General features: G+C 46.4%; 98 protein-coding genes and 2 pseudogenes (1 of these 100 running past the window's edge). 39 read left to right on the forward strand and 61 right to left on the reverse strand.

All coding sequences use genetic code 11. The features are described 5' to 3' along the window. Together L5M17_RS10680 and L5M17_RS10685 are read left to right on the forward strand one after the other, a co-directional pair. Window positions 1–233, forward strand: a pseudogene (locus L5M17_RS10680) (IS4 family transposase); the annotation flags it as partial. A gap of 181 nt (window positions 234–414) precedes the next feature. Beyond that, window positions 415–1,323 carry a hypothetical protein gene (locus L5M17_RS10685; protein WP_263147287.1) on the forward strand — a complete coding sequence of 303 codons (909 nt, stop codon included), beginning with the start codon at window positions 415–417 and terminating at the stop codon, window positions 1,321–1,323. 195 nt (window positions 1,324–1,518) lie between these two features. Here the strand turns inward: L5M17_RS10685 and L5M17_RS10690 are convergent, their stop codons facing one another. The 17 genes and pseudogenes from L5M17_RS10690 to L5M17_RS10770 form a co-directional block, all read right to left on the reverse strand. Next, window positions 1,519–1,845, reverse strand: coding sequence for a DUF3325 domain-containing protein (locus tag L5M17_RS10690; RefSeq protein ID WP_263147290.1), 327 nt, complete (start codon window positions 1,843–1,845; stop codon window positions 1,519–1,521). Further along, entirely contained in the window at window positions 1,842–3,431 is a 1,590-nt protein-coding gene (locus tag L5M17_RS10695; RefSeq protein WP_263147294.1) for a PepSY-associated TM helix domain-containing protein, read from the reverse strand. The genes L5M17_RS10690 and L5M17_RS10695 overlap by 4 nt, the downstream gene beginning before the upstream one ends. Beyond that, a complete protein-coding gene (locus L5M17_RS10700; protein ID WP_105250720.1) occupies window positions 3,428–3,796 on the reverse strand; it encodes a hypothetical protein in 369 nt (122 codons plus the stop codon). Before L5M17_RS10700 ends, L5M17_RS10695 begins: the two co-directional genes overlap by 4 nt. Then, the gene (locus L5M17_RS10705; RefSeq protein ID WP_263147296.1) at window positions 3,789–6,956 is read right to left on the reverse strand and encodes an efflux RND transporter permease subunit; all 3,168 of its coding nucleotides are present in this window, start codon (window positions 6,954–6,956) and stop codon (window positions 3,789–3,791) included. The genes L5M17_RS10700 and L5M17_RS10705 overlap by 8 nt, the downstream gene beginning before the upstream one ends. Before the next feature lie 4 nt (window positions 6,957–6,960). Further along, window positions 6,961–8,010, reverse strand: a complete 1,050-nt coding sequence (locus L5M17_RS10710) for an efflux RND transporter periplasmic adaptor subunit (protein WP_173248394.1) — start codon at window positions 8,008–8,010, stop codon at window positions 6,961–6,963. Window positions 8,011–8,036: 26 nt separating this feature from the next. Continuing rightward, window positions 8,037–8,678, reverse strand: a complete 642-nt coding sequence (locus tag L5M17_RS10715; RefSeq protein ID WP_105250717.1) for a nickel transporter — start codon at window positions 8,676–8,678, stop codon at window positions 8,037–8,039. 39 nt (window positions 8,679–8,717) lie between these two features. Continuing rightward, window positions 8,718–10,904: a TonB-dependent siderophore receptor gene (locus tag L5M17_RS10720; RefSeq protein ID WP_263147299.1), complete on the reverse strand. Its 2,187-nt coding sequence runs from the start codon at window positions 10,902–10,904 to the stop codon at window positions 8,718–8,720. A gap of 402 nt (window positions 10,905–11,306) precedes the next feature. Next, window positions 11,307–12,554, reverse strand: a complete 1,248-nt coding sequence (locus L5M17_RS10725) for a glutamate-5-semialdehyde dehydrogenase (RefSeq protein ID WP_263147302.1) — start codon at window positions 12,552–12,554, stop codon at window positions 11,307–11,309. A 48-nt stretch (window positions 12,555–12,602) separates the two neighbouring features. After that, window positions 12,603–13,703 (reverse strand): glutamate 5-kinase, encoded by a 1,101-nt coding sequence (gene proB, locus L5M17_RS10730; protein ID WP_105250714.1) that lies wholly within the window; start codon window positions 13,701–13,703, stop codon window positions 12,603–12,605. An 11-nt stretch (window positions 13,704–13,714) separates the two neighbouring features. Continuing rightward, window positions 13,715–15,211, reverse strand: coding sequence for a sodium/proline symporter PutP (gene putP / locus L5M17_RS10735; RefSeq protein ID WP_168826179.1), 1,497 nt, complete (start codon window positions 15,209–15,211; stop codon window positions 13,715–13,717). 3 nt (window positions 15,212–15,214) lie between these two features. Then, a complete protein-coding gene (locus tag L5M17_RS10740) occupies window positions 15,215–15,391 on the reverse strand; it encodes a hypothetical protein (RefSeq protein ID WP_168826181.1) in 177 nt (58 codons plus the stop codon). Between the two features lie 163 nt (window positions 15,392–15,554). Further along, the gene (locus L5M17_RS10745) at window positions 15,555–17,627 is read right to left on the reverse strand and encodes an FUSC family protein (RefSeq protein WP_263147305.1); all 2,073 of its coding nucleotides are present in this window, start codon (window positions 17,625–17,627) and stop codon (window positions 15,555–15,557) included. Window positions 17,628–17,632: 5 nt separating this feature from the next. Then, the gene (locus L5M17_RS10750; protein ID WP_263147308.1) at window positions 17,633–18,496 is read right to left on the reverse strand and encodes an HlyD family secretion protein; all 864 of its coding nucleotides are present in this window, start codon (window positions 18,494–18,496) and stop codon (window positions 17,633–17,635) included. Between the two features lie 6 nt (window positions 18,497–18,502). After that, window positions 18,503–18,703 carry a DUF1656 domain-containing protein gene (locus tag L5M17_RS10755; RefSeq protein WP_131524438.1) on the reverse strand — a complete coding sequence of 67 codons (201 nt, stop codon included), beginning with the start codon at window positions 18,701–18,703 and terminating at the stop codon, window positions 18,503–18,505. A 181-nt stretch (window positions 18,704–18,884) separates the two neighbouring features. Next, the gene (gene gorA, locus L5M17_RS10760; protein WP_219254393.1) at window positions 18,885–20,240 is read right to left on the reverse strand and encodes a glutathione-disulfide reductase; all 1,356 of its coding nucleotides are present in this window, start codon (window positions 20,238–20,240) and stop codon (window positions 18,885–18,887) included. Between the two features lie 146 nt (window positions 20,241–20,386). Then, window positions 20,387–20,953 (reverse strand): hypothetical protein, encoded by a 567-nt coding sequence (locus L5M17_RS10765; RefSeq protein WP_263147508.1) that lies wholly within the window; start codon window positions 20,951–20,953, stop codon window positions 20,387–20,389. A gap of 152 nt (window positions 20,954–21,105) precedes the next feature. Then, window positions 21,106–21,897, reverse strand: a pseudogene (locus tag L5M17_RS10770) (hypothetical protein). 269 nt (window positions 21,898–22,166) lie between these two features. Here L5M17_RS10770 and prlC point away from each other — a divergent pair. Both prlC and L5M17_RS10780 read left to right on the forward strand, forming a co-directional pair. Then, window positions 22,167–24,206 (forward strand): oligopeptidase A, encoded by a 2,040-nt coding sequence (gene prlC, locus L5M17_RS10775; RefSeq protein ID WP_263147311.1) that lies wholly within the window; start codon window positions 22,167–22,169, stop codon window positions 24,204–24,206. Window positions 24,207–24,380: 174 nt separating this feature from the next. After that, a complete protein-coding gene (locus L5M17_RS10780; protein ID WP_011791203.1) occupies window positions 24,381–24,911 on the forward strand; it encodes a thioesterase family protein in 531 nt (176 codons plus the stop codon). Window positions 24,912–24,935: 24 nt separating this feature from the next. Here L5M17_RS10780 and L5M17_RS10785 read toward each other — a convergent pair whose 3' ends face one another. Further along, entirely contained in the window at window positions 24,936–25,583 is a 648-nt protein-coding gene (locus tag L5M17_RS10785; RefSeq protein WP_131524442.1) for a glutathione S-transferase family protein, read from the reverse strand. Between the two features lie 206 nt (window positions 25,584–25,789). Here L5M17_RS10785 and L5M17_RS10790 point away from each other — a divergent pair, with 206 nt between their 5' ends. From L5M17_RS10790 to L5M17_RS10810, 5 genes are all read left to right on the forward strand, one after another. Then, window positions 25,790–26,479 carry a DNA-3-methyladenine glycosylase I gene (locus L5M17_RS10790; protein ID WP_105250704.1) on the forward strand — a complete coding sequence of 230 codons (690 nt, stop codon included), beginning with the start codon at window positions 25,790–25,792 and terminating at the stop codon, window positions 26,477–26,479. 814 nt (window positions 26,480–27,293) lie between these two features. After that, a complete protein-coding gene (locus L5M17_RS10795) occupies window positions 27,294–28,439 on the forward strand; it encodes an efflux RND transporter periplasmic adaptor subunit (RefSeq protein WP_105250703.1) in 1,146 nt (381 codons plus the stop codon). A gap of 9 nt (window positions 28,440–28,448) precedes the next feature. After that, entirely contained in the window at window positions 28,449–31,583 is a 3,135-nt protein-coding gene (locus L5M17_RS10800; protein ID WP_263147315.1) for an efflux RND transporter permease subunit, read from the forward strand. A 141-nt stretch (window positions 31,584–31,724) separates the two neighbouring features. Next, on the forward strand, window positions 31,725–31,988 hold the full coding sequence (locus tag L5M17_RS10805; RefSeq protein ID WP_263141372.1) for a hypothetical protein: 264 nt from the start codon (window positions 31,725–31,727) through the stop codon (window positions 31,986–31,988). Window positions 31,989–32,025: 37 nt separating this feature from the next. Then, on the forward strand, window positions 32,026–32,349 hold the full coding sequence (locus tag L5M17_RS10810; RefSeq protein ID WP_131524445.1) for a hypothetical protein: 324 nt from the start codon (window positions 32,026–32,028) through the stop codon (window positions 32,347–32,349). Between the two features lie 56 nt (window positions 32,350–32,405). Here L5M17_RS10810 and L5M17_RS10815 read toward each other — a convergent pair whose 3' ends face one another. Next, the gene (locus L5M17_RS10815) at window positions 32,406–34,028 is read right to left on the reverse strand and encodes an AbgT family transporter (RefSeq protein WP_131524446.1); all 1,623 of its coding nucleotides are present in this window, start codon (window positions 34,026–34,028) and stop codon (window positions 32,406–32,408) included. Between the two features lie 559 nt (window positions 34,029–34,587). Here L5M17_RS10815 and L5M17_RS10820 point away from each other — a divergent pair. The 3 genes from L5M17_RS10820 to L5M17_RS10830 are packed head-to-tail and all read left to right on the forward strand — an operon-like array spanning window position 34,588 to window position 36,996. After that, window positions 34,588–35,154 carry a LemA family protein gene (locus tag L5M17_RS10820; RefSeq protein WP_173248363.1) on the forward strand — a complete coding sequence of 189 codons (567 nt, stop codon included), beginning with the start codon at window positions 34,588–34,590 and terminating at the stop codon, window positions 35,152–35,154. Window positions 35,155–35,203: 49 nt separating this feature from the next. Further along, window positions 35,204–36,241 carry a DUF3137 domain-containing protein gene (locus L5M17_RS10825; protein ID WP_263147319.1) on the forward strand — a complete coding sequence of 346 codons (1,038 nt, stop codon included), beginning with the start codon at window positions 35,204–35,206 and terminating at the stop codon, window positions 36,239–36,241. Continuing rightward, window positions 36,241–36,996, forward strand: coding sequence for a lytic transglycosylase domain-containing protein (locus L5M17_RS10830; protein WP_263147321.1), 756 nt, complete (start codon window positions 36,241–36,243; stop codon window positions 36,994–36,996). The genes L5M17_RS10825 and L5M17_RS10830 overlap by 1 nt, the downstream gene beginning before the upstream one ends. Before the next feature lie 57 nt (window positions 36,997–37,053). Here L5M17_RS10830 and L5M17_RS10835 read toward each other — a convergent pair whose 3' ends face one another. Then, window positions 37,054–37,899 (reverse strand): 23S rRNA (adenine(2030)-N(6))-methyltransferase RlmJ, encoded by an 846-nt coding sequence (locus L5M17_RS10835; RefSeq protein ID WP_131524450.1) that lies wholly within the window; start codon window positions 37,897–37,899, stop codon window positions 37,054–37,056. 92 nt (window positions 37,900–37,991) lie between these two features. Further along, the gene (locus L5M17_RS10840) at window positions 37,992–40,256 is read right to left on the reverse strand and encodes a GGDEF domain-containing phosphodiesterase (RefSeq protein ID WP_173248355.1); all 2,265 of its coding nucleotides are present in this window, start codon (window positions 40,254–40,256) and stop codon (window positions 37,992–37,994) included. Window positions 40,257–40,522: 266 nt separating this feature from the next. Here L5M17_RS10840 and L5M17_RS10845 point away from each other — a divergent pair, with 266 nt between their 5' ends. Further along, window positions 40,523–41,269, forward strand: coding sequence for a class I SAM-dependent methyltransferase (locus L5M17_RS10845; protein WP_107949945.1), 747 nt, complete (start codon window positions 40,523–40,525; stop codon window positions 41,267–41,269). Between the two features lie 228 nt (window positions 41,270–41,497). Beyond that, window positions 41,498–42,145, forward strand: a complete 648-nt coding sequence (locus L5M17_RS10850) for a CatB-related O-acetyltransferase (protein ID WP_263147326.1) — start codon at window positions 41,498–41,500, stop codon at window positions 42,143–42,145. A gap of 46 nt (window positions 42,146–42,191) precedes the next feature. On the opposite strand, the gene L5M17_RS10855 is transcribed toward L5M17_RS10850, so the two are convergent. Then, entirely contained in the window at window positions 42,192–43,112 is a 921-nt protein-coding gene (locus L5M17_RS10855; RefSeq protein WP_105253022.1) for a LysR family transcriptional regulator, read from the reverse strand. A 185-nt stretch (window positions 43,113–43,297) separates the two neighbouring features. Here L5M17_RS10855 and L5M17_RS10860 point away from each other — a divergent pair, with 185 nt between their 5' ends. From L5M17_RS10860 to L5M17_RS10880, 5 genes are all read left to right on the forward strand, one after another. Next, a complete protein-coding gene (locus L5M17_RS10860; RefSeq protein ID WP_263147329.1) occupies window positions 43,298–44,047 on the forward strand; it encodes a 3-oxoacyl-ACP reductase family protein in 750 nt (249 codons plus the stop codon). Between the two features lie 402 nt (window positions 44,048–44,449). Then, the gene (locus L5M17_RS10865; protein ID WP_263147332.1) at window positions 44,450–44,878 is read left to right on the forward strand and encodes a hypothetical protein; all 429 of its coding nucleotides are present in this window, start codon (window positions 44,450–44,452) and stop codon (window positions 44,876–44,878) included. Between the two features lie 279 nt (window positions 44,879–45,157). After that, on the forward strand, window positions 45,158–47,269 hold the full coding sequence (locus L5M17_RS10870; protein WP_263147335.1) for a protein-disulfide reductase DsbD family protein: 2,112 nt from the start codon (window positions 45,158–45,160) through the stop codon (window positions 47,267–47,269). A 122-nt stretch (window positions 47,270–47,391) separates the two neighbouring features. Further along, window positions 47,392–48,276 (forward strand): DsbA family protein, encoded by an 885-nt coding sequence (locus tag L5M17_RS10875; RefSeq protein WP_263147337.1) that lies wholly within the window; start codon window positions 47,392–47,394, stop codon window positions 48,274–48,276. Between the two features lie 25 nt (window positions 48,277–48,301). Next, complete coding sequence (locus L5M17_RS10880) at window positions 48,302–48,826, forward strand: protein disulfide oxidoreductase (RefSeq protein ID WP_263147340.1); 525 nt, start codon at window positions 48,302–48,304, stop codon at window positions 48,824–48,826. 110 nt (window positions 48,827–48,936) lie between these two features. Here the strand turns inward: L5M17_RS10880 and cyoE (L5M17_RS10885) are convergent, their stop codons facing one another. The 6 genes from cyoE (L5M17_RS10885) to L5M17_RS10910 form a co-directional block, all read right to left on the reverse strand. Further along, window positions 48,937–49,869: a heme o synthase gene (gene cyoE, locus L5M17_RS10885; RefSeq protein ID WP_131525506.1), complete on the reverse strand. Its 933-nt coding sequence runs from the start codon at window positions 49,867–49,869 to the stop codon at window positions 48,937–48,939. Window positions 49,870–49,882: 13 nt separating this feature from the next. After that, complete coding sequence (gene cyoD / locus L5M17_RS10890; protein ID WP_113940214.1) at window positions 49,883–50,224, reverse strand: cytochrome o ubiquinol oxidase subunit IV; 342 nt, start codon at window positions 50,222–50,224, stop codon at window positions 49,883–49,885. Further along, window positions 50,224–50,844, reverse strand: a complete 621-nt coding sequence (gene cyoC, locus L5M17_RS10895) for a cytochrome o ubiquinol oxidase subunit III (RefSeq protein WP_011787513.1) — start codon at window positions 50,842–50,844, stop codon at window positions 50,224–50,226. The genes cyoD and cyoC overlap by 1 nt, the downstream gene beginning before the upstream one ends. Window position 50,845: 1 nt before the next feature. Then, entirely contained in the window at window positions 50,846–52,825 is a 1,980-nt protein-coding gene (cyoB, locus tag L5M17_RS10900) for a cytochrome o ubiquinol oxidase subunit I (RefSeq protein ID WP_263147344.1), read from the reverse strand. Window positions 52,826–52,827: 2 nt separating this feature from the next. Further along, on the reverse strand, window positions 52,828–53,931 hold the full coding sequence (gene cyoA, locus L5M17_RS10905; protein ID WP_263147346.1) for a ubiquinol oxidase subunit II: 1,104 nt from the start codon (window positions 53,929–53,931) through the stop codon (window positions 52,828–52,830). A 188-nt stretch (window positions 53,932–54,119) separates the two neighbouring features. Continuing rightward, window positions 54,120–54,509, reverse strand: coding sequence for a hypothetical protein (locus tag L5M17_RS10910; RefSeq protein ID WP_317629590.1), 390 nt, complete (start codon window positions 54,507–54,509; stop codon window positions 54,120–54,122). A 614-nt stretch (window positions 54,510–55,123) separates the two neighbouring features. Here L5M17_RS10910 and L5M17_RS10915 point away from each other — a divergent pair. Then, a complete protein-coding gene (locus L5M17_RS10915; protein ID WP_263147351.1) occupies window positions 55,124–58,771 on the forward strand; it encodes an EAL domain-containing protein in 3,648 nt (1,215 codons plus the stop codon). 97 nt (window positions 58,772–58,868) lie between these two features. Continuing rightward, entirely contained in the window at window positions 58,869–59,345 is a 477-nt protein-coding gene (locus L5M17_RS10920) for a cytoplasmic protein (protein WP_263147353.1), read from the forward strand. Window positions 59,346–59,369: 24 nt separating this feature from the next. Here the strand turns inward: L5M17_RS10920 and L5M17_RS10925 are convergent, their stop codons facing one another. The 10 genes from L5M17_RS10925 to L5M17_RS10970 all read right to left on the reverse strand — a co-directional run bounded on the left by L5M17_RS10925 (window position 59,370) and on the right by L5M17_RS10970 (window position 68,474). Then, window positions 59,370–60,434 (reverse strand): sulfate/molybdate ABC transporter ATP-binding protein, encoded by a 1,065-nt coding sequence (locus tag L5M17_RS10925; RefSeq protein WP_263147356.1) that lies wholly within the window; start codon window positions 60,432–60,434, stop codon window positions 59,370–59,372. Between the two features lie 27 nt (window positions 60,435–60,461). Then, window positions 60,462–61,313, reverse strand: coding sequence for a sulfate ABC transporter permease subunit CysW (cysW, locus tag L5M17_RS10930; RefSeq protein ID WP_263147359.1), 852 nt, complete (start codon window positions 61,311–61,313; stop codon window positions 60,462–60,464). Window positions 61,314–61,317: 4 nt separating this feature from the next. Further along, window positions 61,318–62,142 (reverse strand): sulfate ABC transporter permease subunit CysT, encoded by an 825-nt coding sequence (cysT, locus tag L5M17_RS10935; RefSeq protein WP_011790693.1) that lies wholly within the window; start codon window positions 62,140–62,142, stop codon window positions 61,318–61,320. A 68-nt stretch (window positions 62,143–62,210) separates the two neighbouring features. Beyond that, window positions 62,211–63,224: a sulfate ABC transporter substrate-binding protein gene (locus L5M17_RS10940; protein ID WP_263147367.1), complete on the reverse strand. Its 1,014-nt coding sequence runs from the start codon at window positions 63,222–63,224 to the stop codon at window positions 62,211–62,213. 88 nt (window positions 63,225–63,312) lie between these two features. Continuing rightward, window positions 63,313–63,486, reverse strand: coding sequence for a YezD family protein (locus L5M17_RS10945; RefSeq protein ID WP_011790691.1), 174 nt, complete (start codon window positions 63,484–63,486; stop codon window positions 63,313–63,315). 210 nt (window positions 63,487–63,696) lie between these two features. Beyond that, window positions 63,697–64,206 carry an alpha/beta hydrolase gene (locus L5M17_RS10950; RefSeq protein WP_263147370.1) on the reverse strand — a complete coding sequence of 170 codons (510 nt, stop codon included), beginning with the start codon at window positions 64,204–64,206 and terminating at the stop codon, window positions 63,697–63,699. Between the two features lie 259 nt (window positions 64,207–64,465). Next, the gene (locus L5M17_RS10955; RefSeq protein ID WP_263147372.1) at window positions 64,466–65,968 is read right to left on the reverse strand and encodes a DUF3300 domain-containing protein; all 1,503 of its coding nucleotides are present in this window, start codon (window positions 65,966–65,968) and stop codon (window positions 64,466–64,468) included. 148 nt (window positions 65,969–66,116) lie between these two features. Further along, the gene (locus L5M17_RS10960; RefSeq protein ID WP_105250673.1) at window positions 66,117–67,481 is read right to left on the reverse strand and encodes an ATP-binding protein; all 1,365 of its coding nucleotides are present in this window, start codon (window positions 67,479–67,481) and stop codon (window positions 66,117–66,119) included. Then, window positions 67,474–68,169: a response regulator transcription factor gene (locus L5M17_RS10965; RefSeq protein WP_263147376.1), complete on the reverse strand. Its 696-nt coding sequence runs from the start codon at window positions 68,167–68,169 to the stop codon at window positions 67,474–67,476. Before L5M17_RS10965 ends, L5M17_RS10960 begins: the two co-directional genes overlap by 8 nt. 2 nt (window positions 68,170–68,171) lie before the next feature. Continuing rightward, window positions 68,172–68,474, reverse strand: coding sequence for a PepSY domain-containing protein (locus L5M17_RS10970; protein WP_105250671.1), 303 nt, complete (start codon window positions 68,472–68,474; stop codon window positions 68,172–68,174). Window positions 68,475–68,841: 367 nt separating this feature from the next. Between L5M17_RS10970 and L5M17_RS10975 the strand changes: the two genes are divergently transcribed. Both L5M17_RS10975 and L5M17_RS10980 read left to right on the forward strand, forming a co-directional pair. Next, on the forward strand, window positions 68,842–69,789 hold the full coding sequence (locus tag L5M17_RS10975; RefSeq protein ID WP_263147378.1) for a choice-of-anchor H family protein: 948 nt from the start codon (window positions 68,842–68,844) through the stop codon (window positions 69,787–69,789). A gap of 80 nt (window positions 69,790–69,869) precedes the next feature. Further along, complete coding sequence (locus tag L5M17_RS10980; RefSeq protein ID WP_113940228.1) at window positions 69,870–70,343, forward strand: peroxiredoxin; 474 nt, start codon at window positions 69,870–69,872, stop codon at window positions 70,341–70,343. 71 nt (window positions 70,344–70,414) lie between these two features. On the opposite strand, the gene L5M17_RS10985 is transcribed toward L5M17_RS10980, so the two are convergent. The 3 genes from L5M17_RS10985 to L5M17_RS10995 form a co-directional block, all read right to left on the reverse strand. Further along, complete coding sequence (locus tag L5M17_RS10985) at window positions 70,415–70,804, reverse strand: YgiW/YdeI family stress tolerance OB fold protein (RefSeq protein WP_113940229.1); 390 nt, start codon at window positions 70,802–70,804, stop codon at window positions 70,415–70,417. A gap of 154 nt (window positions 70,805–70,958) precedes the next feature. Then, window positions 70,959–72,224 (reverse strand): sensor histidine kinase, encoded by a 1,266-nt coding sequence (locus L5M17_RS10990; RefSeq protein WP_263147383.1) that lies wholly within the window; start codon window positions 72,222–72,224, stop codon window positions 70,959–70,961. After that, a complete protein-coding gene (locus tag L5M17_RS10995; protein ID WP_131525518.1) occupies window positions 72,196–72,864 on the reverse strand; it encodes a response regulator transcription factor in 669 nt (222 codons plus the stop codon). The genes L5M17_RS10990 and L5M17_RS10995 overlap by 29 nt, the downstream gene beginning before the upstream one ends. Before the next feature lie 86 nt (window positions 72,865–72,950). Between L5M17_RS10995 and L5M17_RS11000 the strand changes: the two genes are divergently transcribed. Continuing rightward, window positions 72,951–74,243 carry a DUF5666 domain-containing protein gene (locus L5M17_RS11000; protein WP_263147387.1) on the forward strand — a complete coding sequence of 431 codons (1,293 nt, stop codon included), beginning with the start codon at window positions 72,951–72,953 and terminating at the stop codon, window positions 74,241–74,243. 37 nt (window positions 74,244–74,280) lie between these two features. On the opposite strand, the gene L5M17_RS11005 is transcribed toward L5M17_RS11000, so the two are convergent. The 3 genes from L5M17_RS11005 to ompR form a co-directional block, all read right to left on the reverse strand. Then, the gene (locus tag L5M17_RS11005) at window positions 74,281–76,251 is read right to left on the reverse strand and encodes a methyl-accepting chemotaxis protein (RefSeq protein ID WP_263147390.1); all 1,971 of its coding nucleotides are present in this window, start codon (window positions 76,249–76,251) and stop codon (window positions 74,281–74,283) included. Between the two features lie 128 nt (window positions 76,252–76,379). Then, the gene (envZ, locus tag L5M17_RS11010; protein WP_263141451.1) at window positions 76,380–77,696 is read right to left on the reverse strand and encodes a two-component system sensor histidine kinase EnvZ; all 1,317 of its coding nucleotides are present in this window, start codon (window positions 77,694–77,696) and stop codon (window positions 76,380–76,382) included. Between the two features lie 42 nt (window positions 77,697–77,738). Further along, the gene (gene ompR / locus L5M17_RS11015) at window positions 77,739–78,464 is read right to left on the reverse strand and encodes a two-component system response regulator OmpR (RefSeq protein WP_006079507.1); all 726 of its coding nucleotides are present in this window, start codon (window positions 78,462–78,464) and stop codon (window positions 77,739–77,741) included. 394 nt (window positions 78,465–78,858) lie between these two features. On the opposite strand from ompR, the gene greB reads away from it, so the two are divergent. From greB to L5M17_RS11030, 3 genes are all read left to right on the forward strand, one after another. Then, window positions 78,859–79,362, forward strand: a complete 504-nt coding sequence (gene greB / locus L5M17_RS11020) for a transcription elongation factor GreB (protein WP_105250662.1) — start codon at window positions 78,859–78,861, stop codon at window positions 79,360–79,362. Between the two features lie 162 nt (window positions 79,363–79,524). Further along, window positions 79,525–81,888 (forward strand): Tex family protein, encoded by a 2,364-nt coding sequence (locus tag L5M17_RS11025; RefSeq protein ID WP_263147394.1) that lies wholly within the window; start codon window positions 79,525–79,527, stop codon window positions 81,886–81,888. Between the two features lie 218 nt (window positions 81,889–82,106). Continuing rightward, on the forward strand, window positions 82,107–84,071 hold the full coding sequence (locus L5M17_RS11030; RefSeq protein WP_198572412.1) for an LTA synthase family protein: 1,965 nt from the start codon (window positions 82,107–82,109) through the stop codon (window positions 84,069–84,071). A 99-nt stretch (window positions 84,072–84,170) separates the two neighbouring features. Here L5M17_RS11030 and L5M17_RS11035 read toward each other — a convergent pair whose 3' ends face one another. Further along, window positions 84,171–84,716 (reverse strand): hypothetical protein, encoded by a 546-nt coding sequence (locus L5M17_RS11035; protein WP_131524847.1) that lies wholly within the window; start codon window positions 84,714–84,716, stop codon window positions 84,171–84,173. A gap of 61 nt (window positions 84,717–84,777) precedes the next feature. Next, window positions 84,778–85,572, reverse strand: coding sequence for a pimeloyl-ACP methyl ester esterase BioH (gene bioH / locus L5M17_RS11040; protein WP_263147398.1), 795 nt, complete (start codon window positions 85,570–85,572; stop codon window positions 84,778–84,780). Between the two features lie 32 nt (window positions 85,573–85,604). Between bioH and L5M17_RS11045 the strand changes: the two genes are divergently transcribed. From L5M17_RS11045 to nfuA, 7 genes are all read left to right on the forward strand, one after another. Continuing rightward, on the forward strand, window positions 85,605–86,387 hold the full coding sequence (locus L5M17_RS11045; RefSeq protein ID WP_263147401.1) for a ComF family protein: 783 nt from the start codon (window positions 85,605–85,607) through the stop codon (window positions 86,385–86,387). Window positions 86,388–86,564: 177 nt separating this feature from the next. Beyond that, on the forward strand, window positions 86,565–87,311 hold the full coding sequence (locus L5M17_RS11050; protein WP_263147403.1) for a helix-turn-helix transcriptional regulator: 747 nt from the start codon (window positions 86,565–86,567) through the stop codon (window positions 87,309–87,311). Between the two features lie 2 nt (window positions 87,312–87,313). Further along, window positions 87,314–87,991, forward strand: a complete 678-nt coding sequence (locus L5M17_RS11055; RefSeq protein ID WP_263147406.1) for a response regulator transcription factor — start codon at window positions 87,314–87,316, stop codon at window positions 87,989–87,991. Further along, complete coding sequence (locus L5M17_RS11060) at window positions 87,978–89,222, forward strand: sensor histidine kinase (protein ID WP_263147408.1); 1,245 nt, start codon at window positions 87,978–87,980, stop codon at window positions 89,220–89,222. The genes L5M17_RS11055 and L5M17_RS11060 overlap by 14 nt, the downstream gene beginning before the upstream one ends. 174 nt (window positions 89,223–89,396) lie before the next feature. After that, a complete protein-coding gene (locus L5M17_RS11065) occupies window positions 89,397–90,161 on the forward strand; it encodes an outer membrane protein OmpK (protein ID WP_263147410.1) in 765 nt (254 codons plus the stop codon). Window positions 90,162–90,253: 92 nt separating this feature from the next. Then, entirely contained in the window at window positions 90,254–92,002 is a 1,749-nt protein-coding gene (gene urdA, locus L5M17_RS11070; RefSeq protein WP_263147411.1) for a urocanate reductase, read from the forward strand. A 239-nt stretch (window positions 92,003–92,241) separates the two neighbouring features. After that, complete coding sequence (gene nfuA / locus L5M17_RS11075) at window positions 92,242–92,820, forward strand: Fe-S biogenesis protein NfuA (protein ID WP_006079591.1); 579 nt, start codon at window positions 92,242–92,244, stop codon at window positions 92,818–92,820. 84 nt (window positions 92,821–92,904) lie between these two features. On the opposite strand, the gene L5M17_RS11080 is transcribed toward nfuA, so the two are convergent. Together L5M17_RS11080 and L5M17_RS11085 are read right to left on the reverse strand one after the other, a co-directional pair. Then, window positions 92,905–94,842, reverse strand: coding sequence for an alpha/beta hydrolase family protein (locus L5M17_RS11080; RefSeq protein ID WP_263147414.1), 1,938 nt, complete (start codon window positions 94,840–94,842; stop codon window positions 92,905–92,907). An 80-nt stretch (window positions 94,843–94,922) separates the two neighbouring features. Next, window positions 94,923–96,290: an MATE family efflux transporter gene (locus tag L5M17_RS11085; RefSeq protein WP_263147416.1), complete on the reverse strand. Its 1,368-nt coding sequence runs from the start codon at window positions 96,288–96,290 to the stop codon at window positions 94,923–94,925. A 22-nt stretch (window positions 96,291–96,312) separates the two neighbouring features. Here L5M17_RS11085 and L5M17_RS11090 point away from each other — a divergent pair, with 22 nt between their 5' ends. Next, on the forward strand, window positions 96,313–97,359 hold the full coding sequence (locus L5M17_RS11090; protein WP_263147418.1) for a polysaccharide deacetylase family protein: 1,047 nt from the start codon (window positions 96,313–96,315) through the stop codon (window positions 97,357–97,359). Here L5M17_RS11090 and L5M17_RS11095 read toward each other — a convergent pair whose 3' ends face one another. The 5 genes from L5M17_RS11095 to L5M17_RS11115 all read right to left on the reverse strand — a co-directional run bounded on the left by L5M17_RS11095 (window position 97,360) and on the right by L5M17_RS11115 (window position 101,337). Continuing rightward, complete coding sequence (locus L5M17_RS11095; RefSeq protein WP_263147422.1) at window positions 97,360–97,992, reverse strand: SCO family protein; 633 nt, start codon at window positions 97,990–97,992, stop codon at window positions 97,360–97,362. A 47-nt stretch (window positions 97,993–98,039) separates the two neighbouring features. After that, window positions 98,040–98,945 carry a heme o synthase gene (gene cyoE / locus L5M17_RS11100; RefSeq protein ID WP_173248226.1) on the reverse strand — a complete coding sequence of 302 codons (906 nt, stop codon included), beginning with the start codon at window positions 98,943–98,945 and terminating at the stop codon, window positions 98,040–98,042. A gap of 14 nt (window positions 98,946–98,959) precedes the next feature. Then, complete coding sequence (locus tag L5M17_RS11105; protein ID WP_263147425.1) at window positions 98,960–99,937, reverse strand: COX15/CtaA family protein; 978 nt, start codon at window positions 99,935–99,937, stop codon at window positions 98,960–98,962. Next, on the reverse strand, window positions 99,937–100,482 hold the full coding sequence (locus L5M17_RS11110) for a hypothetical protein (RefSeq protein ID WP_198572401.1): 546 nt from the start codon (window positions 100,480–100,482) through the stop codon (window positions 99,937–99,939). Before L5M17_RS11110 ends, L5M17_RS11105 begins: the two co-directional genes overlap by 1 nt. A gap of 90 nt (window positions 100,483–100,572) precedes the next feature. Then, window positions 100,573–101,337, reverse strand: a complete 765-nt coding sequence (locus tag L5M17_RS11115; RefSeq protein ID WP_263147509.1) for an SURF1 family protein — start codon at window positions 101,335–101,337, stop codon at window positions 100,573–100,575. Here L5M17_RS11115 and L5M17_RS11120 point away from each other — a divergent pair. Next, window positions 101,336–101,554 (forward strand): DUF2909 family protein, encoded by a 219-nt coding sequence (locus tag L5M17_RS11120; RefSeq protein WP_105250645.1) that lies wholly within the window; start codon window positions 101,336–101,338, stop codon window positions 101,552–101,554. The two genes, L5M17_RS11115 and L5M17_RS11120, sit on opposite strands and share 2 nt — an antisense overlap. Before the next feature lie 4 nt (window positions 101,555–101,558). On the opposite strand, the gene L5M17_RS11125 is transcribed toward L5M17_RS11120, so the two are convergent. The 6 genes from L5M17_RS11125 to lexA form a co-directional block, all read right to left on the reverse strand. Next, a complete protein-coding gene (locus L5M17_RS11125; protein ID WP_219256002.1) occupies window positions 101,559–102,434 on the reverse strand; it encodes a cytochrome c oxidase subunit 3 in 876 nt (291 codons plus the stop codon). After that, window positions 102,431–103,012, reverse strand: coding sequence for a cytochrome c oxidase assembly protein (locus L5M17_RS11130; protein ID WP_105250643.1), 582 nt, complete (start codon window positions 103,010–103,012; stop codon window positions 102,431–102,433). The genes L5M17_RS11125 and L5M17_RS11130 overlap by 4 nt, the downstream gene beginning before the upstream one ends. A gap of 1 nt (window position 103,013) precedes the next feature. Next, the gene (gene ctaD / locus L5M17_RS11135; protein ID WP_105250642.1) at window positions 103,014–104,606 is read right to left on the reverse strand and encodes a cytochrome c oxidase subunit I; all 1,593 of its coding nucleotides are present in this window, start codon (window positions 104,604–104,606) and stop codon (window positions 103,014–103,016) included. Window positions 104,607–104,615: 9 nt separating this feature from the next. Continuing rightward, complete coding sequence (gene coxB / locus L5M17_RS11140) at window positions 104,616–106,151, reverse strand: cytochrome c oxidase subunit II (protein ID WP_263147433.1); 1,536 nt, start codon at window positions 106,149–106,151, stop codon at window positions 104,616–104,618. Window positions 106,152–106,553: 402 nt separating this feature from the next. Next, window positions 106,554–107,066, reverse strand: a complete 513-nt coding sequence (locus L5M17_RS11145) for a cell division inhibitor SulA (RefSeq protein WP_131524817.1) — start codon at window positions 107,064–107,066, stop codon at window positions 106,554–106,556. Then, window positions 107,063–107,683 (reverse strand): transcriptional repressor LexA, encoded by a 621-nt coding sequence (gene lexA, locus L5M17_RS11150; protein ID WP_105250639.1) that lies wholly within the window; start codon window positions 107,681–107,683, stop codon window positions 107,063–107,065. The genes L5M17_RS11145 and lexA overlap by 4 nt, the downstream gene beginning before the upstream one ends. A 160-nt stretch (window positions 107,684–107,843) precedes the next feature. Between lexA and plsB the strand changes: the two genes are divergently transcribed. From plsB to L5M17_RS11165, 3 genes are all read left to right on the forward strand, one after another. Beyond that, on the forward strand, window positions 107,844–110,267 hold the full coding sequence (gene plsB, locus L5M17_RS11155) for a glycerol-3-phosphate 1-O-acyltransferase PlsB (protein WP_105250638.1): 2,424 nt from the start codon (window positions 107,844–107,846) through the stop codon (window positions 110,265–110,267). Then, complete coding sequence (mtr, locus tag L5M17_RS11160; RefSeq protein WP_263147435.1) at window positions 110,267–111,523, forward strand: tryptophan permease; 1,257 nt, start codon at window positions 110,267–110,269, stop codon at window positions 111,521–111,523. Before plsB ends, mtr begins: the two co-directional genes overlap by 1 nt. Before the next feature lie 149 nt (window positions 111,524–111,672). Further along, entirely contained in the window at window positions 111,673–112,446 is a 774-nt protein-coding gene (locus L5M17_RS11165; protein WP_263147438.1) for a VOC family protein, read from the forward strand. A gap of 76 nt (window positions 112,447–112,522) precedes the next feature. On the opposite strand, the gene L5M17_RS11170 is transcribed toward L5M17_RS11165, so the two are convergent. Together L5M17_RS11170 and L5M17_RS11175 are read right to left on the reverse strand one after the other, a co-directional pair. After that, window positions 112,523–113,689: a ribonuclease T2 gene (locus tag L5M17_RS11170; protein WP_263147440.1), complete on the reverse strand. Its 1,167-nt coding sequence runs from the start codon at window positions 113,687–113,689 to the stop codon at window positions 112,523–112,525. Between the two features lie 218 nt (window positions 113,690–113,907). Then, window positions 113,908–115,343, reverse strand: partial view of an efflux RND transporter permease subunit gene (locus tag L5M17_RS11175; protein WP_263147443.1) — the 3' end only. 1,705 nt of this gene lie beyond the right edge of the window; only the last 1,436 of its 3,141 coding nucleotides appear in the window; its start codon lies beyond the right edge, outside the window; its stop codon occupies window positions 113,908–113,910.

Consider the following 115,343-nt stretch of genomic DNA (forward strand, 5'->3'; position numbering starts at 1 on the left):
TGATGGTTCAATGCCTGTTGTGGCTAGTTGGTTTACACGCACAGCAACAGGGCTGGGATAAGCATTTTCAGGCCAATACCATTGGGCATCGAACGGTACTCTCAACGATTCGCTTGGGATTGGAGGTACTCAGGCGGCCTGATTATCAAATCACGGAGAAAGAATTGCTGGCGGCCTGGGTATTATTCGCCAATCAGTTGCTCAAATATGGCTATGCTATGGCTGATTTATGAGGGGATCCTTCAGAGCTACATTCTGCGGAATTGAGCCGGGGTTAGGACCAGCTGAGAACTACCTGTTTTATTTTTTGTTTTTAATATTAATGTCCACATCAGAATGATTTGTTATTTGACTTAATACTACTAACGTATCTAATGTGTTGAGTTAATAAATAGCATCATCAGGGTTGATAGATTGAAAGAATTACACTTTAGTATAGTGAGCGACAGTTTGCTGAAAACCCATAAGGCAAAGCTAAGTGATTGTGAATATTTAGAGTTGAGTAATGCTAGAGAGATTCTATCTAAAATACTTGACCATGAAGAATTATATGATCAGGTAATAGAATCCTATGTTGAAGCTAAGTCTACAATGTATGAAATGAGTGTCAGAGCTATTTCTGACAGTGTTAAATATGATTACATAAAGAATCATAATAATCGTAGTAAGCTAAATCGCCTTTATTTCAATGTTTTAAACTTCAGTAAACTATATCTTGATCGCCACTTTCATGATGGGGATAAGAAATCATTCGTTAAAAGTATTACTGCTTCAGAAAGTAGCCACGACGAGGTTAAAAAGCATCGACAAGATATATCAAAGAATAATCCTGATTATATTTTTGGATGCAAATTAAGGAATTATGTACAGCATGCTTCGTTGCCCGTAAAAACGTTCACTACAGGTGTTCGCTGGAGTCCAGAAGATAATCAAAGTGTTGCTATTTTTCATGTGCCACTTGCTAAGAAAAAGCTAATCGATAGCGGTATTTTTTCACAACAGATGTTATTAAAATATGGTGAAAAAATTGATTTGCATCAAATTATGGATGGTTATATTTACGCAATTTCAGAAATGCATTTGAAGAGTAGACAGCTAATAAAGAATTATATGGAAAAAAGTTTAGAAGTAATTAACTTGAAGAGGCGTCAGATAGAGTTAGAACATAGTAGCTCATTATGTGATATCAACGTTGTTGATACTGAACAAGGAGTAAGTTTATTCTCACTACACGTTGAATGGTTTAGTGTAGTTGAGCATCTGCAAAAAAAGAACTTACACTCATTAAATTTCAAACGCTTTACTCACATACCGTATCAGTAGGATGTGTTTGTTAAATATTTGTAGCCGTCTAACTTATAGGGATATTTCTTATAAAATAAAAGTGCTGTTTGTCTTTGGAGTGTGAGTGCTTAATCATTTTCAGTATGATCATATTGGATTAGGGTTTGGCTATCCACCTCACACTCTGCGATTTGCTATTAAGCCTAACTCATCTTAGCTTCGGTTATGATTGACTTAATACAACAAACCGAGCAAACATACTACGGCGCTGGCGGGCAATATGGGCTGTAGCCAGCGTGGTTTGTAACTGAGTAAAATCACTAGGATTATCGAACTTAAACACACCCAGCCGAGCAGTAATACGCTGGCGTACGCTGGGCCGTAATGACGACTGGCAAGCCAATAGCACAGGACGAGCGTTGCAGTACCTGCGGTGCGAAATCCGCGTGTCTGTGCATCGGTTAACGGGCGGTTACGCACGGCGCGGTGGTAGCTAAAATAAGATAAGGCCAACAGCCCCATGGCGATAAAACAGGTTAATAATTCGACTGTGGCTGTCATGATTCAACTCCTAATTCTGCCGTCGCTTTGGTTACCCTTGTAGCCAGCACTTTTTTAGGGCTACGCAAGCGTTTGGCTGCCATGTAAAACAGCGCTGCAAGTGCGAGCATCATGAGATCAAATCCTGCGAGAACATAGGCTTGGCGCTGTAGATTGCTTATCAGCTGATACTGCGAAGTCATGGCATTGAGCAGGGGTAGCAGACCATAAAGCAAGGCTGTGAGTAAAAAAAGTCGTTGCCATGTTTGTTTATCTCGTTTGAAGCAAGCGAGCAGTGCGACTAACGCCCAACTGATAAAGAAACAATGGATTTCCCAGTTCTCTCTATCTGCAAAGGTGACGGGTAAGAGTCGATTGGCATAAAAATAACAGGCTAGCGCAATGGGCAGGCCAGCAAAGGTGGCGAGATTTAACATGTTCACTAGCGTGAGCCCGCTATGATTCTTATCTTTTTTAAGCTGCTTTTGTGCCAGTTTATCGGCCCACATAATCGCGCCGCTGGCGATCATCACGCAGCCTGTTAATCCCGCCAGTAAATACAGTAAACGTAGGCCTTGGCCTGCAAAGCGACCACTGTGCAGGGCTATCATGGCACTTTGGGTTTGATTCGCTCCCGAAGTCACAGCCGACTGCGCCAACACAGCACCTGTCACAGTAGACAAGTGATACCAAGGCGCTTGCTGATTTAAGCTGTGCTCAGGTGCGATTTTGACTGTTACGCTGGCATTGCTGTCGTTGAGATTATCAAACTGCAAGCCTTCAAGTGGCGACTCACCCACGACACTGTGAATCGCACTGAGTAAACTCTGACTATCGAGCATAGTGGCTGGTGTGCCAGTGGCGGCGGGAGTTTGGTAAATGGGTTTCCATTGCGAATAAAAGGCTTGAGTTTCATCACCATATTGCGTGTTAAGTCCCCATGGCATATACATAAACATCAGGGTCACTAGGCCGGTATAAGTGATCATAAGATGAAATGGCAATGCGAGAACTGAGCTGGCGACATGGGCATCTAACCAAGAGCGCGGGCCTTTTCCGGGGCGAAAACTAAAGAAATCCTTAAAAATACGTTTGTGGATCACTATCCCGCTGATGATGGCGACCAACATGAACATAGTGCAAAAGCCGACAATCCAACGCGCTGTGAGCACACTCATATAGTACAAGTCGAAATGCAGTCGATAGAGAAAGTCGCCCCCTCGGCTTTCCCGTGCTTTAGGTAAGGCTTCACCTGTCGCAGGGTTAATAAAGCCTTGATGATAATCACCAAATCGCTGTCCTTCAGCGGCGGGATCGCTCCATGCATAGGTCAGTAATGGCATCCGGTGTGTGGGTAAGTAAATCCACCACGACTCAGCGTCAGGCGCTTGTTGTGCCAAGGACGTGAGGCCCTTGAGTATTAATTGTTGATTATCCGCATTGGCATCATATTGGCTGCCGTGGTTTTCGGGTTGCATCCACAGGTTGATTTCAGCACGGTAATAGGCCGCTGTTCCGGCGAAAAAAACCAGAAACAACACCCAGCAGGTGAGCAATCCAACCCAAGTGTGTAGCCAAGTCATTGAACGAAAAAAGGAGTCTTTCATAATCCACTCCCTTGAGCGCTTGTAGCATCAAACGCTTTAGCGGCGAGGTAAGCTAAATACAGCAGACCGCTAAGCGCGAATAAATCCAGCCAGTATCGCCATGTTGATTTAACGCTGAACACCCAAATCACTGCGCAGGTGTACACAGTAAATGACAGCATCATGGCGGTTAACACCCGATCAACCTGAGATAACGGCAGGATTTGCGCGAGCAAAATAGTCGCGACTGCACTTAACAAATAGCCACCAAAGGTTGCTGCGAGACAGCGATTACCTATGTGCAGGCTATCGCTCCAGATGGCTGACGTTTTCCAGCGCATCAGTCTTTGTGTTAACGGCGGAGTCATGTTGGTTTTTTCAGTCATGATGGTGTGCCACTTCTGCTGAATTTGTCTTGTGGGTGCGGGATAGCACAGAGATTAACAGGGCGGGTAAAAAGGTTAAGCTGAGTAGCGTTGCCACGATGAGGCCTGCCAATACCACTATGCCAACGCCGCGGTAGAGTTCGCTGCCAGCACCGGGGAATAACACCAGCGGCAATAAGCCAAACAAGGTCGTCGCGGTAGACATTAGAATCGGTCGTAATCGACTGGCGACGGCAGATTTTACGGCATCAACGATACCAAACTGACCCGATTGCAGGTTTTTACGGCTCTGTTCCACGATCAAAATCGGGTTGTTAACGACTGTGCCTAATAGGATTAGAAATCCAAGCATAGTAATCATATCAAAGGGTTGGTGCCAACCTTGGCCGCCAAGATACGCAAATAAGCTGCCAATAGAATTAAGCGCTTGTAAGCCGACTAAACCGCCCGCAAGTCCGAGCGGGATAGTGATCAGCACAAATAACGGATAACCCCAGTGATTAAAAATCGCGACTAATAACAAATAGATGATCAACACGGCGACCAGAAAATTGCTGGAGAGTGCCGCTTTCGTCGCTTCGAGCTGATCGGCTGCGCCCGAAATATCCAAACTGACATCTTTGCCGACAGCACCTTGTTGATAGAGGATGGGGACTAATTCTTCCCGCACCTTAGCCACAGCGGTTTCTAACGCAATGGAACGTGGCGGAATAATGTAAAGGGTCACCGTTCTGCGGCCATCGACGCGGCGTAAACTGTCACTATCCATTTGCTCACTAATGTCGGCCAAGGCTTGCAGTGGCAGTACATTACCCTTAGGCGTGACTATCGGAGCAAGTGCCAATTGCGACAGACTCTGTTGATTGCCTGCCAGACTAAATAGAAAGATATCCACCTTGTTATCATTGAGGAAAAACTCGTCGACATAGGCGCCATCGCTCAGTGCCGAAACCGCATAGCCAAACTCGCTGCCGCTAAAATCTTGTTCTACAAGACGTTGCCAGCGAGGGGAAATCTGCCAAAGTGGTTGGTCTAGCGACAAGGTCGATGGGTCTGAATACAGCTGTGGTTCGGCAAATACTTTTTCCGCCGCTTGATACGCCGCTTCTGCAGCACGATAGAGGCTGACTTGATTTGGGCCAGAAATGTCCAAGGCGACAGCGCGGGTGCCACCATCGTTGCTGGAAATAATGGAGCCCCGCGATGAATAGGCGCGCATGCCAGGATATTGCTCAAATAAGGCGGTGAGTGAACTCATCATGGCATCCATATCTTGGCTGCGAACGGGCTCGCTCATCACCCAAATACTGCCGACACCCACGCTGAGGGTATAGTATTTTAGTGGCGGAATTTTTTGCTCACCAGATTCAAAGGATGTTGCCTCGGCATTGACTCTCGCAGATAGCTGAGTCGTTAATTCTTCAGCAATTTTAGCCATTTCCGATAGGTTGTAACCCGGCGGTGCGACCATAGAAGTAAAGGCTTTTGGTTCTTCGCCTTCGGGTAAATATTCGGCCGGAGGCATAAGCCAAGCCGCAAGCCCAATCGTCGAGACGAGTGACAGCACAATCACAAAGGTGCGGCGTCTTGCCGACAGTACAAGTTGGCTGACTAAGCTCAATATGCGTGATGCTTTGGGCGGCTCACTTTGGTTTGTCTGCGCCGAGTGCATCTTACCGAAACCAAAACGGGCAATAGCGGCGGGTACGATGAACACCGCGACCAGCATTGAAGCGATAATGGATGAAGCGATGGCAATCGCGATATCCGAGTACAGTTGTCCCGCTTCTTGTTTGATAAATAGAATGGGTACAAACACTAGTACTGTGGTGAGCGTCGAGGCCAGTACCGCAGGCCACACATCGTAGATACCACTTATGGCTGCTTCGAGACGATCTAATCCGCGTCTGCGCGCTTGTTCAATGCTTTCGAGCACCACAATGCTGTTATCGACCGTCATGCCTATGGCAAAGGCAACACCCGCCAATGAAATGACATTAATGGTGCGATCAAACACCAGCAGCCCGACGAAGGCGGCTAAGGTACACAGCGGAATACCGATAACACCAATCAGGGTTGCTCGATTCGAGCGCAAGAAGAGGTACATGACCAAGGTTGCCAGTAAGGCACCTAGACCTAAATTCACCCACACATTTTCAACTGAATCTTGCACATAGCGCACATCATCACTGAATAACTCTAACTGCATGGCGTGCTGGGCGAGTTGATTTTGATTGATCTGCGCTATCACGGGCATCATGGCATCTTTGATGGCGATAACGTTAGAACCGACATCCCGTTTGACCGCTAAGCTGAGGGTGCGTTCTTGTTCGGCAAAGGACAGTTCACGGATCTCGGCGTGGTCGAGTTTTATCTCGGCAACGTCTTGCAGCAGAATATTCGTATTACCTTGGCGTTTTAAAATCAGTTGCTTAAGTTGATTTAAATCCTCAAAACGGCCAATTACCCGCAGTAAATAACGTTTTTTACCACTGTCGATATCGCCCGCAGAAGTGTCCTTGTTGCGATCTCGAATGGCTTGGCGCACGTCCATAATGCTGATGCCACGTTGGGCGAGTTTGGCGGGATCGAGCCGTATTTGAATTTGCCGTTCAGCGCCGCCTTGAATAGTGACAGAGGAAACGCCTTTGACGCGCTCCATTTGTGGGCGAATAAAGTCGTTAGCGAAATCGCGCATCATGTCTATGTCTAGATTCAGCGGGTTCCCCGCGACAGGCACGAGGCGGAAATACATGAAAGCGTTGTCTGAATATGAACTGCTGTAAAGCCGTGGTTGATCGACGTTTTCAGGGTAGGACGATACTTGGCTGAGCGCATTGCTAACACGAATAAGCGCGTCGCTGATCTCAGTGCTCTGGGGGAATTCGAGTTCTATCCATGCCGAACCCGTATCAGCCCAAGATGTCATGCGTTGTAAGTTGGGCAGGGTGCGCAGGTAGCGTTCCTGTTCAAGCAGAATTTCTTTCTCGACGTCTTGCGGCGTTGCCCCCGGCCAACCTGTGGCCACGCTGATGGTGCGCACATCTAAGTCGGGGATCATTTGGATTGGGATACGCAGTGCGGCAGCCGTGCCCAATACGCAAAATATCAAGACGATGACCGACAGTAAGGTGCCATGTTTAATTCCAAACTTTAGCATCCCACTAACCTCCTACTGCAGAGTTGAGTACAGAGACTGGCTGTTGGTCTTGTAGGCTCTCGTTACCGCGGATCACCACGGGTGCGTCTTTAGGTAATGGGCTAAGGATTTCAATCCCGATGGCGCTCGTGTGGCCCACTTGAACGGTATGCCGTTGGGCTATGTTGTTTTGCACGGTAAAGACACTGAACTGGCCGTCCGGGTGACGGACTAGCGCATCTTGCGGCACGACAACACTGTGTTGCGCCCGCTGTAAGTGGAAGGTCGCAGTGGCCGATGTGCCGGGCATCAAAAGTCCACTCGCATCAGGAATGGTTAAGCGCACCAAGAAGCTGCGAGCATTGTGGTCGCTCACGGGGACGAGTGCATTCACATGGCCGATAAACTGCTGTTCAGGCAGCATATCTGCGGCAATATCGACTTGAGTTGCAGTGGCTATGTTTTGGAACATTTCCTGTGGGACTTGAATATCGAGCCAGAGCTGTTCTTGGGATACTAAGGTGAAGATTTCAGTGCCGACATTGACCCATTCACCAGTTTCAGTTTGTTTGCTTGAAATCACTCCCGCAAACGGCGCGATCAGTTGGTGGCGGGCGACCACCTCTTTTTGGTGTGCTAATGCCGCCGTTAAACTCTGCAGATTAGCTTCGGCTTCGGTTAACGCCGCTTGGCGAATCGCGCGCTCAGTTTCGGGGAATAATTGCTGAGAACTGAGTGTTTGCGCTTCGGTGAGGAGTCGCTGTTTTTCTAGCAGCATGGTCTTAGCGGCCATTACATCGGCCTGACGCTGTGCTAATTGATGTACGGCTAAGGTGTCATCGAGTGCGAGTAGAGGCTGGCCAGCGGTAACGTTAGAGCCCGCATCGACCAGCACTTTGGCGACTAGGCCATCGGTACGTGCAGATAAGCGGGCTACCCGTGCGGATTTAATGGAGCCACTGAGTGGCAAAAGTTCATTGGTACTGCCTGTTTGGGGCAAGGCGACTGTTACAGGTGCTGTGCTTGCGTGGACTGCAGAACACAGCATGTATAAACCTATCATTAAATAACGCACGTTAACTCCATCTCACTATAAGATTATTACTGAGTGATAAAACTCGTGGTGGTGATGTGTAAAACGCTATCAACCTCGTTGCCTGCGAGTGTTTGTTTACCTTCTGTGGTGTGATTACTGACGAGTAAGTAGCGGCCCGCATCTGGGGTATCGAGGGCGAATTTACCTTGGGCATCGGTGGTGAAAGATTTACTCCAAAAACCGGGGCGATAAACTTGTACTGGATGATTCACCAGTGGTGCGCCTTTATAGCTAAGCACAAACTCGGGAACGCCTGACTTTACTGGCGTAAATTCAAAATCTTGCAGCGCTTTTGTGTGTTCTTGTCCCGTGCGGGCATAGAGTATTGCGGCCTGCAATCCGGTCTCAGTTTTCCATGGTTGCCACGCGGTATCGGCATAGAAACTGATGTCACTCTTGCTATCTTGGGTTTTGACCAGTAGATGATCGGCCTGCGCTGTGGCGGTTAACGGTGTCTTGGCATTGGCGGCGAAAATACGCGCCGCGCTTAACGATGCTAACTCTTCTGCCGAAGCTTGCTCTGAACCCGGTTCGCCAAATTGCACTTTAACCGAACCATCGTTATTACGCTCAAGCCATACTTCATGTGCTTGAGCCGAAAAAGCGATACCGCCGAGTAAAGTGAGTATTACAAGTGCTTGTTTCATTTGATTATCCTTAATGTTATTTCGGGTTAGGGCTATGTTTTAGAGCGTCCAACGTAGTGATAGTGTGGCATTACGTGGCTCGCCAAAGTCGGCGTAACCCCAGAGTGAACGGTTGTAGTTCTTGTCGAAAATATTGTTAATGTTCAATTGCATAGAAATAGAAGGTGTGATTTGGTAGCCAAACATTAAGTCAATGAGTGAGTAGGCGGATTGTGTTTGGCGGTAAGCCACATTCGGCGCGCCATCGACACCCCAAATAGTGCCTTGATAGAAGGTGCTGCTCTGCCAGCGCCAGCTCGCACCTGCAGTAATGCCCGGCAGAATGTCTTCAAAGTTATATTTAGTGGTGAGTTTGAAGATATCTTCGGGCAGATAAGTTTGACGACGTAGGCCATCTTTATCTTCTGCATTGTTGTGGGTATAACCACCGCTGATATCCCATAAGTCGGTAAGACGTCCGGCTATTTCTAACTCATAGCCTTTGGTGGTAATCCCATCCACACTTTCGTAGATAGAGTCACCGGAAGGTAGCTGACCTTTACCTGCATACTCGGGTTCGTTGTCTTTATTGGTTTCGTAGATGGCGGCTGACATGTTTAGCGTGTCATCGAACAGCGCGACCTTGACGCCGCCTTCGACGTTTGTGCCTTCTGCAGGTTCGAGCAGTTGGCCATCTTCACCAAAATAGGTGCCAGGTTTGAAGATTTCAGTACGGCTAGCGTAGACAGCAATCTGCTCGGTCACATCGTAGACTAGGCCGTAGTAGGGGATGAAAATACCGGTTTTTTCCATGGTCGCATCTGTGCTGTTACCCACGAGATCATGCTTTTCATAGGACCAGTTACTTACGCGTCCACCGACCATTAATTTCAGTGAATCCAATACATTGACACGGACAGTGCCGTAAACACCCGATTGGCTTTGCTCATTGGTTTGGCCATTGGTGGGTGAATTAGGAATATTAGGCTTGGGATAATGGCCCTGATCCGCGACGTTATAGCGACGTTGGCGTCCAGATTCAGTGTTGATGTTATCGAACTCGTTGTCACCGTAGTTAAAACCGATCACAGCGCTATGTTCACGGCCGAGTAAGTCGAAGTTACCCGTTGCATACAGGTTGAAACTGTTGGTATCGGATTCGCGATCATGTTGGGCGGCATAAGTATCGCCCCAAGGGCCAACAAATTCGCCGGTTGATTTGACGATATAATCGCCTGGGTAAAAGGCCAATGCGTCTATGGTGGCGTTAGCGATACGATAGGCACTGACGAGTGACCAGTCGTTATCGAATCTATGTTTAAATTCGGCCATGAGACTCTTTTGGGTCACGTCCCAATGGGTCCAGTCCTGTGAGCTAGAGTAGTTGCGGCCAAAATCGACAGCTGTGCCATCGGTATAAAATGCGGGATTAGAGTTCCAGTTATACACGCCGTCGGTTTGTGATTTTTGATAGTCCGCAAACAGTGACAGGCTAGTATCTACGCCTAGACTCGTTTCAACCACGCCATAAAGCACTGTGGTATCGCGCTGATAGCGATCGATAAAAGAATCGCCTTTCTTCACCGCACTCACGAATCGACCTTTCACATTGCCCGAATCCGTTAGCCAGCCAGAAACATCGGCTTCTAATCTATAGGTATTCCATGAGCCATAACTCGCACTTGCCGTGGCGCGGGTGTCATCCGTTGGGCGTTTACGAATAAAATTAACCGTGGCAGAAGGTTCACCTAAACCACTTAAGATCCCAGCCGCACCTTTTAATACTTCAACCCGTTCGGCAATCACAGGGTCTAAACCTTGATCAATTGAGCCGCTGTAAACATGGGATGAAGAGGTCGTGATTAAGCCGTCAATTTGGACCCCACTGTCGAGTGCATAACCGCGCACGAATATCTGACTATTTTCAGAGGCATCGCCCACCATAGTGACGCCAGGAGTGTGATTTAACACTGACTCCATAGTGACCAAACCTTTGTCACTGATCATCTCTTCGGTAATCAAAGTGACGCTTTGTGGGGTTTCTTTGAGTGACATAGACAAACCCGTGGCGCTATTCATTGCCGCGCGGGTGTAGGTTCCTACTACGTTTAATCTTTCTATCTGTTCTGTATCTTTTTTCTCATCTTGCTTAGGGTCAGTATTGGCTTGAACCGACAGAGTAAGTGTGCTGAGAAGTACAGGGATCAATGGCGAGCGCCAAGACGTTAAAACAGATAGGGGAGGCATGGTATTTCAATCCTTTCAGGCGATTTCAGATTAAATAATGATTGGTGATCCTGAGTGCAAACAAAGTGTTTAGGTGCAAATGAGAATCGATCGCATGATAGGTTTGTTGAAAATAAATGCAATATGCACAATGTGTAAATTGTTTAAGCTGGGTTGTAACTTATTGGCGAATAGCTTGTCAGCGAGCTGTGATAAGCCGTCGCAGTGGGATCTGAGGTTTTAGCGCATGCCTTACTATAACTCGGTTTCAGGGCATTGACTGGGAACTCAGGCTGTTGTGGTTCGAGTCAATTTAGCCAACAAAAAGGCCACAGTCGTTACTGACTGTGGCCTTTAATCTTTACAATTGAATCGAAATCCAACGGACTTGTTAAGCCTAAAAGTGTGATTTACACCTTAGGTTTACGCCCGCACTTGGCCTGTGCCTGAGACTAAATACTTCTCAGCGGTCAAGGATTCGAGTCCCATTGGGCCGTAGGCATGAAGCTTAGATGTCGCGATGCCGATTTCCGCACCAAGGCCGAGTTCGCTGCCGTCGGAGAAACGCGAAGAGGCATTGACCATTACCACAGAAGCATCGACTGCACGTTGGAAGTGTGCGGCTGTGACTTCGTTTTCGGTGCAAATCACTTCGGTGTGCTGGCTACCAAAACGGGCAATATGTTGGATAGCATGGTCGAAGTGATCCACTTGGCGAATGGCGATTTCGAGGTCTAAATACTCTTGGCCGAAATCGTCTTCTTCCATGTAAGTACAGTTTTCAAAATAACCACCGGCTTGAGTACAAGCGTTGATTTTAACCTTATGCTCGGCCAGCGCTTTGGCTACTTTAGGCAGGAATTGCGAGGCAATTTCTTGGTGTACTAATAGGGCTTCGAGGGCATTACATACGCCAGTGCGCTGGGTTTTACCATTGAGCAGTAAGTCCATAGCAATATCCAGATCGGCATCTTTATCGACGTATAAATGACACACGCCTTTAAAATGCTGGATCACTGGGATTTTACTGTTGTCAGTCACAAAGTTAATCAAGCCTTCGCCGCCGCGGGGAATGATCACATCGATATAATCTCGTTGCTGCAGCAGTTCTAGCATGAGGGCGCGATCTGGGTCTGGCACTACTGTGATTAACGCCTCGGGCAAGCCGTATTGTTTCAATACGCTTTGCAAAATAGTGGCGATAATTTTACTGCTGTGCAGCGCCTCTTTACCACCGCGCAGGATCACGGCATTACCGGATTTAAAGCACAGGGCACCCGTATCGGCGGTGACATTGGGGCGCGCTTCATAAATCATACAAACCACGCCTAAGGGAACGCGCATCTTACTGATGGATAAACCATTAGGTCGTTGACCAATATAGCGTTCGTTGCCAATGGGATCGGGTAAGGCGGCGATGGCTTCAATGCCTACCGCCATAGCTTCTATACGCTCTGGTGTTAGCGTTAATCGGTCGAGCATGGCTGGGCCGACGTTATCGGCTGTTGCTCTGTGTAGGTCAATTAAGTTAGCGCTTTGGATTTCGTAGGACTTTTCGCGTAATGAGCGTGCCATATCGAGGAGTACAGTATTTTTAAGCTGTTCGTCAACTTGGGCGAGAATAAGAGCCGCTTTGGCAGCTTCTTTAGATAAGTTTTTGATTAAAGTCATATTTACTCCGCTTAGATGTTTACTCGCTTAGTTTTATTCGGCTGATGCTTATTCGAGAATGGCGATGTTTTTCTCGGAAATAATCGGTCCAGTCTTTTGCTGAAATTCACTGGCAAACTCGCGATCGTCTTGGTCTGTGATAAAGCTAAGTAAACAACTGCTGTAATTGGATTTGGCCTTTGCCAATTTAGTGCCATCGTCTTTGCGTACTAAAATGGTGTCACCGACAGAAAAGTCCCCATTGATGGCAACGACATCGTCACTGGTCAATTGCTCGCTATGGATATCAAGGGCGATATTAAAGTCATTTTCAACAATGACTTCGCCTTGAGCCTGCGAGGTATGTGTCATCCAGTGCAAGTGATCCTGCATTGGCTTCTCATCGGGGGTAAATAAGGTTCCTGGGTTTTGGCCCTTCAACAATTGGTTGAATGAGTCGGCATCAAAACCATTGATAATAAAGGTTTCGATCCCGTGGGAAATCGCCTTCTTGGCGGCTTGTATTTTAGTCCGCATTCCACCCGTACCGACGGCACTGCTGGCGCCGCCTGCCATGGCGTAGATCTCGGCATTAATCTCGGTCACCTGCTTGATAAGCTGTGCATCGGGATATTCATGGGGGTTTTGTGTGTAAAGCCCATTCACATCCGAACAGATAATCAGCGTATCGGCATCGGCCGCCGCGGCGACCATGGCCGAGAGATTATCGTTATCGCCAACTTTGAGCTTGTCGGCGGTGACGGCATCGTTCTCGTTGATGATAGGCAATAGCCCATGTTCGAGTAGGCTGAAAATCGTGTCTTTAATACTAATGTAACGATCTCGATTGCGTAAATCACCGTGGGTTAACAGTAGCTGTGCGGTTGGGAAATCGAATAACTTGTTCCATGTGGCCATCATATCGGCCTGACCCGCTGCAGCCATGGCTTTCTTCACTGTGACGCTCGGTTTATCAACCTCGCCAAAGTGATGCCATCCCGCGGCGACTGAGCCCGAAGAGACCAAGACAACTTGGATCCCTTGGGCACGACAATAAGTAATAAATTGGGCAATGCCGAGTAAGTAGTGGCTGCTGCAACCTTGTTTGTGTGGAGCAATCAGGGCACTACCTACCTTAACGACAATGCGTTTCCAGGGTAAGTCAGTCATACCTGCGCGCCTCATCTGTCTTCGGCTAAAACACGGCCAGCCTTATGGAATAATTTAGTGGTTTTGGCACAGGGATCAGTATCGAGTAACGAGACTATCCAAATCACCACACTGCTCACGGCAAAGCCGGGGATCATCTCATACACCACTGTGGTTAAAGCTTTACCGTCAGCAAGTACTGGTGCATAAATCCAAAACAGCACTGTGGCTGCACCTGACACTATGCCGGCAATCGCGGCTTTGTGGGTTAAGTTAGCTTTATACAAGCTAAACAAGACTAACGGACCGAAGGCTGCACCGAATCCTGCCCATGCATTACTCACCAGTGATAGCACACTGCTAGAGCGGTCAAGCGCCAGTAGACTTGCGACAATTGCCACGCCTGCTACGCCAAAACGTCCCATTTTCACCATGTCTTTTTCGCTAGATTCTTTCTTCGAAATAACGCGATAGATATCTTCCGTTAGCGAGCTTGATGACACTAATAGTTGCGATGAAATGGTGCTCATGATCGCGGCCAGAATTGCGGCTAATAAGAAGCCACTAATGATTGGATGGAACAACAACTCAGAAAACACGATAAAGATGGTTTCAGGATCGGTCAGCTTCATGCCAAATTTATTGGCGTAAGCGATACCGACAAGACCTGTTGCCAGTGCACCCACAATGGTCACTGTCATCCAGCCCATACCTATGTGTCTGGCGGTTTTAATGTCAGCGACTGAACGAATTGCCATAAAGCGCACAATAATGTGCGGTTGGCCAAAGTAACCGAGTCCCCAAGATAAGCTTGAGATAAGCCCTAACATAGTGACGTTCTGCATGGCATCGGTGAAGTGTGGAATCGATTGATACGCAAAGTTCAGCATAGTGTCAGCGCTGGTAAACTCTTGATATGCCACCACAGGCACTAAGATTAAAGCGACAAACATGATACAGCCTTGGACAAAGTCAGTGAGGCTCACTGCTAAGAATCCGCCCAACAAGGTATAAGAAACCACTACGCCGAGGGTGACGACTAAACCTATGTCGTAGTTCAGGCCGAATGCTGACTCAAATAACTTACCGCCAGCCACTAAACCCGCTGAGGTATACAAGGTAAAGAAGATCACAATGATCACGGCCGAGATAATTCGGATACTGCTGTTGGCATTGCCGAAGCGTTTAGCAAAAAACTCCGGGATAGTGAGGGCGTTATCCGCGACTTCGGTATAGACCCTTAATTTGGGTGCAACGACCAAGTAATTAATTAGAGCACCAATTAATAGTCCAAGTGCGATGTAAATGGTTTCGAAACCAACCAAAAACATTGCGCCGGGAAGACCCATTAGCATCCAGCCACTCATGTCAGATGCACCCGCTGAGAGTGCGGTGACCTGTGGGCTCACCTTGCGGCCGCCCAAAATATAGCCGGACACATCGCTGGTGGATTTTTTATAGGCGAATAAGCCAATAGCAAGCATGGCGATAAAGTAAATCGCTAAGGAAACGTAAGCCAGGTAATTCATGGGTTATTTGTCTCCTAACGCTTTGTTATTTTGAATAATACTCGGTTTCAAAATGACAAAGAGATAGGTGCTTAATATTGCGCATAAACACATAAACTGCATTGTTTCCTTGGCGTGTAATCGGGTAAAGCTTGCTACTTGCGAGATAAGATTTTCCTCTGGTGGGTTCTCCGTAGACATAATTGCTCCTTGGTTGATAATTGAATTTATATCACCAATATAGTTAGTGATCTAATTATATTAAGGCATTTTATCGGCCAAATATCAAGCTTCTATTGGATTTAAATGGTTTTGGCGGCAGTGCGAGAGTGGCTTTGGGGGCGGAAAATAGTTTGAGATCTGACTATTTTTGAGCGGTGTTTTTCTGCTCTGCAATACTGTGGGCAGTGCGTTCAAAGGTTAAAGTGATGCGTTCAAACATCCCAGCAATCATAGTGAATTGTTCGTGGGGTAACGGACATTGGGCCAGCGCTTGTAATAAGGCTTCGCTGCTGATGTTAAACTCTTCTGCGACTTGGCCGTGGGCGCAGGCGATAAATGCCTGACCTAAATTGTGTTGCCAGAGGTTGAGTGCATTTTCTAAGCCTAAGTTTAAGTGCGTATCTGAAATGCCCTGCAACATGCGCCGCATCCGAATCGACACATGGCCCAGATTAAGTGCAGTAAACACCAGATCGGTAAATACCCTCGAACTCTTGCCCGAGCCTTTTTCGTAACTGGCGATCCGCAGCAGTCGATCGCCCATGCGGGCGTTAAACCAAGGCTCAGGATCATCATGCTGCGCGATATGCACCAGATCTTTTTGGATGGATTGCAGCAGACGATATTGCATCAACCGCTGGCTAGGTTCGGTAATCAATTTAAACAACCAATACAGCACAGTAACGCCAACAAAAATCGCTAAGGCATTGCTGACGGTGTTTTCTATCGCAAATGAAATGGTGTTGCTGGGCTGCACTAACACAGCAAACGGCACGCAAATGCCGAGCCCATAGGGCAAGGTCGGTCGATTCGCCAAGGCGAGTAGCCCAATAAAAAAGGGGCCTGCGAGCACTAAAATGAGGATTTCGAAATCGCCGCTACTCTGTGCCAGCAAAGGTAAAGCGTAAAATACCGTGAGCGGTACAGCGATAGTGATGCTGACAAGAATACGGCGCAAAATAGTGGTTAACATCGGCAGTGGTTGGCGCGCCATCATGATGGAAAAGACCACGGGCAGCAGGATCATCATGAGGACCGCGCTCGACCCTGTGCCAATCCACAGTGAAGCCCCAATGACAAACACCGCCATGCTGCGCAGGCCCGTGGTAACGCCTATTAATGGGTCTCGGTGAAACTCTATCGGCGGCGCGTTGAGCTGCACCGCAGAATGACTGGTCAGCACGTTGTAGCTCTTGAGCACCATGATCAGATCGGCGCTTAACTCCATCGCAACTTTGAGTAAGCGAGTCTCTAATGGGGTTCGGTCGCGGTATTGCATCAGGTTTTGTTGGAGTTGATACCTTAAAGTACGCGCCATTTTGTAGCATTCTTGGTCATCAGTGGATTGCGCCATCAGGGTAAAACTGCTGCGCATATTGGCTAAGGTTTTCGCGAGCGGTTCGCTGACCAGATGGGAATGATTACGTTGTAGTCGGCCAAATATTTGGATTGCCGCCAACAGCGAAAGGGTTTTATTGCAGAGAAAGTTTGCCGCATGGCTTTGTCCGCGTCCTTCTGGACCTTCATAAATCACCGCGCTGGAGTCGTCACTCAGCGCCGATACTGATTCCATAATAGTGTCGATATGTTCATGGCGGCTCGCATGTACGCCCTGTAAATCGAGTTCTAATGCAAGATAGTTAAGTGTTTGATTAATTGTGTTTTTAGCATGCAGTTGCAGACCATGTTTTACCTTGGTCGGCCACAGTAGCGAACTGACCAAGACGGCACAAATTGCGCCGACGATAATTTCGCTGATCCTCGCCTGCGCCACATCGAATATTTTTGCACTATCGGCTGTGCTCGGGCTCGCCATCACAATGAGCACTATCAAGCAGGCTGTCATGCCCGCCATAGCAAAGGCATAGACAAAGTTTTGCTGGCGCACCATGGCCGACAACCCAGAATTTAGCCCTATCCAGCAGGCGAGTAATCCTAAGGCGAGTTCGGGATAGGGCGTAAACCCGTTGAGTATGGCAATCCCCGCGAGCGCGCCGACTAAGGTGCCGCCAATTTGGCATAAGCCCTTTTCGATCACGAGTCCACTTTCGGGGCGAATTTGCAAAAATACCGCCGACACCAGCGCCCAATATGGCCGTTCTAAATTTAAGAACATGGCCACATATAAGGCGAGCGCCATCGAGATCACGCCTTTAATCGCGAAGATGATGGTTCGTCGGTCAGGAAAAAATAAACTCTTAAGTAACAGCGTCATAATGACTATTTGTCAGTCTGTAGCTGGATGGAAACTGTCATGCCCACGCTCAGCTCTATGTCCTTAGGAATGCTATCTAGCTGGATATCGACCGGAATCCGCTGCGACAACCTCACCCAATTAAAGGTTTGGCCGATTTGCGGCAATAACTGCCCATTAGTGGTGACATTGGTATTGGCAATCGCCTTACCTATGCTGACCACTTTGCCGTGCAAGACATGGCCGCCACTCATTAGGCTGACATCGGCGTTTTGACCTATGTGAACCAAGGGGATTTTGGTTTCTTCAAAATACCCTGTGATATAGAGAGAGTCTTGTTTAACGAGCGAAAATACCGAGTTGCCTTTGCTGACATAGTTGCCATTACGCAGGCTTAAATTGATCAGTGTGCCATTTTCGGGAGCGTGAATTTGCGTCCGCGCTAAGTCAATTTTGGCGGTATTCAATTGTGCCTGTGCGAGTTCATAACTGGTTCTTGCCAGTTCGGTATTGATAAAGGCTTCGTCGAAGGTTTCTTTGCTGACTAAGTTGGCGTTGGTCAAACCGATACGGCGTTTGTATTTATGTTTTGCCAGTTCCCATGTCAATTTTTGGCTTTCCGCTTTGGCATTCAATTCGGTAATGGTGGCTTTGTAGCGGGTATCGTCCACTGTGAACAATACATCACCTTTATTAACGACTTGATTGTCTTTTACATTCAGTTGGTTTACCCAACCGGATACATCTGGCGCTATGGTAATGATTTCGGCGCGAACTCGGCCGTCGCGGGTCCAAGGAGAATAAAGGTAGTGCGACCATATCCAATGTCCGGCGATACCTGCAATCGCGACCACAATAAGGGTGAGGCTGATACGAAAGATTTTTCCCATGAACAATCAACTCCCAAGCAAGTAAATGACCAAAGCCAGATAGCAGATAAACAGCCCAACTTCGAACCAAGCTGCGCGCCACAGCTTGTGATAGAGCCCAGTTTGATAGAGTACCCCGCGAGTGATGCAGGAAAGCAGAAAAGCTAAGGGGATAAAGATAATTAATGGACTAAATAACAAACCATCGAACGCGAGTTCTTTAAGCATTACGCTATTCATCCCGATAACAGTGGCGCAGCGATAACAGCGCTAAGTGTTTAAAATGCAAAGTACTCAGTCGAGATTATAGGAAAGTCGCGTGAGAGTTAATGGTTTTATACTATCTGTGATCAATTAGGGCCAGCATAAGCTGGCCCTAAATATGATGAAATCAAAGCGAAAATCGCTTCTACCTCATGGTAACAAACTCTTCCGCGCCCGTTGGGTGGATAGCAACGACCGCATCGAAATCGGCTTTAGTTGCGCCCATTTTCATGGCGACGCCAAAACCTTGAAGGATTTCGTCCATACCAAAACCAATACCATGAATACCGACGACTTTTTCGTCCTTGCCAGCGCAGACTAACTTCATCTTACAGGCTTGACGATGGGCCGTAACGGCTGTGTACATGGAGGTAAATGTCGACGTATACACTTTGACGTTATCGTCGCCGTATTGAGTACGGGCTTCTGGTTCGGTCAAGCCCATAGTGCCGATAGGTGGATGGCTGAATACAACGGTTGGGATCAGGCTGTAATCCATTTTGGCATCTGTCATACCGTTAAATAAACGCTCGGACAACAAACGGCCCGCTTTAACCGCAACAGGGGTGAGCTCTACGCCGCCCGCCATAATGTCGCCGACACAGTAAATCCCTTTGTGAGTTGTATTTTGCTGCTCATCAGTGATGACATAGCCTTTGCTATCTAATTGCACTTCGGTATTTTCTAGGCCGATATTGCCTGTTGCAGGTGAGCGGCCAATTGCCCAAATCAAGCAATCGACTGTAATGCTTTCACCGTTTTCTAAGTTTAATGTCAGGCTGTCATCGGCATTTTTAACCACTGCTTTTGGCACGCTATGGGTGTGCAATGTTGGGCCTTCGGTTGCCATCGCATCGACGAGAGCATCGACTAATATAGGGTCAAAGTTACGCAGCGGCGCATGTTTACGCACTAATAAGTGAGTTTCACTGCCCAGAGCGTGTAACACGCCAGCGACTTCAACAGCGATATAACCCGCGCCAACAACGGCAACGCGCTTAGGTTGCTCGCGTAGGGCGAAGAAACCATCGGAATCGATACCGTATTGCGCGCCAGGAATATTCGGAATCGTCGGTGCGCCGCCAGTGGCGATAAGAATATGATCAGCGGTGTAATGTTCGCCGTCCACTTCGATGGTGTTGCCATCCACAAAACGGCCGTAGCCATTTAACAGCGTCACTTTGTTGTTGGCAAAACCACGGCCATAGGCATCGTGAATGCGACCAATGTAGGCTTCGCGGTTTTCGACCAAAGTGTTCCAATCGAATTTATTAACAGTGACGTCGAAACCATAATCTTTGGCGTAAAGGTTCATCGCTTCGGCAACATGGGCGCCATACCACATGACTTTTTTGGGCACACAACCTACGTTTACACAGGTGCCACCCACGTGTTTGGCTTCGATGAGTAGAACCTTAGCACCACGCATTGCCGCTCGGTTTGCTGAGGCGATACCGCCGCTGCCTGCGCCTAGGCAGATATAGTCAAAATGTTGAGCCATGAGTTTCTCCGTCTTACTTCAAGGATGAGATGCTTTACAGCAGAAGGTCATTGTAGGGGGCTTTGCGGTAACAGACCAGCCTATTGCATCACTAACGTATAAGGCATTGCTTTTAATAAAAATAATCCTAAAGTTGCATTCAGTTGTTATCGCGTGGCTGTTTCGCGGCGATATTGGCACTTAGAGTGATCGTTTTGAGCTGGGCCTTCTGCACCACATTTCAAACATTGCCACTCCTTTTGGCGGGCGCTGAGTTCGTCGGCTTGATGTTTAGCAGCGTTATCTTGCTTGTCGCCGAGTAGGGACTCTAGCTGATCCATACGTTTATCGAGCCAACGGCAGTTAGGATCATTGGCGACATGTGCACGACTGGCGAGCTGTTGCTTGCGACTGAGCTTTTTACTCTTAGCGGCTTTGTTCGATTGAGTGGCTTTAGCTGATTTAGTGGTTTTGGATGGCTCTGCGGGTGTGACAGTGGGGGGCGAATACTCGAACGCACTTTGCACTTGGTTAGGCACATTAATCGGCTTGCCTTCATTGTCGAGCAAAGTGCCTAGGGGCAAAGGCGCGGTTTGTGCCGGTTGCGCTAAGGACTCTAGACTCGGTTCAGGCTCAGATACCTGTTGCGCATTAGTCGAGCTTGTCACTTGGATAAAAAGCAGGGGCAAGGTAATGATAGCGGTTCGGATAAGATAGAAATGATGCGTTAACATTCCCTGTTCCTCGGCAAAATCGATATGAATAGTGAGTCGCTCCGTCGACATTTTGAGTTTAGTTAGTGAGCTTTGTTTTTGCCAAATGTCACGGGATAAATTGACAGAGGAAGGTTGCAATACAGCGCTAGAAACACAGAGCTAAAACGACGTTAAAACGTTATCGCAAAGTGGATGCCTGCATAGGTTTGATCTTGTGAACTCATATCGCCATTGGCTGAGGCTTCTTGCTCAATATCACTCTGGGCAATGCTGTGGCTAATGTGCCCGCTAATACTCATGCTTGGGGTCAGTTGATAATTCGCTTCGAGGCCAAACTGCAGGTTATTACTGCCATCGTGTTCTTCTGTGCGGTATTTAAAATCAAACCCTTGAGTGATATAGGGCGTGAGGCTGAACTGGTCTGTGATATTCCAATAACTGTGCAAACTCACTTCAACAAAGTAGCCTGCCGCCTCTGTGGAATAGACATAACTCATCGATGGTACCAACCAATTTGTGGCGCTGTAGGCGAGTTCTGCAAATAGCTCGTTATCTTAGCAGCGGCTATTGCTATAGCCTTCAATGCGCTGATATCCCAGATTGGCCTCTAGGTTTTCGGCTAAGTCGAACCCATATTCAAGGCCGATATTCCACTCTGTATAGGCTTGGCTATCACCGCGTCCGACTAAGGCATAAGTGGTTAAGTTGCCGTGTTGAACAGCAGCATTGAGCCAATAAATACCCCCATTTTGCAAGTTATTGCGACCCTGTGAGACATATTTGCTGTCCCAACCTAAATCCAGCGTCACCGCCAAAGGTTCTGTTATCTGGCGGGGTAATATGGTGTTTGAAATACTATCGACTTGTTCTAGGCCCTCATTAGCAACTGCGTTGTGACTAAGGCAGTTGATCCCTAATGTGCAGAGGACGCTGGCGATAAGTTTCACTGAGTGTGTTGCCATATTTTTGCTGATTTTGGTCGAGGTACGTTAGTTATGCAGATAATACCTTGCCCACATACAAACATTAATGCGAATTGATTCGATTTGCGATCGAGATTGCAACAATGTGTAGGTAAATAAAACGTAAATCCTAAATGCGAACTAGTTCACTTTTTTTCAGGGGAAATAGGGTTAAGTAAGGCGTTCGAAGGGGACAATCGGTTTTCTCGCCTTGATAAATAGGCCATTAGCCCTTATTTATAACAGATACAGATTGTTGAGGAGTCAATATGAGCAACCCTTTGCTTAGCGGCGCAAAATTACCGCTTTTTTCACAGATTAAACCGGAACATATTCAAGTCGCCGTTGAGCATGCCATTGCTCAGTGCCGCACTAAGATTGATGAAGTGCTGCAGAACCAAGGTCCTTTTACGTGGGACAACTTGGTCGCGCCATTAGAACAGGTTGACGATGAGCTAAGCCAAATTTGGTCGCCCGTTTCTCATATGAATTCAGTGACTAGCACAGATGAGTGGCGTGCCGCCCATGATGCTTGTTTACCTCTTTTATCGGAATACGGTACTTACGTTGGCCAACACCAAGGTTTGTATCAAGCCTATAAAGCGCTGCGAGCATCCAATGAATTTGCACAATTGAGCCAAGCCCAGCAGATGGTGATAGAGCACAGCCTGCGCGACTTTGAACTATCGGGTATTGGTTTAGATGACGCGCAAAAAGTGCGTTATGGCGAGATTGTAAAACGTCTTTCTGAACTCACCAGTGGTTTTTCGAATCAATTACTGGATGCGACGCAAGCTTGGACTAAGTTGATCACTGATGAAGCTGAGCTTGCTGGTTTGCCCGAGTCTGCCAAAGCCGCCGCTAAAGCGATGGCGCAGTCGCGTGAGCTAGAAGGTTGGTTATTTACCTTAGATTTCCCCTCTTATCTACCCGTCATGACCTACAGCGAAAACCGCAGTCTTCGGGAAGAATGCTACCGTGCGTTTGTCACTCGCGCTTCAGATCAAGGTCCCAATGCCGGAGAGTTTGATAACAGCCCGCTGATGGACGAAATTCTTGCTTTGCGCCACGAACTCGCATTGTTACTCGGTTTTGATAGTTTTGCTGACAAATCCCTGGCGACGAAAATGGCTGAAACACCGGCGCAGGTGATGGCATTTTTAAATGAATTAGCGCTGCGCTCAAAGGATCAAGCTAAGGCAGAACTGGCTGAGCTGAGAGCGTTTGCTGAGGCCGAATATGGCGTGACTGAAATGGCCTTTTGGGACTTAAGTTTCTATGCTGAGAAGTTGCAGCAGCATAAGTATGAGATTTCACAGGAAATCCTGCGTCCGTATTTCCCCGAAGATAAAGTGCTCTCGGGGTTGTTCTACACAGTATCGCGTTTGTTCGGCCTTAAAATCCTTGAGCAAAAGGATTTTGACCGATGGCATAAAGACGTGCGTTTCTTCGATATTTTCGACGAAACTGACGAACACAGAGGTAGCTTCTACCTCGATTTATATGCCCGCACAGGTAAACGTGGTGGTGCTTGGATGGATGACTGCCGTGTGCGCCGTCAAACCGCCAATGGATTACAAAAGCCAGTGGCATATTTGACCTGTAACTTTAATGGTCCGGTCGATGGCAAACCTGCGCTGTTTACCCATGATGAAGTGACAACCCTGTTCCATGAATTTGGCCATGGTATCCACCACATGCTGACCAAAATCGATGTTGCAGGCGTGTCGGGTATCAATGGTGTGCCTTGGGATGCGGTCGAGTTACCAAGTCAATTTATGGAAAACTGGTGTTGGCAGGAAGAAGCCTTAGCCGAAATTTCTGGCCACTTTGAAACCGGTGAACCATTACCTAAAGCCTTATTAGATAAAATGCTGGCGGCGAAAAACTTCCAGTCTGGCATGATGATGCTGCGCCAACTCGAGTTCTCGTTGTTCGATTTTAGAATGCACCACGAATACGACCCAGCTAAAGGCGCGCGCATTCAAGAAACCTTAGACGAAGTGCGTCGTCAGGTGGCCGTATTAACGCCGCCGGATTTTAACCGTTTCCAACATGGGTTTGCCCATATTTTTGCGGGCGGTTATGCCGCAGGTTATTACAGCTATAAATGGGCTGAAGTGCTCTCGGCGGATGCGTTTTCCCGTTTCGAAGAGGAAGGTATTTTCAACCCTGAAACGGGTCGTCGCTTCCTGCACAATATCCTCGAAATGGGTGGTTCAGCCGAGCCTATGGACTTATTCAAACAGTTTATGGGACGCGAGCCGAATATCGATGCCCTGTTAAGACATTCAGGCATTGCTGCATAAGCAATTGTGAGTTTTGATAAATCAGCCCATTTTAATGGGATGATTATCTGAGGTATTTAGCTTAATCGAACGATAAAAAGACGCCCTAGGGCGTCTTTTTTGTGAGCTATATCCCGCTTGCCCTGTGGTATGACCTCTGTTAGCCTGTGGCTCTTATTTCAAGGGCGGCGCGTTATGAATCTGTATTTTCGTTTGTTTTGGTTGTTATTCTGGCGCACGCGCCATTGTCGTAAGATCGATTTTCTAGGGACAAGCCGTATCACTTATCGTGCTTTACCGAGCGATTGCGATATCAATTTCCATCTAACTAATTCTCGCTATCCCGCGTTTATGGATCTGGCGCGGACTTATATGTTGGCTGAGATGGGTCTGCTGAAACGTTTCTTAAAGTTGAAGTGGATGCCGATAGTCAACGCCGCCGAATTTACTTATATTCGCGATATTAAGCCGCTGAAAACCTTTGAGATTGAAACCAAAGTCGTCGGTTGGGATGAAAAATATTTCTATATTGAACAACGCTTTGTGAGCGAACGTGGCCTACATTGTATCGTGCATGTGCGCGGTGTGTTTGTGTGCAAAGGTAAGCAAGTGCCGTTAGATGTACTAGTGAAAGAGGCGGGTTATACCGATCCTGCACCTGAGTTGCCGCCAGAAGTCGTGAAGTGGAAAGCGTTTTTGCAGTTGAAGAAAGAACGCAATATGTGATTGTGTTGAGGCATGACTTACTCGCTAAGGTATGCCTCTTATTCCTGCCGTTTCCTCCATCTCAGCCAGTAACACCTCTTCTTGTACTAACATCCAAGCGCCACGCAGTTGTGCCTGCTGCCAATAGCGCACGATTTCATCTAAATCCAACAGGTTTAGATGTTGGAAGCTATAGCTTAAACAAGGGATGAGTGCACAGTCGGCTAAGGTAAAACTGTCGCCACAGACCCAATGATGTTGTGTGAGTTGCGCGTCTAAGCGTTGAAACTGTGTCAGTAGTTGCTTCTCTAATTGTTTGATTTCGAATTCATTGCTGTCTTCTATGTGCTTTAACTTTTCTAATTGAAATAATGGGTTGTTAATATCATTGTCTATGATGCGATCGAACAAACGTACCTGTAAGTTGCGTTGTGGTTCTTGTGGCAGCAGCTGGGTACTGTTTTCAAAATGCCTATCTAAGTACTCGATAATAATGCTGGATTCGGGTATCAGCTGTTCATTTTGGGCTTTAAGCAGGGGGATTCGCGCTTGCGGATAACGTTGGTGAAATTCCTTGCGGGACAAAGGGTCGCGTAGATCTATGATTCTGGGGTAGAAGTTGGCCTGCTTTTCATAAAGTGCGATGAGCACTTTCTGTGAATAGCGTGATAACGGGTGATAAAAAAGCTCCATAGGCACTCACTCCAAACCCAGTCTTTTACGGACTTTACGTTTTAACTTTAGTCGTAATTGAAGCGCTTGCTGTAAGAGTTTTCTTAAAAAATGCTGGAATAAACACAATTTTTCTTGGCAAAGCCAAGTGATCCATCAGGGGTAAAAATAGGTATTATGAGCCCATATAGGAAGTGTCGGGATTTAATCATTTTAAAGGTAATAATATGAGCCAGTTAGAGCGTTTTTCATCTATTTATGCCAGAGCCAGTGAGCGCAAAGGCGGACCTGCTGGACTCGAAGCCTTATTGTCTGGTTGCCTGTCTGATGATGAAATTCGCCAATATCGGGATGCTGAATTATTGTCGGCGATGAGCCGTCAGGTGTTTCAAAGTGGTTTTGTATGGCGGGTGGTTGTTAACAAATGGCCCGAGTATGAGAAGTCTTTCTTTGGGTTCGAACCGCATAAAGTATTAATGTTATCGCCTGAGCAAATTCAAGCGCGGGCAAGTGATGCGACCTTGATTCGCCATCTTAAAAAGACCCAAGCTATTTATGATAACGCTCTGATGATCCACGATGTTGCTCGCGAACATGGCAGTTTGGCGCAACTGATCGCCGCTTGGCCGACACAGGATATTATTGGTTTGTGGGCGTTGTTGAAGAAACGCGGTACTCGATTGGGCGGCAATACGGGTCCCTATTTTCTGCGCGGTATTGGCAAAGATACCTTTTTGTTAACCGATGATGTACAAGGCTATTTTAAAGCACATAAGTTAGTCGATACGGGTTTTTCATCACAAACGGCGCTTAAGCAAGTGCAAGCCGTATTTAATCAGTGGCAACAGGAGTCGGGTCGTTGTTTGGCTGATATCAGCCGTATTTTGGCTTGCAGCGTGGGCGATAATCGAATTTAGTCCTGTTAAGTTGTGATTGAAGATGAACAAATTAGTTTTAATAGACAAATATTGCTTTGCTAGCAATATTTGTCATTACAGAAGCATTATTTGTGGGAGTCTGAGTTTCATTTAATGGGGTATTAATCTGAATTTCGGGTTTGCTCCGTTTTGGGGTAACCACTAAAATAGCCCGCTAGCTATTATTTGTGACTGTTTAATTGTGTGGCGTTACCTCATAACGCTGGCGCTGCCTTTTAGCCGTGCACAAATAGTAGATGTAATAAACTGCACAGCAATCCGCTATCGGATGTATTCATGTTTTTACGCACAAGCAGTCTGAAGCCAGCTCTTTGCTTACTCTCTTTCGGTATTGTCAGTCTTGATAGGGTCGTTTTTAACGACTTGATGCTGAGAGTGGCCTGAGTAAAAACAAGCGCGCTGCGTTTTCGTCTCTATGTACAAATTATTGCAACAAGTGACGGTTAAGCTAACGTCATTGAGCTGTGGGCTTTGGCCTGCCGCAAGTCTAGAATATGAACAGATTTGCAACATATTCAATATGGAGTAGGCTTATTGGGTGTTTTACGGCATATCCCCCTAACAATGCCACTCAAAGTTAACCGATTTTTTAAATCGAATAACAATTCGATGAATATAGTAATGCTGAATGAGTGAAAATTTTCATTAGTTTACAATTTAGTTTCGTTATCTTCCTTGTTGATTCATATAGGCTATGAGATAAATAACGGATTTGATTTTAGTTATAATTACGGCTCGTGTCAGCGCAATAAGTGTACTGGTATGTGGGCAGTTAATATTTGAAGGAGTTCTCATGCGGCAGACAATTAAACTTGCCTCAGTTATAAGCGTGGCGTTATGGATGGCAGCTTGCAGCCCTCAAGAAGAGAGCGCTCAGGCGGGTGCTGGTCCACGTAGTATGGAAGTGGGAATCCTTAATGTTGTTGCCCAGCCACAAGTGATTCAGGTGGAATTACCAGGACGCAGTAAAGCTTTCCTCGAGGCTGAAGTTCGTCCACAGGTTAACGGTATTATCACTAAGCGTAGTTTTGTTGAAGGTGGCAATGTGAAACAGGGTGAATCCTTGTATCAGATTGACTCTTCAACTTATAAAGCTGCTTTAGTGAGTGCCAATGCTGATTTAGCCAGAGCGAATGCGGGCTTAGCCTCAGCAAAAGCTAAGGCGGCACGTTATCAGCAATTGGTAAAAACCAACGCCATCAGTAAGCAAGAGTTCGATGAAGCTGAAGCGGCTTATAAAGAAGCATTAGCGAATGTAACCGTGGCTGAAGCTGCGATTAACACCGCTAAAATCAACTTGCAATATACTGAAGTATTAGCGCCTATCTCTGGTCGTATCGGTAAATCGAGTGTGACTGCGGGTGCGTTAGTCACTGCCAACCAGAGCCAAACGCTGGCGACGATTCAACAACTTGATCCTATCAATGTGGATATCGCGCAATCGAGTGCTCAGTTGTTACGTCTTAAAGCTAAGTTGCAGCAAGGTAAACTACAAGCTTCAGAAAATGCAGACGTGAAATTATTGCTTGAAGATGGTACTCAATATAGTCATCCGGGTAAGTTGCAGTTCGCTGAAGTGAGCGTGGATCCAAACACTGGCTCAGTTATTCTGCGCGCCGAATTCCCTAATCCTGAAGGTATCTTGTTACCTGGCATGTATGTTCGCGCTATGTTAAATGCGGGTACTGATCCACAGGCTATCTTGGTTCCACAAAAAGCGATTACGCGTAACTCTAAGGGTGAAGCTGTGGCTATGGTGGTGAATGACCAAGGTTTAGTCGAAGCGAAAACTGTGACGACCGCAGAAGTGATTAACAACCAATGGCGAGTCACTTCTGGTTTAACTGTGGGCGACAAGTTGATTGTGGAAGGATTACAGAAAGTTCGTCCCGGCGCTCCAGTAACCACCAAAGTTATTTCTGAAACGCAAGCACAATAGGGCATAGCTATGGCACGTTTTTTTATTGATCGCCCCATCTTTGCGTGGGTGATCTCCTTGATTATTATGCTGGCGGGGATCCTTTCGATCCGCTCGCTGCCAGTGTCCCAATATCCTAACATTGCACCACCGACCGTGGTGATCAGTGCTAACTATCCTGGCGCTTCCGCTAAGATTGTTGAAGATTCTGTGACTCAGGTGATTGAGCAACGTATGACGGGTATCGATCACCTCCGTTATATCGCCTCAGCCAGTGACAGTTTTGGTAATGCTAAGATCACTTTAACCTTTAACGCTGAAGCCGATCCGGATATTGCACAGGTTCAAGTGCAGAACAAGTTACAGGGCGCTATGACCCTGTTACCGCAAGAGGTGCAGGCGCAAGGGGTTAACGTTAACAAGTCGAGTTCAGGCTTCTTAATGGTATTAGGCTTCGTATCGACCGATGGTTCGTTAGATAAAGGCGATATCGCCGACTATGTTGGTGCGAACATTCAAGATCCTATGAGTCGCGTACCGGGCGTAGGTGAAATTCAGCTGTTTGGTGCCCAATATGCGATGCGTATATGGCTAGATCCGTTGAAATTGACTCAATACAACTTGACCAGTTTAGACGTTATCGCTGCGATTCGTTCTCAAAACGCTCAAGTTTCAGCTGGACAGTTAGGTGGCGCGCCCTCTGTGGCAGGCCAAGAGTTGAACGCAACGGTATCGGCTCAAAGCCGCTTACAAACGGCAGAAGAGTTCCGTAAAATTATCCTTAAATCGGATATTTCAGGTGCAAACGTCTTCCTAAGTGATGTGGCACGGGTTGAATTAGGTTCTGAAAGTTATGCTGTGGTGTCACTGTATAACGGTCAACCTGCGACAGGGTTAGCGATTAAGCTGGCAACGGGTGCTAACGCGGTTGATACTGCTGAAGCTGTTCGTGAAAAAATTGCTGAGATGAAACCTTTCTTCCCGCAAGGGCTAGAAGTTGTTTATCCATACGATACAACGCCTTTCGTTGAAAAATCGATAGAAGGTGTAGTGAATACCCTGCTTGAAGCTATTGTACTAGTGTTCATCATCATGTACCTCTTCTTGCAAAATTTCCGCGCAACTTTGATCCCGACTATTGCGGTACCAGTGGTATTGCTGGGAACCTTTGCGATTCTGTCGTTAGCGGGTTTCTCGATTAACACTTTAACCATGTTTGCTATGGTGCTCGCCATTGGTTTGCTGGTGGACGATGCGATTGTGGTGGTGGAAAACGTCGAGCGGGTAATGGCCGAGGAGGGCTTAAGTCCACTGGAAGCGACGCGTAAGTCGATGGATCAAATTACCGGTGCTTTAGTCGGTATCGGTCTGACCCTCTCCGCAGTGTTTGTCCCTATGGCATTTATGTCAGGTTCAACGGGGGTTATTTATCGTCAGTTCTCTATCACTATCGTATCTGCGATGGCGTTGTCTGTTCTAGTTGCTTTGATTTTAACTCCTGCACTTTGTGCGACTATGCTCAAACCGATTAAGAAGGGCCATGCTCATATCGAAACTGGCTTCTTTGGTTGGTTTAACCGTAGTTTCGATAAACTGACTAATCGTTATGAGTCGAGCGTTGCTGGGATCATCAAGCGCGGCTTTAGAGTGATGGCGATTTACGTTGTGCTGGTTATTGCAGTGGGTTGGATCTTTATCCGTATGCCTACGGCGTTCTTACCAGATGAAGACCAAGGTATTTTGTTCACGCAAGCCATTTTGCCGACTAACTCAACTCAAGAAAGCACCTTAAAAGTATTGGAGAAAGTGTCTGATCACTTTATGGCTGAGGAGGGTGTGAGATCGGTGTTTAGCGTGGCGGGCTTCAGTTTTGCGGGTCAAGGGCAAAACATGGGTATCGCCTTCGTTGGTTTGAAGGATTGGTCTGAGCGTGAAGCGTCTGGTATGGATGTGAAGTCTATTGCTGGTCGCGCTATGGGTGTGTTCGGTCAGATGAAAGATGCCTTAGTATTTGCCTTCGTACCGCCTGCGGTAATCGAGTTGGGGACGGCGAACGGTTTCGACATGTACCTGCAGGATAAGAACGGCCAAGGCCACGAGAAGTTAGTGGCGGCACGTAATCAACTGCTTGGTATGGCGGCACAGAATCCAAATCTGGTGGGTGTGCGTCCAAACGGTCAAGAAGATGCGCCAATTTATCAATTACATGTAGATCACGCTAAGTTGAGCGCGTTAGGCATTGAAATCACTAATGTGAACAATGTGCTTGCAACGGCTTGGGGTGGTTCTTATGTGAATGACTTTATTGACCGCGGCCGCGTGAAGAAAGTATATGTGCAAGGTGATGCCCAGTATCGTATGCAACCGGGAGATTTAGATTCTTGGTACGTGCGCAATAACAAGGGTGACATGGTGCCATTCTCTGCGTTTGCCACTGGTGCATGGGAATACGGTTCTCCACGTTTAGAACGCTTTAACGGCTTACCATCGATGAACATTCAAGGTGCCACGGCTCCTGGTTTCAGTACCGGTGCAGCTATGACAATTATGGAAGACTTAGCCAAGCAGCTTCCTCCTGGTTTTGGTGTCGCGTGGAACGGTCTATCGTATGAAGAACGTCTATCGGGTAACCAAGCGCCAGCGCTGTATGCTCTGTCGATCTTAGTGGTCTTCTTAGTATTGGCAGCACTCTATGAAAGCTGGTCGGTACCCTTTGCAGTTGTGCTCGTGGTTCCGCTCGGGATCATCGGTGCCTTGATTGCAATGAATGGTCGCGGCTTGCCAAACGACGTGTTCTTCCAAGTGGGGCTGTTAACCACAGTAGGGTTAGCGACTAAGAACGCCATCTTGATTGTGGAATTCGCTAAAGAGTTCTATGAGAAAGGTTCAGGCTTAGTTGAGGCGACCTTACATGCGGTGCGTGTGCGTCTTCGCCCCATCTTAATGACGTCTCTAGCCTTTGGTCTGGGTGTTGTGCCGTTAGCTATCAGTACCGGTGTAGGCTCTGGTAGTCAAAACGCCATTGGTACAGGTGTACTCGGCGGTATGATGAGCTCGACTTTCCTAGGGATCTTCTTCGTACCATTATTCTTCGTGATAGTGGAGCGTCTCTTCAGTAAGCGCGAGAAGAAAGGTAAAGAACAGAAGCCAAACTCAGCTGAATAAGCTCGATCGTTTCTAAACTTCTAAACTAAAGCCCTGCAATTGCAGGGCTTTTTGTTATTTTAATGCTGTTAGTTATAAAGATGGATAGGCACTGTCCGCGAGTTCTGGCATATTGCGCTGAGGCAGTTAAGAGGACGAAACATGGATGATGCTGCGTTGGAATTGCAAAAACTAGATGCACTCATTGCTAAGGGTAAGATGTACGTCATTTTGGTCTTTGGCGTATTGTTCTGGGGTATGCTGACGTCCCTCGTGGTCGCCTTAATACATTATTTTATCTCGGGCGATCCATTCTGGGCGGAACTGCAAAGAGCGCTCTATATTTATCCCATTGGCGGTATTTTATTTGGTTGGTTTGTGTGGGTGCAGATTAATCGTAAGCGAGATAAACTTCGCGCCCAATAGTATCAATAGTTCTGGTTAAGCTGAGTGTAGGAGTGACATGGTGTTTTCGTGGGGTAATCTTGCCACTAAGCAACTTATCGTGGGAATGGTATGCCATGGCATAGCGCTGGCATTTTTGGCCTATGGCGTTTATGCATTTTACTTGCAGGAGCTTGTACTACCAGAGTTAACTCGCTGTGTCGGTGCTGCTGTGTTATTTGTGGGCATGGGGTTAGCCCCTCAATTATTTTTTATGTCAGTGAGCCAGATAGTATCGCAAGCTGAGGACTCGACATTAAAATCTACCCTACAGACCTATGTGTTTAATCTAGGTATTTTTTTGATGATCTGCAGTCTGTTAATGGAATGGCTATACGACTAAAGCTATCGAATAAAGAAAGGGCGTCGACTTCACTATCGACGCCTTTTTTATTGCGGTTAAGGCGTGTAGTAAGTCGCGGCTCCCGGCCCAACGGGCAGACCAAAGCCAAATACCCACAGGAAGAAGAACGCTGTCCAACCCACGAAAAACACGAGCGAGTACGGCAGCATAGTGGCGATCAGCGTACCTATCCCTAGGTTTTTCTGGTAACGACAGGCAACCGCTAAGATTAAACCAAAGTAGCTCATCATAGGTGTGATTAAGTTAGTCACCGAATCCCCAATACGGTACGCCGCTTGAATCGTTTCGGGCGCATAACCAACCAGCATCAGCATAGGCACAAAAATAGGAGCGGTAATGGCCCACTGGGCCGAGGCACTGCCAAGCATCAAGTTGATAATGCCGCAGAGCATAATAAAGAACAAAAATACGATCGGGCCCGTCAAGCCAATGGATTGCAGAGCATCGGCACCTAACACCGCCAATACTGCACCTAAATTACTCCAGTTGAAGAAGGCGACAAACTGCGCGGCGAAAAAGACGAGGACGATATACATGCCCATAGTGCTCATGCTGTGGGACATGGCATTGATGACATCTTTATCATTTTTGATGCTGCCCACGACTTTGCCGTAAATAAAGCCAGGTATGGCAAAACAGATAAAGATAAAGGCGACTATGCCCTTGAGGAATGGCGAACCTGAGATGAGACCGGTTTCAGGATGGCGCAGCGGTGCGCCTTCTGGTACGACTGAAATCGCTAAAATAACCGCGAGCACTAACATAGATAACCCAGCCCATTTTAAGCCGCGTTTCTCAATAGCACTGATGCTCTCCATCGATTGCAGTACGGTTTCGTCTGCATCATCATCTTGGTATTGACCTAACTTAGGTTCGACGATTTTTTCGGTGACAAAGGCGCCAAGGAAAGTGATCACAAAGGTGGAGACAAACATGAAGTACCAGTTTACTTCTGGGCCGACGTTGTATTGAGGATCTATCATGCGCGCCGCAGCTTCGGTAATGCCCGATAGCAAGGGATCGACAGTACCAAGCAACAAGTTAGCGCTATAACCTCCTGAAACCCCGGCAAAAGCGGCAGCTAAACCTGCAAGTGGATGGCGGCCAAGGGAGTGGAAAATCATCGCCGCCATAGGGATAAGTACCACATAGCCAAGCTCGGCAGCGGTGTTGGACATAATGCCGGCAAATACTATGGTCACAGTGACTAATCGTTTAGAGGCACCCATGACTAAGGCGCGCATAGCCGCAGATAATAAGCCAGATCGTTCGGCAATCCCGACGCCGAGTAGTGCCACGAGCACTGTGCCGAGCGGCGTAAACCCGGTAAAGTTGGTCACTAGATGCGAGACTATCATCCGCAAACCTTCGGCGTTCATCAGGCTCACCACATGGATTAAACCGTCGGCACTGCGGCCGTGTGAGCCAATAGGTCTAGGATCGACCACGGTTAACCCAAAGTAGCCCGCAATACCTGAAATAATGACCACGGCAACACAGAACAGTGCGAATAAGGTGATTGGATGGGGCAGCAGATTGCCTAAGCGTTCAACAATATTGAGAAAACGTACAAACCAACCACTAGAGCTGATATCGCCCTGTTGTGGATTGGGTTCAGAAGCTTTTTGTGGGGGAATATCGCCGGAATTAAAACTCATCGTCCTTCCTTTATGTCGACCTTTACGCAGCGCAATATTTTGACCCTATAACAGACTCGAGACATTGCCGACGGCCGATTGTGGATGACGTGGCTGAGGGGATAACTCTAGGTGCAAGACTCGGAGTGAAAGCTAAGGTAAAAGTTAAAAAATTAGCGGCAAAGTATGATTGTTAAGTTTTAATTGAAACTTAAATGTTGCTATTGACTGTGTTGAAGTGAGGAGGGCGAAAATTAGGATAAAAAAATGGACTCTCGAGGAGTCCAGTATTCACGAGCAAAATTGGATGCTCTAATGTTGTGCCATATCACTATAGACGTTGTTTGCTGTATCGGAGCTGAATATCGATAAATTTATAGGTTAAATGCTGTTTTTTATGCAGATGATCACTTTTCATCGCTGAATATGGCCAGTTTCGTTGATGATTGCTCGTTAGATAACATCGCCAGCTCTGACCAGCGAGTAATTTCATTGTCTTAATCAGCCCGCAGGTGAAATTTTCACTCATTTATGGTTAGCTGTATCCTATTAACAAGAATAAGAAACCTAAGGATGGAAGATGGAAAAATTGTTATTGGGATTAACGCTGATTTTTATCGTGACCTATCTTTGGTACGTCAGCCTAGTCAAAAAGCGCAATACCGCGCTCGAAGCCTTGTCGGGTATCGATGTACAGCTGACCAAGCGTGCCGACCTTGTGCCTAATATTCTAAAAATTGCTAAACGATTTATGGAGCATGAAAAGTCACTGCTCACTGAAATCACCGAATTACGCACTCAGCTCAGCCATAATTACAACAAGGCCGACCCTAGCGCAGTTAAAGAACATTTAGTTCAGGCTGAGCGGTTGAACGACAAAATGAGTACCTTGATGGTGAATGTGGAGAACTATCCTGAGCTCAAGTCCGACAACACTATGTTGCAGGCGATGCAGACCTATAACGAGGTCGAAGCACATATCTCAGCTGCGAGGCGTTTTTATAACTCGGCAGTTTCCGAGCTTAATACTGCGGTAGAAATCTTCCCCGGCTCGATTATCGCTTCTATGGCGAGTATTAAAGTGATGCCATTCTATGAGGTGAGCGAAGCGGCAAAAGCGCCCGTAGATGCGGCCGAATACTTGTAAGCTTAGCTGTGCAGGGTGAGTTATCACCCTGCAATACTATGACATCAATATGAATATCATCACTTTTATTTTAGGTAGCCCGATTCGGACTTATCGGGGGCCTGTTGGTTTGTCTGCGGATTTGGACGAACTACCTCAACTCGAAGCGTATTACGAAGAACATATCGCTCCAATCAGTCGCAAATATGAAACTAAGCGTGCGGCTTGCCTTAAGGCGGCGCGTAAACGTTTGTATTTGAGTTTGATGATAGTGCTTGGGCTGAGCTTGCTCACCGTTATTGGCTACTACAGCGGCGGCGCTTATTTCCCGCCTTTGCCATTGCTTGCCTTAGTCGGATTAAGCTGGTGGAGCTTTGCTCCGACTCGTGAGTTTAAGCATTTGGTTCAAAATGATATTTATCCGCGGATGTTTAAATATTTCGGCGATGATTTTATTTATAGCCGCGAAATGCGCCTCGACATGAATCGACTCGTTGCGGCTAAAGTATTACCGCGATACGACAAAGTCAGCTTCGGTGACTATATACAAGGCTGCTATAAGGGCGTTGAGTTGGCGGTCAATGAGCTTACCCTGACCAAGAATGTGCAAGTCGAAGAACTGGATGTCAGTACCAGCAGGCGCAGAACTGTGACCCGCACGGAAACCCAGTTTCGTGGCTTAGTGGTTGAGCTGAGTAGCCATAAAGCGTTTATGGGCCACACTGTGGTGCTGAGGGATCGCGGTGGTGTAGCCAATTTCCTGTCCGACAGCCATGCGGGACTGGTACGAGTCAAACTTGAAGATCCGCAATTTGAAAAAGAGTTCGACGTGTTTTCAACGGATCAAATCGAGTCACGCTATTTTCTCAATACGGCATTTATGGAGCGCTTACAGGAGCTTGCCAAACATTTCGATGGCAATATTCAATGTGCATTTTTCCGCAATAAATTGACTTTGTTCCTGCCGAATCGCAGAACGCATTTTCAAATGCAGTCCATTTTTCATGGCGCAACCTTTTCAGTAGAATTTAGTCAGATAAACCGAGAAATGAAGCAACTCTTTGCTATTATTGAAGTACTTAAACTTAATCAGTACACGGGACTTTGATGTTGCTTACTCGCTCAGCGCTTGCTCGTACACTGACTTTTGCAGCCTTTTCATTGCCCTGCAGATTTGAGGCGCTAGGCCTGTGCTTATTATTGATATCGAGTTTGATGATAAATGCAAATGCTGAGGAGGCGCGCGAAAAAGCTAAGCCGCGTATTGTGGCGCGGTACTCACAGAGCGGCATAGTGAGTAGTGAAGGTCTAGAAAAACTCAAAATTTATCAATACCAACAAGCTAATGGTGTCACCGTATTTACCGACAAAGCCCCCGCAAATAACCAGTATCAAATTTTGTTATATGACTGTTTTGCCTGTCGTCCCGATTCGACCATAGACTGGAATGGTATTCGGCTATTTACCGCTAATTATGATGCCTTGATCTCCCATGCAGCCCATAAGCATCAACTTGATCCCGCCTTAATCCGCGCTGTGATCCACGCGGAATCAGCCTTTAATGCGCGTGCGCTTTCGCGAACTGGCGCCATGGGATTAATGCAATTGATGCCAGAAACAGCAAAAGAGATGGGTGTGGCAAATGCATTTTTGCCTGAAGAGAATATCTTAGGTGGCAGTAAGTATTTGGCACAAATGCTAAAACAGTTCAATGGTGATGTCGCATTGGCCTGCGCGGCTTACAATGCGGGGCCGACGACCGTGGTTCAGTATAATGGCATTCCGCCCTATCCTGAAACCCAAGCCTATGTTGAGCGTGTGAAAATTTTATTGAAGCGTTACCGCGAGCAGAAGGACGTTTAGCAAGCTGAAATGAAGTGGCGAAAATCCGGAGATCATCGCCGCTATTTGAGTCGAAGGTTACTCGCCGACTTCCCATTTTACGGTAATGCTACCGTCCACTTGTCCAAGTGTTTTACCCAAGTAATCCATTAATTCAGTTGCGATTTCGTCTAACTGCCAAGGTGGATTGATGATCCATAATCCTGCCGCAGTCATGCCAAATTCATCTGAATCGGGCTTAATGGCTTGTTCAATTCTCAGTTGACGTTTAATGCTACTGTTGGTTAGGCGCGATAGCATACCTTCGGTCTGAGCGCGATTTACGACTGGATACCACAGGATAAACACACCCGTAGCAAAACGTTTGTGTGCTTTTATCAGGGTTTCGGCCACATCTTGGTAGTCGGTTTTCATCTCGTAGCTAGGATCGACTAGCACCAGAGCACGACGCTCTAATGGTGGTACTGCGGCGATAAGGCCTTTTAAGCCATCACCTTTGATCACTTTAACTTGTCTGTCTTCGCAGAAATAATCATCCAATAACACATAATCAGTGCTGTGCAGCTCGTGCAAGACCATGCGATCTTTAGGCCCTAGCTCCATGTCGATAATGGCGGGTGAACCTGGGTAGAAGTTGAGTTCGTCTGGATTTTCTTCATTAAAATGGCGCACGGCGGCGACATAGTCCTGCAGCGATTGTGGTAAGTCAGTTTTATCCCAAAGCTTAGCTACACCTTCGAGGTATTCACCTGTTTTCTGTGCAAATTCATCGCTTAAAGCATAACCACCCGCACCTGCGTGGGTATCGATATACACGAGTGGTTTGTCTTTCTTGTGCATCAGCTGCAAGGTTTGTAGCAAGATGGCGTGTTTCAACACATCGGCATAATTGCCAGCGTGATAACCATGGCGGTAACTTAACATGGGGGATCCTAGTAATTTGCAAACATAGCAAAGAGAGGCAAATGCCAGTCGGCAATTATACCTGCGATGCTTCTAGGCGTAAATTTAATGCCTCAGTTGGCGCTCTTTTTATTGGCAAACCAATGTGTGGGGGTTTGCATTTGAAAGGTTTTCAGCCAGAGATTCGCTGGTGCGGGTTTACCGAATAAATAACCTTGAAATTGTTCGCATCCTAGCGCAGTGAGTTGCAATAACTGGGCTTCGGTTTCGATACCTTCGGCAATGACGTTGAGTTTTAAGCTCTTGGCTAACAGGATGGCGGCGTTAACAATTTGGGTATGGCGTTCACTAATGCCCATTTGACTGACAAAGTAACGGTCGATTTTAATTGTGTCGGCACTGATATCAATGAGCTGGCTTAATGACGCATGGCCAGTGCCAAAATCGTCAATGGCGATAGATACCCCCATGCGAGCTAAGGTGTTTAGGCGTCGGCCTGTTTCTTTATGGGTTGAAAATACAGAGGTTTCAGTAATTTCAATTTCCAACAATGGGATGAGTTCAGGATGATTCATATAGGTTTGGATCAACACTTTAAAGAAGCGATCCGACAGAATATCTTGCCCTGATAAATTAAAGGCTATCCTAACCAGAGGCACATTCTTAGGCCAAGAACGGATCAGTTGTAGTAATTGCCTGAAGACTTTTATCGCAAAAATCGCCTGCAATTGAGATGACTCTATGATGGGGATAAAAGTGTTCGGCATGATCATAGTGCCGTCTTCGTCAAACATTCTTGCTAGCGCTTCAAAGCTAGTAATGTGGCCATTGGCCATCACTTTAGGTTGCAGCCACATTTCAAGGCGGTTGTGTTTCAGCGCGTCACGGATTCTGGCTTTTTGCGATGAAGCTTCGAGCAGATTGTTAATCAAACCAATGTAATACACCATCACTGGGCTAGCTTGGGTGGTTTGTTTTATGGCAATTAAACATTGCTCCGCGGCTTGCTGCGGTGAGGCTTTATTACCAGAGCTGCAACCGACTCTGCACTCGAGATGATATTCAGTCTGTTGTTCTTGCTTAAGTTGTAGGTTTGTTGGAATACGCTCGCGTAATTGTAGCGCTAGGTTTTCAGGGGAGATAAGCGGCAGGCTAGTAAACTCGAGTGCAAACGATGCTCCTCTAAATCGGTATATTTTTGCGATATGACCAAAGCGATTTTTGAGTTCAATAGCAAAGGCTTTTAGGATGGCATCTCCGACGCTGATACCGAAAGCAGCATTAATTTGGCTAAGATTATCAATTTTGATTAAGGCTACTGTCATTTCCTGATGGATCAAGCTTGGCGCTGGGTTATACCAGTGATTTTCGTTGGGTAATCCTGTCACTAAATCATAGAAATGCGTGCTGATGTGGTGTTTTTTAAGTCGACTCAGCTCAATCGCATGGTTTGCCTGTTCTGTGACATCGTGGCAGTGAAATAACAAAGTATCATGATGCTGTAATGAGGCTTTTTGCAGCAGATATTTAGTGCTGTTATTGTTCTTTAAATGGGTCGGAAACGACGCCGCCAGTAAATTCGTGCTGGTATCTTCGGTAAGTTCAAAAATGTCACATAGGCGAGTGCTGTTTAGTGTGACTTTTCCAGCGATTTCCCTCGCGGCATTATTCAGGTTGAGAATGACTCCATCCTCATTGCAGAAGAAAGAGGCTGTACCATTATTTTCAAAGATTTCAGCATATTGGTCTAATGTATGTTGCAGTGCATTTTGATGCTGGATCATTTGCTGCGCATGGATTTTCTGGGTTTTTAGCAGACGCATCGCCGACAACGGGATACAGATATTAAAAAACATAAACAGCAAACCGTTTAGATAAGCGTGGGTCGCAGGTAGGCTGATATCAATATCGATAATGGGTGGCAGGTTTTGGTTACGCAGTAGCAGTAAAAAAGGCAATACGTTGAAACACATCATAATAAAAGCGACTTTTCTGCCAAACAGGAAAAGCGCCATCAAGGGCAAGGTATATAAGAAAGTAATACCTACCTGCGATAAGTTAAAGTCAGGGATAAACAACAGCATAGATAAACAGGCTGCAATAACCATCGCCAGCAGGCTGATAGAGCTGACGAGTAAATATTTGCGCGTAAACCATAAAGACAGGAATAGTACGGTTAAAAAACTGACCGTAATGCTGATAATGAAAGTGAGGTTTAACTCATACGCAATTAAAGAGCTATGCAGCACTATGCTAGTGGTCAAGATGGCACCACTGAGCAGAATAATCCGCAATAAGCTGGTTTTTAATATCGTTTTGTCAGGATTTAAAAAATCTTGCTCCCTGATAAACAAAAAACCTTTTAGCCATTGAAGCAAAAAAAGTCCTTATCCCGTACGGAAGTCACGCAGGTTGGCTGGGGACGTAACATATAACATAAATCACTAAACTGTTATACAAATAGATTGCTGCCTTTATAAATCAGTATATTACAGTGTGATGCTTGTTTGAATTTTTAAGGGCGTACTGAGACAAATTGGCTAAGACAGTGATGAGCTTGGTGATGTGTTTTGCTTACTAGCATGTTCATAAACGAGATTTTTAGGCATAATGGCCATCATTTTCGTTGGTTAGAAGACAGCCTGTGACCCCGATTTTTTTCAATCAGCAATACCCAACACTTGTGGATATTTGTGCACGTTGGCAACTCGTCTACGATGCGAATGCGACCTTCGAATTGCGTTTTGAATCAGATACTTTATCACTGCATAAACGCGATGAGCCTAAGCTCGATGGCATAGTGGTGGATTTTGTGACTGGCGCCGTCGCCCATAGACGTAAGTTCGGTGGCGGTCGTGGTCAATCTATCGCTAAAGCGGTGGGATTAAAGCAAGGGGTAACACCGAGTGTTGTCGATGGCACTGCGGGTTTAGGGCGCGATGCATTTGTGCTCGCAAGCCTTGGTTGTACAGTAACTATGGTTGAACGTCATCCTGTGGTTGCCGCATTGCTTGAAGACGGCCTGCGCCGCGCCTATCAAGATGCTGAAATCGGCGATTGGATGCGTGAGCGGATGCGCCTATTTCATGGTTCTAGCCTAGAAGCATTATCGAAATTGGCACAAGAGGTGGATGTGGTTTACCTCGATCCTATGTACCCCCACCGTGATAAATCGGCCCTTGTTAAAAAAGAAATGCGTGTATTCCAATCCTTAGTCGGTGCCGATTTAGATGCCGATGGCTTACTCGCCCCAGCTTTAGCTTTAGCAACTAAACGTGTCGTCGTTAAGCGCCCAGACTATGCCGAAGATTTGGATGGGGTTAAGCCTAATACGGTTATTGAAACCAAGAAAAACCGTTTCGATGTCTATGTAAAAGCCGCGATGAAATAGGGAATATTTTTCTCATCGCGAACATAGTATGCTTTCAGTGACAACGGCTTAGCTCATGTCGATATTTCAGTTTTATGGGCTATTTTCTTTTTTATACCCACTTGTGATTTTTTATATGAAACTCATTCCTCTGCTAAAACAGCCGCGTATTCACTGACTATTCTAATGTGAAGCTTCTCATAACATTATGTTTCGTATTGACAATTTTGTTTATAAAGAGGATTTGCAATGCAGAAAAAGCATTGGTCAAAAGTTCAGTTATTGCACGAGGTGGTCATCAATCCCAATATCATAGTCAAAGGTCAGCATAGCTATTACAGTGATTGCTGGGATGCTGGCTTTGAGGGATCTGTGGTGAGATATCTTCATGGCGATGAAGTGAGCCGTGAGTGGGAACCTAAGTGGTCTATCGATAAACTTTATATCGGTAATTATGTGTGTATCGCTGCCGAAGTTGTGATCTTAATGGGCGGAAATCATACGCATAGAGCAGATTGGTTTTGTTTATACCCCTTTATGGATTTCATCGAGGATGCCTATGTAGGCAAAGGTGATACTCATATTGGTGATGGGGCTTGGTTAGGCATGAGATGTATGTTGATGCCAGGGGTGACGATAGGTGAAGGTGCGGTTGTTGCCGCAAATAGTGTTGTCACCCAAAATATCGAACCCTACAGTATTGTGGCGGGATCACCCGCGAAATTAATCAAGTATCGGTTCGATAAAGACGTTATTTCTGAGTTACTGGCGTTAAAAATCTACGATTGGCCTGCCGAAAAGTTTGAAAGCTTAAAGCGGTATTTGTGTTCGGCGGATTTTGACGCGCTCAGCAAAGCGATCACTCTCTATGACCAATCCGTACATCAAAGCAAGTAACCGTTAGTCCCAAAGTGAAAGGTCGCGCTCAGTCGAGGCCTTTCACTTATTCTGCCTTAAATCTGCTTTTTGGCGTTTTGGCTAGTTCCACCAGTTCTTCGATGATCACCCGTAGCTTTGGTTGGAGGTAAGGGGTTTTAAGCCAAATCAAGTGGATGGGTGTGTCGTCACTGGCGAGTTCGTCCAGTACCGAGATAAGTTCACCAGTTTTAAGATAGTCCTCAACCAACCATATTGGCACTTGCGCTAAACCCACTCCCGCCAGTGTGGCCGCTAAAATGGCTTCGCAATCAGCGATTTCGTGGCGTACTGGAATGTCATAGGCCTCAGTGACCCCATCCTCATTTTTAAGTAACCAGCGATGTTGCTGCCCAAGCGGCCAGCCGACAATGCATTGGTGCTGGCTGAGATCTTCTTTGCCTTGTGGCGTGCCAAGTCGAGCGAAATAGGCGGGAGATGCGCAGATCACTCGGCGTTGTTCTCCTAATCTACGGGCGACTAAATCCACAGTGTCGCCGAGTTGTCCGACACGCACCGCCAAATCAATGCCGTCACTGAACAAGTCGGTCACTCTATCGTTAAAGGTAATAGATAACTCGAGCTTGGGATATTTTTGCGACAGTGATAATAGGGTTGGCAGTATATATCGCCGCCCAAACGTCACAGGTAAATCCACTCGCACTCGACCTGAGGGAATTTGCTGTTCGCTGCCGAGTCGGCTCTGTGCATTGTCTAGGATTGCCATGGCATTTTGGCAATCTGTGAGATACGAATCGCCATCATTGGTTAAGCTCACACGCCTTGTGGTGCGGTGCAGCAGCTTAGTGCCTAAGCGGGTTTCTAATCGCACTATGCTTTTACTGAGCGCCGAACCAGTCATGCCTAACGCCTGCGCCGCTAAGGTAAAACTGCCTAGCTGGGCAACTGTGACGAAATGGCGTATCTCAACAAATTGATTATTTATCACGGCAATTAATTCCTTATAGGACTTAGTGAAGGTCATTTTAGTGACTTAATCATGGCAAGTGAATCGCGTAAGCTACTACCACAGTATGAAAATGAGCGTTAACGTACAAGCGAACGTCATTTTGTAATTGATTAAAAAGGTTTTTCTATACAATAAACCTTAACCTCCTATTGAGTGAGCTAACTATGAAATCGTCGAATAATCTGCAAGGTAAAGTGGCTTTTGTACAAGGTGGTAGCCGTGGTATCGGCGCTGCCATTGTTAAAAGATTGGCGAGTGACGGCGCAGCGGTTGCCTTTACCTATGTGTCATCTGAGGCCCAATCACAATTGCTGGTTGACGACGTTATCACCCATGGCGGTCAAGCTATTGCCATTAAGGCCGACAGCACAGAGCCGGAGGCGATTCGTCGTGCCATCCGCGAGACCAAAGCGCATTTCGGTGGCTTAGATATAGTGGTCAATAATGCGGGCACGTTGATTTGGGATAGCATCGAGAACCTGACGTTAGAGGACTGGGAGCGAACCATTAACACTAATGTGCGCAGTGTGTTTGTGGCGAGCCAAGAAGCCGCGCTGCACATGAATGACGGCGGCCGGATCATCAATATCGGTAGCACTAACGCTGAGCGTATTCCGTTTGTAGGTGGTGCGATTTACGGCATGAGTAAATCGGCCTTAGTCGGTTTGGCCAAAGGACTCGCGCGGGATTTAGGCCCTCGAGCTATTACGGTGAACAATATTCAGCCTGGACCTGTGGATACCGATATGAACCCTGATAACGGTGATTCATCTGAGCCCGTTAAAGCGATGGGCGCACTAGGGCGTTACGGTAAAGCCGAAGAGATCGCTAGCTTTGTCGCCTTTATTGCGGGCCCAGAAGCGGGCTATATCACAGGGGCGAGCTTGATGATTGATGGTGGGTTTTCTGCATAAGCTTTGTCTGTATTTATCTTTTAGGCAAAAAGTTTGATTCCAGTCATTAATAAGCCTGCACAAGAGTCACTCTGGCGGGCTTTGCTTAAGTTGTGGCTAGTTATTTAGAATCAATATGTTAGAGCATAAAAACTTGTTGGGTATGATGGTAAGAACTTAGGTCGTTGTTACTCAAATTATCCGTCAGCAAAGCGCGGTTTTATTGAAATGGTGGACTATGGTTTGACTCAGGCAAGCCAAAATAATTTGCTTGTTGATGAACTATTGTTACAATCCGCCGGTCTTATCTGCAGCTAGCTGTTAATAGACGTTTATTTTTATCTTTATAATCAAAGAATAAGACGAAGAGAAATCCAAATTTTTACGTTATTGACTAAGAAAACAGGCAACTTATGGGGCGTGATGGTGTTTACCATTCTGACCTTGTTCTGTTTGACTCAAAACAGTGGAATACTTAACTTGTTGCTCAAAGAGTCGAGCGCGCAAGCGATGTCGGCTACGTCTTTTTCTGGAGCTGGTTTTGGCGCCAACTCAGTTTTAAACTCAAGTTCAGCTTTAAACAGCAGCTCAGCTTCAAGCAATATGGCTAGTCACGTCGATGCCCAAATGGCGGGTACTGAGCTGGTCAAAAGCGATCCTAAAAAATGTGAATTGTCTGAGAAATCGATCCGAACCTGTATCGACACTCCGAGTAGCATCCCATTTCTTATCCTGTTGTTCCTACTGCCGTTACTTCCCCGCGCCTCCCGCGTGATAACACTGTTACCCATACAAGGTTATCAAGCTAAACCTAGGCGAATACATCTCACTCTCTGTCGCTTTCAAGAATAGAAATAATTTACTTATCAAACTGATAGGTGAGTTTATTCTGACGCCCATTCTCTAGCTCGATAGTTGGCTTTTCTTACCCGTTTACCGGTTAAAAGGACCATTACCCAGCTGCAGAACGTCCGCTTTTACACATCCTCTCTCCTATCAAATTTCTTGAATTAAGCCTGCTATCACACTGATTTTTCTTAAGCCATCACGCCCTTTGTAATGGGGGCAGAGTTAAGCAGTAAAGCAAGCATTTACAGGGCATAACGAACGGTTCATGCCAATGGGGACAAAATGAGTACATTAAAATCCATGTTAACCAGATTCTGGATACTCGCCTTAATAGTGACGAGCCCGTCGCTATTGGCCGCATCGACGGGGTGGTTAGTTAACGATAATCACCCGCCAGCCAAAGTACGCTTTATGCTGACGGGCGAAGTTGATCCCGCAACGAATACTTTGCCCGCGGTGCTTGAAGTACAACTTGAGGGTGATTGGAAAACCTATTGGCGCAGCCCTGGTGAAGGCGGTATCGCGCCGACGATAAAATGGAATGGCTCTCGCAATCTACAGCAAGTAGATTGGAGGTGGCCAGCGCCAGAGGAATTCTCATTATTGGGATTACAAACCTTTGGTTACAAAGGTAATACCACCTTTCCCTTAACCCTAAAAGTCGATGATATCGCTGCTCCAACTCAGCTGCGTGGCAAAGTGACCTTGTCGACCTGTACCACTATCTGTGTACTGACGGATTATCAGATTAGTCTCGACTTCACGCCCAATGCGCTGCAAGCGGATACCGATGCCATGTTGGCTTATAACAAGGCCGTGTCGCTTGTGCCACAAAAAGTGTTGTCCCAAGAGGGCCAGAATCCTGCGGTGACAATGGGTTGGGATGCCGCCAAAGGTCAACTTGAAGTCAGACTCAATGATGCCAACTGGCAGAGTCCAACCGTGATTATCGATGGCGAGCCAGATACCACATTCAAGCTAGTGAGCTTAAAGCCAAGCGAAAGAGATGCTAACGGCAAGCAATTGATTGGGATTTTTAGCGGTAAAAGTTGGCTGGGCGAGCCTGAAGTTTTGGGTAAATCACTGAACATAACTGTCGCCGATAGCGAGCGGGCGTTGGAATACAGCGCCGAGGTTAAGCCTGTGGTGATTTCCCAAGCAAGTACCTCGATATTTGGCATGATTTTGTTAGCGCTTATCGGTGGTTTGATCTTAAACGTCATGCCCTGCGTGTTACCCGTTCTCGGCATGAAGCTCAGTTCAGTGGTTGCTGCGCCTGATCTGAAGCGTAATCAAATCCGCCAACAGTTCATCGCATCAGCGCTGGGGATATTGGCCTCATTCTGGTTACTGGCTGGCTTTATCTTAATGCTTAAGCTCACGGGTCAAGCGATTGGTTGGGGTGTGCAGTTCCAAAACCCTTGGTTTATCGGCTTTATGGCGCTGGTGACCACAGTGTTTGCCTTCAATATGTTAGGTGTGTTTGAGATCAACTTACCCTCTAACGTGCAAACCAAGTTGGCGACAACGGGCGGCAATAATAACAGCGGCCATTTTTTACAAGGCATGTTTGCGACGCTGCTGGCGACACCGTGCAGTGCACCATTTTTGGGGACTGCGGTCGCCTTCGCCTTGGGCGCCGATGTACTGAGCCTGTTTGCCATCTTTACCGCGTTGGCCGTGGGTATGGCGTTCCCTTGGTTGATTGTGGCGGCATTTCCGCAAGTGGCGGGTTATTTCCCTAAACCCGGTCGCTGGATGAATACAGTCAAAGTGTTTTTCTCCGGCATGTTGCTCATCACCAGTTTGTGGCTGATTAGCCTGTTGGCCAGCTTTATTGATGTGCTCTACCTGTGGCCATTAGCGGGTGTCATTACACTGATATTTATGGTGTTTATGGCTAAGAAATATGGCGCGATTGCTATTGTGAGCTGCTTAGGTATCGGCATTTTACTGTCGGCGGTTATTGCATTTATGACGGCGAACCAGTGGGCTAAACCTTTACCTGCGGATCTTGCTTGGACGCCATTGGATCAAGCATTGATTAATCAGCAGGTTGCCAAAGGCAAAACTGTGTTTGTCGATGTCACTGCCGATTGGTGCATTACCTGTAAGGCCAATAAAGTTGGCGTGATCTTGCAAGATCCAGTCTATAGCCTGTTGCAACAGCCGCATATTTTGCCGATGAAGGGCGATTGGACCACGCCTTCTGAGCCCATAACTCACTACCTGCAAAGCCATAATCGTTTCGGGGTGCCATTCAACGTGGTTTACGGCCCGGGTGCACCGCAAGGGATTGAGTTACCGGAAATTCTATCGACTGACCTTGTGCTTGCTGCGATTGAACAGGCCTCTGCGTCCCCTGAAAAGTCATCCGTAGCGGCAGGGAAATAACGCTAACGACTAGCCGTTCACTCGGCAATATCACTAGCCAATCTCGTACGGTAGCTCGCCGAGTGACACTCAACAAATACTCAGGTCAGGAAGCCCCTGACCTGAAACAATGGAAATTGATTATGAAACAGACAATTGAAGCACAAAACATCACTGAATCAATGCAGAATACTCAAGTCATCGGAGGCACCAAAATGTCGAAATTTAGCTCTTTATTCAAACATCGCAAGTTGCAGATGTTTGCTGTCTCGGTTGTCGCCATGGCAATGCTGGTGGTTTCCTTGCCTTCGGTGAGCACCATGGCCTATGCCAAGGACAGCAGTTTATCGGCGGCGCAGCAACAAGAGGTGCGAGCGATTCTTAAAGATGCCTTGATCAATGATCCTGACCTAATGAGAGAGGCGATTATTGCGTGGCAAGCAAGGGAGCAAGAGGGGGCAAATACAGCCATGCAAACCAGTCTTGTGACCCATCATAAAGCCATGTATGAGATCAAAAGCGATCCGTGGAAGGGCGCTGCGACACCTGAGATTGAGATGGTGTACTTCACCGATTTTAACTGCCCATACTGCAAGAAAATCGAGCCTTCGCTGAACCAGCTGATTGAAGAATTTCCGCAGTTAAAAATCATAGTCAAAATGGTGCCGCTGCAGGGCGAAGGCTCCAAAATGGCGGTCGATTTTGCCCAAACGGTTTGGTTAAACGAGCCTGAAAAGTATCTCAAGGTGAAGGATATGTTGATGTCGAGCCCGCGTGGACTCGATGCCGCCGCCATCGCTAAGGTCGCTAAACTGACGGCAACCGAGCGCTGGGTCGGCAACACAGATGAGCGCGTCGCTAAAATGGTCGATGATAATGTGAAATTAATGAATGAGTTAGGCATAGGTGGCACGCCAAGTATGATAGTGGCCGATACGCTTATTCCCGGATTAGTGCCTTACGAAGTGTTAAAAGAGCAGCTTGAAGCCGCGATTGCCGCTAAAGATAAGACGCAGAAGGGCAGTTAAGATGCCGCCAAAGGAAACTGAAAATATGAGCGCCGAACAAGTTTCGATATCTTTACCTAAACGCATATTGGGCTGGATTAAGCAGCTGGCACTTTTGCTGCTCATTGTCATTATCGTGACCAGCGTGATGGACATCTGGCGCGGCAAAGATATTCCGCGGGATAATTTGCCGCAGCTCCAAGGGACGACGTTGGCTGGGGAGATGCTTGATATTGCCACGCTCAGCCAAGATCAGGCGGTATTGGTGTACTTCTGGGGCACTTGGTGCCCTGTGTGTAATTTTGTCAGCCCGGCGGTCAATCAAATGTCGGCCTATTACCCCGTGGTGACGGTTGCCATGAATTCGGGGGAGGATGAGAAACTGAGAAAATATCTTCAGCATCAGGATTATGGCTTTGACACTATTAACGATAGTGACAGCAAGATTGCCCGTGATTGGTCATTGCAGGCGACGCCAACCATTATGATCTTTAAAGATGGCGAGTTAAAACACTACACGACTGGCTTTACTAGCCTGCCAGGCATGTGGTGGCGAATGCTATTCACCTAAAGGTGATACATCAGGGGCTGTTTTAAGGGAGAAAAAAAGCGCTAATCTAGGTTAGCGCTTTTTATTATCAACTTATTTCAGGACTAGGCAACTAGCTGAAAGATTAGGGTTTACTTCACTAAGGTGAGCAGTGGCGCCTGACTCACGACTTGGAAGTCGAGCGCCATAGTCACACTGAGCGCCGTAATAGTGATGATTGAAAAACCAAACACTTGGCGAGCCCAGCGTTGCATGTCGACGCCGTGGCGATAACCTTTTAATGCCATGGCAAGCCACCACAGACTAGTGGCACAGGTGACCGCCATAAAGGCGATACCTGTGTAACCCGCGAGTGGCAACAGTGCACTGACTAAGGCGAACACGGCAATATAAAGCACGATATGCAGTTTTGCTTTGGTCATGCCTTCTGCAACCGGCAGCACAGGAATATTGGCTGCCGCATAGTCATTAAAACGGAAAATCGCGATGGCGTAAGAATGTGGCATCTGCCATAAACTGAACATCAACAGCAAAATAGCTGCGCCCATGTCCATTTGCCCTGTCACACTGCAATAGCCAACCACGGGCGGTACTGCACCCGAGAAGCTGCCAACCAAAGTGCCATATACTGAGTTACGTTTCATGTAGAGGCTATAAACCCCCACATAAACGATGTAACCAATAACGGCAAATAGCAGGGCTAATGCATTGGTAAACAAGGCTAAGATGCTAAAGCCCAACACGCCTAAGGCGAGTCCAAACGCGAGTACGTTACCCACGGCAATTTCGCCCGTGACGGTTACGCGTTTGCAGGTTCGCTGCATCTTGGCGTCGATATCACGGTCAATACAGTTATTGACAGCGCAGCCCGAGGCTACAACCAAGGACAATCCTACTAAGCTCGCCAGCATCAAGACCAAATTTACGTCGCCTTTGGCGGCTAATAAAAAACCGCCAGCAACGGAAATCAGATTCCCGAAAATGATGCCAGGCTTAGTAACCTGCACATACCCTTTGAAGCGTGCTTTCCATTGCGGTGACATAAATCTGTCTTGTGTTTGCATAGACTGTTTCTCGTTACATCATCAAAGCGTTGGCTTCGAGTATGATCCACACCGACAGGCCGACGACCATGACAATAATCAGGGCGGTAAACAGGAAGGAGAAGGTATTTACTTTGCCTTCTTTCGAGAAATCTAAGTGCAAGAAGTACTTAAGATGTACCACTATCTGCACTATCGCCATCACTAGCACTAAGCTAAGGGTGGTCGCTTTCTCGAAGTGATGGGTCATTACGGCCCAAAATGGAATGGCGGTTAATACCACTGACAGCACAAAGCCCATTAGATATGACTTAATGCTCGCGGCTAGATCGTCAGTGCTATGGCTATGCTTATCAGTATGACTATGTGCGCTCATTACAGTGCTCCCAATAAATACACGACCGTGAATACACAAATCCACACTATGTCGAGGAAATGCCAGAACAGGCTTAAGCAGCTCAGGCGGGTGATGCTGCGATGACCTAAACCGGTTTTCGCCACTTCAATCATCATAATCGCCATCCAAATCAGACCTGCGGTCACGTGTAAACCGTGCATACCGACAAGGGTGAAGAAGGACGACAGGAAAGCGCTGCGCTGCGGGCCATTGCCATGTTCAATCAGGTGATGGAATTCATAGACTTCCATCCCGATAAACACACAACCGAGGGCGAAGGTCACGAGTAACCAAGCCAAGGTTGCGGCTTTGTTGTGGCGCTTAGCAAAAATCAGCGCCATGCCATAGGTAATACTACTGACGAGCAGGGCGGCAGTTTCGATCAGCACAAAGTCCAATTCGAAAATGTCTTTACCCGAAACGCCACCGTCCGTGTTCATGTAGAGCACAGCATAAGTTGCGAAAACTGAGGCAAACAAAATGCAGTCGGTCATCAGGTAAATCCAAAAACCAAACAGAGTGTTGCCACTCGTATCATGGTGTTCGTGATGATCTTCTGCGTGAGCTACTTCTAAATCTGCTGGGATTGCAATACTCATATCAGCCCCTTACTACATTGTTTAAGTGGGCATTTTCAATGCGAGCCACTTCATCGGGTTGCACGTAATAGTCGACGTCATTGTTATAGGCACGGAATAAGAACACGATAAACGCGCCCACTAAGCCCACAATGGCTAACCACAGAATGTGCCAAATAGCGGCAAAACCCGCGGCAGTGATCCCCAGCGCCATTAAGATACCGCTTGAGGTATTTTTCGGCATATGGATTGGCTGATAGTGTTTGAGGCCTTGATAAGCCAAGCCTTTTTCTTTCGCATCGGTAAAGGCATCGATATCAGCAACCTGTGGCAGCTTCGCGAAGTTATAGAACTGGGGTGGAGAAGCGGTTGACCACTCTAAAGTATGGCCATTCCATGGATCGCCCGTAGTGTCGCGGTTTTGATCGCGGTCACGGATACTCACGTAGAGTTGGATAAACTGCAGAATGATACCGACCATGATGATGCAAGCACCCACGGCGGCTAAGTAGATCCACAGGTTCCATGCTGGGTTATCCGTATGACTAATTCGGCGCGTCATACCCATAAAGCCCAATACGTACAGCGGCATAAAGGCTATATAGAAACCGATTTGCCAGCACCAGAATGACGCTTTGCCTAAACGCTCATTCAAGTGGAAACCTGTCGCTTTCGGGAACCAGTAAGCAAAGCCAGCTAAGTAACCAAATACCGCACCACCAATAATAGTGTTATGGAAATGCGCGATTAAAAACAAACTGTTATGTAGAACGTAATCGGCTCCCGGTAAGGCTAATAGCACACCTGTCATACCGCCTATGGTGAAAGTCACCATAAAGCCTAGCGTCCACAACACAGGTACAGTTAACCGTAGGCGGCCACGGTAGATAGTGAACAACCAGTTAAACAGTTTTACCCCGGTTGGAACCGCAATCACCATAGTCATCACCCCGAAGAAAGCGTTGACGTTGGCACTTGAGCCCATAGTGAAGAAGTGGTGTAACCAAACGATGAAACCTAAAATTGAAATCGCACCGCTCGCCCACACCATAGAGGTGTAACCGAACAAACGCTTAGCCGTAAAGGTTGAGATCACCTCGGAGAAAATACCAAAAGCAGGCAAAATCAGGATGTAAACTTCAGGATGTCCCCACGCCCAAAATAGGTTGATATACATCATGGCGTTACCGCCACCGTCATTGGTGAAAAAGTGGAAATCCATGTAACGGTCGAGCGTTAACATGGCTAACACGGCGGTTAAGATTGGGAATGACGCGACGATCAAAATGTTCGCCCAAGTACAAGTCCAAGTGAAGATTGGCATTTGCATCAGCTTCATGCCGGGGGCGCGCATCTTAAGTACGGTGGCGATAAAGTTCACCCCGGTTAAGGTTGTCCCTATGCCTGAAATTTGCAGTGCCCAGATATAGTAATCGACTCCAACCCCCGGACTGTAAGCCAGTTCTGAGAGGGGGGGATACGCCACCCAACCTGTCTTAGCAAATTCACCTAAACCCAATGAAATATTGATCAGCACAGCGCCAGAGGCGGTCAGCCAGAAACTGAGGTTATTCAAGAAGGGGAAGGCAACGTCGCGTGCGCCAATCTGCAGCGGCACTACTAAGTTCATTAGACCTATCATAAATGGCATCGCCATAAAGATAATCATGATCACGCCGTGGGCTGTGAAGATCTGGTCGTAATGTTCTGGCGGCAGATAACCTGCGGCGCCGTTGGTGGCGAGTGCTTGCTGGGTACGCATCATAATGGCATCGGAGAAGCCACGAATGAGCATCACTAAAGCCAACACTATGTACATGATACCGAGGCGTTTATGGTCAACTGAGGTTAACCAATTATTCCAGAGTACGCTCCATTTTTTGTGTTTAGTGATCAAGGCTGCGATATACAAACCTACCACTGCGACGACCGCTAGGGTCACCATGATGATGGGCTCGTGATACGGAATCGCATCTAAGCTTAATTTACCGAGAAATGACATGATTACTCCGCCTCCACTTTGTGAGTGGATGAGTGCTCTAAGGATGAAGGTTCTGTGGATGAATCCTGTGTTAATGACGGTGCAGAAGGTGTTGAACTATCCATGTCGGCCATGTTCTGTGTATTTTCCATCGCGTGCTCGCCTGCCATATGTGCCATGTCGTGCATACCTTTCATGTCTGCCATGTCAGATGTGTGCTCAGTGCCCATGTGTTCCATGCCTGCGTGCATGTCCATTCCTTCGTGACTTTTCATGCCCTCATGTGAGTCCATGTGCATGTATTGCATCACGATTTGGTCAAACATCCCTTTGCTCACTGATCCAAAGTATTCAACTGGGTTGTATTCACTCGGTTTAGCCAGTGTGGCATAGGCCGCTGAGTCCAATGTCTTGCCCTGTTGTTTTAACTTGGCTACCCATACCTCGAAGTCGGCAGGTGTTTGAGTGGCAATCGCTTTAAACTTCATGCCCGCAAATCCGGCGCCGCTGTAGTTAGCCGAGATACCGTCGAAGGTGCCTGGCTCGTTAGCGATCAAATGCAATTTAGTGGTCATGCCCGCCATAGAATAAATCTGGCTGCCTAACTGAGGGATGAAGAAGGAGTTCATCGCAGTATCAGAGGTGATCTTAAAGTTCACTGGCACATTGGCTGGGAACGCCAACTCATTGACCGATGCCACGCCTTGTTCTGGATAAATGAATAACCATTTCCAGTCCAGCGACACCACTTCAACCGTGACGGGTTTCGCTTCGTGTTCTAAAGGTTTATATGGATCAAGATCATGGGTCGAACCCCAAGTGATCACACCTAGCACTATCACGATCACAATCGGCACTATCCACACTACGGTTTCAATCGCCGTTGAGTGTGCCCATTTAGGCGCATAGATTTCCTGATCACGGCCATCGCGGTATTTCCACGCGAAGTACAATGTCATGGCAATCACAGGGATAACGACAATGAGCATGAGTAGGGTGGCGACGATAATCAGGTGTTTTTCATCGATACCGATTTGGCCCTTAGGGTCCAATACTCCGCCATCACAACCCGCGAGCATGAGTGCTACTGCCGCGATTGCTGCTTTACTTAATTTTCGAATTAACAAAGGAAGATTCCTCTAACCCTAAGGTTTACAACTCTGCCAAGCGTTAACCGGCAGTCGCACTAAGCGGCGTTATCTGAGCGCAAATCCTGAGACCCAAGAGGTATGACACAAAATTTGCCGCCATCCCGAGGCCAATCGAAGATCAGCTTTCAGCGCTTAATGCTTAATTTGAATTTAAAAACAGAGGGTTAAAATGGCGGAGCGCGACAACCGTGGGCGGTATGTTCGAGGGATTTTAGCCTTGGGGGTGCTAAAAAAAGTGAAGCGTTAGTTAAATCGAGATGATTGAAAAATTTGAAGCAGCAGTCGATTAAATGCCATAACTGCAGAATAACGAGGGGATTGAGTAATAACAGGCTGAGCAAACTAGCGCCGATAAACTCGGCTAAAAAGCCATTGCTGAGGCTGATTAATTCACTAATATCGATACAACCGCCGATCAACACGGATAAAACGTCAGCAATAGGCAGCACAAACAATAACCCGAAAAACAGGGTTAGATTTGTCATGCTAAAGGTTGAAAGCCGAATAGTTAGGTTCAATCTTTCAGCAATGAATTGGCTAAGAGCTAATTTCAATTAATGAGTCCGGCTGAACGGGAAAAGGAGTCAGTTGGCAGAACAAAAAATATTCAGCATGTAACTTTTTATGCGGCAGGAGGATACCAAGAAGCGGCTATTGAATGAAAGCGGATCCCCGTAGTAAAAGGGCTTAAGTATTAAAAAAACCTTAATTAAAACTAAATTGGATCGTTGGTTTTACAAAATTAACAGTATTTAAACTGATTTCGTTCTCATAAAATAAAAAATTGTGAAGCCTCTCATTTATTCATTTTAACTAAAGTTGATTTGCTTGTGGTGTCATTGAGTTGATTACAGCCCCTATAAACATGTTAGCTTTACCCGCAAAAAGACTAAGCTTAACTTCTATGGCGGGGTTAATGTTGCCGATAGTTGTCTTGATGGGTTAGCTTGTTTGTCGCAAGATTGGGCTCGCCAAGTTTGGCTGTGTGATTAAGTGCATTTGAGATCGGCATCCCAAATAAAAACATCACGTTAAATGAGTGATTGTGTCAGTCATTTACGCTATTTACATTAGATAAACCGATTATTAAACTGTGAACTTATCTCGCCCCTGATATGTGCTTGAGATTGAGCCTGTGAGTAGGGCATGATGCTTCTCAATTCTCGAAGTGCGTCAGCATGAAGGACTACACATAAAGTCATTTATCCCATACTTTAAGGTAAACATTTTCATCGCCTTAGCTTACATTGTTGTAGGTAAATTAGGCTTGATGATTGCTTTACCGCCCGGATATTCTGCTGCAATTTGGCCTGCCGCAGGTATTGCTATTGCCGCTTGTGTTTTATGGAAAGAATATGCGCCTTGGATTGGCGTGTTTATTGGTTCACTGCTGATCAACATCAATATTGGCGGGCATATCCATTTTGGTTGGTTACCCTTTGCCATCTCGATTGGAACTTGTATACAGGCTGTGCTTTCAGCCCATGTTCTTGGGCGAGTCGATCATTTATTCACCTTAGATAATCCTAATACCGTCATTAAATCCTGCTTGAGCTTAGCCTTCACTTGTATTGTGGCGACCGTTTTTGGCAACAGTGCCTTAGTGATCCACGGTACGATTCCACAGTCCGATTTACTGGGTAGTTTAATAAATTGGTGGACGGGGGATTTGCTCGGTGCCGTGATTTTTATCCCTCTGACTATGTTGTTATTTGATAAGCGAGTTATTTGGCGTTCTCGCCGCATTCAGACGGGTGTGCCTTTGCTGGTGGGCTTTTTATTTTGCGTGGGGATTTATTACTACTCAGATATGAATCAGCGCCAACAGTTGCAGGATAAGTTTCTGGTTCAATCTAATGCGATTATTAGCAATATTGAAAGTTTTCAAGATGCTAACCTCCAACAAATTGTTGCCTTAGCAAGCTTGTTCGATAATAGCGAGCAGGTTTCTGAGGATGAGTTTGTACAGTTTGGCAAACGCAATATGTTGATGAAGGATGGCTTTAGAGCTTGGTCTTGGTCACCGCTTGTGGCGGCAGCCGATCAGCAAAGTTTTGAGGCATCAATTCGTTCTGTGGTTGGTGGTTCCTACAAAGTGACTCGTCCCGAAGGCTGGCAGGCGAATACCGATGGTTGGCTAGTCCCTGTGATGTATATTCAGCCGCAGATAGGTAACGAAGCGGCCTTGGGATTAGATCTCAATAGTGAGCCGACGCGAGCCGCAGCCATCGCAAAAGTGCGTGCGACGTTAGCACCCGTGATGACAGCCAAGATTCAATTGGCACAAGATCCCAATGGTCCTGGTGGCACTTTACTCATTGCTCCTGCTTTTGACCGATTGGGTAAGATCTCAGGGTTTTGTTCAGCTGTAATTGATTTGCAAGGCATTATTGATGATGTTGATAGTGTAAAAGGGTTGCAGTGGCAACTGACAGATATGAGTGCGGGCGGTACCTTACTTTATAGCAATACTCAAAAATCGTTTCCTGAATTTAGCAGCAAGCTCTTCAGCGATAAAACTGGGCAGTATTTTCAGGCAAACCTGATGTTAGCGGATCGTCATTGGCATATAGTGATTTATCAATCCTATGCGGTGCTGATGGGCGATACTTTTAGCTTATCGCTACTAATGCTGCTGCTCGCCTTTATCACTTGTGCGGTCGTGGGCGGTATGACACTGGTTTCCTCCGGCGAGCGCCAACGTATTGCCGAAAAAGTGACAGAAAAAACCATGGCATTGTCGAAGGAAATTGCCCGCCGTCAGGCTTTTCAAGCTACCTTGGTCGAAAGTGAGCAAAAATACCGAAACCTATTTGATAAGGCCCCAGTGGGGCATGTGCTTAAACGTTTAGATGATGGTCAATTTGTGGCGATTAACCCCGCCTTTCAAGCGATTACGGGATATTCGCTCGATGAGCTTAATCAACTTGATCCTTGGGATCTTACCCCAAAGCGTTATCAATTAAGTGAAAATGAGCAATTAGAGCGCTTAAAGCAGACGCGCCGTTATGGTCCCTATCAGAAGCATTATTTACATAAAAATGGCCAATTAGTGGCGGTGCGCCTTAACGGTGCTTTAGTTACTGGTGCCAATGGTGAACAGCTAATTTTGTTTATCGTCGAAGATATTACCGAGCAGGAGCGTACCGTTGCGCGGGTAAATCTCTTGGCGCAAGTATTTCAGCAGAGTGGTGAAGGCATCACGATTATGGATGCCAACGATATCATTGTGGATGTGAATAGCGCATTTTCTCAGATCACGGGTTATTCCCGAGAGGACATTATTGGTAAAAACTGCCGTTTTATAGAGGCTGAACGAACGGATAAAAGTATCGATTCTCAAGTCCGTGCTGCCCTCGAGCAAACGGGTTTCTGGCAAGGTGAAGTCTGGGATAGGCATAAACAAGGCTACGATTTCCCGAAATGGTTGATGATGTCTGTGGTGCGGGATGATTCTGGTGCCGTGAGTCACTATATTGGCAGCTTTACCGATATCAGTGAGCGTAAAGTCAGTGAGGAACGCATTCATTTCCTTGCCCATCATGACTCTTTGACCTTATTGCCTAATCGACTGAGCTTGCAGTCGCGCCTCGAAGTGGTGTTTAAGGATGCTCTGGTATCCCACAGCCAAATAGCGGTAATGTTTATCGACATGGACCACTTTAAAAATATCAACGATACCTTGGGCCATCATGTGGGCGATCAACTGCTGCTAGAGGTTGCCCGACGTTTGAAATACATCGTTGGTGATAATGATACTGTGGCGCGTTTGGGGGGCGATGAGTTTGTGGTTGCCTTGTCTGATACAAACCATGATGAAGTGACCAGTTTAGCCGAGGCGCTGCGCAGTGGTTTGAGTCAAACCTATGTGATTAATAATCAAGCATTACATTCATCGCCAAGTATAGGGATCAGTTTATTCCCCAATGATGGTGACAGTGTTGAAGCCTTGATGAAAAATGCCGATATGGCCATGTACCGCGCAAAAGCGGCTGGACGCAATAACTATCAATTCTTTACTGCGGCAATGAACACCTTGATCACTGAGCGCCAGCATATTGAAACGGGCCTGAGGCAAGTGTTAGCAAACGACGAATTGCGGCTGCATTATCAGCCACAAATTGATATTAGAAGCGGGCAAGTGGTCAGTGTCGAAGCGCTTGTGCGCTGGCAGCATCCCGAATTTGGCATGATAGCGCCTGACCGTTTTATTCCCATTGCCGAAGAGATCGACATGATCATCCCAATTGGCCAATGGGTGTTAGAAACGGCGATGGCGCAACTTGCTGTCTGGCGCGCAGCGGGTGCCACTGAGTTGCGAATGGCAGTGAATCTGTCAGCGCATCAACTCCGTAAGGATACGATAGTCGCCGATATTACCAATGTGCTGGTGAAGCATAAGTTGGGCAAAGGCGCACTGGAGCTGGAGATTACCGAGAGTGTGGCGATGCAATATCCTGAGCAGAATGCGCGCCTATTAGCGGAATTGCGCCAACATGGTATCGAGCTCGCCATCGATGATTTTGGTACAGGATATTCCTCTTTATCCTATTTGAAACTCTTGCCCTTAGACAGGTTAAAGCTCGACCGATCCTTTGTGAAGGATATTGAGACCGACCCGAACGATGCAGCCATTAGCGCTGCAACTATTTCTATGTCCCATGAATTAGGGTTAACTGTGGTCGCTGAAGGGGTTGAAAATGAGGCGCAATTGGTATTATTGTCGAGCATGGGGTGCGACTTAGTGCAAGGGTTTTACTTTAGTAAACCCTTAGCGGCAGAAGAGTGTTTCCGCTTTATCCAGCGTAATTTATAACGGCAGAGTGTTGTTGTTTTTCTAATGCTGGCGCAGAGTTGGACTATACTTGAGTTCGCATTATGCATGCGTTAATCAAAATACTAAGGATGGTTTTATGCAAGTCATCTTCACTAAAGGTACTCAGCGTTATGGCCAGTTGCGCTGTGTGCGCATGGACGGTAGTGCGACCCAAACCCAAATGCCAGAACAAGGTATAGCACCTCACGATATGATCCACTATGTGGTTGAAAAACGCCTGCATATTCAAGGCGCTTTTTTCTCGCAGATCAGAGCTGGCGCCGATATCAGCTTTACCTTAGAGCATAATGAAATCTCCCGCGCCATCGCTGATAAAACGGAGGTGTGGCAAACCGAATCCATAGTTGAGACCCTGCAGTCGCTACTGTGGTCGGGTGAAACGCCAACCTATGACGGCTTTATTTATCTGTTAGAGCAAGCCTGTAGCAGTCGAGACTTGGCCGTTCCTACTGTTAACCAAACAGATTTTGATCATATTCTCAATGAGATTATGGATTTGAGTGTCGAGTGGCAGGGAATGGGAGAAGGTCAGTCCTTGACCTTGAAGTTCTAATCTATTGATTATGGCGGTGAGTGGCTAAATGCCTTCCCCTAAAAAGACTTTGGTATAGCGCGGCTGGATCCAAGCGCTATCGCCTTTGTTTATGCCAAGCCGTTTAAATTGCACTTTAGATAATTCAACATGGATCAGTTGGTTATCTAGCTCAGTTAGGACTTCTAATCTCACTGCTGGGCCAACTATGGTCACTAAGTCTAAACTGACTTTAAGGGCATTTTCAATTGGTTGTGTCAGTACTTCAATCTCGTGTGGGCGCACATAGGCTAAGCCTTGTTGCTCTTCGTTAATCGTGTGCTCAGGTGAGGGAATGTGAATATTGCCTATAGTGCTATGCCCTTGTTTTACTCGGGCATGAAATAGGTTCACATTGCCAAGAAACTCGTACACAAAAGGATTGCTTGGATTATCATAGACTTCTTCTGGCGTACCTTGCTGCTCGATACGGCCTTGATTCATCACCACGATTTTGTCTGCGACTTCGAGTGCTTCTTCCTGATCATGGGTCACAAATACGGTAGTGACATTAATCTCATCGTGTAAGCGTCTTAACCAGCGGCGTAATTCTGCGCGCACTTTTGCATCGAGCGCGCCAAAGGGTTCGTCTAACAGTAGAACCTTAGGTTCGACCGCAAGCGCGCGGGCGAGTGCGATGCGTTGCCTTTGACCGCCTGAAAGTTGTGATGGATAGCGATTAGCAGTCCAATCTAATTGGACGAGTTTGAGTAATGAATGCACCTTATCGGCAATTTCTGCCTTAGTCGGACGTGTCTTTCGTGGTCTGACTGTGAGTCCATAGGCGACATTTTCGAATACAGTCATATGTTTAAACAGGGCGTAATGTTGGAATACAAAACCGACACCGCGTTCACTCACATGCTGTGTGGTGATGTCTTCGCCATTAAATCTGACTATGCCACTGTCGGCCTGTTCGAGTCCGGCAATAATCCTGAGTAAAGTTGTTTTGCCTGAGCCGGATGGGCCTAAAAGGGCCGTCAGCTCTCCGGTTTTGATCTCTAAATTGACCGAGTCCACGGCAACAAAATCACTAAAACGCTTATTAACTTGTTGAATGTGTATGCTCATAATGCTCTGTTCCCAAGGACGTTGCGTTTAGTTAATTTGATGTTTGCGCTCATCTTTCCACTCCACGAGGCTTTTCAGCACGATAGTGACCAGTGCTAAACCTGTGAGCAGGGATGACACGGCAAACGCGGCCGTAAACATGTATTCGTTATAAAGCACTTCTATGTGTAGCGGCATAGTATTGGTCTCACCGCGAATGCGTCCAGAGACCACTGCTACCGCCCCAAACTCGCCCATAGCACGGGCATTACACAGGATCACGCCGTAGAGTAAGCCCCACTTAATGTTCGGCAGTGTGACATACCAAAAGGTCTTTAAACCACTGGCACCTAAGGTGAGTGAGGCCTCTTCTTCATCTTTGCCCTGTTGCTGCATCAGTGGGATGAGTTCACGGGCAATAAAGGGTAAAGTGCCGAACATGATGACAATGACTATGCCCGGAACGGCAAAAATCACTTTTAAATCATGGGCAGCAAGCCAAGGCCCAAACCAGCCTTGGGCACCAAAGAGGATCACAAAAATCAGCCCGACCACGACGGGTGAGATAGCGAAGGGCATATCGATTATTGAGATCAGTATGGTTTTGCCTCTAAACTCAAATTTAGCAATGGCCCAAGCGATGGCTACACCAAAAATAGCATTAGTGGGTACAACAATAATTAACACTAACATGGTGAGTCGAATGGAAGCGAGCGCATCGGGATCTGTCACGGCTTGCCACCAGACCTTGAGACCCGCTTTAAAGGCGCCGTAGAGCACAACCGCTAATGGCAAAACCAGAAACAGTGCGAGAAAGCTTAATGCGATCCCGATTAAACTCCACTTTATCCAAGGAGCCTCAGTAGTAGCGTGATGATTTACAGTCGATATTTGGCCCATAGACTTAACCTCTTTTACTCGCCCACCACTGTAGGCTATTAATTAATAACAATAAGAGGAAAGCTGCTGCGAGCATGACCACGCCGATAGCCGCGGCGCCGTTATAGTCATATTGCTCAGCTTTGGACACTATCAGTAGCGGAGTAATTTCGGTGCGATAGGGCAAATTGCCCGAGATAAAAATGACGGAACCATATTCACCCACAGCACGCGCAAAGGCTAAGGCGTAACCCGTTAATAATGCAGGTAATACCGCAGGTAGGATCACTCTTCTTATGGTGGTTAATCGATTAGCACCGAGGGATGCTGAGGCTTCTTCGAGTTCCTTTGAAAAGTCAGCCAAAACCGGTTGCACTGTTCGGACGACAAAGGGCAATCCAATGTAAGTTAAGGCGATCACAACACCAATCTGACTGTAGGCGACTTTAATGCCCCATAAATGTAAATATTGACCTACCCACCCGGTAGTCGAATAAAGCGTTACGAGCGCGATACCTGCGACAGCCGTCGGTAAGGCAAAAGGTAGATCGACTAAAGCATCGACGACTTTTTTACCAAAAAATTGATAACGTACTAACACCCAAGCGACGAGAGTCCCAAAAATGGCATTAATACTGGCGCCAATAAAAGACGCCGTAAATGACAGCTTGTATGAGGCTACAACCTGAGGATGACTAATGGCGACCCAAAAGTCAGCCCAACTCATTTGCAGCGTAAACAGAACTAATCCGGCTACAGGAATAAGAAATAGCAAACTTAAATATAAAACTGAGAAGCCTAAGGTAATACCAAATCCAGGTAGCACAGATTTTATGACAACCTTGCTCATATCATTATTCCGTAGCGAGATAAGTGAAACTCATGGGCGGTTTCGAATGAGTGAAACCGCATAAAAGATTACTTGCTAATCTTGGTTAAAATAGAATCGAATTGACCACCATCATTAAAATGCGTTTTTTGTGCTTTGTTCCAGCCACCAAAAACCTCATCAATGGTAAAGAGCGTCAGTTGTGGAAATTTGTCTTTGTATTGCAACGCAACGTCTGGGTTTGTTGGGCGATAAAAGTGTTTTGCAGCTAGGTGTTGTGCTTCATCAGTATAGAGATGTGCTAGGTAAGCTTCTGCTAACTTACGTGTCCCTTTGCGATCGACATTTTTATCTACCACTGTCACTGGTGGCTCGGCAAGAATACTGACACTTGGAACAATAATTTCAAATTCACCTTTTCCTAACTGCTCAACAGATAATATGGCTTCATTTTCCCAAGCGATGAACACATCGCCAATGTTACGCTGTACAAAGGTATTGGTTGCGCCACGGGCGCCTGAGTCCAGCACAGGTACGTTTTTATAAATCTGAGTAACAAACTCTAACGCTTTTTCTTCTGAGCCGTATTGCTTCAGTGCATAACCCCAAGCAGCGAGATAGTTCCAGCGCGCCCCAACTGAAGTCTTAGGATTTGGGGTAATGACTTCTACACCTTCACGAACTAAGTCATTCCAGTCATGGATATTTTTGGGATTTCCCTTACGAACCAATAGCACTATGGTCGAGGTATAGGGCGAGCTATTGTGTGGCAGGCGACTTTGCCAATTTTCAGGAATTAAATCCGCTTTTTGCCTTAATGCATCAACGTCATAGGCCAGTGCCAGAGTGACAACATCCGCTTCTAATCCATCAATAACTGAGCGAGCTTGCGAGCCTGAACCACCATGAGATTGACGTATGGTTGGGGCTTTATGGCCCTGTTTTTGCCAATATTGGCTAAAGAGTTGGTTATATTCCCGATAGAATTCACGGGTTGGATCATAGGAAACATTCAATAGCGTATCTTCAGCGAGTGCGAGAAAACTAGCCGAGGCCAAAACTAAGGTGAGTGTTGCTTTTTGTAGGTGAGATAAAATATTCATACCGAAATCCTCATATTATTTAATAAGGCTTCCGGTTGACCGGTCAGCGATGTGGTCTAACTGTGTTGATTGGGTGGTAAATTTCGTTTTATTTCGACGGCGTAACTTGGTCTAAACGAATTTTTTCTTTCTTTTCTAATTGCACTAATTTCCCATGGTGAAAGGTTAATTCCACTGTCCCAAACTCAATTCTACCCAGTAGTTTTTCTAAACTATTGACGAGCAAGGGGATCACGGTTTGTAGATCTTCTTTGGTTGCCATATAAGTCCTCATGTAAGTGGTTTTTGACAACGTAATTGGAATTATAATCAAATATTGATAACTAAAAAGTTACATTTTGCGATTTGATATTCTTTTATGTAATAAGTGTGTCTTTTGTGTGTTTGAGTTTACGAGATCGTTAGACTGGCTCTGAGTTGCACTTTCTATTTGATAGATAAGATTACCAATAAGCACATCAATGAGGGGCCACTATCCATGTCCGGAATCGACATTAATGTGGCCACTTAACCCTAAGTTGATTGTTGGGAATCCAAATTTCTTTGCCAGTTTTGCAGCTTGATTAAAGGGCATCCAAGGATCGTTTTCACTGGCAATGACAAGCCCTGCGACACCTAAGGGATGTTTTGGCAACAAGTGTTTGATCGTTTGAGTGCCATCGTGTTCAGGCAGAATGTGTCCATTCTCAGAAAATCGTGCTGGTGATGCTGGCGCGACTAAAATAGCTGCTGCTACCTGCTGTGGATGATGAGCGATGGCAAGGCTTGTCGCTAAACAGCCAAAACTGTGGGCGAGGATGAGGATTTCACCTTCGATTTGATCGATTGCGCGGCAAATGGCATTGGCCCAGATATGAATCTTAGGCTCCAATAGTGGTAAGTCATTGACCCATATAGCTGATTCATATTTTTGTGCAATCCAACTTTGCCAATGTAAAGGGCCGCTACCACCAAACCCTGGCACAATTAATAAGGTTGCCATATTTCATCCTCCAAGATGTGAATTGATAAGAGAGCCAAATGACGACCGGATGAAGCCAGTTTGACTCGCACTCTGACTATATCTACAAATTTGGTTATTAAAATTGTTATTTGTAGTTCATTTTGGAATATGAGATATATTTAGGATCTTAACTCTGGAGGAAGTTGCCTTTGTGAGGTGATGTTACAGATAAATAATCCATAAAAATGCCCAGTAAGAGGGTGAGTCTTCTGGGCACTCGTTTTCAGTTTATATCTTGTTATTCCCTATGACGGCGTTCTTGGCTTTGAGTTGATCGACCTTGGTTATGTTCTACCGAGCGAGCGGTTTGCGCATTTTGGCGTGGCTCACTTTGTCTCACTCTCACTTCTTCGCGTTGTCTAGGCGCCGCTTGTCTTGGTTGTTCAATCCGTTGTGGCTCTGTACGTCTTGTTTCAGGTCGTGGCGTTTCAACTCTTGGGGTCATAGTTCTTGGTTTTTCTTGCCTTTGTGACAGTGCCCTTTGTTGATCGACATTACGCGGCTGTGACTCCCGAGTTTGGTATTGCCTTTGCTGAGGCTCCTTTGATGACATTGGCTTTGACTGCACGGGTCTTGATTGCATGTCATTACGCTCCTTGTGGGTTGGTGTTTGTACCATAGGGGCGGAGCGATGCTCCTTTAACTCGGCTTGTGTTTTCTGATAACTCGGCGTGCGGTTATCACGTTCACGGCTGACGTTGTGATAGTCTTTATTATCACGACTTTTATTGCCCTGATTACTCATATTACCCAGATTACTATGGGTATCTTGGCGTTCTTTAGACTTCGAATATTGGCTATTGAAGTGCTGTTTACTGCCGCTGGAGTGTGAATCTCTGCCGCGATATTTATCATCATGGTAATAGCGTTGTTTCACCACTGGATTGTGATAACTCACACCGCGTCTATGTTCGGGTTTATGTTTCCAAGGTTGTGCGCCATGGCTAACACTGTATCTTTCCCGTGGGCGATATCGGTGTGAATGGCGATAGTCGATCACCACCACTTTATGGTTGTGCCAGTGGAACGAACTGAAGAAGTAGTTAAAGGAAATATGGATGCCCGGTGACCAGTAGAAATGGTTATGACTCGGACGATAGGGATAGCCAGCATAGCCGCCAAATTCCCAATATACAGGAGGATAAGCCACACCCCAACGCCATGTGCCGTAAACCACGCGTGGATCGTAATAGGGGACGTAGACGATTTCTCGCTTAGCGGGTTCTATGATGATCTGATTGTTGGCGCGGGTAATTGCCATGTTATCCATGTCTGCTAAGCTATTCGCTTTATCAGCCTGTTGTCTTAGGGACTGAATGCTGTTCATCACTTGGCCTTCATCTTCTAAGAAGGCTTCACCGAGTCTTTGAGTCCATTCGAGATCTTCACTCATTTTTTGCAGCAGAGTCGGGAAGGCCAGCAAGGCTTTGACGCTCGGGTCCCAGTCCTGATCTTCGGCTTGCGACATAATTTGGTCGATCGATGATTTGGGGCGCAGGGTTAACCAACGCTGCGCCTGCACTAATTCGAGTGGATAAGTTGAAGCGATAAGTATGTGGGTCAGTAAGCTATCGGGATACAAGGCAATAGGCGCCAGCATTTGTTCGAGTTCGGCTTGGCTTGCCGCTGTGCTCGAGCCTTGGCTCACAGATATGCCCGCAGCCTGTGCTGTGGTAGTGAAAGGCAAGGCCACTAATGCCGCCGTTAACACTAGCCAATTCCATCGATGTAGTCTGTTCATGGTTTGCTCCAATAATCCTGTTCGAGGATGTTATGGGCATATTAGGCGCGTGAATATGAACATAAGCTGAAAGTGTTTTGCGGTTAAATATTTATTCATAGCCAAACTTTAAGAGAAGTCATAAATCTATCGCATTGAAAATAAAGACTTAAACTGAGTGTGCAAAGCTGATGCTAAATTTGGCACCACCTAAGGTTTCTGAACGAGAGACTGAAATTCTGCCGTTATAGCTGTCGACTAAATCGCGCACGATAGCAAGCCCAATACCATTACCTTGAAGGTAGGAGTCTGCGCGAATACCACGTTCAAAGATTTGATTTTGCAGGGCTTCACTGATCCCTGGGCCATCATCTTCGATACAGATTAGCAGTTGATAGGCATCGCCTGTGACCGTTAATGTCACCGTAGACTTCGCGGCTTTACAGGCGTTGTCGAGTAAATTGCCTAGAATTTCAGTCAGATCTGCTTCATCCCCCTTGAATACTGCGTGTTCTACCATCTCGCCGCTGAGATTGATTTGTGGCTCTCGATAAATTTTAGCTAATGTGCGTAATAACTTAGCGGCGACTTCATCGACACGAATACCTAAATGCCACGAGGCCGCCGCTGCGGTTTGGGCGCGTTTTAGCTGGTGGCCAATGATCCTGCTGATCACTGATACTTGCTCACTAGAGGATTCGCTTAAGTCGGCCTGACTCTTGATCACCGCCAGTGGTGTTTTGAGGCTATGGGCTAGGTCGGCCAAGGCATTACGATAGCGTTTTCGTTGGGTTTGTTCGGTATTGAGCAAAATATTAAGCTGCCGAGCAACCGCTTGTAATTCAGTGGGGTATTGGCTACTTAGCTGCATCGACTTACCTTGCTCGACGGAATGTAACTCTTGGGTAAAGCGTGCTAAAGGTCGCAACGTCCACAGTAACCAACTTAATTGAAACACTAACATGACTAACATTAAGATCAGCAGCCAAGTCCAAAGCTGTTGATTAAACTGATCAATTTGCTGCTGAAATTCTCGCTCGTCTTTAATGATGTGGATTGTCACTGGCACGTTTTGATTTTGGCTGGCAAAACTGACACTAAAGCTATAAATCAAATGGAGTTGATCGGCGAGCTCGATTTGCTCAAATGCGCTTTGACCTGTGGCTGGGATGGTAAAATGTGGCGGTGGCGTAATCCCCATAAAAGATTGCGAGTGCCACACTATATCTTGTTTGCCGCTGGCGTCTTCAGTGGTTGCAATGGCATACAGTCCTGATTGAATGAGGTTAAAACGATTCTCTAACACTAACTCTGGGATGGAGATTTGTTTGTTTTCGACTTCAGTCACCGCGAGAATCGAATAGACATAGGCACTGAGTTCATTCTTGGTTGCGCTTTTAACTTGTTCAGTAAAGGCATCGTTTAAGGCAACGCCGATCAAAGGTAATAACACTAAGATAAATAATAGCGCGCTGGCAACTAAGCGTGCTTTTAGGGAGTTCAACACTTGCCACGCCATGGCGCGTTTACTCATCGGCTGCTTGCCCGGACGTTAACGCTTTTAGGCGATAACCTTGGCCGCGCAGAGTTTCAATTAAGTTGTATTGATTATCTGGGTCGAGTTTTTTGCGTAACCGGCGGATAAAGACTTCGATGACGTTAGAATCTAAATCAAAATCCTGATCGTAAATATGCTCTGTGAGTACAGTTTTTGATTTGACTTCGCCTTGATGCAACATAAAAAATTCGAATAGCTTGTATTCAGAACCACTGAGATTAACCAGTTCTTCGCCTTTACGTACTTCTAGACTGCTGGTGTTAAGGCTAAAGGGGCCGTTGTAGATCAGGGGGCTGGCCTTACCGGCGGAGCGACGGATCAGGGCTTTTAGTCGTGCGATGAGTTCTTGGGGATGGAAAGGTTTCGTCAGATAGTCGTCGGCACCGGCATCGAGTCCTTCAACCTTATCTTGCCAACTGTCCCTTGCGGTTAAAATCAGGATAGGAAAGTCGCGTTTTTGTTCACGCACGCTACGGATCAAGGCGATACCATCGAGTTTAGGTAAACCTACATCGATAATTGCTGCATCATAGTTGTATTCGAGCGCTTGAAATAAGCCTTCTTCACCATTACTCGCCACATCGATACTGTAATGGGCATCGAGGAGATGTTGCTTTAAGTTAGTCTGTAGTTCTATATCATCTTCAACTAGTAACAATCGCATCGTTAGTTCCTCGAGACTCGGCCCGTTGCGGCATCTACTGAAACAGAAAATACTTGGCCATCATTATTGAGGATTTTAATACGATATCCCGATCCGCTGGATTGTACACTCAATACTTTGCCTTGAAATTGTCGTTGCGCCATTGCCACCGCTTGATCAGGGCTATTGACCGCTAGACGGCGCTGCTCATTCTTCGCACCTTGGTTACGAGGCTGATTGCGATCATCATGTCTATCATTACCAGCTATGCAACCAAAGGAGGCTGATAAGCAAGTGATTAGGGCCAAGGTCAAACCAAGTTTCATATCGGGTACCCGCAATGTTCAGCGATCTTAAGTTAATGAGTGAGATGGATAACTTATCGAGTCGACTAAGAATACCTCATCACCTTAACAAACACATAGAGATCAGCCAATTGGTTGGCACAATTCCTTCAAAATTAACTCTGGCAGTTATTTTGTTATTCGTGACAGAACTGAAGTTCTGTTGGCGAGTCTATCTCTATGCTCGCGCTTGTATCGTTTAAGTTTTGTAAGTGTTACCCATTCCAGATGAACTCGGGCTGAACGTATCTTCTGGCTGAGAACAGTGGGCGTTGATGTTCAGCTTATGTTCACCTTCATTGCACTTTAATAGCTCCAATTTGAACGGGTTATCCATAGGATATTCAAGATGAACACACTCAATAAGCAAGATATGGCAGCCACAGTTAATATTAAGCTGTTTATGGCAACGGCTATTGCTGCGCTGTTTTTAGCGTCATCTGTCGCTAGCGCTCAGCCCCGCGAACTGGAGTCATCGCAAAGCTTAACGCCATTTACTGCAGCCAGCGTTGGCATTGCTAAAAAAGCGGAAAATAGCGAGCAAGCTGCCGAGCAGGAACAACAAGCTTTAGCTTTGTTACAACAAGCCGCGCCCGCAAAAAATGTCACTGAAGTCGCCGCTGCGGCCGTGAAATCCTTGGCGCCAGCAGCCTTATCATCCAAAGCGCCGACGACAAACCGAGTGCAACTTATGGGCGCCTCGCCTATGACGCGTGAGCAAGTAACTGCGAAACATGCGAGCCAAGGGATTCCGAGTTCGAGCGCGACCAGTGAAGATCCCTACCGCGCACCTGTGTATCACAGCTTTTCGATTTTTGATGCCAGCAGTCGTTTGTTTGAAGACTTTGACTACGATGGTTTTTATCAAACGTTTAGCGTGACCTTCGACGTTGATGTCAATGGTTCATATCTTAATGAAAGAGCTGATTTATTTGCCGAGCTTTATCTCAGTCGTGATGGTGGCCCTTGGGTGCATTACTACACCACAGACGTATTTACCATTTACGGCGATTCGACACAGGACGATTACGAAGTGTTGACCACGCTCTACACGGGTTATGCGACGGATCACTATGATGTGTTGATTGATGTGTATGAAGTGGGTTACAGCGATATTGTTGCGACCATTAGCGCCGATGAGACCGATAGTTTGTATGCGCTGCCATTGGAGAGTAGCGATCGAGACAGAGAGCCCGACATTATCGTTGTTGAGGAAAGTGGCGGCGCCTTCTCAGTATTAGGTTTGTTATGTCTTAGTTTGTGTGCGGGGCTGCGGTTGAATCGAACTCGAGTCTAATCGCCCTTATTTCTCTCGGTGTTTATCTGCGGTAAATAGGGCTAGTATGGATGAGTTATTTTAACTAAATGGAGAAAGACATGATTGCTCAAGGTCAAACATTACCCGCGGCCACATTAGGTCAACTGACTAAAGATGGCATGGTGAATCACCAAGTTACCGAATTGTTCGCGGGTAAAAAAGTCGTATTGTTTGCAGTGCCAGGTGCTTTTACTCCAACGTGTTCTGAAGCGCATTTACCTGGCTATGTGGTATTAGCCGATCAATTTAAAGCGAAAGGCGTGGATTTGATTGCCTGTGTTGCTGTGAACGATGCCTTTGTGATGAAAGCGTGGGGCGAAGCCCAAAATGCCTCTGAATTAATGATGTTAGCCGATGGCGATGCCAGCTTTACTAAAGCCTTAGGTTTAGAGATGGATACTGCCGGTTTTGGTGGCGTGCGTTCACAACGTTACGCCATGATCATCGATAATGGTGTAGTGACTCTACTGAATGTAGAAGAGCCAAAGGCTTTTGAAGCCAGTAAAGCTGAAGTTGTTTTGGCTGCTATCTAAGCGTATTTAAGACATGAAGTTTGAATGTGACCAAAGCCAGCCATTCATTGGCTGGCTTTAACTAAATCAATTTATTGTACGATTTGAATGTTGTCTGCATCTATGGTCACTTCAGACCAATCTTTATCCACTTCACCACGAATAATGACCTGAGTCTCAGGTGTTACTGTGTTGCCGCGCCATAAATCATCATCAATTTCGACCTTAATATCACCCGTAGCGTCACGGAAAATATAATCATCGTGTCCAATGGAAGAAATGATATGGCCCGTTAACTCAATTTGGGCGTCATCACTGGCATTGAGCGCGCTCACCACATCATGAATCACTTGTCTTGCGCTCGGCCCTTGGAAGCCACCCTGTATTTGAGGTTCACCCGTTGTAGGTTGAAAGCCTGCTTGGCTGGCCATAGTCGTGAATGAAAGTGCCATTGCGAAAACGGTAAGAGTCATTTTATTCATCTGTTTGTCCTTTCTATGGTTTTATGTAACTCAGCCTCAATGGCTATTACAGTGTTGCGAGCATAGTGCCAAGACAAGCGTGAAGCGGTTGTGAAGATTGGGTTTGCAACTCAGAATTTGCTAAAACGAGGTCATTTATCCAAGCTAACTTCAGTTAATGGGCATTATCTATAAACTGAACATAAGCCTGATAGCTAGCACCATCGTTTTGGGTTGAAAATGCCCAGCCCATTCGCTCGCAAATACGTTCAATAATAATTAATCCGCAGCCATAGCCTGATGTATCAGTACTTTGAGTGCTTAGTGGATTCAGTATCCATAATTGGTTGCTTTGCATCGTAATTTCAATGTTTCCGGCACTGTAATTGAAAGCATTTTTAATTAAATTACCTATCACTATGTCAATAAAGCTCAGTGGCGCCTTGATGCTCAAGCAATCTTTAAGCGTTAAGCTGTAGGTGATTTCTTGCTTGGCAAAATGCTGCGCCATTTCAGCTAAAATGTGTTCAAGGCGTGGTGCTAAATCAATTTGGCTGTAGTGCTGGGATTCAATGTCTTCTTTTCCGAGAAGTAAAAAGGCCTCGGTGAGCGTTTTCATTTGATGCCCTGCGTAATCAATACGTGTAATGGCTTTTTTGACCATTAATTGTTGAGCCTCGGTTGTCGCATTGGGGATTTTATTGAGTAATTCGACCGAACCTTGGATCACCATAATGGGCGTGCGTAGTTCATGGGAGGCAAAACGGCTAAATTCTTGTTCCCGAGTGAAGTAGGCGGCAATTTTAGCTTTGTTGCTTAATAGGGTTTGCTCAATCTGGCGGGTTTCACGGTATGAAGTACTCGGTGTTGATGTCGGTCTTTTTGGTGATAGTTGATTGATTTTATTTTCAATCTCAGCGAGTGGACTGGATAGCAGACGTACAAAATACAATCCATACGCCATGATAAACAGGAGCAAACCTATCCCCATAATAGAGATCAAAATGTGCATTCTATCTTCATAGCTATCAAGGAAATCGTCCGCGTCATCCTTATAAACCACATACAACAGCCCTTGCCCAGAAGGATGAGCGGATATCAAAAAGTGTTTATCTTCGTCACCCAGTTGATGTTCGTAAAATCCGGTATTTTGATAAGGTTGCAGCCAAGCTGGTACAAACTCTTTGCTCCAATATGTTTTCAATTCATTGATATCGGGGAGCTGTGCTTTATCACCAAACCTTTGATAATTCTTTAGATATTCGCGAGTCTCTGTGGCCAGCGTTTGCTCGAGGCTAATCTTCTCAATTTGTTCTTCGGCGATATAAATGAGGCTCCAAAAAATGGCAAACATCAAGCTAGTTAATACTAAAAAAGTGAGGCGGATTTTTTTATATAAACTCGGAAAATGCTCAGGGGATAAGTCGGTAACCTTGGCCATGGATAGTCTCTAATTTTGAGTCTGAAAAACCTTTATCGAGTGCACTGCGTAAGCTGTATATGTGGCTGCGAAGTGAGTCACTCGAAGGAGCATCATCTCCCCATACGGTATCTACCAATTGCTCTTTACTCACGATAGCGGGCGCATGTTTTAGTAACAGTGAAAGAATGGTGCGCTGAATTTTACTGAGCTTAATTTCTTTACCAGCACGGGTAACTTGATGGGTTTGCAAATTTAAACTGATATCACTGAAGCGCAAAATACCCACATCTAAACGTGGGCCACGATTATGCAGTGAATGCAGTCGTAAGCATAATTCTTCCATCGCGAAAGGTTTATTTAAAAAATCATCCCCACCTGATGTAAAAGAATCAATTTTATCCTGCAGACTATCTTTGGCGGTTAAAAATATAATCGGTGTATTACAATAAATTTCTTCACGCAGTTTTTTGACCGTATTAATACCGTCTAATTTGGGCATCATAATATCCATTATGATGACATCGTAATGGTTTTGTTGAATTAAATTGATTGCACTTTCCCCGTGATATGCACAGTCGGCAATAATACCCTCTAGGGTTAAATAATCCATGATTGTTTCAATAACATCATGATTATCATCAACAATTAATACTTTCATAGGTTAATTAATTTCTTCACATTTGCTTGACGATCTTCATACTAAGATGCCCAGCACTGATTTAACAAGACATAATAGGGAAGAAAATGAATAAACTCTTAGTCTGTATTACGGCCATTTTGCTGGCAGGTTGTGGTGGTAATGATTCATCAACAGACACCTCTAAACCCGATCCTATCGTTCCACAACCTACGTTACCCGCAAAAATTAACGGTACAGTAACAAATATCGCTTCTGACAATAATTCGATTACGGTCAACGGATATAGCGTAAATATCGCTAATGCTAAGATTCACTATGGACGACAGCCGTTAGCGGTTAATGCCATTCAAATGGGGATGAGGGTCAAAATAGATAATGAAGGCCAACAGGCTAAAAATGTCATATTAGATCCAAGCCTTGTGGGTGAAATCAGTTCCGTTATTCAAAATACTATTGCCGTTAATGGGATTAATTTAGTCGTTAAACCAGCGGACGCGACCCAGTATAAAGTAGGCGATTGGGTGGCGGTAAATGGTTATCCAACGGTAATGGGAGAATGGCAGGTTAATTCTATAAACCTTATCCCCAATTTTGTGTTTGCTGAAATCGAGGGACGTGTCTCTGGATTAAATAAGACTGCGCAACAATTCAATATCGGTTCGGCAGTGATTAATTATGCCAACGCACGTTTAGAAGGCAGCTTACAGGAAGGCGCATGGGTTGAAGTGGAAGGCCAGCAAAGTGGTGCTTCATTTTTGGCCTCTGAAGTCGAAGTGGAAGATACGGCGTCTTTTAACGATATGGAGCTAGAAGGGACTATTACTTGGGTCAACCAAGATAAAACGCAGTTTGAGCTGAATGCCCGTACTCGACTCTATGTCACTACAAATACTCAATTTGAAGATGGCAAGCAAGCTAACTTGGTTGAAGGCAAGCTAGTCGATGTAGATATTCAATCTATGCCGCAGGGTTTATGGGCCAGAGAAGTTGAATTTGAAACATCACATGATAATGGTGGAATACCTCCAACCTTAGGTAAAAAGTTCGAGCTAGAAGGTCTGGCGACACTGACTACCAATAATCAGCTACAAATTAATGGATTTACATTTGATATTGATGCCAGAACTCAATTCGATGACGGTTTAACTTTAGCGACACTTGACCAAAAATGGATTCAAATAGAAGGAGTTGAACTCGCAGACAACCAGTGGTTAGTGAAAGAAGTTGACCTTGAAGTGCGAAGCAATGAGCTTGATTTGTCGGGTTTAGTGATGCAAAAGACCTTGTGGGGCTATCAAGCGACTGATGCTTCATTAACGCCATTTGAAGGCAAATGGGTTGATGTCGAATGTCAGTTCGATGGCTCTAATATCCACAATTGTCGAATCGACGATTAAACACAAATAGAGAAATTAAGTGAGTAAACGTGCGGTTTTAGGCCGCACGGTTTATTTGGCTTTGCTCAATCCCCAAGCTGGTTTCAATATCTTCTACACTCTGCTGTACTTCTTGGGCGATGACCTCACTTTGCTGTGAACTGGTTTGCGCTTGTTCTTTTAAACTATCCATAGTGCGAACAAATTCATCGAGATAATCGACTTGCTCTTTGGCATTTAGCGAGCCTTGTTTGGCGGTATTAGCCATTTCACTTGCTTGGTTTTGCACTGTTTGCGCCACTTGCCACAGGCTCTGAGCACGCAGTTTCTGGCTGCTGGTGGCCTGTGCTATGCCATCGACACTCTCACTGAGAGCATGATTTGATTGGGTAAGTTGTTGCAGAATTTTCACGATCTCATTCAAAGACACTTGGGTGCGTTGGCTTAAATTACGCACTTCATCGGCCACCACGGCAAAGCCGCGACCTTGCTCGCCAGCCCGCGCAGCTTCGATGGCAGCATTAAGGGCGAGTAAGTTAGTTTGCTCGGCAATATTGCCAATCACATCAATGATTTTCGATACATCCGTCACTGAGTTATTTAGGCTTTCAAGGGACGAATTGCACAGACCGACCGCGGTTTGTGTTTGCTCGGTCGCGCTCAATACCGCCTCTGCTTGTGCTTGACTCGACTGCATTTGGCGCATGGTTTCGGCTGCGCTGTCTTCCACGAGTGCCGAAGTGTGGCTCACCTCATTGGCGAGGCTGCGGATATGCTCGGTCTGTGTTTGCGTATCGGCCACAATCGTTTGGGTGTGCTCTGTGTGTTGTGATAGCTGAGTAATGCGCGCTACCAGTTGGCTTAATGATTGAGAAACCTTCGTGATTTGCTGGCGCTGTGCCTCGTCTTCCTGTTCAAACCTGTGCAGTAACTGGTTGAAATGACCTGCGATTTGGCCCGTCTCGCAGCGACGATTAATATCTAAACGCTCGCGGCTGTTCGATTCGCTTAATTTCATAAAAGCTTGGTTGAGACGTTTTAGCGGTTTGACGACACGATTTTGCTGCAGGATTAAATAACCAATCGCAAACAAGGCCATGATGGAAACCATGGTGTAGAGGATTAGCTGTAACTCATATTTCAGCTGCTGGTTCTTTGCTGCCTGAGCCTCACCTAAACCAATAAGCTGTTGTTCCACATTGCTAATCGCTTGAATGAGTTGATCTTGCATCTCTTGGTTGGTTTGCAGTAATTGGTGGGTATTGGCGACTTCTTTGTTGTATCGATTGGCGAGACTGAGCAGTTCACTGCGGTCACTCTCGCCTATTTCAATTTGTTCCGGTTCGCTGGCACCGAGTGCAAATTCATCTGCTTCTTGCTGTTCATATACGCCGATTAACGGCAGTGCGCTGAGGGAGTCGTGCCACGTATTTAGCTCTTTGCTGGTGCTGTCTAAAATACCCTTGAGCTGCTGATTTTTACCGATCAGATAACCATCGGTCAGCTGGGAAAGTTGGTAGACGATAGAAGGTAAATCGCGGCTCAATTGCAGATATTGTTCGGCGACCGCCGCATTTGTGGCTAAGCCTTTATCGGCATAGCTGCCCAGACGACGGTTGTAGTCGAGCATTTCAGATTCGGCGTGGGCGAGCAGTTGCCTAGGATTGCCTGCGAGTTTACCCGCGGCGCGGTACTTGGTATCTAAATCTTGAATGAAGTTGCTTAGGCTGGCTTGCAAGTCATTGTCGGTAGCGCCCATGGCTGCGAGGTTAAGCTGCGTGAGCTGGTTCTTAATGGCGCTGAGTTTGGTTTTCGCTTGTTCAAGTTGGCTAGCGTTGCCACTGGCTAAATAGCCATCGAGATCGCGGCGTACACCGACGAGAAAATCCTGCTGAATAGCTTGTAATGTAAGTGTTTGCTGCTCAATTTGTTGCCGCTGATCACTGCTCCACAGCACTACGGCTGCTAGCAATCCCGCGAGCAATAACAACAGGGCAGAAGCAGAAAGCGACAGCGTTGAAATTTTCATTTTGCAATCTTCATAATGGTCAGAGCCAGTAACTGTGCTGAGTTTATGAATTTAAGGTGACATTAATATGACAAGTGCTCACTTGGATGTCAGCGTTGTCATTTGATTTGCAAATATGTGATCTCGCGTTATTCCAGCGGCAGCCACACTTGGGCTTTTAAACCGCCTTCGGCGCGGTTGGAGAGGGTAATTTGCCCTTGGTGTCTGTCGATAATCCGTTTGATAATGGCGAGGCCTAGGCCCGAACCAACACTACCACGGGCGATATCACCTTGGGTAAAGGGTTGAAATAGTTTGGTGATTTGTGACTCGTCGATCCCAGGGCCGTTATCTTCAACGCTAAAACCGATACGTTTACCATCGAACTGTGAGCTAATGCGGATCCAGCCTGAACCATAGCGAAAGGCATTTTCGACTAAATTACTCAGTACCCGTTTAATGGCAATCGCTTGGAATTGGGCTTCTGGGCAGTCAGTTAACACCACTTCAATTTCACCAGCGCGATTGGCTTCTGCTTGAGCGATATCTTGAATGAGTTTATTGATTTGGCCTAGCTCACGGCTGGTTTCCTGATCTTGGCGAATATACGCAATAAACTGGCTGATGATGGCGTCCATATCTTCGATATCATTGACTATGCCATCTTTAAGATATTGATCTTCCTCAACCATCATCTCAGAGGCGAGGCGAATACGGGTGAGCGGTGTGCGCAAGTCGTGGGAGATCCCCGCCATCAATAGCGCTCTGTCCTGCTCCAGTTGCTTCATGCTGTTCGCCATCTGGTTGAAAGCATTGGTAACTTCGACAATTTCACTCGAACCTTTTAGCGGCAAGGGATCGGGAAATTCACCGCGGGAGACTGAAATCGCGGCTTTTTGTAGTCGCCTAAGTGGGCGGTTTTGCTGGCGAGCAAACCACCATCCCCCAGCGACACTAAGTGCGCCAATCACCATTAAATAAAGGGTGAGTGGCGAAAGATCTGAAACATTTTGGCCGATAAGTGGCACTTTTATCCAAATCGAGGGCGCCTGTGGTGGACGGATCCAAATCTGTAATACGCTGCCATGGGTGACGCGGACTTCAGCATCGCCGCCAAGATATTCCGACATCTGCGATGACCAGAAACCATAGTAAGTGGCTTGCTCAATACCCGCTTCATGCGCTTGCTGTTGATTGTAGATTTTCATGCCATCGTCGTGGACTTTGGCATTAAGGGCATCGACTATGGTTAAGTGTTCGCGGCCAATATCTATGCCGTCGACAAACAGCAATTTGACTTGGCGAGCGATTAACTGATTGATTTGTTGGTAACTTGGCTTAAGTACATAGACGGCTACCGTGACGTAAGACACCAGCTGATTGATCAGTAATAGGCAACCAATCAGCATCACGGTTTGACTAAATGCGCTGCGTGGAACAAACCGCCACCAAAACTTAGGTTTCATCGTGGGCTCAATAACCGCAGTAGATTAAGATGGCGGCGCGGCTCATCGACGCGCGGCACCATCGGGTACAAACACATAACCTAAACCCCAAACTGTTTGAATGTAGCGAGGATTCGCGGGATCTTTTTCGATTAAGCGGCGCAGACGTGACACTTGCACGTCGATGGAGCGTTCTAGCGCCGAATAATCGCGGCCACGGGCGAGGTTCATTAACTTATCCCGAGACAAGGGCTCGCGTGGATGGGTGACGAGCACTTTAAGTACGGCAAACTCACCGCTAGTGAGTGCGATGGATTCGTCGCCGTGGTACATCTCACGGGTCGCTAAATCCAGCGAGAACTCACCGAAGCTAATTTGTGCTTCCTGCTGAGCGGGCGCACCGGGCACATCTTGGGTTTGGCGACGCATCACGGCTTTGATCCGCGCAAGTAATTCCCGTGGATTGAAAGGTTTTGGCAGATAATCGTCAGCACCCAACTCTAAACCAATAATGCGGTCGACTTCATCGCCCTTGGCCGTCAGCATCACGATCGGAATGGGGTTACCTTGCTGGCGCAGTCTACGACAGATAGACAGGCCATCTTCACCGGGCAACATCAAGTCGAGCACGAGTAAATGGAAGTTTTCGCGTTCTAATAGGCGGTCCATCTGCTCGGCATTGGCCGCGCTTCGCACCTGATAACCTTGCTCCATCAGGTAACGCTCGAGTAACGCTCGCAGGCGCATATCATCATCGACGACGAGGATTTTCGAGGTTTCTTGTCCCATGGGATGTCCTTTAATTGCTCAGATTGGTGCTTATTCTACTGACGAGAAACAGTTAAGATTAACCAACTGGCTGAAATTGAAAACGAATCTGCCTAATATAGCCGCATTCAACCAAGGCGACTAGCTCACCTTAGTAACTTGAATGCGATAAATGCTGACATTGATTGCCCAATGTTAATACTAAGCAAATGAAATTGCATGGGAATACTCGCGTTTATTCACGCTATAGCTGAAATTGTAACTAAATTGGCATCAGTAAAAGAGGTGATTTAAAAGCCATTATGCACAGAGATGATTTAGTGAGTTAACTTTAGCGTCCAGTCTGAGTATCATCAGTCTAATATATTATCCCGCATCAATTGTGGTCGTTTAATCCAACGATTGAGTAATGAGTATGAAAGCGCATTTGATCACCCGACAGGGTTGGCAAACTTTAGATAAAGAATTGAAGTATTTGTGGAAGGAATATCGGCCGCAAATCACCCTTAAAGTCCAAGAAGCGGCGGCGCAGGGCGACCGTAGTGAGAACGCGGACTACACCTACAACAAGCGTTTGTTAAGACAAATTGATGGCCGAGTCAGATACTTAGTTAAGCGGTTAGAAGAATTAAAAATCGTCGATTACTCGCCGCAGCAGGAAGGCAAAATATTCTTTGGCGCTTGGTTTGAGCTTGAAAATGAAGCAGGTGATCGAGTGCGTTATCGGATCGTCGGTAAAGATGAGCTCGATACAAAATTAGGCTATATCACCATCGACTCGCCCATGGCGCGTGCCTTAATCGGCAAGCAAGTGGATGATGAGGTGCTAGTGCAAACGCCATCGGGTCCAAAAGAGTGGTATATCAATCAGATCCGTTATACCCCTTTTGAAACTACTCTCGCCAGCGAGGCGAATTAACCACAGACTTGCCGCTCTTAAAATAGCGGCGGTAGTCACTGGATTGCGGGAAAGATCAAACTCTCTGATTTGACCTAGGCTTTAGCATGAAACATACGGGGCGCCTGTGGTATCTTTGGCGCAATAACGATTTACTTTACAGTTAGGCACGACACTTTATTTATGCAAACTAATGCACATAACATCGCTCTGATTATCGCTCAAGAACTGAATGTTCGTGAGCAACAAGTTGCCGCAACCATCACTCTGCTCGACGATGGCGCGACAGTTCCCTTCGTTGCCCGTTACCGTAAAGAAGCCACAGGCGGTTTAGACGATACACAACTGCGTACCTTGTACACACGTTTAGGTTACCTGCGTGAGCTGAACGACAGACGCCAAGTGATCCTGTCTAGCATCCAAGCTCAGGGTAAGTTAACGCCAGAATTACAATGGGCGATTGACGAGGCAGACAGTAAGACACGCCTCGAAGATTTATACCTGCCCTTCAAACCTAAGCGTCGTACTAAGGGCCAAATCGCTATCGAGGCTGGGCTTGAGCCATTAGCCGATGCATTACTGGCTGATCGTAGCGTAGATGTCGAGACTACAGCGGCAGGCTATATCAATAGCGAAGCGGGTTTTGCCGATGTTAAAGCTGTGCTCGAGGGCGCGCGTTATATCCTGATGGAGCGTTACGCCGAAGACGCTGAATTACTGCGTAAAGTGCGTGAGCATTTAAGCCAAAACAGTGTGTTAGAAAGCCGTTTAATTGCTGGCAAAGAGAAAGACGGCGCGAAGTTCCGCGATTATTTTGAGCATACAGAACAGTTAGCTAAGATCCCATCACACCGTGCACTGGCTATGCTGCGTGGGCGTAATGAAGGTTTCTTAACCTTATCTATGAATGCCGATCCAGCCGCTGAAGCGGGCCAAGGTAGTTACTGCGAAGTGATTATCTGTGATCATTTAGGGCTGAAATTAGGTGATAGCAGCGTTGATCAATGGTTGAAAACTGTGGTGACGGCGACATGGCGTATTAAGATTGCCCTGCAGATGGAAACTGAGTTTATTTCGCAAATGCGCGAACGCGCTGAAGCCGAAGCGATTAAAGTTTTCGCCCGTAATCTAGGTGATTTATTGATGGCCGCTCCTGCGGGCGCGAAAGCCACCATGGGACTCGATCCTGGTTTACGTACCGGTGTTAAAGTCGCTGTGGTCGATAACACGGGTAAGTTGTTGTGCCATGAGACTATTTTCCCACACGCACCGCAAAATCTGTGGGAAAAGTCGATCCGTACTTTGGCTAACTTAGTCAAAATGCATAAGGTTGAGCTGATTGCGATTGGTAACGGCACTGCATCACGGGAAACTGACAAACTGGCTGCTGAGCTGATTGCTGAAGTGAAAGATACCCATCCACATTTGACCAAAGTGATGGTCAGTGAGGCGGGTGCGTCTGTGTATTCTGCATCGGAATTGGCGGCGTTGGAGTTTCCTGATCTTGATGTGTCGATTCGTGGCGCTGTGTCTATCGCCCGCCGCTTGCAAGATCCATTAGCCGAATTGGTGAAGATTGAGCCTAAGTCTATCGGTGTCGGTCAATACCAACACGACGTGAGTCAAAGCCAATTATCGGGTTCGCTGGAAGCCGTGGTGGAAGACTGTGTAAACGGCGTGGGTGTAGATCTCAACATGGCCTCAGTGCCGTTATTGTCACAAGTGGCAGGTTTAAATAAGACGTTAGCGAAAAACGTGGTCGATTATCGCGATGCCAATGGTCAGTTTAAGAATCGTAAAGAGCTGCTGAAAGTGCCGCGTTTAGGGCCTAAAGCCTACGAGCAAGCAGCGGGCTTTTTGCGTATTCGAGAAGGGGACAATCCACTCGATGCCTCGTCTGTGCATCCAGAGGCTTATTCGCTAGTGGAAACTATCGCTAAGACTAAGCAAGTAGAGTTGGCGAGCCTGATGGGTAACTCTGATTTGCTGCGCAGCATCAAGGCAGAAGAGTTTATTACGGCGGAATTTGGTTTGCCGACGGTGACGGATATTTTAGCCGAACTGGATAAACCAGGACGCGATCCCCGCGGTGAGTTCAAAACCGCTAAGTTTAAAGATGGTGTTGAAGAACTTAAGCATCTGAAACCAGAAATGGTACTCGAAGGCGTAGTGACCAACGTGACTAATTTTGGTGCCTTCGTCGATATTGGCGTACATCAAGATGGGCTCGTGCATATCTCTTCTCTAACCGACAAGTTCATCAGCGACCCGCACACTGTGGTGAAAGCGGGAGATGTGGTGAAAGTCAAAGTGATGGAAGTTGACGTTGAGCGCCGCCGCATCGGTTTGAGCATGCGTTTGGATGAAGCTATCGACCAGAGCAAGCCACAGCAAAGACCACACAATCCCGCCAGAACTAATCATGGTAAAACACCGCAGTCAGCGAAACCGGCTGCGCGTCCTGCGCAGAAGCAAACACCTAAAGCGCCAGCAAACGCGGCCATGGGCAATGCCTTTGCCGATGCCTTCGCTAAGCTGAAAAAGTAGACGCTGTAATGTTAATACTCGGACATACGTCATGTCCGAGTCGACTTTTTAACCTGTTACTCACAAAATTGTTGCATAAATGCCGTCTTAGGGAATATAAAGTCGGCATTTAATGCAACGTTAAGCAAAATCGGTTGTCATAGCACAGCTTATTCACCGATTTTTCAAATTGACACTCCAAAGCAGAGTGGCTCTTTTTACACGTTTTGGGGTAACACATGCAATCTGGTTTATCACCTCGCGGGCGAAACAATGCCCATGGGCCTTTTCGCGCCATCTTTATCTTTTCGTTATTAGTGCTTTTCATTGCTACCGCGAGCCGTATCGCTTTAGGGCTGTGGCAAGCGGATCGCGTGGCTGCTGTGGATGGTTGGTCGCATCTATTAATCCAAGGTTTACGCGTCGATATCGCTACTCTGTGTTGGTTATGGGGTATTGCCGCCTTAGGGACTGCATTATTTTCAGGTGATCATTTTATTGGCCGTCTATGGCAGCCGATTTTACGGGTGTGGTTAACTGTCGGTCTGTGGATCATACTGTTTTTAGAAGCATCGACCCCCGCCTTTATTGAAGAATACGGTTTTCGTCCGAATCGTTTGTATGTGGAATATCTGATCTACCCGAAAGAAGTGCTTTCTATGCTGTGGGCGGGTCGTAAGCTTGAGCTTATTTTCTCAATATTATTAACCATAGGTACACTCTGGGGCGGTTGGGTTCTCAGCGGTAAGCTGACGAAAAACCTGCGCTTTCCACGCTGGTATTGGCGTCCAGTATTAGCATTAATCGTTATCGCAATTACGATATTAGGTGCCCGTTCAACCTTGGGTCATCGTCCGCTTAACCCCGCTCTGGTGGCCTTTGCTGACGATCCATTAGTGAACTCTTTAGTGATTAACTCTGCCTATTCCTTGGTGTTTGCCATCAAGCAGATGGATAGTGAAGAAGATGCTTCTAAAGTGTATGGCAAGCTAGATAACGCGGAGGTTATTGCAACGATTCGGCAGGAAAGTGGTCGCCCTGAAAGTGCCTTTACTTCAACGGATATCCCATCACTGAGCTTTAACCAAGCCAGTTATACTGGTAAACCAAAGAACTTAGTGATCCTACTGCAAGAGAGCTTAGGCGCACGTTTTGTCGGCAGTTTAGGTGGGTTACCCCTGACCCCGAATATCGATGCCTTGTCTAAAGAAGGTTGGTATTTCGATAACTTGTACGCTACTGGTACACGATCTGTACGCGGAATCGAAGCCGTGACAACAGGTTTTACGCCAACGCCAGCTCGCGCTGTGGTGAAGCTAGGTAAGAGCCAAGTTGGCTTTTTCAGTATTGCTGAATTACTTAAAAATCATGGTTATACAACGCAGTTTATTTATGGTGGTGAGAGCCATTTCGACAATATGCGTAGCTTCTTCTTGGGCAACGGCTTTAGTGACATCATAGATCAGAAAGATTACAAATCTCCGGCCTTCGTGGGTTCGTGGGGCGCGTCAGACGAAGATTTAATGCGCAAGGCCAACAGTGAGTTTGAGCGTCTGCATAGCGAAGGTAAGCCTTTCTTTAGTTTGGTGTTTAGTTCGAGTAACCATGATCCATTTGAATTCCCAGATGATCGCATCGAACTTTATGAACAACCTAAGCAAACTCGCAACAATGCGGCGAAATATGCCGACTATGCGGTTGGTGAGTTTTTCAAATTGGCGAAAAACGCAGACTATTGGAAAGATACGATTTTTATCGTGGTTGCCGACCATGACAGCCGAGTGGGTGGCGCGGAGCTGGTGCCAGTATCGCGTTTTCGTATTCCGGGATTAATTCTTGGGGATAATGTTGCGCCAAAACGCGATCATCGTATCGTGAGTCAAATTGACTTGCCGCCGACTTTGTTATCCTTGATTGGAATATCTGACTCTTACCCTATGCTGGGCCGTGACTTAACTCAGGTCAGCGATGATTGGCCAGGGCGTGCTCTGATGCAATACGATAAAAACTTTGCGCTGATGGAAGGTAAAGATGTGGTCATTCTGCAACCAGAGAAAGAGGCACAGGGTTTCGAATATAATGAAAAAAACGAGCAGTTAACGCCTCACCCACCCGCTGCTGCCGCGCTAGAGAAGAAAGCCTTAAGTTGGGCATTGTGGGGCAGTTTGGCCTACCAGCAAGAGCTGTATCGTTTGCCTAAATAAGCGTTAAACAGAATGGAAAATGCCGCTATTTTTAGCGGCATTTTTGTTTATCATTCCTGCTAATTTTGTGCGCAAACGGATTCATACGATTGGAATAGGTTAAATCCACGTCGACATAATAGATTCTTGCTCTGGCTGAGTCTGTTGTTGATAGAACTGACCAATGCGCTGCCCAAGTTGTTGATAAAATTGACTCGATTCGCCTTGAAGCGATTGTCGAACATTCGCTTTAGCGCTACTACTGGCATAACTTGTTGCACCTTGACTGACCTTTAAGCGTATATCCTTACGTTGCAGCGCCGCTTGGCCTCTTGCTGCAATTTTTAGCGTTTTAGGTAAAACACGCTCGGCCACGACAAGGGGCGCTTTTTTCTCTTGCTGTTGTTGGTTCTGTTGCTGTGAGGATTGCTGTTGCTGCTGTTTTTCTTGAACTTGCTGCTGATTATGCTCGAGTGTTTTCGCCTGTTGTTGAGCTTGATCCGCAGTGCGTTCATTCTGTGGATTAAAGGCGCGTTCTTCGTGACCTTTAGTTGCCGCTTGTGGTGGGATGACCACAGGTTTCAGTTGGTTGTCGACCCGAGCAGAGTCCGTCGCGACATTACTGGTCGCTAGCGGGACTTGGGGGTAGTTACTGACAACTAACATGGGAAATTCCTTGGCACATTAATGGTTAAATACTAGTCATTAATCGCTCAAAGATAAAGCGTTAACGTGTCTGTAACGTTAACCAAGGCATAAATACCTGCAAAAACTCCTGCTGATGGGAAATAAAGGGCGCGTGAGAGGCTTTGGCGAGCATCACATCCACACTTTGAGCTGTGATGGGCATTTTAGGTGGTACGCGTTTGGGCACTAGCCCGTCGAGTCGGCCCCAGATCCTTAGCCAAGGTTGTTGCAACTCTATCAGTTGCTGCCTTAAGTCGACGTCGGTTAGCATATTTAGGCCTTGAGTTAAGGCTCTGGTATTGGGTAAAGGACGTGCGAGGACAAGATCGCGCAGTTGTTTGATATCTTCCTTGGCGGTTTCGCTACCCATGGCTTGAATCGCCAGAAATCTCTCTATAGTTTTAGGTAAATTTTGGCCGAGTTGTTCTCTAAATTGATTAAGGACTTGTGGCGGAATGCCCGGCCATGCTTCGTCTTCCCTTGCCATAAAGCAAGGGGATGAGGCAATAGTAATCAAGCCTTTGATTTTTTGTGGATAACTTAACGCTGCCTGAGTCGCAACGAGCCCACCGAGTGACCAGCCGGCCCAAATAGCGTGTTCAGGTAATGCAGCGACTAAGGTATCGACCCAGGTTGATAGGCCACCTTCAACCATTTGGCTATGGCCGAAGCCCGGCAAGTCTACATAGTGCACCCTATACTGAGACAGTGACTCATGTAATGGCGTAAACACAGCGCTATTCACTCCCCAACCGTGAAGCATCACCAGATCTGGCCCTTGGCCGCTGATTTCAATATGCAAATTTGCTTGGTTTGTGGATGTGACTTGGCTCACTTGAGTGCCTCAAAAATGGATTAGGTGAATGTATGCCGCACTTTGTCAAAAGGATTTGGCCGCAATCTGCTTTACGGATAATGCGTTTAGGCTATCAACTCGGTACAAGGTGGTTGGCGGGCAGTTTACCTAACCGTTGCCTGCTGTGCCACCAATCCATATCACTTCCCGAGACTGGCATTTGCGCCGTTTGTCTTCAATCTGGCTTATATCATGGGCCTATTTGCTTAGGTTGCGGTAAGTCGATGCAAATAGAAGTCGATTATTGCGGTGAATGCCAAAAGCGCCAGCCACGTAAAGTCATTGCACCTTGTAGTTATCATCAAGGTTTGGGGGCTTGGGTTGGTGCGATTAAATATCAAGGTCAACTTGCCGCTTTGCCCGTGCTGTGTAGCGCCTTAGTGGCACGCATTAAGGTATTAGAACAGCAAGGATTAATCTCACTGCCTCAAGCGATAGTGCCAGTCCCATTGCATCCAAAACGCTTACAACAACGGGGATTTAATCAGGCGTGGTTAATTGCCCATGAGTTATCGCAGCTCTTGCAACTGCCATTAGTGAGCGAAGGGTTAACGCGCCAACAAGACACTCGACCGCAGGCGGGGCTTTCGGGGGCACAGCGACGACGCAACTTACATGATGCCTTTATGTTAGCGGATGATTTTGCGTTCCAGCGTGTTGCATTGGTGGATGATGTGGTTACCACTGGCACTACAGTCTCTGAAATTGCTCGCTTATTCGAAGCGCGTTATGTGCATGTTCAAGTATGGTGTTTGGCAAGGGCTGAAGCGCCAGGCTTGTTGGATGATATTTAAAAAGGTTAAAAGCATTGCTACATTATATCTTTGTGTATGTCAAAATTATGTCAAAAATACTGCGTAAAAATGAATAAGTTTTAATTTTGCGACAAGATGTAAGTATCTGTATCAATGGGTTTTGTTTATTTTTTGTATTGAGATACCTTCCTATGTTATTTCGTTTGGAGGGTATTTATGGACGCTAAACTGGCGCGATCAAATGCAGATACTGCATCAACGCTGAAGGACGTTATTCAGGCGATAAACTACTCTTTGAAGCTACATGGTTTTTGTGGTTTCTGGTTTCAAGGAGTTCCACATTGTGCGTATGAAAATTATCACTTTCCAAAAGATACCAATCTGTTCTCTCCTACGGCACTAAGAAAACCTATCGCCAGCATAGCTTCTTCCCCTGTTATGGCTGAATTACAGCGTTTTTATTTAAATCAGATAGCCTCTCATGATTTCAATTTTGGTTTTTCATTGGATACTTCAAAATCCTATATGTATAGATTCACGAGTGAAAAAAATGATAAGACCAGCCTACTGTTTAGTAAGCATAATATTCAAAGTGTTTTGAGCTGGCCCATCTCATTCCAATCTAATCGTCATTGGGCAGGCCGGTTTATACTACTTAGCCATCTTAGTGCTTCGGAGGTGGTGTTAGAGGGATTGGCAGGCACTTTAAAGGAAGCTCAGAACAAGCTTTTTGAATGTAATAAACAATTGTTCAATCCATTTCTACAAAGCTCTCTGCTTAAAGATAATGCGAGAGATATCCTACTTATGGTCGCAAACGGTCTTCAAAACGACGAAATTTCAACTCAGCTCCCGATAAGTGTCAGAGGAGTTGAATATCATATGGAATCCATGCGTAAGAAATTTGGGGCTACAAATAGAGCAAATTTAATCCATTTAGCCCATCAATATGAGTTGATTTAAAAATGTTGATATTACTGGTTGAAGATAATCGACTTCTTTCTAATAACATCATTCAATATCTTGAATTGAGTGGTATAGAGTGTGATTACGCTTTCAACCTGGCACAAGCGGATATGCTCATTAGTCAGCAGCAGTTCGACGCTATTATTCTCGATCTAAATTTGCCGGATGGTGATGGGATTGAAGCGTGTGAACGCTGGAAAGCACAGTGCATTACTTCACCAGTAATCATGTTAACTGCACGTAGTAGTCTGAATGATCGCTTGAGTGGGTTTGCTGTGGGTGCGGACGATTATTTAGTAAAACCATTTGCAATGGAGGAACTAGTCGCGCGATTGAAGGTGGTTGCTCAGCGTCGTCCCGCGCCCCAAAGGTTGACTATTGGCGACCTAGAAATCGATTTTGCAAACCACATGGTGTATCGGCAAGGGCAACTGCTGGCTTTGTCTAAAACCGGATGGCAGATCTTGGCTTTATTAGCTAGGCGTAGTCCAGAAACGGTGAGTAGAGAAGAGATTGAGCGAATGCTTTGGCCCGACAGCGCACCTGATAGTGATAGCTTGCGCAGCCATATTCATCTTTTGCGCCGAGTGATCGATCGCCCCTTTGAACGGCAAATATTACATACGATTCGTGGTGTCGGTTTAAGCCTTAGAGATGATACCAATGCAAGCGCCTAAACTTAGCCTCAAGCGTAGCTATCAAGTGTGGGGAGTTATTTTTCTATTAATAACTTTAGGTGTAAATAGTTTTATCCCGCTTTGCATGATGTGTGCAGGTATGATTTCTATGCATGAGGTCACAATGCACAATGCAGGGCAAGCGGCCGAAGCATTACTGAAGATGGCGGAGCCAACTCAGCAATCATTACTTCATCAACCACTTCTAAAAACCGATAACTTAACTGTCTATCCTCATTGGCGAGATATTCCGCTGCAAATTCGTGAGTTAAGTAACAATGAAGTCTTAACTGATGCGAGCACAATTCACTATGAGCATGCAGAAGGTCCCATTGTTAACGCGTTAAGTGTGTACTACACCCAAACTGGCCAGCCGCTATACGTTTGGCTGCAGTTTAGTGTTACCCATGATTTGCAATTTGCCCCTAAAAATATGACGGCGATCTTGCTGCTTGTCTTGATAACCTTTTGTGCCAGTGCAAGCTTAGCGTTTTATATGCAAAGTAAAGTGATTACGCCTGTTCATCAAATTAGTCATGCGATTAAACAACATGATTGGGAAGGAGGAGGAAAACTGAGTTTACCAGAACAAGAATATGCTGAATTAAAGGCAATTGTTGATGCTTTAGATAACTCGATTTTACAACTTCAGGAGGCTCAGCAGCGAGAACTCAATTTTTTACGTTTTGCTAGTCATGAGTTACGTACGCCAGTCGCCATATGCCAATCTTCATTTGAAATCCTCGCATTACAACAAGGTGAGCTTACGGGGGCAACTCTGTATGCTTCCCAAGCGACCAATCAAATGAAGTCACTCATTGAAACCCTACTATGGTTAACTAATAAAGAGTGTTCAAACCTAGAAAAGGAAAACGTAGCATTATCGCCTTTACTTGCCAGTATTATCGAGGAGCAGCAACGGGCACATGGTTATGAGCAAAAAATTCAATTATTGTGTGACGATACTTGCTTGCCCGTCCAGCTTCATCCGCTAAAAATAATCTTAAGCAATTTATTAAGGAATAGTATTGAGCATGGTGGGATGGATATTAGTATTACTCAAGATGCTTGTTGTATAGCAATAACAAATTCCTGCAATAGTAAGGGCCGTCATGGATTTGGTTTAGGGCTTTTACTGGTGAAACGTCTCGCGAATCAACTGGGTTGGACTTTTATTAGCTCATCTGCAAATAATTTATTTACTGCTAGGCTGGTGATATCTAATAACTAAAGAATGGGAACTATAGATTTACTGCATTAAACCACACACTTTTAAAATGCAAAAGCGCCATTGGGCTTAGATCACATAGTCATCATGCTATTCGTAGTAACTTTATTATATAAAGTTTACTGGTCGATAAGTATTTTAAAATACTTCCTAGAATACATGGTTGAGAGGGGCTCTATGTGTAAAAAAAGTGTGGCATCTATTTTAGTCAGTGCAATTGTTTTTAGTGGTTCAGTATATGCTGATGTTAATAAAACGAGCGTGGATTTAGGTTATAAGTTTTATACCAGTGACGCAAAAAATGATAACCCAGGTGTTTTTAATCAACCTTTTGTAAAGTTGAATCATTTGGGAATTGCTGATTGGGGTACTTACTTTGCTAATCTTAAGCTCGAAAACCCTGCTGAAATCGCGGAAAATCAGAAGAACCTTGATGGTAAAACTACCATTAAGTCATTATTGATACTTGAAAATAAGCTGGGAGAGTCGCAGTTCAACTTCTGGACTCAGAACTTTATCTCTGCGAGTGAAACGCTAGTTGAAGATAATCTTTACTTAGGTATTACCCATAATGCAAAAATTCAAAATTTATCACTAAACTATGGTGTCGGTTTAAATTATACCATTGGTAGCTTTTCCCCCACATCAGAGAAGTTTAATGATCTGTCAGGTTATGCCGTGGTTTTAAATGCAAAGTACCCATTTGAGTTGCTAGGGTTAAAACATAGTTTAAGTTTGAATTATGAAGCACAAATTGATAGGGATGCAGCGCATCAAGAATTATTTTCATATGACAGCTATGGCCATCAGATAATTACAACATTACAAACAAGCCTCACAGATTCAATATTTTCAAAGTTATATATCACCCATTATGATAGCTGGGGTTCGCAATATAATGATGGGATTGAATACGGTATATCTGTTGGTTATCAGTTTTAACGGTTTATCAAATAGGTTGAATTTTTGATAAGTAGAATCTCATTTAATTTGGTGCTGTTCTAGTTTTCATTAAAAATAATAAGGGAATTGTAATGCATTATAAAAAATCCATTATTGGTATTGCTGCCACGGCAACAGCAATTATTGTCGGCTGCCAAGTTACCCATCAAATAGTAAAAAGCCAGGGAACCGCTCAAGGCAAGCATGGCGAAGTGCAGGTCGAAACCACATTCAAAGACGGACACATTGTGGCGATTGATGTACTAAAGCAAAAGGAAAATAAAGTCCTTGCTGGTGCCGTATTTAAAGATGTTAAACAGGCGATTATTGATAATAACTCTATCGAGGTTGACGGTATTGCAGGCGCAACCGTAACGTCTAAAGCGCTTAAAGAAGCTGTGGGTAAAAGTATTGAAGCCGCAGGTGTTACGTTAGTCGCTGTCGCTTCAGCTAAAAAAAATGAAGCATTAACGCCAGCAGAATATACCTATGATGTGGTGATTATTGGCTCGGGTGGTGCAGGTTTCAGTGCTGGTTTAGAGGCTATGACTGCGGGACGAAGTGCAGTGATTATTGAAAAGATGCCTATTATCGGCGGTAATTCTTTGATTTCTGGCGCTGAGATGAATGTGGCCGGTAGTTGGGTGCAAAAAAATATGGGAGTTACCGATAGCAAAGAGCTGTTTATTAGCGACACGCTAAAAGGCGGCGATTTCAAAGGTGACCCTGAAATGGTTAAGACCATGGTCGATAATGCGGTTGATGCTGCTGAGTGGTTAAGGGATTACGTCAAAGTAGAATTTTACCCAGATCAATTATTTCAGTTTGGTGGACACAGCGTGAAACGTGCGCTTATCCCTAAAGGTCATACCGGAGCAGAGGTGATCAGCAAGTTTTCTATTAAAGCTGAAGAAGTTGGCTTACCAATTCATACCAATACTAAGGCTGAAAAGTTAATTCAAGATCAAACGGGCAGAATTGTGGGTGTAGAAGCGATTCATAATGGCAAAACGGTAACCTACTATGCAAAACGCGGTGTTGTGATTGCCACAGGTGGCTTCTCGTCTAACATGGAAATGCGTAAAAAATATAACCCAGAGTTAGATGAACGTTATGGCAGCACTGGTCATTCAGGTGGTACTGGTGACGGTATTGTGATGGCAGAAAAAATACATGCGGCAGCTAAAAATATGGGATATATCCAGTCATATCCTATTTGTAGCCCAACCTCGGGTGCGATTGCCTTGATTGCAGACTCTCGCTTCTTTGGTGCGGTGTTAATCAACCAGAAGGGTGAGCGCTTTGTTGAAGAATTGGAACGCCGAGATGTGATTTCACAGGCCATTCTAGCCCAACCAGGCCGTTATACTTATGTGCTCTGGAACCAAGCTATTGAAGATGTTGCCCATACTGTTGAAATGCATCAAGGTGAACTGAAGGAATTCACAAAAGACGGGCTAATGTATAAGGTCGACACCTTAGAAGAAGCTGCTAAAGTCTTTAATATTCCTGAAGATAAGCTGTTATCAACGATTAAAGACGTTAATCGTTATGCCGCAACAGGAAAGGATGAAGCCTTTAATCATCGCTCAGGATTGGTTGATTTAAGTAAAGGACCTTATTGGATTTTAAAGGCGACACCTTCTGTGCACCATACTATGGGTGGACTAGCGGTTGATATACGTACTCGTGTACTTGATGAACAAGGAAAGGTGATTCCGGGCTTGTTTGCTGCGGGTGAAGTGACTGGTTTAACCCATGGAACCAATCGACTCGGTGGTAATGCTTACACTGATATCATTGTCTTTGGTCGTATCGCGGGACAAGAAGCGGCTAAATAGTTTGTATTTTATGTCTGGCTTAAAGCGACCCAATTGGGTCGCTTTTGTTTGTAAATGATGCAGTTCACTCGCGTACAACACATTCGTTTAAAGCTTGTTTATGATGAATAAATCGTGATCGCTATGGCAAAAATCCATAAACTTGCTATCCAAAGGACTACAAAGCGAAGGTGAGTCGGAGTATCATACTGCTAATTCTTACTAAAACACTCAGGTATCCCCTGACGGAGCAGGTTTTCATGATTACCATTTCCGATGCGGCTCAAGCCCATTTTGTTAAGTTGTTAGCAGATCAACCTGAAGGCACTCATATTCGCGTATTTGTGATCAGTCCAGGAACCTCGCAAGCCGAGTGTGGTGTGTCTTATTGTCCACCGGATGCAGTGGAAAGTGATGATATTGAAATCGAGTTCACTGGCTTCAATGCTATGGTCGATGAGAAGAGTGCACCTTTCCTTGAAGATGCCACTATTGATTTTGTGACTGACCAATTAGGTTCACAACTCACGCTGAAAGCACCTAACGCAAAAATGCGTAAAGTGTCAGGTGATGCACCTTTAGTCGAGCGTATCGAATACGTGATCCAATCTGAAATCAACCCTCAGTTAGCTGGCCATGGTGGTAATATCATGCTGGTTGAAATTACCAAAGAAGGCGTGGCTGTACTGCAGTTCGGCGGTGGTTGTAACGGTTGTTCTCAAGTTGATATCACCCTGAAGGATGGTATCGAAAAACAATTGCTAGACATGTTCCCCGGTGAGTTGACTGGCGTACGTGACGTGACAGATCACCAACATGGTGAACATTCTTACGCTTAATCTTGTTTGTTAAGCTGAATGAAAAACGCGACCTCAGAGTCGCGTTTTTTATATTTGGCTTTTGCTTTAAGTGCAGTTGTTCAGTTATAACTTAGGGTTGAGATTATCAGCTAAGAACTTATCTAAGGCTTTAAACGTCGCGAGTCTGTTGTCGTTATTGCTTAGGTAATGATCACCATTTTCCAACTCAATATACTCCACTGGTTTATTTAGTGATTTGAGCTCGTTATACATTTCTCTGCTATGTTGAACCTTAACGACTCTGTCCTTATCGCCATGTAGCAGTAATACTGGGATGTTAATTTTATCTGCTTTACTGATAGGTGAGCGCTCATAGAGGGCATCGAGATCATCTCCTATTTGCTCTTTAACCACTTCATAGTTGGTATGTCTGCGGCTTGATTTTACTAGGTAGGCCACATCGGTCACACCAGCTACACTGATGGCGCAACGGTAAAGATCGGGAGTCATAGCAGCCCCCATTAAGGCCGCGTAACCACCATAACTCGCACCGGCAATACAAATGCGTTTAGGATCGCTAATCCCTTGAGCTATTAGGTAACGAGTCCCGTCTTCAACATCGTTTTGCATTTCGAGACCCCAGCTTTTTAGGCCAGCCTTCATAAACTCATAGCCGTAACCTGCCGACCCCCTGAAATTCATTCGAAATACCGCATAACCACGATTAGCGAAAAACTGTGCCCAGTAGTCAAAGTCGTTACTGTCATAACTGATCGGGCCGCCATGGGGGAAAATAATCGTCGGTAGCTGTTTGGCTTCGAGTCCCTTTGGTACTGTTAGGTAAGCATCGATTTTGAGCTTATCCCTTGCTTCGTAAGTTAGATGTTGGGTGTTGGCGAGTAGCTCACTATTGAGCTTGCCGTATCTGTTCGCGATGGGATATAACGTTTTTTCGTCCCTATCGCCGAAATAATAGGTGCCAGGCTCGGTCGAGCTGGTGGAATACACTATGTAGCGGCGTTCATTTGCACTGAATTGAGTAATATAGTTGTGAGCATCGGGTAATACAGCCTTAAGACCATTTTGTAGTCCGACATATTCTGTTTCCCAGAAGGTGTATTCCTCGCCGTCGCCTTCACTGATACCAATGACTTTTTTCTTTAATTGCGAGTAGAGTAAATCCCCTTCGACGTCAGTTGCTTCATTGGCGTAAACTAACTCTTTTCTAAGATTAGGGTCGGTCAGGTTCACTTTAAAAATGGCTTCGAAACCTTGGTGATAGGCGCGAACGTAGAGGATATTAGGGTCTGCATCAAAACCTAATGGCCAAACCGTGTCCTCAGAGAAGGCTTTAAAGGTCCAAAGCAAGCGTGAATCACTCTTTTGCTCGGCCTGTTCATAAATACGGTACTCAGTATCATCGTTGTAGATAGAAATTCGGACTTTGTGCTGCCTGTCGGTAATCCAACTTATAATCTTCTTTTTAGCATTTTGGGTGTAACTGGATTTCCCCTGCGCTAAATTGACTTTCAGAACGCTGTCTTCGCCTACGTTTTCGCCCATTCCGTCTAATGACAGTAAAATATTATCGGGATCATCTGGCATAAGATCGATAATTTGCCCCTGATGTTGCGGGATCCAATTAAGACGGTCTAAGACGCTGCGCGGAAGGACACTCGAGGTCTTTTTCGTGGTCAAATCATACTTAACAAGGCGGGTTTCGGTTGTAGGTGTACCGTAACGGTTAGCCGGAAACTTAGCACTGATCAGTAAGATATTATCGTTTGCCCACTGCAGAGACAGGATGACAAATTTTTGGTTATCCGTGTGCAGCGGAATGCTTTTTTCGCCTGTTTCTATATCTTGGATACTAACGACAGTACCTTTGAGTTTGGCTTGATCGACCCGTACAACAGAAGCGATTTTTTTGCCATTAGGCGAGAGCTGCACAGAGCTAACATCTGGGATGCTTGCAAAGGCTTCAACGGGTAATTGTGGCGCAGTGTTGGCAACCGTATAGTTACATAGCCACAGCAATAGCAGCGGTAAAATCCTTTTCATTATCGATTCACATCTTCGTTACAATTGTAAAATCAACATAATAATGATTTTGAGATTAGTAAACTACTGTCTTTACAGATTTATTTATGTAAAAAGGCCTGACTGAAATAATAATGCCCTGCGAGCGTTAGGCTTCTGACGATCATAAAGACACTCATCGCGGCCCAGAGGGCATGGTTGCCTTGCTCTGGTAGTAATAGCTGCTGCAGTAAATACCATGTTGGGAAAAACGCGCCAAAGGTGGCGAGTATCATGCTATTGCGCATCACTTTTCCTTTAGCGGCACCTATGTAAACACCATCGAATAAATACGAGCTAAAGGACCATAAAGGCAAGAATATTAACCAGATAAGATAGGTTTGCGCAGTGGCTCTGACCTCATTAATACTGGTCAATAACGCGATAATATTACTGCCAAAAAGACTAAATACAGCGCAGAATCCTAGTGCCGTTATGGCCGACCAGCACCAAGCTAAGATCACAGCTTCCCTTAATTGTTCTGCCTGTTTTTGCCCATAGGCTCGACCGACTTCTGCCTCGGCATAATAGGCTATACCATCTAGAGCGTAGGAGATTAATAGCAGTAAATTCAATAACACGGCATTGGCCGCAACGGTATTATCACCTAGACCTGCACCATGGAATGTCATAAAGGCAAAAGCTGCCTGCAAGCAGAGGCTACGGACAAAAATATCTGTGTTGAGCCTCAGTAATTTGCCATAACCAGTCAGGGTGACATGGGGGAATAGGTGGGATAAGTGAAACTCTGGTGCACGCTTGAGTTGTTGTAACACCATAGTGAGTGCGACTGAGAAAGCGGTGATATCGGCAAATACTGAGGCGAGGGCAGCGCCTTTAACGCCCCAACCCAAACCGAGGACAAACACCACATCGAGGATAATATTGGCAAGGTTGGCTAAAATCAGCTGCCACATGGCGGCTTTAGGTTGTTGTCGCCCTAAGAGCCAACCTAACATCACTAAATTGAGCAGGGCGAAGGGCGTTGACCAAATCCGTACCTGAAAATACTCGCGGCAATAACGTTCGACCTCGCTACTCGCTTCGGATAATCCTAACGCTAAATTCAATATCGGGACTTGCAGTGCGATAACGCCTGCGCCCAATAACATCGCTAGCATAGCGCCTTGGACTAAGAGTTTGTGCTGGGCGTGAAGATCGTCAGCACCAAAGGCTTGCGCGACTAAACCTGTCGTCGCCATACGCAAAAATCCCAATAACCAAATGATTAATGTGATAATCGTTGACCCGACAGCGACTCCCCCTAAATAATAGGCCTCACTCAGATGACCTATAACAGCCGTATCGACTAAGCCCAACAGCGGGATAGTGATATTGGAGAGTATCATCGGCAGGGCGAGCGCTAGTAACTGGCGATTTTTCGCGCCGTTGAGCATGAGGTCGAGCCAAGTTGATTTAGCAGTATTCATTAATTTCAGAGGTGTTCACATTATGGTTAAACGTGTGCTGTTGGCACTCATAGGGCTAATGACGTTTTCTGCCCATGCCGTGGTCATTCTGCAATATCACCATGTGTCAGAAACCACTCCGGCGGCAACCAGCGTTACGCCCGCGCAATTTCGTGAGCAAATGCAGTTTCTCGTCGATGACGGCTTTAAGGTGATCCCGCTTTCTAAAGTGGTTGAAGCGATCAAGCAAAAACAAGATTTACCCGCTAAAACAATCGCAATTACCTTCGATGATGGTTATCGCAGTATAGCGACTACGGCGCATCCTATCCTAAAGGAATTTGGATTCCCCTACACCTTGTTTGTGGCAATTGAGCCGATTAAACAAAAGTTTACCGAGATGATGACTTGGGATGAACTCATCACACTATCCAAGGAAGGCGCCGATATTGCTAACCACAGTTGGGCGCACGAACATTTGATCCGCGCCTTAGAAAACGAATCACAGGCGCAGTGGTTCGCGCGGATAAAAGCCAATATCTTAGATACAGAAAAAGCGATTGCAGATGCCACTGGGCACAATTTTAAAATGCTGGCGTATCCTTACGGTGAGTACAATCAAGCGTTGCAGGATATGTTAACTGAGAACGGCTTTGTCGCTTTTGGGCAACAGTCCGGTGCCGCGGGGCCCTATTCGCCATTAACGGCCCTGCCGCGTTTCCCCGTTGCTGGACAATATGCAGACCTAAAAAGCCTTAAGGCAAAGTTATACAGCTTAAATATGCCTGTGATTGCACAAACCCCAAGTGATCCTGAGTTAAAGGGTGGCCATTGGCGTCCTGAGCTTAAAGTGACCCTCGATATGAGTGATATCTCTGCTAAGCAAGTGATGTGTTACATCCAAGGTCAAGGCTCAAAACAGCCGACTTGGCTCAATGAAAACGAGTTTAGTGTTCAAGCGGATTTAGCCTTGCCCGCGGGGCGATCGCGTTATAACTGCACAGCGCCGAGTAAGGCGCGCAATGGCTACTATTGGTTTTCTCAGCCTTGGGTAAGGCCAAAGGACGATGGCTCTTGGATCAAAGAGTGATCAGCGGCTAGGTTTGTATTGCGCCACTATTTTTTCAAAATCGCTAATTAATTTATCATTTAATACCTGCGGCGGTTTGCCTAACGCTGCCGTAGGTTTAAATACCGCAACTCGCGTTCCCTGCGGCGACACCAAAACATAACCCGCACTATGGTCGACTTGGTAATTTTCTCCTTCACCCACCATGGCATAAGTGAGTCCTAAGCTGCGGGTGAGGGGAAATATCTGCGTTTGTTCACCCGTTACCGCTTTAAACTCTGGATTGAAAAAATTTACATAGGTTAAGAGTTTATCCTGTGTATCTCGTTTGGGGTCGACGGATAGAAACACCACCTGCAATGGCGCGATCTTGTTTAGATCGGGATAAGCCGCCGCGAGTTTATTTAAGGTCGTAGGACAAACGTCGGGGCAAAAGGTAAAACCGATAAAGAATAAGCTCCATTTTCCCTGCAAACTGGCATTGGTAAAAGCTTGCTTGTGTTGATCGACCAATTCAAAGGGCGCTAATTCATAGGCCTGTGGAAACAGAAAACCGCTCTCTAACTCGATAGGTTTTGGGGGATTAAATTTCACCGCAAATAGGCCGCCAAGACCGAACAACAAAATGGCGATGACTAAAATTATTTTCTGCATTATTCGCTCCATAAATACAGGTTAGCGCGACAAACTCGTTCCATACACTAGTTCCACAAATAGTGGTCTAGCAGTAATGCCATAAATAACAACATTAAATGGTAGATAGAGAAGCGGAACACTTGCATCGCTAAGCCATCATGATCCCGATATTTAAGTTGCCATGCTTTATAGATAAATCCCGTACTGAGTAAACTCGAGCTGACGAAATACACAGGCCCACACATACCAACCAGCACAGGTAACAGGCAAGCAATCGCCAGCAATACTGTGTAGAGCAAGATGCAGGTTTTCGTAAATTCGACACCGTGGGTGACTGGCAGCATGGGAATATCTACTTTGGCATATTCGGCGCGTCTGTGAATGGCCAGTGCCCAAAAATGTGGCGGCGTCCACGTAAAAATGATGATCACTAGCAATAACGCATGGCCGTGAAATTCGTTCGTCACTGCCGTCCATCCCAGCAAGGGTGGCATAGCTCCCGCAAGGCCACCGATCACAATATTTTGTGATGTTGCGCGTTTCAAATAGGCAGTATAAACCAAGGCATAGCCAATCAGGCTGGCAAAGGTCAGCCAAGCTGTGAGTGGATTGACTAAGGAATATAAGACGATAAAGCCAAAACTACCTAAGCTAGCGGCGAAAATTAACGCGCGGGTTGCCGAAATACGCCCTTTGGGTAGCGGGCGATTATAGGTACGTGCCATTAAGCCATCGATACGGCGATCGATCAGATGATTCAACGCTGCCGCTGAACCCGCCATCATAGCAATACCCAGCATACCGGCGATTAAAGGTTGAACGGGGACCGCATGGGGCACAGCAAGACACATGCCGACTAAGACAGTGAGCAGCATCAGTGCAACCACTTTAGGTTTGGTCATTTCAAAATAGGCGCGCCATGTTACGCTGAAAGTGGGCAGGCTACTGGTGATTGAGAGTGGTTTTGCCATCTTGGATCCCTCGCTTATGCTTTGCGCCATAAAAAATAGTTGATTGTGACTAAGGTCAGTAGCAGTAGTGCCGCACCACCGTTGTGAGACACGGCAATACCGAGTGGCAAATGCATCACTACGTTAGAAATACCTAAGCTCACTTGTAGTATGACTAGTCCCACTAATAAAAGGCTTAAAGCCTTAAGTCCCGTAGCGCCCACAAATAATCGGTAGGCGAGCACGAGTAACAAGCTGGCAGTGACGATAGCGCCAATTCTGTGGGCTACGTGGATAGTCATTCGTGCAGGGTAATCGAGCACCCCAAATTCGAAGCTAGGGTGTTGGCCTTGAAACGGTGAAAATGCCTCGGCTATTGCTAAGTTATCTACCCAATTTCCCTCACAGATGGGTAAAGAGGTGCAGGCGAGCGCCGCGTAATTCGATGATGTCCAAGCGCCCAACATAATCTGACCCACAAGGACGAATAGGCTCACCAACGCTAACGGTGCGAGATGTCGAGCATGGGTTTCGCTATTAAATATACGCCGAGGTCGGGTTCGCAGGTAAAGGAGTAACAGCAGCGAGATTAGGCTAAAGCCACCAATAAGATGCGACATCACAATTATTGGCATGAGTTTCATGGTCACAGTCCACATGCCTAGCGCTCCTTGAAAAAGGATCAGCAGCACTATGATGATCGGCAACTTTTTGGGTGCTTCCGGTGTTTGTAAGCACAAAATTAAGATGAATAACACCAGTAAGCCAAGTCCGCCTGCGATATATCTGTGGATCATTTCCAGCCAAGCTTTCTCTGGATTGATATCGTGATCTGGGAATATAGTTTGCGCATGGGCGATTTCATGGTCTTGGGTGGGCACTTTAATATGGCCGTAGCAGCCTGGCCAATCGGGGCAGCCGAGCCCTGCATCCGATAGGCGGGTGTAAGCGCCCATTAAAATCACCAATAGGGTAAAGACTAAGGTTAAGCGTAGGATCCAAGTTAGTTGCATCAATCTACCCTCGACAGTTTTAACAACTTACGCAGATCCGCAATCAGCGCCTTGCCTTGAGCTAAATGTGCTTCTTTGCCCTGCACTTGAGGGTAGCGCAGGACTAAGCTGCCTAAGGGATCGACTATGATTAGCTGCTGTTCATCTAACCATTTGCTTAAGTCTGCATTGGCGGGGCGAGTGTTGAAGTGAAAGGCGCTTAAGGCGTTAAGATCGCTGTCGGGATGGGTGAGGATGAGCGGTTCTACTCGCGCCTGATCTGGCCCTAACGCTGTGTGGCTTTGGCGCAAAATATACAGGCGTTCGCGGCAAGTATCGTTGCATTTGGCGGGCAATAAATACAGTAGTTGCCATTCTTTGGGATTAGAATTTTCAACCCCAAGGCTGGCATAACTGGTTTCGGGACTGATCAGCTCGCCATGATTGGTGGCTCCGCCATGGTATAAATTCAGGCTCAGCACTAGCTTAGCAATCACTACGGGGGCAATAAACGCCAGCAGTAATAGCCCTAATGCTTTGTGTTTAGATTTGTTCTGGGAGTTCATGCTTGCTCCTCTCATTCAAATTATTCCTAATTTATTGTTTTATATTTATTTAGTTTTATTAGTGTCTTGCTAAGTATGGTACGAATTTCCCTATTTGCTCCTTGAGTTTGCGACTGTTTGGGCGCTATGGCGTTTTACATATTTAATCCCTTGCCACAGCATTAGCCCTGCAAATACGGCTGCCATCGAAAACCACTGCAACGCATAGCCCCAATGTTTTTGTGCTGACAGTGGGAAAGGTTGCCAAGGATGGGGCAATGTGAGGGAAGGTAATTGCTCTGGTTGCAACACGACAGGTAACACTGGGTGCCCTAATACCTTAGCCATTTCGGGCATATTTAAATTTTGAAAGCGAATACTTGTCCCTGTTTCTGCCATTAAAGCTTGGCTCAAGGGATTGATTTGCTTTTGATAAAGCCTGCCTTCGATATTTAATGCCCCGCTTAGGGGAGTGATGTGGGGTAACTCATCCCGATGGGATCCAGCGGCAACAAAGCCTAACTCGACCAGCAACCAAGGTTTTTCAACTTCTACTTGCAGAGGTTGAAAGGCTAAATAGCCCACTTGACCTTGATAGATTTGATTATCCAGCAGCCAGATTTGTGAGCTTGCGGGAGTGGCGCGTACTTGCAGTCGATAACCCGTTACGCCTTCTTTGCCGACCTTGAGTTGGAGCTGCTCAAAACTTAATGGCAGCAAAGCTTGCCTTGCTTCCATTTGGGCTGAAAGCGTCGTTTTATCTTCACCACGGGCTAACTGCCATAAACCCAACTTGACCAATATAGTTAATACAGCCACAGTCAATATCAGTAGAAAAACCGTTAATTTATTCAGCAGAACATGAGGATATTGTATGAATAGCCTGTTCATTTTTAAGTTGGTCTTAGTTCTGCTGTTGCTATTCATCATTTTTAATCTAGGTCGCGCCTTGTTTATTATGGTGAAAGGTGATGAAAAAGTGCCTATGAGCCGTTATCTTGGTCGGCGAGTGATTTTCTCCGTGCTCGTTATCTTGTTATTGCTGGTGGCCTTAGGGACTGGGTTAATTAGCCCCAATCCCACGCCTTACTAAAGCACTAGAGAACGTAAACGAAAATAAACAAACACAGCCAGACCACATCCACAAAGTGCCAATACCAACTCCCCGCTTGGAACGCAAAATGTTTATCTGCGCTAAAGTGCCCCTTCAACACTCTGAAAAACAACACGAATAAAAAGAGAGTCCCCAGAGTGACATGCATGCCGTGAAAGCCAGTTAACAGGAAGAAGGTGTTGCCATAAATCCCAGAGGTCAGAGTGAGTCCCATTTCCCGGTAGGCATGCATATATTCTTCTGCCTGTAAGGCAAGGAAACCCATACCCAAGAGTATGGTGATACCAAGCCAGAGAGTAATGGCAGAACGTTTACCTTTTTCTAGGCTGACATGGGCGAAATGTAAGGTAACTGAGGAGGTTAGCAGTACGATAGTGTTGATTAATGGCAGTCCAGTCCATGGCATAGCTTGGGTTTTAGTGCCATCTGGCGTAGTAATGAGCGGCCAAATAGCTTCAAACTGAGGCCAGAGCACTTCGTGGGTCATGGCATTATTCGATGCGCCACCGAGCCAAGGCACTGCGAACATGCGGGCATAAAATAGTGCCCCGAAAAAAGCCCCGAAAAACATGACTTCCGAAAAAATAAACCAGCTCATACCTTGGCGAAACGATCGATCCATTTGGCTAGAATAGAGCCCTGCCATCGACTCTTGGATCACGGTTCTAAACCAACCCACCAGCATGAATAGGATCACAGCTATCCCAGCCAGCAGCACATAACCGCCACCGGATGCACCTGATTTCAACTGTTGCACGAAAAGGCCTGCACCAGAGGCGATTAAGAACAAGCCAATGGCGCCTACAATAGGCCAGACACTTTGGGATGGAACGTAGTAAGTTTGATGTTTCGTTGTCATTTTGCAGCTCCTTGCTCTATGGCAGACGCTAACTGCTTGTCGGTAATGTCGTAGAGAGTGTAAGAGAGTGTCAGAGTGTGGATAGACTCAGGTAACTGAGGATCCACATAGAAAATGAGCGGCAGCTCAGCGCTAGTGTCCGCCGCTAAGGGTTGTTGATTAAAGCAAAAGCATTCTGTTTTATTAAAATAAGCGGCACCTTGGCCGGGCGAAACTGAAGGTATCGCTTGGCCAATCGTTGCTTTAGCGGACATATTGCGCGCCAAAAATGCCGTATGGATTAGCTCGCCAGGGTGAACTTCGAGCCGTTTGGTTTGTGGCGCAAATGTCCATGGCATGCCTGTTTGTACCTGAGAAATAAATTCCACAGTCACTATTCGGCTTGTATCTACTGTGATTGCTTGATAACTACTCGCGGTATTGGAGGGTTTTCCATTGATACCGAGTTGCTCGCACAACACATCGTAGAGCGGCACCAGCGCGAATCCAAAGCCAAACATTCCAATACAGCCGATAACTAACATGCTGATAAGTTTACGATTTGACTTAGGTTTATCTTGCTGGTGTTGGGTTGCCATTTCATTTCACCTCAGGTGGTGTCGTGAAGGAGTGGTAAGGTGCAGGGCTTGGCAATGTCCACTCTAAACCCTCGGAACCTTCCCAAGGTTTAGCGGGGGCTTTTTCGCCGCCACGGATGCACTTAATTACTAATACTAAGAAAATCAATTGCGATAAGCCGAAGGCGAACCCACCAATCGAGACGATTTGATTAACATCGGCAAATTGAATCGAGTAGTCAGGGATACGCCTTGGCATTCCTGCCAGCCCAAGGAAATGCATCGGGAAAAATAGCACATTGACTGAAATCACCGAACACCAGAAATGCCATTGTCCCAGTCGTTCGTTGTACATGTGCCCCGTCCACTTAGGTAGCCAGTAATAGGCCGCTGCCATGATGGAGAAAATCGCACCAGTTACGAGTACATAATGGAAATGTGCCACAACAAAATAAGTATCGTGGTACTGGAAGTCGGCGGGTGTAATGGCGAGCATTAATCCCGAAAAACCGCCAATAGTGAAGAGTATGATAAAGGCTACAGCAAACAGCATGGGCGTTTCGAAGCTGAGTGAGCCGCGCCACATAGTGGCAACCCAGTTAAACACTTTCACTCCTGTTGGCACTGCAATCAACATGGTGCAATACATGAAAAACAGCTCGGCAAACACTGGCATACCTGTGGTGAACATATGGTGCGCCCACACGAGGAACGACAGAATTGCAATACTAGCCGTAGCATAAACCATGGATGCATAGCCAAATAAGGGTTTACGACTGAAGGCTGGGACTATGGCAGAGATGATGCCAAAGGACGGCAAGATCATGATGTAAACTTCAGGGTGGCCGAAGAACCAGAAAATATGCTGGAACATCACAGGATCGCCGCCGCCAGCCGCATCGAAGAAACTCGTGCCGAAAAACTTATCGGTCAGCACCATAGTCACAGCGCCCGCGAGTACGGGCATAACCGCGATCAGTAGGAATGCCGTGATAAGCCAAGTCCAGACAAACAATGGTAACTTCATCCATGTCATGCCTGGCGCGCGTAAATTCACTATGGTCACAATCACGTTGATCGCGCCCATGATCGAACTTATCCCCATGATGTGAATAGAAAATACAAAGAGCGCCGTGCTATCTGGACTATAAGTTGTTGATAGTGGTGCGTAGAAGGTCCAACCAAAGTTAGGTCCGCCACCTTCCATAAATAGCGAACTGAGAAGGATAGTGAAGGCGAAGGGGAGTATCCAAAAACTCCAGTTATTCATCCGTGGCAGCGCCATATCGGGCGCTCCTATCATCATAGGGATCAGCCAGTTAGCGAGCCCTGTAAAGGCTGGCATTACCGCACCGAATACCATGATCAGCCCATGAACAGTTGTCATTTGGTTGAAAAAGTTGGGCTCGACCAATTGTAATCCAGGTTGAAAGAGTTCAGCGCGGATCACCATGGCCATAGCGCCACCGGTTAAGAACATAATGAAGCTGAACCATAAATACAAAGTACCTATGTCTTTATGGTTGGTGGTTAGCAGCCAGCGCATGATGCCCTTTGGCGCACCATGATGATGGTCATCATGGGCTGCGGTTTGATCTTGAGTCGTTGTGCTCATCATTATCCCCTACTGTCCATGACTTGCGATATCAGCAGGTTGCACTGTATCGCCGGTATTGTTGCCCCAAGCATTGCGTTCATAGGTAATGACTGCTGCAAGTTGCTGTGGGCTAAGCTGTTTGCCAAATGCCTGCATAGCCGTGCCTGTTTTACCGAGCATCACAATATCGATGTGATTGGCGACTGGTCCAATGGCGATAGCACTACCCACTAGCGCGGGGAAGGCGGGTGGTATTCCTGCACCTGTCACTTGATGGCAGGCAGCACAGAAGGTCGCGTAGACAGTTTCACCTTCGGCCATGAGGGCGTCATGGCGGAGTGTGGGGAGGCTTGCGGGATCTACTGCAGCTGAGACGTCTTTTGCAGGCGCGGGTGTCGGGGTTGTACCGCTTGGTACCGCGGCGGATGTTTGTGCAGAATTGCCGTTCATGTACTCGTTGACGTCTTTGGCTTGCACTGCATCGCCAGTATTATTGCCCCAAGCATTACGCTCGTAGGTAGTCACTGCCGCGATTTCTTGTGCAGTCAATTGCTTACTAAACGCTTGCATGGCAGTACCCGTTTTACCGTTGAGCACAATTTCAAGGTGACCGCTGAGTGGTCCCGTTGCAATCGGGCTACCTTTAAGGGGCGGAAATACGCCTTGCAACCCTTCGCCATTGGGCTGGTGGCAGGCTGCGCAGTGTCCGAGGTAAACTTGTTCGCCTAGAGTCATCAACTCTTCTTTACTTAGGGTTTGTGATAAAGCGGCTTGAGCGGCTTCAGCCGCAGCATCTGCGGCTTGTTTTTGCTCTGTGACCCAAGCCTCAAACTCGGCTTCGGGTAACGCTTGTACTACGATAGGCATAAAACCATGGTCTTTTCCGCAGAGTTCGGCGCATTGACCGCGGTAAATGCCGGGTTTGTCGATGCGAGTCCAAGCTTCATTGATAAATCCAGGGTTGGCATCTTTCTTAATGGCAAAGGCGGGCACCCACCAAGAATGTATGACATCCTCTGAAGTCATCAGAAAGCGGATTTTGCGGTTTATCGGTAGAACGAGCGGTTTATCGACTTCCAATAGATAGTTTTCACCCTTGGTTTCGGTGCCTTCAATTTGTGCTCTGGGTGTTGTAAGTATGCTATAAAAATCAATATCTTGATCGAAATAGCTGTAATGCCATTTCCATTGGGAACCCGTGACTTTTACGGTGAGATCGGCGTTACTGGGATCTTCCATTGCGATTAAAGTTTTTGTCGCTGGAATCGCCATTAAGATCAAAATGATAAATGGCAGAATCGTCCAAGCGATTTCAACTTTAGTGCTTTCGTGAAAGTGGGACGCGACAGCGCCTTTGGATTTTCTGTGGTTGATCATGGCGTAAATCATGACGCCAAAGACCACTAGGCCTATTGCGCAGCAGATATACAAGATGGTCATGTGCAAGTGATAAACCTTGCCACTGATCTCGGTCACGCCAGGGGTCATGTTGAACCGCATGTCCGCGGCGGTCAACGGTGGTGCGAAAAGCACCACGAGTAAACAATACAACAATTGCTTCACAAGACTTCTCCTCTGCCAATTGCGAATAGCAACTACAAAGAAGAGCAACACAGTAAGTCTCAACTCTATGCAAACTCTTCAGTTCCCAAAAAAGCTTTTTTGACTTCAACGTGCGTTGGCGGCTGTTACTTTTAATCAAGTATTGTTACTGCTGGTAATTAGCCACGCTGGCACATACTGCTGAAATAAATCTGTTCTCTATTTTTAGTGGCGCTTCGAGTTCGATAAATACTCGATTCATTGACCACGGAAGGTGATATATCATCACCGACTTAACCAACCATACTTGCTGTTTAAATATTGATCAAGATCACTTATTTATCTAATTATCTGAAAAATTGCCAAAAAAAAGCCTCACATTCATAGGTGAGGCGGCTTTCAAGGTAAAAATTAAATGAATATTTAGTGTACAGCGCTAAAAAAAGATTGCTGACCGAAGAGATTGCCTTGCTCAATGCGTACGTCGGCATGTAAGTGACTGTTTACGTCTTCAAGCACTATGCCCATAGCTCGGGCACTTTTAGCCACGATTTGTAGGCGTCGATTATCCCGCGCATCCAATGATTGAGTCCAAGTAATGACTGCACTGGACGTACCACTTGTTAGGGCTTTCTCCATCGCCCACAGGGTTTCGACTTCATCTTTAGCATGTACCAGCAAAACTCTATCCATACGCACACCTGCGCTGGCGAGCATTTGCTTGTAGCCAATACTTGGAGGGTTGATGAGCACTAACCAACGGCCCTGTTGGCTTAACTGAGCGAGTTGTGCACTCAGATGAATTAATTCTTGGCGACCTTGAGTCTTAGTTGGCATGCAGGCGATGGGCGCATGGTGCCAGTCATAGTCAGCATCACGGACTTCATCGAGCCACAGGCCCGGATGGCGGGGGGCATTGCCAAGTAGTTTATTCATAGCCAATCTCCATTACGGATCACACCGACGGCGAGTCCTTCAATTGTTAAACTTTGGAAGCCTAAATCCACTTTAATCGGGGAGTAATCTTCATTTTCGGCATGTAGATAGACTACATTACCTTTTTTTTCGAAACGTTTAACAGTGACATCGTCATCGACTCTAGCGACAACCACTTGACCATTTCTAGCTTGTTCTACTTTATGAACTGCCAGCAAATCACCTTCGAGAATACCGATATTTTTCATGCTGTCGCCCTTTACTCGCAGTAAAAAATCGGCGGCGGGATGAAACATGCTTGGGTCGACTTGGTAGTACTGTTCAACATGTTCTTGGGCGAGGATAGGTTCACCCGCGGCCACTTGGCCGATGAGCGGTAAACCTGTTTCAGTCAAATCTTCGATTTCCGCAGGCAGACGAATGCCTCGAGATGTGCCTGGCATGATCTCAATGCAGCCCTTTTTTGCCAACGCTTTAAGATGTTCTTCAGCCGCATTGGCGCTCTTAAAACCTAAACGGGTTGCGATTTCTGCCCGAGTGGGTGGCATGCCAGTATCGGCAATATTTCGTTTAATTAGCTCTAAAATTTCAGCTTGGCGTGGCGTCAAAGGTCTCATGGTGTTTCCTGTTTTTCTATACAGTTACTGTTAGTATATACAGTATTATTTGCAGCGCAAGTATTAACCACTTTTTAGCTATGTTGGAGAGAATTAGCGAATATTGCCCATAGTCTGGTATTCTATCGGGCTAGTAAACGCACTTAATTGCATAAGAATAATGCCTAAACACGACTCTCTTTGGTTGAAATCATTACGTTGGATCCAAAAACACTTAGTGCACACTATTGTGGTACCTCAGGATCCCTTTGCCGATCTGAATCTGGATGCTTCCAGACCCCTTGTTTATGTGATGAAAACAGAATCTCTCAGTGACATAGCTGCTTTGAGCGAAATAACGGCTAAGTTAGGTTTACCAAGCCCTTATGAGCCTCTAGTGGCTAATGGTGTGACTGCGCCTCGGGTTGTCTGTCTTCAAGGACGTAAGCCACTGTTTGGCGAACGTGCTGGTAATGAGCCTTTCCTCGAATGCTTTATGCGTTTGTTAGCCGTGCATAAGGAACGTCCTGAATTGGATATTCAACTTGTGCCCGTGAGCTTGTATTGGGGTCGAACGCCAGGGAAAGAAGACGACACTATGAAGGCGGCCGTATTTGAGCGGGAAAACCCGACTTGGCTGCGCAAGTGCTTGATGATTCTGTTCTTAGGTCGACATAACTTCGTGCAGTTTTCGAATGCCGTATCCCTGCGTTACATGGCTGACGAACATGGCACCGACATGGGGATTGCCCATAAGTTAGCACGGGTTGCGCGCGTGCATTTCCGTCGTCAACGTAAGGTAATGACAGGGCCTGTGCTGCCAAACCGCCAAGCACTGTTTCATTCGTTACTCAAATCTGAGTCGCTGCGCAAAGCGATTCAAGAAGAAGCCGCCAGTAAAAAGATTTCTGAGACCCAAGCGCGCGAGACGGCTATTGAGTACCTCGATGAAATAGCAGCCGATTACTCAGATAGTTTAGTGCGTATTGCCGAGCGTTTCTTAACTTGGTTGTGGAACAAGCTTTATAGCGGGATCAACATTAAAGGCGCCGAGCAAGTTCGCCAGCTGCATCACGATGGCCACGAGATTGTTTATGTGCCTTGCCATCGCAGCCACATGGATTACCTGCTGTTATCGTATATTTTGTATTATCAAGGCATGGTTCCGCCGCACATTGCTGCTGGCATCAACCTCAACTTCTGGCCCGCGGGACCTATGTTCCGTCGCGGTGGTGCCTTCTTTATCCGCCGTAGTTTTAATGGCAACAAGCTGTATACCGCAGTATTTCGTGAGTATTTAGATCAGCTGTTTGCTAAAGGTTATTCGGTGGAATACTTCTCCGAAGGTGGCCGTTCACGTACTGGCCGTCTGTTGGCGCCGAAAACTGGCATGATCGCCATGACGATGAACAGCGTACTGCGCGGTATTGAACGTCCTGTCACACTTGTGCCTGTGTATTTAGGCTATGACCATGTGATGGAAGTGGCGACTTACCATAAAGAGTTAAGCGGTAAGAAAAAGAAAAAAGAATCTGTGTGGCAGGTGTTCGGTGCCATTCGCAAATTAGGTAATTTTGGCCAAGGTTACGTGAATTTTGGCGAGCCTATTACCTTACAAAATTTCTTAAATGAGCGTGCGCCAAACTGGCGTGCTGAGTTGGCCGATGATCCCGAGCAGAAACCAAGTTGGTTAACTCCAGCGGTAAACGTGCTGGCTAATCGGGTGATGACGCGTATCAATGATGCCGCAGCCGCGAGTTCGGTGACTTTGACTAGCTTAGTCTTACTGGCGACAGATCAAAACGCCTTAGAACGTAGTCTGCTGGAGCGTCAGCTTGATTTGTATCTGACCCTACTCAAAAAAGTGCCTTACACTTCTTATACATCTGTTGCGGAAGGTGATGGTAAGCATTTAGTGCAGCAAGGTTTAGAGCTGAACAAGTTTGTTGTTAGTGCCGATCCTTTAGGGGAAATAGTGTCTATCGAAGCGAGTCAGGCAGTGTCTATGACTTACTATCGTAACAATATCATTCACTTATTTATTGTTCCTTCATTAATTGCGAGTTGTTTAACCCACAATGAACAGATCCTGCGCCAGCAAGTGGTTTCAATCGTTGCCGATTTTTATCCACTGCTGAAAGCCGAACTCTTCATGGGAATTAAAGACTTACCAGCCTATGTTGAGCAAGTGCTGGATTTCCTGATTGGGCAAGGTTTAGTGGTTGAGACAGATACTTTAGCTGTCGTGCCTGAGCACTCAAGCCAATTATTGTTGTTAGCCAGTTCAGTGAGTGAAACTTTGCAACGCTACGCTATTATTTTCAATCTGTTAGCGAACAGACCTAAGATGGAGCGCTCAGAACTTGAGTCTGAGAGCCATTTACTCGCCCAGCGTTTAGGGGCTTTACATGGCATTACCGCGCCTGAGTTCTACGATAAAAAACTCTACGGTACTTTGAGCGTGAAGCTTAAAGAATTGGGATATCTGGCGGATAGTGAAGATAAGTCCAATATTAATCGCATACGAGATCAGGCCAATAGCTTATTACGTCCGTCAGTGAGACAAACGATAGTGGCGAGTGTCACCGCGGAGCACACAGTTTAATGGCAAATCATATGAATGCGGCTAAGCATAAGCCCGCAGGTAAGTCCTTGCTTGGTGGTGCCATGATTATTGCTGGCACGACCGTAGGTGCTGGGATGTTTTCTCTGCCCGTGGTCGGTGCAGGTATGTGGTTTGGCTATTCGATTTTGATGTTATTGGGCATTTGGTTTTGCATGTTGATGTCGGGCTTATTGTTGCTCGAAACCAATTTACATTTCGAACCCGGTGCTAGCTTCGATACCTTAAGCAAGCAAACTCTTGGGCAGTTTTGGCGGATAGTGAACGGCGTTTCTATTGCTTTCGTGTTGTATATTTTGACTTATGCCTATATCAGCGGCGGTGGTTCGATTGTGAATCACAGCTTGCAGGGCATGGGAATTGAGTTACCGCAAAGCGTGTCAGGGCTGGTGTTTGCCATAGTATTGGCGAGTATAGTATTGATCAGTACTAAAGCCGTGGATCGGATTACCACGATTATGCTCGGCGGTATGATCATTACCTTCTTCCTCGCGGTCGGCAATTTATTGATCGAAATTGATGTGACTAAGTTGCTCGAACCTGATGGTAATAACAGCTTTTCACCTTATCTGTGGGCGGCGCTGCCCTTTGGTCTCGCCAGCTTCGGCTACCATGGTAACGTTCCCAGCTTAGTGAAGTATTACGGCAAAGATTCCTCCACCATTATCAAGGCGATTTTCGTCGGCACCTTTATCGCACTGGTGATTTATGCCTGTTGGTTAGTGGCGACTATGGGCAATATTCCCCGCAGCCAGTTTATCGACATTATTGCCCAAGGCGGCAATATGGGTGTGTTGGTGGGCGCTTTGTCTGAGGTGATGGCGAGTAGCTGGTTAAACAGTATGTTGACCCTGTTTGCTAACTTAGCCGTGGCTTCATCTTTCTTAGGGGTGACCTTAGGTTTGTTCGATTATCTCGCCGACTTGTTTGGTTTTGACGATTCGCGCTCTGGCCGGATGAAAACCGCGTTAGTGACCTTTGTGCCGCCGACGATTTTAGGATTACTGTTCCCCGACGGCTTTTTAGTGGCGATTGGCTTTGCGGCATTAGCGGCGACAGTGTGGGCGGTAATCGTCCCGGCGCTGATGGCCTATAAATCACGGCAGTTATTCCCCGAGAGCACAGGTTTTAGAGTGATAGGCGGTACGCCGCTGATTATTCTTGTGGTGCTATTTGGCATAGTCACGGGTGCTTGTCATCTGCTCGCGATGGCAAATTTACTGCCTCAGTATTCTTAATTTGTTTCGATGATTTAAGCCCTCTGCGTGAGGGCTTTTTTGTATTTGGCCATTGAGTTTTAATCCTGCAGATCTTTTTTATCCCGATACTGGACAGAAGCCCGAACTCAGGCTTAACTCGAATGATTGTAAAAATGAAGGAGCCAATGATGAAAATTACTCAGTACGCACAAGGACATGCATGTTGGGTTGAACTCGCAAGCCACGATTGGCAAGCTGCTAAGGCATTTTATCAAGCGTTATTTGGTTGGAACTCAGTTGACATGCCTATCCCAGAAGGTCATTTTTCGCTATTCAATTTAGCAGGTGATGATTTAGGCGCCATGTACCAAATCCCTGAGTCTGAGTCGCAGATCCCCAGTCATTGGCGTGTCTACTTTGCCGTGGATGATATGGATGCCAGCATTGCAGCGATTCAAGCTGCGGGCGGCCAAGTGCACATGGGGCCGCATATTGTGGGAGATGCGGGCGTGATGGCGCAGGTGAGCGATCCACAAGGCGCACGTTTTGCACTGTGGCAAGCGAAGAACCACATAGGTGCTCGCCGTCAGGGTGAACTCAATACCCTTTGCTGGGTTGAGCTGGCTTGCAAAGAGCCGCGTACTGAAGAAGCCTTTTACTGCAAAATATTCCCTTGGACAAACACGCCCAGCGATATGCCAGACATCGAATACTCTGAGTGGCAAGTTGATGGGCAATCCATCGGCGGTATGATGACGATAATGCCCGAATGGGGCGATATCTCTCCCCATTGGCTGCTCTATTTTGTGGTGGCGGATTGCGATGCGTTTGCTGAGAAAGCCCAAAGCTTAGGCGCGCAAGTGTGCATTCCGCCTAGTGATATCCCTGATGTGGGACGATTTTCTGTCATTGCTGACGCCCAAGGCGCTACCTTTGCGGTGATCAAGCTTAATCAGATGTGACAGCCATATTAAGGACTGTCATTAAGGTTAAAAACGGCGACGCTAAATCGCCGTTTTTATTTGTCTAACTATTTGTTTAATTAGCGTTATCAATCATGATTGTTTCAGGGCAGGAGCCTTTTGAGGCCTTATTGGCTTTGGCGAGTAGGCTAGGTAAGGAGTCAGAAGTTTTAATGACTTCGGGCAAGTTAATGCGGATTTCACTCAGTAATCCCTTGCCACATTCAAGACTCATTTTAGTGTGAGCGCCTTGACCGAAGCTGCTATCAAAACTTTGGTTTAACTCACTTTTACTGACACTCTTACCTATGTTGTCATGAATAAATTTTTGTACCCATGCCGAGGCATTGACCGCTTGGGTCAGCTGGGTTGCCAATAAAAAGTACTCGTTAGGGTCTTGGCTACGGCAAGTGCCGTGTTTCCACCATTCGTGGCGTTCTAAACAGGTGCCATATTGGGCGCTTGGCATGACTTCTTCTAAATTTTTGCGCACCGATGGATTCAGTTCAAACTCTGGATAAGTACAGAAATCATTCGGTTGCAGTTTGACTGTGCTGCAATAGCCATATCGCGTGCCGCATTGTTGTTTATTCGGCCACAGTCCGTGCAGGCTGAAGTGTTGCCATTGGCTCGATTCTGGCGTTTGGCTGAGGGCGCGACATTCGGCTTTACGGCGGCCATAGAGTTCACAAAAGGTGCTTTGCCAGCTTAATGCCAGCACGTTGGCGTCAAATTCACCGCCGATTCGGCATTGATTTCCTTGGCGTTTCTCTGGGGTACCATGCTCTTTAAGGCTATCTCGGCTTTTTGCTTTGATGTCCGATGCCGTGGTGGTTTGCGCCGGTTCCGCCGCCGTTGCAGGTGTTGATAAATTACTGTCAGCAACATTAGATAGATATTGACCACAATCGCCGCTGATCCAACGCATGGGAGACTTCACCGCATTGGTGCGCACTCTTAGCCAATCAGGTTTAGCACTATTGCCGAGGATTTCAAGTACAGGGTAGCGCTCACCAATATTGCTCTGCCATTGGTCTGGATTCGTCTGCTTATTTTTCGATTGAAATAGCTCACAGCGTTTGTCGGCAACGAATTCACCGGTTGCGGGTGCGGCAAAGGCGGGTGCTGTAATGATGAGCGCAGCGCATAAACCGAATGCGGCAAGTAATGCGCGTGATGGGGTTTTAAGGGAAAGTGCTTGCGGCCATATCCGGCTGATGGTTAAACAAAATGACTTGGTCATGTGATGGAATCCTTCCTGCGGCAGTGAATTGAGTCAATTCTGTGTGGCACTGAGTCAATGGTACACATAAGCGCTATAAACTTAGAGGCTTATTTTACCCAGAGTGGTATATGGCACTGTTGTAAAATTAGATTTTTAATCTGATTGAATGAGAAAATCCCCTCAAACTTTAATGGTTTGAGGGGATTTTTATCGGTGTTCTAGCGCCGTACACTCAATTACGCCGCGTCTTTCTTTAATTTACGCGAGTAAATCAGTAGATAAAGTGCGGGTAGTACAAACAGTGACAGTAATGGGGCCGTAACCATGCCGCCGACCATAGGTGCGGCAATTTTCTGCATCACATCGTTACCCGATCCTGCACCCCACATAATGGGGAGTAGACCGAAGAAGATGGTCGCTACTGTCATGGCTTTGGGGCGGATCCGCATAACGGCACCTTCCATTAACGCTTCTTTTAAGTCGCTGACGCTGTGGTAATTATCTTTCTCTTGTCTGTGCTTGATGGCGTTATTGAGATACACCAGCATTACTACCCCAAACTCGGCGGCTACACCCGCTAAGGCAATCATACCGACGGCGACTGCCACTGAGATGTTGTAATCCAGTAGGTATAACAGCCAAGTGCTGCCGACCAACGCGAAGGGGAGGCTGAGCATGATAATACTGGCCTGAATGGTGGAGCCAAAGGTCATCATCAGCAGGATGAAGATGACGGCTAATGCCATAGGGATCACTTGCTTAAGTTTTGCATCTACCCGCTGCATATATTCGTACTGCCCTGCAAAAGTGTAGCTGTAGCGCGGGGGCACCTTGAGTTCGGCATTTAAAGCTTTCTTGGCGGTCGTAATATATTCGCCGATAGACGTGCCTTCAATATCGATAAACACCCAAGAGATTAAGCGACCGTTTTCACTGGTGAGCATAGGTGCGCCATCGGTGATTTCTATATCCGCTAAATTTCGCAGTGGTAGATAATTTCCCGATTTAGTGATCACAGGGAGTTCGCGCAGCTTTTCGATATTATCGCGTAGCTCACGGGGATAACGTAGGTTGATGGGATAGCGCTCAGCCCCTTGTACCGACTCGCCAATATCCATACCGCCAATGGCGTAACGCACGACATCTTGAATATCTTGCAGTGACATACCGTAACGTGCGGCCACATCGAGTTTGGGGGTGATATCGATATAACGCCCGCCACCACTGCGTTCAGCATAGGCTGACTTAGTGTGTGGCACTCTACTGAGGATGGCCTCTATTTCTGCCCCTAGATTTTGCAGCTCGTTGACATCGGCGCCGGTGATCTTAATACCGACGGGGGTTTTTATCCCCGTCGAGAGCATGTCAATACGGGTTTTGATGGGTTGTACCCAAGCATTGGTGAGTCCTGGTACTTTGACGGTTTGCTGTAGTTGGGCAATGATGCCATCTAAGGTCATGCCTTCACGCCATTCCTCATGGGGTTTGAGCATGATAGTAGTTTCAAGCATGGTCAGCGGCGCGGGATCGGTCGCGGTTTCGGCGCGGCCTACCTTGCCAAACACGCGGGCCACTTCGGGCACGGTTTTAATCAAGCGGTCGGTTTGCTGCAAGACTTCGGCGGCCTTACTGGCACTGATACCGGGCAATGCCGTTGGCATGTAGAGCAAAT

Origin of the sequence: Shewanella sp. SW24 (assembly GCF_025653395.1) — a bacterium.
GTDB lineage: Bacteria > Pseudomonadota > Gammaproteobacteria > Enterobacterales > Shewanellaceae > Shewanella > Shewanella oncorhynchi.

Excerpts from the sequence above, each read along its gene's own strand:
- L5M17_RS10690 (WP_263147290.1), bottom strand. The coding sequence starts at position 1,845 with ATGACAGCCACAGTCGAATTATTAACCTGTTTTATCGCCATGGGGCTG.
- L5M17_RS10695 (WP_263147294.1), bottom strand. The coding sequence starts at position 3,431 with ATGAAAGACTCCTTTTTTCGTTCAATGACTTGGCTACACACTTGGGTT.
- L5M17_RS10700 (WP_105250720.1), bottom strand. The coding sequence starts at position 3,796 with ATGACTGAAAAAACCAACATGACTCCGCCGTTAACACAAAGACTGATG.
- L5M17_RS10705 (WP_263147296.1), bottom strand. The coding sequence starts at position 6,956 with ATGCTAAAGTTTGGAATTAAACATGGCACCTTACTGTCGGTCATCGTC.
- L5M17_RS10715 (WP_105250717.1), bottom strand. The coding sequence starts at position 8,678 with ATGAAACAAGCACTTGTAATACTCACTTTACTCGGCGGTATCGCTTTT.
- L5M17_RS10720 (WP_263147299.1), bottom strand. The coding sequence starts at position 10,904 with ATGCCTCCCCTATCTGTTTTAACGTCTTGGCGCTCGCCATTGATCCCT.
- L5M17_RS10725 (WP_263147302.1), bottom strand. The coding sequence starts at position 12,554 with ATGACTTTAATCAAAAACTTATCTAAAGAAGCTGCCAAAGCGGCTCTT.
- proB (WP_105250714.1), bottom strand. The coding sequence starts at position 13,703 with ATGACTGACTTACCCTGGAAACGCATTGTCGTTAAGGTAGGTAGTGCC.
- putP (WP_168826179.1), bottom strand. The coding sequence starts at position 15,211 with ATGAATTACCTGGCTTACGTTTCCTTAGCGATTTACTTTATCGCCATG.
- L5M17_RS10740 (WP_168826181.1), bottom strand. The coding sequence starts at position 15,391 with ATGTCTACGGAGAACCCACCAGAGGAAAATCTTATCTCGCAAGTAGCA.
- L5M17_RS10745 (WP_263147305.1), bottom strand. The coding sequence starts at position 17,627 with ATGACGCTGTTACTTAAGAGTTTATTTTTTCCTGACCGACGAACCATC.
- L5M17_RS10750 (WP_263147308.1), bottom strand. The coding sequence starts at position 18,496 with ATGGGAAAAATCTTTCGTATCAGCCTCACCCTTATTGTGGTCGCGATT.
- L5M17_RS10755 (WP_131524438.1), bottom strand. The coding sequence starts at position 18,703 with ATGCTTAAAGAACTCGCGTTCGATGGTTTGTTATTTAGTCCATTAATT.
- gorA (WP_219254393.1), bottom strand. The coding sequence starts at position 20,240 with ATGGCTCAACATTTTGACTATATCTGCCTAGGCGCAGGCAGCGGCGGT.
- L5M17_RS10765 (WP_263147508.1), bottom strand. The coding sequence starts at position 20,953 with ATGTTAACGCATCATTTCTATCTTATCCGAACCGCTATCATTACCTTG.
- prlC (WP_263147311.1), top strand. The coding sequence starts at position 22,167 with ATGAGCAACCCTTTGCTTAGCGGCGCAAAATTACCGCTTTTTTCACAG.
- L5M17_RS10780 (WP_011791203.1), top strand. The coding sequence starts at position 24,381 with ATGAATCTGTATTTTCGTTTGTTTTGGTTGTTATTCTGGCGCACGCGC.
- L5M17_RS10785 (WP_131524442.1), bottom strand. The coding sequence starts at position 25,583 with ATGGAGCTTTTTTATCACCCGTTATCACGCTATTCACAGAAAGTGCTC.
- L5M17_RS10790 (WP_105250704.1), top strand. The coding sequence starts at position 25,790 with ATGAGCCAGTTAGAGCGTTTTTCATCTATTTATGCCAGAGCCAGTGAG.
- L5M17_RS10795 (WP_105250703.1), top strand. The coding sequence starts at position 27,294 with ATGCGGCAGACAATTAAACTTGCCTCAGTTATAAGCGTGGCGTTATGG.
- L5M17_RS10800 (WP_263147315.1), top strand. The coding sequence starts at position 28,449 with ATGGCACGTTTTTTTATTGATCGCCCCATCTTTGCGTGGGTGATCTCC.
- L5M17_RS10805 (WP_263141372.1), top strand. The coding sequence starts at position 31,725 with ATGGATGATGCTGCGTTGGAATTGCAAAAACTAGATGCACTCATTGCT.
- L5M17_RS10810 (WP_131524445.1), top strand. The coding sequence starts at position 32,026 with ATGGTGTTTTCGTGGGGTAATCTTGCCACTAAGCAACTTATCGTGGGA.
- L5M17_RS10815 (WP_131524446.1), bottom strand. The coding sequence starts at position 34,028 with ATGAGTTTTAATTCCGGCGATATTCCCCCACAAAAAGCTTCTGAACCC.
- L5M17_RS10820 (WP_173248363.1), top strand. The coding sequence starts at position 34,588 with ATGGAAAAATTGTTATTGGGATTAACGCTGATTTTTATCGTGACCTAT.
- L5M17_RS10825 (WP_263147319.1), top strand. The coding sequence starts at position 35,204 with ATGAATATCATCACTTTTATTTTAGGTAGCCCGATTCGGACTTATCGG.
- L5M17_RS10830 (WP_263147321.1), top strand. The coding sequence starts at position 36,241 with ATGTTGCTTACTCGCTCAGCGCTTGCTCGTACACTGACTTTTGCAGCC.
- L5M17_RS10835 (WP_131524450.1), bottom strand. The coding sequence starts at position 37,899 with ATGTTAAGTTACCGCCATGGTTATCACGCTGGCAATTATGCCGATGTG.
- L5M17_RS10850 (WP_263147326.1), top strand. The coding sequence starts at position 41,498 with ATGCAGAAAAAGCATTGGTCAAAAGTTCAGTTATTGCACGAGGTGGTC.
- L5M17_RS10860 (WP_263147329.1), top strand. The coding sequence starts at position 43,298 with ATGAAATCGTCGAATAATCTGCAAGGTAAAGTGGCTTTTGTACAAGGT.
- L5M17_RS10865 (WP_263147332.1), top strand. The coding sequence starts at position 44,450 with ATGGTGTTTACCATTCTGACCTTGTTCTGTTTGACTCAAAACAGTGGA.
- L5M17_RS10870 (WP_263147335.1), top strand. The coding sequence starts at position 45,158 with ATGAGTACATTAAAATCCATGTTAACCAGATTCTGGATACTCGCCTTA.
- L5M17_RS10875 (WP_263147337.1), top strand. The coding sequence starts at position 47,392 with ATGAAACAGACAATTGAAGCACAAAACATCACTGAATCAATGCAGAAT.
- L5M17_RS10880 (WP_263147340.1), top strand. The coding sequence starts at position 48,302 with ATGAGCGCCGAACAAGTTTCGATATCTTTACCTAAACGCATATTGGGC.
- cyoE (WP_131525506.1), bottom strand. The coding sequence starts at position 49,869 with ATGCAAACACAAGACAGATTTATGTCACCGCAATGGAAAGCACGCTTC.
- cyoD (WP_113940214.1), bottom strand. The coding sequence starts at position 50,224 with ATGAGCGCACATAGTCATACTGATAAGCATAGCCATAGCACTGACGAT.
- cyoC (WP_011787513.1), bottom strand. The coding sequence starts at position 50,844 with ATGAGTATTGCAATCCCAGCAGATTTAGAAGTAGCTCACGCAGAAGAT.
- cyoB (WP_263147344.1), bottom strand. The coding sequence starts at position 52,825 with ATGTCATTTCTCGGTAAATTAAGCTTAGATGCGATTCCGTATCACGAG.
- L5M17_RS10920 (WP_263147353.1), top strand. The coding sequence starts at position 58,869 with ATGCAAGTCATCTTCACTAAAGGTACTCAGCGTTATGGCCAGTTGCGC.
- L5M17_RS10925 (WP_263147356.1), bottom strand. The coding sequence starts at position 60,434 with ATGAGCATACACATTCAACAAGTTAATAAGCGTTTTAGTGATTTTGTT.
- cysW (WP_263147359.1), bottom strand. The coding sequence starts at position 61,313 with ATGGGCCAAATATCGACTGTAAATCATCACGCTACTACTGAGGCTCCT.
- cysT (WP_011790693.1), bottom strand. The coding sequence starts at position 62,142 with ATGAGCAAGGTTGTCATAAAATCTGTGCTACCTGGATTTGGTATTACC.
- L5M17_RS10940 (WP_263147367.1), bottom strand. The coding sequence starts at position 63,224 with ATGAATATTTTATCTCACCTACAAAAAGCAACACTCACCTTAGTTTTG.
- L5M17_RS10945 (WP_011790691.1), bottom strand. The coding sequence starts at position 63,486 with ATGGCAACCAAAGAAGATCTACAAACCGTGATCCCCTTGCTCGTCAAT.
- L5M17_RS10950 (WP_263147370.1), bottom strand. The coding sequence starts at position 64,206 with ATGGCAACCTTATTAATTGTGCCAGGGTTTGGTGGTAGCGGCCCTTTA.
- L5M17_RS10955 (WP_263147372.1), bottom strand. The coding sequence starts at position 65,968 with ATGAACAGACTACATCGATGGAATTGGCTAGTGTTAACGGCGGCATTA.
- L5M17_RS10960 (WP_105250673.1), bottom strand. The coding sequence starts at position 67,481 with ATGAGTAAACGCGCCATGGCGTGGCAAGTGTTGAACTCCCTAAAAGCA.
- L5M17_RS10965 (WP_263147376.1), bottom strand. The coding sequence starts at position 68,169 with ATGCGATTGTTACTAGTTGAAGATGATATAGAACTACAGACTAACTTA.
- L5M17_RS10970 (WP_105250671.1), bottom strand. The coding sequence starts at position 68,474 with ATGAAACTTGGTTTGACCTTGGCCCTAATCACTTGCTTATCAGCCTCC.
- L5M17_RS10975 (WP_263147378.1), top strand. The coding sequence starts at position 68,842 with ATGAACACACTCAATAAGCAAGATATGGCAGCCACAGTTAATATTAAG.
- L5M17_RS10980 (WP_113940228.1), top strand. The coding sequence starts at position 69,870 with ATGATTGCTCAAGGTCAAACATTACCCGCGGCCACATTAGGTCAACTG.
- L5M17_RS10985 (WP_113940229.1), bottom strand. The coding sequence starts at position 70,804 with ATGAATAAAATGACTCTTACCGTTTTCGCAATGGCACTTTCATTCACG.
- L5M17_RS10990 (WP_263147383.1), bottom strand. The coding sequence starts at position 72,224 with ATGGCCAAGGTTACCGACTTATCCCCTGAGCATTTTCCGAGTTTATAT.
- L5M17_RS10995 (WP_131525518.1), bottom strand. The coding sequence starts at position 72,864 with ATGAAAGTATTAATTGTTGATGATAATCATGATGTTATTGAAACAATC.
- L5M17_RS11000 (WP_263147387.1), top strand. The coding sequence starts at position 72,951 with ATGAATAAACTCTTAGTCTGTATTACGGCCATTTTGCTGGCAGGTTGT.
- L5M17_RS11005 (WP_263147390.1), bottom strand. The coding sequence starts at position 76,251 with ATGAAAATTTCAACGCTGTCGCTTTCTGCTTCTGCCCTGTTGTTATTG.
- envZ (WP_263141451.1), bottom strand. The coding sequence starts at position 77,696 with ATGAAACCTAAGTTTTGGTGGCGGTTTGTTCCACGCAGCGCATTTAGT.
- ompR (WP_006079507.1), bottom strand. The coding sequence starts at position 78,464 with ATGGGACAAGAAACCTCGAAAATCCTCGTCGTCGATGATGATATGCGC.
- greB (WP_105250662.1), top strand. The coding sequence starts at position 78,859 with ATGAAAGCGCATTTGATCACCCGACAGGGTTGGCAAACTTTAGATAAA.
- L5M17_RS11025 (WP_263147394.1), top strand. The coding sequence starts at position 79,525 with ATGCAAACTAATGCACATAACATCGCTCTGATTATCGCTCAAGAACTG.
- L5M17_RS11030 (WP_198572412.1), top strand. The coding sequence starts at position 82,107 with ATGCAATCTGGTTTATCACCTCGCGGGCGAAACAATGCCCATGGGCCT.
- L5M17_RS11035 (WP_131524847.1), bottom strand. The coding sequence starts at position 84,716 with ATGTTAGTTGTCAGTAACTACCCCCAAGTCCCGCTAGCGACCAGTAAT.
- L5M17_RS11045 (WP_263147401.1), top strand. The coding sequence starts at position 85,605 with ATGCCGCACTTTGTCAAAAGGATTTGGCCGCAATCTGCTTTACGGATA.
- L5M17_RS11050 (WP_263147403.1), top strand. The coding sequence starts at position 86,565 with ATGGACGCTAAACTGGCGCGATCAAATGCAGATACTGCATCAACGCTG.
- L5M17_RS11055 (WP_263147406.1), top strand. The coding sequence starts at position 87,314 with ATGTTGATATTACTGGTTGAAGATAATCGACTTCTTTCTAATAACATC.
- L5M17_RS11060 (WP_263147408.1), top strand. The coding sequence starts at position 87,978 with ATGCAAGCGCCTAAACTTAGCCTCAAGCGTAGCTATCAAGTGTGGGGA.
- L5M17_RS11065 (WP_263147410.1), top strand. The coding sequence starts at position 89,397 with ATGTGTAAAAAAAGTGTGGCATCTATTTTAGTCAGTGCAATTGTTTTT.
- urdA (WP_263147411.1), top strand. The coding sequence starts at position 90,254 with ATGCATTATAAAAAATCCATTATTGGTATTGCTGCCACGGCAACAGCA.
- nfuA (WP_006079591.1), top strand. The coding sequence starts at position 92,242 with ATGATTACCATTTCCGATGCGGCTCAAGCCCATTTTGTTAAGTTGTTA.
- L5M17_RS11080 (WP_263147414.1), bottom strand. The coding sequence starts at position 94,842 with ATGAAAAGGATTTTACCGCTGCTATTGCTGTGGCTATGTAACTATACG.
- L5M17_RS11085 (WP_263147416.1), bottom strand. The coding sequence starts at position 96,290 with ATGAATACTGCTAAATCAACTTGGCTCGACCTCATGCTCAACGGCGCG.
- L5M17_RS11090 (WP_263147418.1), top strand. The coding sequence starts at position 96,313 with ATGGTTAAACGTGTGCTGTTGGCACTCATAGGGCTAATGACGTTTTCT.
- L5M17_RS11095 (WP_263147422.1), bottom strand. The coding sequence starts at position 97,992 with ATGCAGAAAATAATTTTAGTCATCGCCATTTTGTTGTTCGGTCTTGGC.
- cyoE (WP_173248226.1), bottom strand. The coding sequence starts at position 98,945 with ATGGCAAAACCACTCTCAATCACCAGTAGCCTGCCCACTTTCAGCGTA.
- L5M17_RS11105 (WP_263147425.1), bottom strand. The coding sequence starts at position 99,937 with ATGCAACTAACTTGGATCCTACGCTTAACCTTAGTCTTTACCCTATTG.
- L5M17_RS11110 (WP_198572401.1), bottom strand. The coding sequence starts at position 100,482 with ATGAACTCCCAGAACAAATCTAAACACAAAGCATTAGGGCTATTACTG.
- L5M17_RS11120 (WP_105250645.1), top strand. The coding sequence starts at position 101,336 with ATGAATAGCCTGTTCATTTTTAAGTTGGTCTTAGTTCTGCTGTTGCTA.
- L5M17_RS11125 (WP_219256002.1), bottom strand. The coding sequence starts at position 102,434 with ATGACAACGAAACATCAAACTTACTACGTTCCATCCCAAAGTGTCTGG.
- L5M17_RS11130 (WP_105250643.1), bottom strand. The coding sequence starts at position 103,012 with ATGGCAACCCAACACCAGCAAGATAAACCTAAGTCAAATCGTAAACTT.
- ctaD (WP_105250642.1), bottom strand. The coding sequence starts at position 104,606 with ATGAGCACAACGACTCAAGATCAAACCGCAGCCCATGATGACCATCAT.
- L5M17_RS11145 (WP_131524817.1), bottom strand. The coding sequence starts at position 107,066 with ATGAATAAACTACTTGGCAATGCCCCCCGCCATCCGGGCCTGTGGCTC.
- lexA (WP_105250639.1), bottom strand. The coding sequence starts at position 107,683 with ATGAGACCTTTGACGCCACGCCAAGCTGAAATTTTAGAGCTAATTAAA.
- plsB (WP_105250638.1), top strand. The coding sequence starts at position 107,844 with ATGCCTAAACACGACTCTCTTTGGTTGAAATCATTACGTTGGATCCAA.
- mtr (WP_263147435.1), top strand. The coding sequence starts at position 110,267 with ATGGCAAATCATATGAATGCGGCTAAGCATAAGCCCGCAGGTAAGTCC.
- L5M17_RS11165 (WP_263147438.1), top strand. The coding sequence starts at position 111,673 with ATGAAAATTACTCAGTACGCACAAGGACATGCATGTTGGGTTGAACTC.
- L5M17_RS11170 (WP_263147440.1), bottom strand. The coding sequence starts at position 113,689 with ATGACCAAGTCATTTTGTTTAACCATCAGCCGGATATGGCCGCAAGCA.